Origin of the sequence: Limisalsivibrio acetivorans (genome assembly GCF_000421105.1) — a bacterium.
GTDB lineage: Bacteria > Chrysiogenota > Deferribacteres > Deferribacterales > Geovibrionaceae > Limisalsivibrio > Limisalsivibrio acetivorans.
Genome location: NZ_ATWF01000002.1, coordinates 173,015 through 288,357, shown reverse-complemented (window position 1 = coordinate 288,357; position 115,343 = coordinate 173,015). Strand labels below are relative to the sequence as shown.

Sequence of the window (115,343 nt, the reverse complement as noted above, 5' to 3'; positions counted from 1 at the left end):
AGCTTTACACATATTCCGCCGACTGGGTTGAGGCGGAAAACTTCCGGAAGGAGGCCTCTGATATCCTTGCACCACTTGCTCCTGTGAGGGTTGCGGAATCGGCTGTTAAGGGGGGAAGCTCCGACTGGAATTGTTTCTCTTAAAGGGGGAAGGTTTTGATATATGAAACGGGTGCAGTTCTTGTTTCCGCATTGAAGGAAACTGGATTGTTCAGACGGGTGAGTCTCATTTCAGGTATGGATGAAAACGATCAGGAAACCTCCGGGGAGCCTTCGGCGAAGGTATTGTTCGTGAGCGAACAATCTTCATCCATAGGGGGAAGGATGGGCAGGGAGCTTGTCTACAGCATTGTACTGCGCACCGTTTCACTGGGCAGGGATGGGGACGCCTTTAAAAGGGGTGCGGATCTTATAGATTCCTCCCTGGCGGCCCTGCTCAGCCTTCCCGTTATATCATGGAGCGTTGAAGAGGCCTCGGCGGATAAGAGAAGCCGGAGCTGGAGGATCAACGTTGTGATACGAAGGAGCTTCGGAGGCTGATTTATGAATGGTGAATACACATCCTCCAGAGGGAGGCTCTATTTCAGGGGTACTGAGGAAACCGCTCACAGGGATATGGGAAACGTATCCAGTCTGAGTCTGAGTGTGAAAAATGAGACAAAAGAGCGCTTTGGAGAGAAGGATGGAGTGCTTGTCCCGAAGGAGTCGATACTAGTCCGCAGGGTAATTGAGCTCGAGTTTGTTCTGGACAGGATAGGCGATGAAAACCTTTCCATATTCTTCTCAACGAATCCCAACAGCTACCCTGAGCAGAGCTTCACAGAGGAATTGTATATAGACGGCAGTGGCTGCTATCCCCTTGGGTACGTGGATATATCGAATGCAGAGCTGACCTCCGGTGGGATCTCATACATTGAGGGGAGCGACTACGAGATTCTTAAAAGAGAGGGGATGCTAAGGATCCCCGAAGGGAGTTCGGTACCGGCTAGTACAGCGACTCTCAGCGGATATTCGGGAAGTAATAGTAGACTGGGCGTCTCTGGGGGTAGAAGTGTTGCGGGGGATATATTTTTCGTAGGAGATGCGGACAACGGTAGAACATTGAGGTTTTCCGGAAGAGTGTCACTGGCACCGAAGGGGGGGATCTCTCCTGCAGACAGAGATTGGGTAAACCTACCTTTTGCAGGAGTATTCATCGATGCCTCATCCAATGAAAGCTTAATAGATATAGATATTTACTAAGGTGAAAATATGCTTCTAAAGAATGCAAATTTTGCTCTTACGACCCTCTCTGAGGATCTTGATAACTCCATGAACCCATCGAGCCTGTATATGGCCAGTGATTCAGACTTTCCTAAAAGCGGCAGGTTCAGGGCGGTTATCTGGGGGGGCGCCCACAGTACACCCCTTAAAGATCCCGAAAGGGAGATCGCGGAGCTTGAGTACAATGGAATGGGAGTGTTTCCTCTGTTCAACTGCTATGGAGGTCAGGAAGGAACGGTTTCCAGGAGCTGGCCGGCCGGAAGCAAGGTTGCCCACGTGATAACGGCAGGTAAGCTGGACGAGCTTGAGTCATTTATTCATGAGCATGCTAATAAAGCTGTTATAGACGGCTTTTCAGATGTTTCTGGAGAGGTTGCATACAACGGCACAGAGTTGCTCAAGAGGGCGGAAGCTTTGAGAATTACAGCGGACTATGAAATGGACGGATCTGTTAGGTGCATCCTTGCTGACAGCTCATCATCGGACATAGCCGTTACACTGCCAGACCCTTCATTCTACAGCGGCAGGCTCTTCTTCGTTAAGAACACCGGAACGGGAATGGTCACTATAACCCGTTACAGCGGCGAGATGATAGACGGTCAGCAGGCTGATATCACCCTTTCGACCCAGTGGGATAGCAGGGCGCTGATCTCCGGCGGAACAAACTGGTACATGGTTTAGGTGAAGCATGATTAGCCTTGGCGGTGTACAGCTTCCGGATGGTCTCATCTGGGAGAACGAGTTTTCATCTTCTGGAGTTTCAGCTGAGCGCAGAACGGCCGTTGACGGCTCAGAGATTCTCTTCTCCCGAAGGATTACCGGGAGGGATATAGACCTTGTATCCATGGAGGATAGATCATGGTTCAGCAGGGAGCAGGTGGAGATGCTGAGTGGAATGGCAAGTAATACGACAGCTAACTATATCCTTGAGTTGGGAGCAAATGCTTTCATTGTCAGGTTCAGGAATGAGGATGGTGGTTTCAGTTTCACTCCGGTTGACCCAGTAGAAAACGGGTCATCAACCGGATGCTACTACGGAAGAATTAAACTTCGTGAGTTAGGGGGAGAATGATGGAGCAGACGGATATAAAGTTTTATAAATCGGCCATGATAACAGATACTTCGGTGAACGGAGGTCATATGGATGCCGCTGCGGCGGTTGTAAGCGGTGTTAAGTTTAACCTTTTTCCGAGGGTCACATCAAAGGAGCGTACGGATGGCATCCTCAGGTACAGAAAGGTTTTCATGTCAAACCGCTCTACCGGATCAGAGCCTGCATACGATGCGGCGGTCTGCATAAGCCTTCCGAGCAACGGTGGTGACCGGTTCTATATCAAACGATCCAACCACTCAGAAACCCAGGCGGATATAATCGACTCCGGCTGGACCGGGGGTGGTTACATAAATGCCGATGTCACAGCTGGAGATTCATCCGTTCAGGTGCTCTTCGAAAGTAACGATTTCGACATACCGGACGGCTCGCTGATGCTGTTCAGAAAAGAGGATGACAGCATAATTACAGCCAGAACGACTGATGATGGGAACGCCTGTGCAACATGGATAGGAAATGTGGCCACCATCAGGCTAGCAGAGCAGGTGCCCGAGGATATGCCCATGGATACCACCTGCGCGGGTATTTGTATTGAGCTAGGCAATCTTCAGTCAGCTGCGGAAAACGTTATCGTAACGAGCGCATCGGGAGGGTTGAGCGATGGTAGCATCGATGTGAATAATCAAGGGTGCATCGAAGAAAGCTGGACACTGACCTTCACTTCCGCAACAGAGTTTGACGTGGCCGGTTCACGAATGGGTGCGCTCCCGTCAGGGAGTATATCTGGAACATACTCGCCGCTGAACCCTGTGGGAGCAGAGCCTTTGTTCATGATCCAGTCTTCAGGATGGACAGGCTCCTGGCAGGCGGGAGATACCCTTAGTTTTGATACAAAAGAGGCCTCCGCACCGGTATGGATAAAAGAGGTAGTCCCAGCAGGTACAGCCAGAGAGCCGGAGAACCGTTTCAGGCTCGACTGGATGATTGATTAAAAGATGTACAGCGTTCCGGGAGTCTGCATACCTGGTGATACGGGTGCAGGACAGGACCATTTCATGTTTGCGGGCTCTATCCAAATTTTGAGCTCCCTATCTTTTGGTGCGGATATCAAGTACCCAGAACCCTTCGGCTATGAGGGCGGACTAGATCTTGCCTGCGGGCTTCTTCCTATACACTTCGATTCGAGCTATGCAACCGCCATTTCAGTGGCGGGTGAATGCCTGCTGGAAGGGCTCCTCTGTTACATCATGAGTGGCAGTGCTTTGTTGGTAAGCAAGCTAACCAATTATGGTGAGGGTGGTGTAGAGCATGTTTATTCATGCGGAAACAGCGATAGAATCGAGTCAGAAAACTATATAGGCGGCAGCCACTGCGAAGGTGTGGAGTTATTTGCTTCCATTGATTCGAGGCTCTTAAATGGGTGCGTAGCAGTTGTGAGTAGTATTCCTGCAACTGGTTACAGAGGATCGGTTCGGCTCAGCAATGAACATGGTGAATCACTTGTTCATGTGCAGACGCCACTGGTTGTCTATGGTGATGATAGAGAGATAACGCAATATGTAACAGATGCTTATCTTAAGCTGTACGGTGACGGGGAGTTCCTCTCCGGTGAGATTAAGCTTAGTGAGATGAATATGGAGTTCAGCACGGTCAAGGTGGGGTTGGATGATGATGAATTTACTCTATTTGTTCAGAGTTCATATGTATCAAACAAGGAGCGGACACTCAAACTGCAGGGGGAGGAAACTGAAAAAGCCTTTGTACTCAGGGAAAAAAAGAGGATCGTCCTGTCCGGTGGGTCTGCGAAAGAAGCTGTACAAAGCCTTATTCCGGGTCTGAACTGGATCTCAGAGGATTACACCATTGCGCCTGTTATCACGCATGACAGCCCTTTAAATGTTGCAGAAGTTGTCTTGAATGCGGGTGGAATGACCCTCGCAATCGATGGAAACGCAAGATACACAGCATTGAAGAAGCACAATAAATATGTATTATCGGCACCTTATCCGGTTCTGTCAATTGCCAGAAAGATAGACAGCTCACCGTATGATGGGGTCAGGCTTACTTATGGTGGCGAAACACTCATAATCCCAGAAAGTACAACTGGAACTGCAGGAAGCAGGATTATTGTTAAGGTTTTTGGTGAGCCGGATCTGACAGCTGTGGGGGGTGAAGCAGAGCTTGTTTACAGAGGTTGGATCGAAGAGGTAACCGAGGATGTTTTTATCGTTAATGGCCGAGGAAATCTGAGCTACCCGGTATTTAAGCCCATAACAAGCGGACTAGTCATGAGTGGGGATATCGTATACTCCGATAAACAGTACGATAAAATTACGGTTAGCTACCTTATTAAATATGATGTTTACAGTGCATCAAAAGAAACGGCTGGTGAAATGATTCTTTGTGGTGATGGCCTCAATAAGAAATTCCTTGCGGGGGGTGGACTTCGTGTTTTGGAAGAGAAAAATGAGCTAATTACCTCATCATGTACAGCAAAAAGATATGCCGAGTCCAGATTGATTGAGGCTGCAGTTAAAGAGTACATAGAGATTGAGCACCTGTATTCCTCTGTTATATCGAAGAATATGGGAAGCCTTATAGATACTCCGGCCGGTAGTGGTTTTGGCGTAATGAGTGAATTGAGAATTGAGGGTGCACCCGTGGGGGTAGTCCAGAAAACAGGCTTACTTGTGCCTGTAAGGGGGGCTTAGTGTCTGATGTAAAGATAAGTTTTGTAACACCCGAATCCATGGAAAGTGGTGTTGTTATCATGCTGGATGATGCCGCAAATAAAGGCAGAAAGAGATTCATCTATGGCGAAACAGCCTGGTTCAGGGTTTATGCCCAAAGACCTGATGCAGTTTTGTATTCAAGCAGTGCAGGCTCGATAATAGATGCTGGTACAGCGAGCGGAGTATTGGATGATGAGGTATACACCTTTGTAGAAAGTCGTGAGCTTAAAACAAATGTTCCATTCAGGAGCGTTTCTTCATGGAAATGGTACGGTAACTCACTGGGGAACATCAGTAAAACAGATGTGAACAGGATAAGCTCAGATGTGGATCCAAAGGATGGCGGAATTGCCGTTGCAAAGGTTTCCTTACTTGCTGATTACCGGAGGTTCGGAATAACTGTGCCAGCCTCCAATGAACCAGAATTCCCTGTTGTTATATACGTATACGGTGAATGATATGGGAAAGGAATCGGTCATTTTCACCAGACGGGACACTGGACAGGGTGATCTCAGAGTTCTGCAGGATCTCCCCATGAACGGGAACAGGACGCATTTTTTGCCTGGTGAGCGATGCTTCCTGAAGATATATCCCGGTCTGATAAATCATGAAACCACAATGAATACCGGCGAAGTGCTCGAACGAAAGAATGGTTTGAGTGAGGAACATACAGAGTATCTGGTATTCCACGAATCTGATCATGCAAAAACCGAATATCCTCCGGTAAAAATACTCGAGGCATCATGGGAGGGCAAGGACTGTGGAGAATTTCGTAACAGCGGTAGCACGTTCAGTCTTAGCGAGAAAAAAAGCGGCATCTTAAGAGTTCGTTACGCTACAACATTCGATAGATACTGCATATCCGCACAGGCCCACACGCTTATCCTCTTTCAGGTTTTCGCAAAAAGCGAAACTTCATATACTACAATAGATTATACCGAAGAGACTGATAGTGATCTCAGGCAGGTCACTCTTAATGTCCGTGATGCCTGCACCGGCGAAGATGTAGAGGGTGCAAATGTTTATTTGAATGATAAGTTTGCTGGTGTTTCGAGGGTTGATGGAACCCTGCCGCTAGGGCTTATCCGAAGGGGGACCTATAGCCTCAGAATAACCAAGGAAGGCTACGCAGACAGCGATTCGGACAATATCAGAAACGACTCATTCACGGTGGAATGATGGAAAGTTTCAACGTATATCTCTGCCCGGATCCTTGGGAGCCCAGCGGCATATGTGTGAAAAACGCCTGTTCAAGAGGGATTTCATACAGTGTGGAAAACCGTTCCCTGCTTTCTGGAGTAGATGAAAGATACCTCCCCCTTACTGTTAATGCGGAGATAGGCAGAAGGGGTAATGAGGGGAGTGCCGGAATACATACCGTTTTGAGGGACAAAAACTGCCTGGACGTTATCCCCTTTTCACCGTGTGGTTCGATACTGCCTGAAAACAGGCGTATATCATATTATTATAGTGATAGTAAGCTAGCTTACTATATTAATATGCCAGATATATGTGGTCTTGAATCCGTATCGATTGTTTGGGGAAAGGACTCATTTACAATACACACACCTTCGAGTTCCGGTGAGATCACAGGTAGAAACCCTGGTTATGTATGGTCTGACACTGAGACGTTTTATATCAATCCCAGAGATAAATACCCGGTTCCTGGAACATCCGTAACTGTCAATTTGAAGCTTAAAAATGGTGCCAGCATATACTACGCCTCATCCTTTTTCGAGACAGAGTTGTTTACCTCCGCAGTAACAGTAGGCTGTGGTCTTTGGAGCGACGGTGTCTTCCTGGAAGGTGGTGAAGGTGTTGAGTTCAACGGCGAATGGGTTGGCAGTTCAGACCTGCGCTGGCTGGTTGATTTCAGGAAGAAAAGATACGCACTGAAACCCTCAGACTATTTCGATTATGGGCTGGACAGCCGTGTCTGCATTGGAAAGGGAATTATCGGTAGCGGCCTGCAGCCTTTGGGAAGCTTTTCATCAGCCTCTGTGAGGGAAACCCTTGATGAAGAGGCCGATTTGATTTTACCTGTGGCACTTTACGGATGAGGTGAGCGTATGTCTTTATTAAAGGTCAATAACTTAGGGCAGGCTGCCGAGGCATACAGCCTTGTGCACGGTGTGGTGACCGGTGTGGATAAAGAAGGGAATACATTGGATATTGATACTGGAGAGCTGCTTACGGGTGTCCCCGTTTTGTATCACTGCACTCCCGACTCAGAAGAAGTTGTGGATGGTTCGATTGCAGGCGCATCCAGTGCATTCAGCGTTGGTGATGAGGTGCTTTTATTGTGTGGAGCAACTGACAGGGTGATAGGTTTCGCTGATGAGCTGAGACCCTGTTGTAAGGTGAAATACGCTTATCTTGCAGAAGGTGGATGGTTAATCTCTAAATGTGGTGAGACTGAGCCTTATGAATTGATAACAAACGATGAATTCGATGAAGGATATGAGGAAGTCTCACAGGCTGGGACAGGTTTGTTCAGCATCATGGAGTCCGCTGTGGACATTGATGAGTGTGTCGAGCGAATCGACCGTATACTCCTTCGGGATGGTTCTGGAGTTATGGTCGTTTCTGAATACTACGATTCCTGTCTTGTGGACCGCTGGGGGGAATGGATTGAGATTAAGGCCCAGGCATCTGTGCCGGGGCTTGATATTGCAGTAATTGAACACACCAGGCAGACAATTACAACAAACACCAGCTGGGATACGAACACAAAAACATTCCTTTATATCAATGGAAAAGCCGAACTGCTGTATGAGATGAATACAGAGTGGCGACCAGAGCCGGACTACAATGGCCTTGTGGTTTTGGAGGCAGGAGAGGTTTATCGCTTAGACAACGGTCGTGCAGCATTCTCATTAACAGCTGGAACGCCCGAGAGCACTTTCCATTTCGCAGTACACACAATTAACGCTAATAATAAGGAGGCTAACAAATATCCATTTTTGGGCTATGTTGACTACAACGGCTCCAGGGGGGAGCCTTTAATGAAGGTTGTAACAGGGAGGAGGGAATGATTTGGAATAATCTAAAGTATTTCAGTAAGGATGAAAACTGGGGGGATCCGGACAGGATAAACCCTGCTCTGCTTATCCTGCTGGATAGTCTGAGGGGTTGTGTAGACAGGCCTTTTCTGATCCACTGTGGCTATGAAACATCGGGGCATGCCACCAGCAGTCGCCACTATACGGGTGATGCGGTGGATTTCCATATTGAAGGGGTTGGCTACAAAACCGGGGTCAATGCACTGCTTGAGGCACTCCATAAGGTTCAGATATGCGATACCGTATCAGCCGCTTATGTGGGGCTAGGGATATATCCGGACTGGAGAGATCCCGGCTTTCATCTGGATATCCGGGGATACTCTGCACGCTGGGGGAGAATCGGCAGTAGTTACACAGGTTTTGAAAGTGCATACAAAAGTATAGGGGGAGATGATGATTAGTACGCTAACAACAGTTCTGACAGGTTCGCTTATGTCTATCTTCAAGGCATTTGTAACGGAGAATATCATAAGGCTCATTGTATTGAGGTCTTTGGAGAATCTTACCGAAAGAACGGACACTTCCATTGATGATGAGATACTTGAAGAGGTACGGAAATCACTGGATAAGATCGACGTTAAAAGGGTTAAAAAGTCACTCTAGGAGGGAACAATGGCTGGCAGAAAAACCGTTCCTGAGATTCTGAATGATGTATTTGATTCGGATTCGCAGGAACTTAAAGCAACATATAAAACGGATGGAGAGGTCCTGAATCTTGTCCATGATGAGTCAGAATCTGCGCTAAGAGTAAGGTTAAGCAACCCTCCTGCGTCACTTCCGGCTCTCACAGCCCCTTCGGTTTCGGGAGTGACCCCTGTCTACACCGATGAGGGTTCGCTCTTATCTGCATCAAATATAGCAGCCGAGGCTGTATCCCTTGAATGGGAGGCGGATGGGACCTATACGGTGGTATCCGGTATGCTGGCGGGTAGTGCGGACCCTACCATAACCCTTTCATGGGGGGCATCGGGAAGTTATAATGTCCGTGTTCGTGCAAAGGGTGATGGTGTGACATACTCCGATTCGCCTTGGAGCGGTGCTTTTTCCGTAGTTGTAGAGCAGGCTTATGCACCTGATAAGCCTTCGAATATATCACCCGCATCCGGTGCAGTGGATATTCAGGAAACGCCCACTCTTACTTCATCCGACTATTCCGGGCTTAACCCTGCAATGTATGCAAGGTTTCAAATCGCTTCGGATAGCGGATTTAGTACGCTTGCTTATGATAGCGGACAGATAGGTTATATTGCCCAATGTAATGTTCCGTCGGGAAACCTTTCGGCAAATTCAACGTACTACTGGCGTGTGGCTTATACCTCGGATTCGGGTCTGACATCCGAGTGGTCGGATTACACTTCATTCACAACCGCTTCTGCTTTTGAGTATGTTAGCACACCCTTTAACCAGAGCCCTCCTGATGCATCCGTCGATACCTCTACAACGCTTAGCCTGTCATCCAGTGCATTCTCAGTATCAGGCACAACAGACACACACTCTGCCAGTCAGTGGCAGATTACTGATGTATCTGGAGACTATACGTCGACTGTATGGGACTCAGGGGAAGATCCACTGAATCTGGTTTCAGTCAGTGTACCTTTCGGTGCCCTTAGTCCGAACACTTCCTACTACTGGCGTGTAAGGCATAAGGGGTCTGTACTCGGATGGTCTGAATACTCCTCAGAAACATCCTTCGCCACGGCCGATACAACCTCGGGCATTATCGGATTGGCACTTGTAACTCCCGGAGGGGGGAGCGGGACGTGGGCATATGTGGACGAACAGGGGAACAGTATATCACCTACCAGTTCTACCTTTGATTCCCACCCAGTATGGGGTGGAATAACGGACGTAACCATAGACTCTCAGGAGATGGTTAGGATACCTAAGTTTTACTACAAGGTTGCTGCAGCACCAACCGGAAGTGAATATGAGGGCAAGAAGTGCTGGTGGATTTCCGATACCCCGGAAGATGGCTTTTCAGTTCATCCTGCGTTTGTAGATGCGGGGGTTGAAATAGAACAGTTTTACGTCGGGAAATATAACGCCAATGATGATGGAGGTACCATGCTTGGCTCAACCTATGGCGTGCTCGCCATGACAGATGAGCTTATGAGTACTTTCATAACAAAGGCGGAAGCAAGGAATACCGGGGGTGTAGACGGCTTTCATATGTGGACGATCTATGAAATAGGAGCGATCCAGATGCTATGCCTGATTGAAACAGGAACGCCGGATGTGCAGTCCGCCATAGATCCAGGAAACTCGAACGGCTCGGAAATAATGACAAACGGTTCTACAGGGGCAGTATGGAGGGGTCTGTATGAGCTTTGGGGTAACTGCATTAAGATGTGTGAGGGTTTTAAGAGCGATACATCGGGCTATTTACACATTTTGGAGAATACTGGGACGGGTAATTACGTGAACACAGGTCTATCCGATCTAGGCTCCTCAGGGTGGGTTTCAACGGTTCATGATTCGACTGGAGCGGGGTTCGATATGTCTGCAGTGTTCATTCCCGCATCTGTGCAGTCGGAAGAGCTGAACTCGACCTTCTCCGACTTCTTTTATCCCAGCTCATCAACCGAAGAACAGTCTATCTCATTAGGAGGAGCGTACATGAGTGGAACTACTGATGGACTATTCAAACACAATATCACAGTTGCTGACGCAACCAGAACTGAACATTTTGCTACAAGAATAGCAAAGGTATAGGTGGTATTATGACTTTTGAGATATACAACGATAATGAGAATGGACTGAGGACGCTTGATATACCCGATACAGGGGTATGGAGATTGAACCTATGGAGGGTGCCCTTTAGCATTTCTGCAGACGGATACTTTGTTTCACTAAAAAAAACGACAGAGCCTCAAGAAGTTCCGCCCTGCAGGGGCGTTAATGCAGAGATTGTTTTCAATGGAAAGATCTATGATGGAAACTTGGTTGTGTTAGAGGACAAAAGGAAGGACTAAGACAGCAGGCCGCCTCCGGGCGGCTTTTTTTATGGATAAATCGTTTACTACCTGAATATTCAGAGGACAGAAGAAATCACCATGTGAGTAACGGTTGATTTTTGGACATCGGTGAATTAAAATTCTTCGTAAGCTTCCAAAGAGGATTATTTGCCTTATGAACTCTTCCTATGAAAGACTCGTTGAAATTGTAAAAAAACTCAGAAGCCCTGAAGGATGTCCATGGGACAGGGAGCAAAACCTTTATTCCATAAAGGAGCATTTCCTTGAAGAGGCCTACGAACTCCTTGAAGCCCTTGATAACGAAGATATTGAGCATGTCCGGGAGGAGCTTGGGGATGTGGCGTTCCATGTTGTTTTCCATGGGGTAATGGCGGAGGAAGAGGGTAAGTTCAGCCTTGAAGAAGCCCTTGACCTGGTGAGCGAAAAGCTTGTAAGAAGACATCCCCACGTTTTCGGCGATGCAGCTGTTAATAATTCCGAAGAGGTTGTTGAAAGCTGGGAAAAGATAAAGGCTGAAGAGAAGAAGAACAGCCGCAAATCTGTACTGGACGGCGTTCCTGCCACCCTCCCAACCCTTCCCACGGCGAGAAAGCTTCAGGAGAAGGCCAGGAAGGTTGGATTCGACTGGGACAGCAAGGCCCAGTGTATGGATAAGGTGAATGAGGAGTTCGGCGAGTTCACAGAGGCGGTTCTAAACGGTAGCCGTGAGGAGATCGAGCACGAACTCGGGGACATTTTGTTTGCCCTAGTGAACATTTCCCGCTTTTTGGATGTCGATTCTGATGAGGCTTTGCGGAAATGCAACTCCAGATTTGTTTCCAGGTTTGACTACATAGGCAAAAGGCTCAAAGAGAAGGGGATGGCCTATGAAGAAGCATCACTGGAAGAGATGGAAGAGCTCTGGCAGGAAGCAAAGAAAACCGAGGCCGGATAAACGGCCCTTTATTATTCTTTTAAATTCTAATTATTGCGAAGGAGAGTTATGATCAAGGAAGTAAACAGTTTCCATTCAGGGAAATTCACATATAACGGTATTTTCAGCGGCAGACCCGGAAAACTTGTCCGTGCCCAGGCTCTAATCGATATGGTGGCAAGTGTTCCTGTTCTACCCGAAGTGGCAGAGCAGAAGCTCGTTCGTCTGCCTGCTGCATCTATCCATGCACAGGCGAGTATCGAGGGGAGCACCCTCTCCCTCTCCGAGGTAGAGAATATTATTTCGCAGAAAGAGGGGGTTATAGGACACGATCCCCTTGCCATAAGGATCTACAACCTTAAGAACCTCTATAAGTATATAGCCTCCCAGAGTTCTGAGGAGGGATTTGAGATCACCTCTGATACCGTACACAGCGCTCTCGGCATACTCGTGAAGGGACTCAGCGGTTCAAAGGATGAGGAGGGGCACTACAGGAACGGCGAAGCGAAGGTTTATAAGGATCTTCCCGACTGCTCATGGAATCCCCCCTCCTCAAGGCTTGATGTGAACTTCCTTATGAAGAACTTCTACCTGTGGATTAACTCCGATGAGATGAAGAGTGCCGGAAGCCTTTTCAGGGCGGTTTGCACACACCTCTATATCGCAAAGATCCTCCCATTTCACTCCTTCAACGGAGTTATCGGAAGATATGCGGAGAGCCTTATTGTAAGGTCCGGCGGTGGGCGCTTTGTTCCCTATTCGCTTAGTATATTCTACAACAATAACCGTGAGCGCTATCTTAAGGAGCTTGCCGGTTTCTTTGATACAAACGACCCCTCTTCCTTTGCCGATTTCGCTGCCGAAGGTGTTATCGATACACTTCAGGATATAAGCAGACAGAGTATCGAGAATGTTCAGGGTGTTACCCTTGAAAACTACCTTGAGAATCTTCTCAAGGAGAAGCGCATCAACAAGAGGCAGTTTGAGCTTCTCATGCTGCTCGTGAATGTCCCCGAAGGTTTCACCCCTCCGGAACTCCAGCTGAAAAAGGAATACGTTAAGCTTTACGGCAAGGTCAGCAGAACCACCGTGGCCCGGGATGTTAAAAAGCTTCATGAGATGGGGTTGTTGAAGGGTACCGAGGATGACAGGTTCTACCTGAACAGAGGCATACTTACATCCTGCGTGAGATCATTCTTCTAAAAGCTGTTATATTTTCTTCAAATAGAAGAACTGTTTTTATTGAATAATACGACTCCGAAGGTATTATTAGTTATATTGCAACTAATAACCTTAGCGGAGTGTATTCATGCGAATCGGTCTTAGAGAAACAATTAATATCTTCGTCTTCGGCGGAATTCTTATTATTCTTGCGGTACTTATCGGTGTTGATTATGCAAACTTCGGTAAAAGCCTTCAAAAGGAGCAGGAGGATTTTTACAGGAGTGTGCGTGAAGCTATGTCTGTTGAGCTTGACAACAAGCTCGGCGACCTTTCCATTACGGTGGAAAGCATAGCCATGAACCCGAGAACAACCCGGCTTTTTGCCGAGGAGGATCGGGAAGCGCTCAAGAATGATTATCTCGATTTCTACAATAATATCAAAAAGGAACACGGCATTGCCCAGTTCCAGTTCCATGTTCCTCCAGCAACCAGCTTTCTCAGGCTCCATAAGCCGGGCAAGTTTGGTGATGATCTTTCCGGGTTCAGGAACACAGTTATTCAGGTTAATAAGACAAAGGAGCCCGTTTCCGGCATTGAGGTCGGAAGGGGAGGCCCCGGTCTGCGTGTTGTTTATCCCGTCTTCCACGAGGGTAAGCACATTGGAAGTGTCGAGTTCGGGGGCTCCATAAACGGTATTATGAAATCTCTCCAGAGAACCTTTGGTGTGGAGTATGCCATAGGTATAAAACAGAAGGTATTTGAGAATGCCAGACGCTTCGATATCAAACCCGAGGATATCGTTAAGGGTGATGTCGTCTACTACACCAACTCAGGCGAAGATGCCGGTAAGCTCCTTGAAATGCATGAGGCAGGAAAGAACGAATATACTATAAACGGGCACTACTTCTCATCGAGGGTGGTACCCCTTAAAGACTTCAGTGGAGCAGAGATCGGGAACGTCGTTTTCTTCGATGACTACACCGCACTGGTTAAGGAGCTCAGGGGTGCAATGATCACAAAGTTTGTGATAACCATCGTTCTCGCCTTCATCGTAACGATGATCATTTTCCTGATGCTCCGTGGCAGCCTGAAGTCTGTCAAAAGCTTAGTCACAATGACCAAGGAACTTGCCACCGATGAGGGGGATCTCCGTAAGCGCCTCCCTGTGAAGAACAAGAAGAAGGGTGATGAACTCCACGAGATGAGCTTAAATGTGAACGAGTTCCTTGCAACCCTCGATAAGGATTTCAGCAATACGCTTTTTGCGCTGGGGGATGTTACGGAGAAGGCTCTGCCAATATTCGACTCTCTCATCAAGGTTTCCAGTGTTTATGAAGAGCATCTGGATCTCACAAAGTCCGTAGCCGCTGCCGGAGAGGAGATGGCCGCAACGGTTAGCGAGATAGCCCAAAACGCAACGGACTCCTCAGTTCAGGCGGAGAACACTGTTAAAGAGGCAACCGAGGGTGCAGAGATAGTGAGCGAGGCCACCAGAAGGGCGGAAGAGGTTAAGGAAACCATAGACAAGCTCGCACAGGATATTGAGAGGCTCGTTTCCAATGCCGAGGAGATCGGCAGCGTTGTTTCTGTTATTAACGACATCTCCGAGCAGACAAATCTCCTTGCACTTAATGCCGCCATCGAGGCAGCTAGAGCTGGTGAAGCTGGAAGAGGGTTCGCCGTTGTCGCAGATGAGGTGCGCAAGCTTGCGGAGAAAACCATGGAATCCACCGGCGAGATCGAGAAGGCGATCAAGGAGATCCAGAATGGTGTCAATGCTGCCGGCGAGAATACCAGAGCGGTATCAGAGATCGTTACCGAGCAGGTTAACACCACCGAGGAAGCGAACGCCAAGTTTAAGAGCATCCTTGAGTCCATCGAGAATCTCAACGGACTTATCATAAGCATTTCAACGGCCGTTGAGCAGCAGTCCGCCACCACCCAGGAGATCTCGACAAGTATTGATAACATCGCAAACTCCTCCGTAAGCACCAAGGGTGAAGTGGATAAGATGCTTGATGATATCAACTCCCTCATCAGCGAGCTTAAGAGTATTGAGAAAGAGCTTATAAGGTTCAAGCTCTCCGATGATGCCTCTGTTCTGGTTAAGGCGAAGATCGCTCACATCATGTTCCTTAAGAATATCTACGGTTGCTGGCTCCTTGGCCAGTGCGACATGCCTGTCCCCGAACATACCCAGTGCGATTTTGGAAAGATATTCTACGGACAAACACAGGGCAAGCTTGCTGAGGATCCTCAGTACAGAGCACTCGAGGAGCCCCATAAGGTTGTTCATGATCTTGCACGCAAGTTCAAGGATTACGGTGCCAAAGGTGATAGGGAGAATCAGGAGAAGGTGCTTAATCAGTTCCGTGAGCATGTGGAAGGCTTTGTGGCAGAGCTTGACAGGCTCATTGAGAAACACCATAAAGTTTAAATATAGTGAAAATTACCATTCAGGATATAGAGGGGCGGGTTCATAACCCGCCTTTTTTTATTTTTAGCTGAATAAACCGATGTTTTGATGCTTTTTCTGCAGTCTATATGCCCGAACTATCAGATATTTGGAGGCTATAAATTCCTGTCGTTGTTCAGTGATGCGCTGGAAAAGCGAACGCCTGTTCGCTCATGTGTTTTAATTGCCACAAATAAAATCCGCTTTTCTAAGCCCATGTTCCCAAAGTAGAAAACCATACGCCCCCTTATAGCCCTCTAATGCCCGCCATTCGGGGATTTCAGCGTTGTCTTTTTCTCTCTTTTCAGCTTGACGCTCATAACCCTATCTGTTAAAGTTTGGCATGTATTGGTCGATAAGGTCATAAATTGGATCAGAATGGCATGGTGATATGGGAAGTTTCAGAGGAAAACACGAACATAAAATCAGCGAAACAGGGCGCATAAGCGTACCTTCCAAGTTCAGGGAGATCCTGAAAGGGAAGTACGAAAGCGACCATCTCGTTTTGATCTCCATGGGGGATCATCTTCGTGTTTATCCTGTGGCGGAATGGGAGAAGCAGGAGGAACGCTGGGAAGAGGAAAACGACCCCGAGTTCAACGAGTTTCTCCGCAGGCTCTATGCCATGATGGACGAATGCAGTATCGACAAGAACGGCCGTATAGTTATCGGCCAGGATGTACGCAGAGAAAACGGTCTTACAGGGGATTGTTTCTTTACAGGATTCCGCAACCGTATGGAGATATGGAGCAGGGATGCCTGGAACAGCGTAAACAGCGAGGAGAGAAAGGACGAGCTTTTCGCTAAATTCGCCAACAAGTTTTAAGCGTCCGGAGGGGAGTATGCACAAGCCGGTTATGCTGGCGGAGGTTTTAGAGTATCTTCCCGCAAAGAGAGACGGCGTATTTATTGATCTGACAGGCGGCTTTGGCGGACACTCCGCAGCTATTAACGAAAGGCTCAGCAGCGATGCAAAGCATATCATAATCGACAGAGACCCCGAGTCCGTTCAGCGGCTCCGTGAGCGGTTCAAAGGGGTCAGTAGCATAGAGGTGTTTCACGAAAACTTCGGGGATTTCAACAGGGTTCTCGACCAGCGGGGCATAGAGAGGGTAGACGGTTTGCTTGCAGATTTCGGGCTTTCCACAATGCAGGTAAGGGATGGAAGCAGAGGCTTCTCCTTCCGGGAGGATGGCCCCCTCGATATGCGCATGGACAACTCCGCTGGCTTCAGTGCGGCAGATGTCGTGAATACACTTACCAGAGAAGAGCTAAGCGGGATAATAAAGACCTACGGCGAGGAGCGTTTTGCATGGCGCATCGCCGGAGCGATAGAGAATGCGAGGGAAGAGAAGCCCTTTGAGACAACGCTGGAGCTTGCGGATACGGTTGCATCGGCAGTACCTGCAAAGTTCAGGAAAAAGGGTATTAATCCTGCCACAAAGACCTTCCAGGCTATACGTATCCACGTGAACGGCGAGCTCAGGGAGATCGAGAGCATGCTTTCAAAGCTTGAGGACAGGGTAAACCCCGGCGGAAGGGTGGCGTTTATATCCTTCCATTCCCTTGAGGACAGGCTCGTGAAGGAGAAATTCCGTGAGCTTGAGAGGGAGTGCATATGCCCCCCGAAACAGGTTATATGCAACTGCGACAAGGAACGCACCTTCAAGATCCTCACTAGAAAACCCATAGCCCCGGGCGAAGCGGAGGTAGAGGAGAATCCTCTTTCCAGAAGCGCCAAGCTCAGGGTTGCAGAGAGAGTGTCATCCTCGTAGATGTTTGAGGATTTAGAGCTCCTTCGGGAAAGCGGCATCCCGGAGGAGCTTATATATGTTTTAACGCCCTTAAAAACTTTGGAAGGGAGAACTTCATGAGAACGAAGGCGGCATACTGGGAAAAGAGCTTTGAAAGGAACGAGGCCGAAGGCATCGGATTTGGCAGGGTCTTTATACTCTCCATGGTAATCATTGCAGTATTTCTGATTGTTTATGTCCGTCATATGTGTGTCCGTGAGGGATACGAGATAAGCCGCCTAAGTGGTCTCCTTGAGGAAAGGGAGATCCAGTACCAGCTACTTGTGGAGAAGAAGACAGAGGACCTCGATATAGATGGTATGTATAAAAAAGCGGAGGAGCTTGGGCTTGTAATGCCCAACGTGGAGAAGACTTTTTATGTTCAGTGAAAAGAGCCGGATTCTTTTCTTTCTGTATGTATGTATATTCTTTGCACTCGTAATCGGGGTGCGTCTTTTCCATCTTCAGGTACTTGAGGGTGATTTCTACGCTAAGCTGGCCGGCAACCAGGCCGAGAAAACCATAACAACCTACAGGGGGCGTGGCGAGATATACGACCGCACAGGCAAGCCTATGGCGATTAACAGGCGTGTGGCATCGGTTTTTGTTTTCGGCAGTAACCTCAAGGACAGACGCAAGTTTATCATCGACCTTGCGAATAATGGCATAACCATGAGCAAGAGCAACAAGAAGCGTGTCTATAAATCGGACGGCTTCGTTTGGATAAAGAGGAACATCGGTATAGAGGAGGCTAGGGAGCTTAAGAAGAATATACCCGAGCTGGATTATACGGTTACAGAGAACCGACTCTATCCGGAAAACGAGCTTGCCTCTTCCGTAATAGGCTTCACAGGGACCGATAATCAGGGCCTTTGGGGTCTTGAGGGGCGGTTTGAGAAGGTGCTTAAGGGTGATAAGACAGAGCTTGTGAGCCTGCGTGACAGCACAGGAAGGCTCATCCTCTTTGAGGATACCAGGGACAAGAAACGGACCGTTTCATCGGTTCATACTACTATAGATATGTACCTGCAGGGTACGGTCGAACATCTGCTCCGTGAGGACGCCGCAGCCTTCAGGGCGAGAGAAGGTGTCGCAGTTGCTATGGACGTAAAGACGGGAGATATACTCTTTGCGGCCTCCTCCGGAGGGTTCGACCCTAACAACTTCCGCTCATACGGCAAGAGCGACTGGAAGAACAGGGCGGCAACGTTTCTATATGAGCCCGGTTCCATCTTTAAGCCCGTTTCATTCTCCTATCTTCTGGACAGGCATTCACAGGATATAGAGGAGAAGGTGGACTGTGAGATGGGGCGCTACACGATCTACGGACACACCATAAAGGATGTGCACCGTTACGGAATGCTCACAGCTAAGGATGTTCTGGTTAAATCCAGCAACATCGGAATCATAAAGCTTACGAAGAAGGTTAAGAACGAAGATTTCTACGAATTCCTCTCCATAGCGGGCTTCGGTGCAAAAACCGGAGTCCTTGGCCTTGGCGAAGAAGAGGGTCTGCTTCGGAGTTATAAGAACTGGTCCGGTCTCTCAAGGCCTTCGCTGAGTATGGGGCAGGAGATACTCGTAACACCTCTTCAGATGGTTCGTTTCTATGCCGCCGTGGCCAACGGCGGTTTTCTGCTTAAACCAAGAATCGTGAAAGAGGTAAGCAAGAACGGACGCACAGTTACCCCCGAGGTGGACAGGCTGCCCATCATGTCCGAAACGAGCGCAACAAAGCTTGGAAAGATCCTCGCAGAGGTAGTTGAAGAGGGTACAGGAAAAAGAGCAAAGTCCAGCTACATAGATATAGCGGGAAAGACCGGAACGGGGCAGAGGTTTGACTCCGAGAAGGGTGAGTACAGCAGCCGGGATTATGCGGCGAGCTTCGCCGGCTTCTTCCCTGCGGATGACCCGAAGATAGCCATGGTGGTTGTTTACGACAGCCCCAGAACAAGCATCTACGGAGGCTCCACCGCAGCGAGAACCTACAGGAAGATAGCCGAAATAGCATCGCTTTATCTCGGGTTAAAAAGGAACGTGATCAATGAAAGCCTATAGCATACTCGATGGAATCGAGCTTAAGGGTTACGACAGCGGGATCAACTTCGAAGCGGAGATCGACGGCATAAGCTACGACAGCAGAGAGATATGCGAGAACAGCATCTTCTTTGCGTATCAGGGTGCAGACTTCGATTCCCACACTGTAGCCGCAGAGGTTTATGCCACTGGAAAGGTTCCTTTTATCGTTGCTGAGAAAGAGCTTAAGAATATACCGACGGTACTCGTAGAGGACGGGCGCAAGGCCCTCGCCCTTGCATGCAGAAACTGGTTTCACAAGCCCGATGAAAAGCTTGAGAAGGTGGGCATAACAGGAACAAACGGAAAAACCACCGTGAGCTATCTCCTTGAATCGATATTCAGCCGTGCGGGGAAGAAGCCGATACGCATGGGAACCACCGGTTGCCGTTTCTGCGGAACAACGCTGGACTCAATCAATACAACGCCCTCATCCTTCGAATATTATCAAGTACTTGCAGAAGCCGTCGCCGAGGGATGCGACTCCCTCGCTGTGGAGGTATCCTCCCATTCACTCCATCAGAACAGGCTCTTCGGAACCGTTTTCGATGTGGGGCTCTTCACAAACCTGTCCGGTGATCACCTCGATTACCATAACACCATGGAGGAATACTACGAGGCGAAGAAGAGGCTCTTTACAAGCGAATATTCCAATGTCTGTGTAGTTAACATCGATGATGAATTCGGCGCCAGACTGGCCGGTGAAACCGAGCTGGACAAGATAACCTACGGGCTCTACAACCGTTCCGAGATTACGGCGGAGAAGGTGGATCTCAGCCTTGATGGTATCGGCGCAGTAATCAAATACCCCGGAGGTGAGTTCAGCTTCAAAACAACCCTTGTGGGGCTTCACAATCTTGAGAATATACTCAGTGCCGTAGCGGCATCCCTCGCCCTGGGCATTGGAGATCAATACATAAAGGCAGGTCTTGAGGAACTGGGCAATGTTCCCGGCAGGCTTGAGAAGTTTGAGGTAAAGGGAGCCTTCGTTTTTGTGGACTATGCCCACACGGATGATGCGCTGTCTAATGTACTGGAAGCTCTCACCCCGTTCAGGAAGAACAGGGTGATCACGATATTCGGCTGCGGCGGAGACAGGGACAGGACGAAAAGGGCAAGGATGGCCAAGGCCGCCGAAGAGTTCTCCGATGAGGTGGTTGTCACCAACGATAACCCGAGAACTGAAAATCCCCAGCAGGTTATCGAGGACATCCTTGAAGGATTCGAGGATGCGGAGCGTGTAATAATATGCCCCGAGAGGAGGGAGGCTATAAGAAGCACCCTCGACAGAGCCGAAGAGGGTGACATCATCCTCATAGCCGGCAAGGGGCATGAGGACTACATGGTTATCGGGAAGGAAAGGATTCACTTCGATGACAGGGAAGAAGTACGTAAATACCTGGAGGGAAGCGAATGAATCTGCGTGAAACGGTTAATGCCCTTGCCGGAGTAATCTCGGCTGATACGGATGGAACAAGCAAGGTTAGGCGTCTTGTCATAGACAGCAGAAAGGTGCGCAAAGGGGATATCTTTGCCGCATTTCCAGGTGAGAATGTGGATGGAAGCCTCTACGCTGCTGAAGCTGTGAACAGGGGAGCGTCCCTCGTCATAATGGAGAATAGAGCAGCCTATGACGCCCTTCAGGGTAACAAGGTCCTTGTTCGTGATGTACTGGCCGCTGTAAAGGGGCTTGGCGCATATAAACTCCGCAAGTACAACGGAACAAAGATAGCCGTAACCGGAAGCATGGGCAAAACCAGCACGAAGGAGCTTATCTCTTCGGTGCTTTCCTCACGCAGACGTGTATATACAGCCTACGGAAACTACAATAACGAGCTTGGCGTTGCCATCTGCGCCGCCAACCTTAATATGAGAAGCACCTTTGCCGTATTCGAGTTCGGAACGAATTCACCCGGCGAGATAGCGGAGCTCTCCAAGTACGTTAAGCCCGAGATAGCCGTAGTTACAGGCATTGGGCATGCCCACATAGGCAGAATGGGGAGCATAGAGAAGCTGGCTGAGGAGAAGCTCTCCATAGTAGACGGCATGAAGAAGGATTCCGTCCTGTGGGTTAACGACACCTGCCGGAAATATCTGGATGATAAGGTGCTGGGTAGTGTGGAGGTCCGCTACTACGGCGAGGATATGAACTGTGACGTTATCCTTGCGGATGCGAACAGAAACAACAAGGGGCAGTTCTATTTCACTGCGGTCCATAAGGGATTCCCCTACTGCTTTATCCTCGACCACGTATACAGCCATTTCATAACAAACAGCCTCGTTGCCATAGGCATAGGCTTCTCCGCAGGGTTGGATTATCAGGATGTTATGAAGGGTGTTCTTAAGTTCAAACCCGTTAAGGGGCGCGGAGCTGTTAAGGTTATCAACGGTATACGTGTCATCGACGACACCTACAACGCAGGCTTCGAGTCGATAATCAGTGCCGTAGAAAACCTCGATGAAATGCCCGATGAAAAACGATATGCACTTATTGGCGAGATGGGTGAGATCGAGGGATTCGAAGAGATGCTTTACCTCCGTCTTTATAAAGAGGCGAAGAAACGCAAGGATATAAACTTTATCTTCGCCGGACAGAGCTATAGAAAGTTTCAGGATACGGAAAATATCTCCATAGCACCCACAAAGGAGGAGGCCAGAGAGCTGGTTTCCGGCATATCCGAGGGTGTGGTTTTAATAAAGGCTTCCAGAGCAAAAAGGTTCGAGGAGTTCATAGACTTCATCGAGAAGGAGAAAAAGCGGAGTGCTGTATAACCTTTTAACACCCCTGTCGGATACGGTGGGGATTCTGAACGTTTTTCGATATATCACATTCCGCACAGCGTATGCGACCATTACCGCTCTGGTAATAACTCTGATCATAGGTCCCTTTGTAATCCGCAAGCTGAAGCAGCTCGAATTCAGCATGCTCTCCAAAGAATACGGACCCAAGGCACATAAGAGCAAAGAGGGAACCCCCACCATGGGCGGGGTTATGATAGTTATCGCCGGAGGTCTCTCTACATTCCTCTGGGCTGATATCACAAACCCCTATGTATGGATAACCCTCTTCACATTCTTCTGCTATGCCGCCATAGGGTTCCGTGATGACTACATAAAGACCATAAAGAAGAAGCCCGGCGGGATAAGCGCAAGGGCGAAGTTCCTTGGTCAGGTTACAACGGGTGTCCTTGCCATAACCTTTATCACCATCGCAGATAAGGGGAATACGGCCACGATCCTTGCCATGCCCTTCTTCAAGAATCTTGTTATAGATCTTGGAGCTTTCTATTTCATATTCGCTCTCTTCGTGTTGGTGGGAACCTCCAATGCGGTGAACATAACCGATGGACTGGACGGCCTTGCCATAGCACCCTCTGTTATATCCTTCGGAACACTAAGCTTCTTCGTATACCTCACAGGGCACAAGGAGTTCGCTGGTTATCTGAACATTCTTTTCGTAAGCGGTTCGGGTGAGCTTGCGGTCTTCTGCGGCGCCATGGTGGGAGCAGGGCTCGGCTTTCTCTGGTTCAACGCCTTTCCGGCCAGTGTTTTCATGGGTGATGTGGGAAGCCTCTCCATCGGCGGTGCCATGGCTGTTGTGGCTGTTATCACCAAGCATGAGATAGTCCTTGCAATTGTGGGCGGAATCTTTGTCATGGAGACCGTCAGCGTAATACTTCAGGTTGGTTTTTATAAAGCTACCAAGGGTAAGCGGCTTTTCCGCATGGCACCCATACATCACCATTTTGAGCTTAAGGGTTGGAGCGAGACTAAGATCACCGTTCGCTTCTGGATTATATCTTTTGTGCTGGCCCTTGTGGCTCTCAGTACATTGAAGCTGAGGTGAGGATATGAGAGCGGCGATACTGGGCTACGGCAAGAGCGGACAGGCGGCTGAGAAACTCCTGAAAAGGATGGGAGCTGAGCATATCGATATCTTTGATGACAGGAATCCGGATTATTCCGGTATTTCCGGCTACACAGACATCTATGATCATGTGGCGGCAAGCCCCGGTGTTGACCTTAACCGTATAGGTCTGCACCCCGATAACCTCACCAGCGAGATAGAGCTCGCCTACAAGCTCGTTCCCAGAGAGTCCAAAATAATCGCCGTTACCGGAACGAACGGTAAAAGCACCGTAACCCATATCACCGCACAGATCCTCAACGCCCTCGGTGTAAGGGCAGTTGCATGCGGAAATATCGGCGCAACCTTTGGTGAGGCTGTTTTGGAGAACAAGGCCGATGTTTACGTCCTTGAGCTTTCCAGCTTCCAGATAGAGCTCCTCCAGGACTTTGAGGCGGACACGGTGATTATAACCAACCTTGCGCCGGATCACCTGGACAGATATGTGGACTACGATGAATACGCCGATGCGAAGCTGAAGCTTCTCGACTTCCTCAAGGAAGGGGGGAAAGCTATCCTCTCCGACAGTAGGGACCTTGCGGATAGAACATCTGAGATGAAGCTGAACAAAATAACAATCTATGAAGGTCTTAACAAGTTCCCTGTGCTTAAGGGGCTTGAGCTGGACTTCAAAGAGTATAAAGCGGATACGAGACATTTCCATCTCTACGGCAGGCACAACCTTGTGAACCTCGCCTTTGCACTGGAGGCGGCGAGAACTGTTGTCGGCTTCGAAGGGGATATTACAGGCATAGTAGAGGGACTGACAGGGCTTGAGCACCGATGTGAGTATGCAGGCGCAGTTAACGGCATAAGGTTCATAAACGATTCCAAGGGAACTAATGTTTTCTCCACCCTAGCATGCCTTAAAGGATTCCGTCCCCCAGTTACCGTACTGCTCGGGGGAAGGGACAAAAACGGGGATTTCAGTATTCTTGCGGATGAGCTTAACAGGGTCGCTTCCAACGTTATCGCCTTCGGCGAAGCGAGGAAGATAATAAAGGGGAGACTCAGGGGGCTTCTTACAGTTGACTTCACCACTGTAAAAACCCTCGGCGAGGCTGTTCGCACCGCTCTGCATCTCTCCGAAAAGGGGGACACCGTTATCCTCTCCCCCGCATGTTCGAGCTTTGACGAGTTCAAGAACTTCGAAGAGCGAGGAGACTACTACAAGGCTCTTGTGAGAAAACTGGGGGGTGAGAGTTGACTTTTACCGGTGATTCCAGAGCAAAGATACTTATCCTAACCGCCTTTCTAGTTTCCGTAGGGCTTATATTTGTATTCTCAGCCGGATCCATGCAGGCACTGCGCATAGGCAGGGGTGAACTGTTCTTTTTCACAAAACAGCTCCTCTCCGTATTCGCAGGGCTTGCCATGATGTACATGGCATACCGCATACCGATACGTACATGGCGGAAGTTTGTTCCCGTACTATACTTCCTTACCCTTGTACTGCTCATTGCAGTATTCTTCTTCCGACCTATAAACGGCTCCCACCGCTGGATTATTATGCCCGGTATAAACCTCCAGCCCTCGGAGCTTGCAAAGTTTACCACCGTGCTCTATCTGGCGCACTATCTGGATAAGAAGCACGATAAGATGGGGGATTTCTCCAGAGGGTTCCTCCCCGCATCCATACTCCTCGGAATCATGGGTGCACTGATACTTCTGGAGCCGGACTACGGAACAACCATGCTTATTATCGCTGTATCCTTCGGCATGTTTTTTGTCGGCGGAGCGAGCCTCAAGCATATGTTCGGTGTTATCGGGTTTATCGCACCCATCATCGGCGCAGGTCTCATGGTTGGTTACAGAAAGGGGCGTATCCTGAGCTTCATAAACCCATGGGAGGACAGATACGGCACTGGATACCAACTCATACAGTCCCTTACGGCTGTGGGGAGCGGCGGGGTTTTCGGGAAAGGAATAGGCAACTCCTCCCAGAAACTGCATTTCCTCCCCGAGGCGCATACGGACTTCATCTTTGCCATCATCACCGAGGAGACGGGGATGTTCGGCGGTTTTGTTATACTTGCCGCTGTGCTTGCTCTCTTTGTTATCGGTGTGCGTGTGGCAATGAAGCATACGGATCTGTTTGCAAAGCTTTTAACCTTCGGACTGGCCTTCTGTCTGCTTGTACAGGCTTTCTTCCATATGTCTGTCGTAACGGGTCTTCTTCCCACTAAGGGTATAGGTCTTCCCTTTGTGAGCTACGGGGGTTCGAATATGCTTTTCTCCCTCTTTATGACGGGGGTTCTTATAAGGAGTGCTGAGGAGGCGGAATGAGCCGTCTTCTCATAGCCGGAGGCGGAACCGGCGGACACCTCTACCCCGGCATAGCCGTGGCTGAGGAGGTCAAAGACAGGGTTGATGAGATTCTGTTTCTCGTTACGGACAGGGGGCTCGAGCGGAGAATCCTTTCCGAAAGGGGATACAGCTTCATCGAACAGAGGCAGACCCCCCTCAAGGGTACAGGGGTACTAAGGCGCATCTCCTCCCTCATGGGGCTCGGCATGGAGTTTTTCAGGATGCTGGGTGTTGTTAAAAGGGGTGATAAGGTGCTTCTAACAGGCGGGTTCGCCAGTGCAGCACCAGCTGCCGCCGCCCTTGTGAAAGGAGCAGAGCTCTACCTCCATGAACAGAACAGTGTCATGGGGCTTACGAACAAGGCCTTCGCACGCTTCTGCCGCAAGGTTTTCCTCTCCTTTGAGGAGACAAAGGAGGCCAAAGGGAGAACCGTCTGGACTGGGAACCCTGTCCGCAAAGAGCTTGCGGCTTTTGCTCCGAAGGAGAGATCCCCTGAGGTTATCCTTGTTCTCGGTGGAAGTCAGGGGAGCAGGTTTATAAACACCCTCGTTGCCAAAGCTTCGCCGATGCTTATGGAGGAGGGTTATACGATAGTTCATCAGGCGGGGTTGAAACTGCTTGATGAAACAAAACTGATGTACGAAGAGAACGGTGTTGATCCAGACAGGTATCCGGAAAGGATCGTTCTCAAAGGCTATATAAATGATATGGTTGAAGAATACTCAAAAGCTGATATTATCATCGCCCGCTCAGGCTCGGGGAGTGTATTCGAAACCGTATATTCGAGGCGACCTGCGGTTTTCATACCGCTGAAAGCCTCTGCGGACAACCATCAGCTCTACAATGCGAGATACGCCGAGAAGCTCGGCGTTGCCCGTGTTCTGGAGGAGGATGGAGCGGAGCCGGCAAGGCTCCTTGAGATTCTGCACTCACTGAACTCGCCGGAGGTTTTCAAAAGCCTTAGCGAGGTCAAATATATGAGGAGTGCAGAGATGATCGCCGGAGGGATGAATATATGACTGAAATGTTTGGTAAGGTCAGAAACATCCATTTTGTGGGAATCGGCGGAATAGGTATGAGCGGTATCGCCGAGGTACTTAAATCCATCGGATACCATGTAACCGGATCGGATATTGCAGAGGGGGGGAACGTCCTCAGACTGCGTGATCTGGGAATAGATGTTTTTGTGGGACACAGAGCGGAGAATGCCGAGGGGGCCCATGTTGTGGTTTACTCCTCAGCTGTGAAGGAAGACAACCCCGAGCTCGTTTATGCGAGGGACAACTATATACCTGTGATAAAGCGGGGGGAGATGCTTGCCGAGCTCATGCGGATGAAGTTCTCCATAGCCGTATCGGGAAGTCACGGTAAAACCACTACCACCTCCATGGTGGCGGAGATCTTTAACCGTGCGGAGCTTGATCCCACAATCATAGTGGGCGGAATCCTCAACAGAGGCGATTCCAATGCGGCCTTCGGTAAGGGGCATATCGTTATTGCAGAGGCGGATGAGAGCGACAGAAGCTTTCTTATGATGGCTCCTTCCATAGCGATTATTACGAATATAGACTATGAGCACCCCGATGCCTACAGCTCTCTGGATGATGTTAAAAACGCATTTGTGGACTTTGCAGCGAAGATACCCTTCTTTGGCCTTGCGGTTGTCTGTGTTGACGATGACAACACTGTGGACATAATCCCTAGGCTTGAGAAGCGTTTTCTCACTTACGGCATTAAGGCGCAGGCGGATGTGCGTGGTGAGAATATACGCAAAGACGGCTTCAGCATAAGCTTTGATGTGGTTATCAAGGGTGAGAAGAAGGGTAGGGTGAAGCTCGGCTTCCCCGGAGAGCACAACGTGCTGAATGCCCTGGCTGCCATAGCCGTTGCATCGGAGTTCGATGTCCCATTCAGGGTCGCAAAGGCCGCCCTTGAGGAGTTTTCCGGTGTACAGCGCAGGCTTACAGTCCGTTTTGACGACGGTTGCTGTACGGTTATGGATGATTACGGGCACCACCCCACAGAGATACGCACAACCCTCCGTGCGGTGCATGAGGCCTACGGTGACAGAAAGATTGTGGCCGTATTTCAGCCCCACAGATATTCCAGAACTGCGGCGCTGATGAAGGACTTCACATCATGCTTCATGGATGCGGACGAGCTCTTTGTTACCGACATATATGCCGCCAGCGAGGAGCCCATCGAGGGGGTAACATCCGAGGAGATGGTTAAGGGGATTAAGGAGCACGGTTTTAAAAACGCTCATTATATAAGTGAATTCGAGGATGTTTATAAATACTTCGAGGAGAACGGGTGTGAGGATACTGTGATACTCACCCTCGGAGCGGGAAGCATAACAAGGTTCTCCATAGAACTTTCGGCGATGGTAGAGAGGAAGCGTAGTGTTAGATAAGCGTATTACACTGCTCTACGGCGGTATATCCTCGGAGAGGGATGTATCGCTAAAGAGTGGAGAGGCTGTTTACAGAGGATTGCAGAGTGCGGGTTTCAGGAATATCCGCCTCCTTGATGCAGACAGGAACCTCGCCGCAGAGCTTGAAAAGAACAGACCCGATGCCGTTCTCAGCGTTCTCCATGGAACCTACGGCGAAGATGGACGCATACAGGGTCTTCTAGAGCTTATGGGCATCCCCTATGCTGGTTCGGACAGTTTTTCAAGCGCAGTGGCTTTTGATAAGCTTTTAACAAAGATGGTCTTTGAAAGAAGCGGCATTCCGTCTGCGGAATACGTTGTTATAGATAGGGATTCGGCTGAAGCCCCCTTCCTCCCCTGTGTTGTAAAGCCCTCCAGGCAGGGCTCCACCATAGGGATAGGCATTGTTAAAGAGGAAAAGGACTACCGGACGGCGGTGGAGGAAGCCTTCCGCCACGACGACAGGGTTTTTGTTGAACGGTACATAAAAGGAAAAGAACTTACGGTAGGTATATTGGAATCTAAATCTCTGCCGATTATATGGATAAATCCTTTGTCCGGTTTTTACGACTACGAGTCGAAGTACACGAAGGGTAAGACGGAGTACAATTTTGAAACCGGACTCAGCGAGCAGGAAGAGAAACAGGTTAAAGAATACGCGGCTGATGCCTTCAAAGCCCTCGGATGCAGGGATTACGGCAGGGTGGATTTTATCTGGGACGGTGAAACCCCCTATGCCCTTGAGGCAAACACGCTCCCCGGGATGACTGAAACATCCCTTCTGCCCAAGGCGGCGGATAAAGCGGGAATCAGCTTTGATGAAATGATAACCGCAATGGTTAAGGGTGCATTGGAGAGATAATGAAGAAGCTCGCCAGGGTAATAAGGATCCTCTTTCTGATAGCACTCATAGGAGCTCTCACAGCCGGTGCTGTATGGGCGGCCATGGAGGCTGTGGGGATGATCCGGGCCAGCGGCTATTTTAATGTGAAGCACGTAGGCGTGCAGGGCATTATCCAGGCGGACAGGGAGAAGATAGACTCCTTCGCCGAGGAGCTGGTGGGAAAGAACATCTTCAGCCTCGCCGACACAGTAAGCAGGCCCGAGGATCCCTGGGTGGAGAAGCTTGAACTCAGGAAGGTTTTTCCCGACAGCATCGAGGTTGAGGTCTTCGAAGAGAGGCCGGTGGCGCAGGTTGAGATGTACGACAGGTGTTACACAGCAACAGCCTCCGGTTCCGAAATCCCCGCAGAGTGTAAGGGGGATGAGGTTTACAGGTGGAAGGATGTCTCCGATGAGGAGTTCAGCTCCTTCCTGCAGATGTATGACAGTTTAGAAACCCTGAGAAAGGGTAATATTATACTGAAGCCGCTCTATTTCACCCTCGAGCTCGACGGGGTTGAGATTAAATGCGGTTACGATGGAGAAGGGCTTCCGCAGAGGCTGGAGGTCTATACCCGGCTCATTAAACAGCGGTACAAGAGGATCGAGTATGTCGATATGAGGCTGCCGGGCAAAATTTATGTAAACGGGGTGATGAATGTCTCTGGATAACATCTATGTCGGACTGGATATGGGAACCACAAAAATTTGCGTGGTCGTTGCCAGAAAGAACGAGGACGACAGCATAGATATCCTCGGCATAGGCAATGTGCCCTCAAAGGGGATCAGAAGGGGTGTGGTGGTGAATATCGAAGCCACTGTGGACTCCATTAAGAAGGCCCTTGTGGAAGCACAGCGCATGTCCGGGATTGAAGTGAAAACAGTTACCGCAGGTCTCGCTAGCGGTCATATAAAGAGTTTCAATAAAAGGGGAACCATCGCAGTAAAGAGCTCAGAGGTCACCAAGCAGGATGTGGACAGGGTTATCGAGTCCGCCTCTGCATACAACATGCAGCTTGGTGAAGAGGTTCTGGATGTTATACCCCAGCAGTTCATCCTCGACGGCCAGACCGAGATAAAGGATCCCGTCGGAATGAACGGAGTACGCCTTGAGGCGGATGTACATATCGTAACCGGAGCCGTATCCTCGGCGCAGAACATTATAAAGTGCTGCGAAAAGGCGGGAATCGTGGTTGATGATGTGATACTTGAGCAGTTTGCATCATCCCAGGCGGTTCTCAGCGAGGATGAGAAGGAGATCGGCGTCTGCCTCATAGACGGCGGCGGCGGAACATGCGACATGGCCGTTTATAAGCAGGGTGCGGTTTTCCACACAGCTGTTCTGCAGATAGGCGGTAATCATTTTACCAAGGATCTCTCCATCGGTCTCAGCACGCCCGAGTCCGAGGCGGAGGATCTCAAGAAAGAACACGGATGCGTCTGGATGCCTCTGGTGTCCGACGATGAGTTTGTAGATGTGCCCACAGTGGGGGGAAGGCCTCCCAGAAGGGTGGGCAAGCCTGTATTTACCCAGATCCTCCAGGCCAGGGCAGAGGAAGTGTTCCATATGTTCAAGGGTGAGCTTCAAAAGCACAAACTCCTCGAGCTTATGGGTGCGGGTGTTGTTGTAACAGGCGGTTTCAGCAACTTTGAAGGTATTGAGGAACTCGCCTCCGAAGTTTTTGACCTGCCCGTGAGGGTGGGTAGACCGATTAACATCGGCGGACTTACCGACGTGGTCATGGACCCCAGATTCTCTACTGGTGTAGGACTTGCTATATATTCTGCAAAGAAGGGTAAAGGTGGTCAGAAGATTTCCCGCGGTGGTGAGGACAAGGTATTCGGCAACATCTTCACAAGGATGAAGGGCTGGATGAGTGAATTCTTCTAAAAGTATATTAACACGGGGGTATTAACATATGTTTGAATTCGAAGACATCAAACAAGGTGCGGTCATAAAGGTGATCGGAGTCGGCGGAGCCGGAGGCAATGCCGTAAACAATATGATAAACCACGGTATCGAAGGCGTTGATTTCATCGCCGCAAATACCGATCAGCAGGCTCTTGCGAGCAATAAGGCTCCCAATAAGATCCAGCTCGGAACCACCCTGACAAAGGGGCTCGGAGCGGGCGGGATGCCCGAAGTAGGAAAAAAAGCGGCCATTGAAGATATGGAGGCCATCGAAGCACAGCTTAAGGGTGCGGACCTCGTCTTCATAGCCGCCGGAATGGGTGGTGGAACAGGAACCGGTGCGGCTCCCGTTATTGCCAATGTGGCCAAGGGCTTAGGTGCTCTCACAGTGGCTGTTGTATGCCGCCCCTTCACATGGGAAGGAAGAAGAAGGCTCGACTTCGCTGACCAGGGAATAAAATTCCTTAAGGAGCATATCGATACATTCATCGTTGTGCCCAACGACAGGATCCTTGAGCAGTGCAAGGAGACCACACAGTTTGCCGAGGCGTTCAAGTTCGCCGATGACGTTCTGCGTCAGGGTGTTCAGGGTATAAGCGACGCCATAAACGGCAACGGATATATCAACGTAGATTTCGCCGATGTACGCTCCATTATGGAGGCCAAGGGTATGTCCCTTATGGGTATCGGCGAGGCATCCGGAGAAAACAGAGACATTGAGGCCGCCGACAAGGCACTCAAGTCACCCCTTCTTGCGGATGTCAGCATAAACGGTGCGGAGGGAATCCTCGTGAACATCACCGGAGGCTCCGACCTCAAGATGTTCGAGGTGCAGACCATCGCCACCAAGATTCACGACAGCGCAGGGGACAACGCAGCCATCTACAAGGGTGTTGTTGTCGATGATAACTACGAGGGAACCATCAAGGTTACCGTTGTTGCCACAGGGCTCGGCAAAGCTAAGGACCGCAAGAAGAGCGGCGAGGTAGACAACATAGTAGGGAAGCAGAACGAGCAGGCTGTCAGCTTTAAGAATAAGGTGAACAAGATAAAGCAGAAGGATGCCTCTCTCAAGTCCGTTGGCGACTACAACGAGGACGAGTACGATATCCCTGCCTACCTGAGGAATCAGGCCGACTAAAGGCAGATGCGTTTTCTGCATGTAGTAAATGTGAGGTGGTTCAACGCCACCGCATGGTATGCCCATATGCTCTGCCTTGGCCTTGAAAAACTGGGCCATGATGCGGCGGTTCTTGGGCTGCCCGATTCCCCCCCTGTTAAAAAGTCCGACAATGCGGGTCTCGTAACCTACGAGGCCCGCTTAAACAGCTCCTCACCCCTTATTGTTCCAGACTCGATACGCCGTATTAATAAGTATATAAAGGAATACCGCCCCGATGTAATCGTCTGCCACCGGGGGGAGATGTTCTGGTACTTCACTCATCTCCGCTACCGCACAAAGCCAACATGGAAGCTTGTCCGTGTTCGGGGGGACAGAAGAACCCCCGGTATTAACCCCCTGAACAGATGGCTCTATAATAACGCTGTGGACCACATAGTAACCAGTGGCGAATTCATGAAGGATGTCCATACGGACGGACTTAGAGTGCCCGAGAACAAAGTATCCGTTCTCTTCGGCGGTGTGGACACAGACTACTTCCGGCGAGACGGTTCGGGAGGGGAGCGTGTGAGGGGTGAGTTCGGGCTGAAAGAGTCGGACTTTGTTATAGGTATACTCGGTCGCTTCGATCCCGTTAAAGGGCATGAGAGCCTCATAAAGGCGTGCTCAGAGCTTATAAAAGGGGGGAGGCATGACATCAAGCTTATGATAGCAGGCTTCGATGCTGTAACAACCGAGGAGGATATACGCCGCATTCTCATAGAGCATAACATGACGGAACACGCCTTCTTCACAGGGCGCAGGGATGATGTGCCCGCCCTTATCAGTGCCATGGACCTTGGCGCAATCCCGTCCCTCGGCTCCGAGGCGATATGCAGGGTAGGTATGGAGATGATGGCATGCGGCGTGCCTGTAATCGGCAGTAGAACAGGAGTTATACCGGAGATATTCCCTGAACAGAACATCTTCGAGCCCGGCGATGTGGATTCTATTGTAGGTTGTATCAAGGATTTCTCCGCTGTCACAGAGCATTACAACTATATAACCTTTTCTGAAAGGTTTGCTGATATATTCATGCGATAATTATTAAATTCGTAAATCCTCCATATTAACTAGTAATAATTATTGAAAGTTTTATCTTTTTATCGGATAATATTCATCGCATTCATCAATGACAAATATTCTATTATAGGTAAATGTTATGAGACTAAGCTTACGGTTCACACTTGTAGTTTTATTAATCTCAATTCCGCTTTTGACATCATCTTTCATGGGCATCAGAAACTATCTTAAGTTTCAGGAGATCATTTCAGAAGGGGGAGAGTCATCCATCAGGCTTGCCCACGATCTAGCCGGCTCCGGTATCACATTCTCCGTAGCCTGCATAATCTTTGGTATCCTTTTAGCCTTTTTTATCCCCTATTTTATGATGAGGGAGAAGACATGCGGGGTTAAAAGCCTCTCCGGAGCGCTTAAGAATGCCGAGTCTGGCGAACTGGGAAGCCGGGTAAACGGCGACTGCAGGGGTGAGATGGCGCATCTGGCAGAAACTATGAACTCTTTTCTAGGGAAGATGGAGGGTACAATCGCCGATTTCTTCTTCGCATCCAAGAATATCAGTTCGTTGGCTGAAAACCTTACAAACGTAAATAATGAGATTAACGGACAGATAAACGTTATCAACGATAACGTAAGCACCGTTTCAAGCGCCACCGAGGAGCTCTCCTCCACGAGCAACTCTGTTCTGGATACCTGTAAAAACTCACTCGACAGTGTTAGCAGTTGCAACGATAGGGTGGAGCAGGGTAAGACTGTTATCGATAAGAATAAAGAGAGCATGCAGGATATATCGAGTAATATCAGCTCGATTTCCGAGGTTGTGGAGCAGGTTATGAAGCAGTCCGAGGAGATCGGGCATATTGTTGTTTCCATTAACGACATCGCAGACCAGACAAACCTCCTAGCCCTTAATGCAGCTATTGAGGCGGCAAGGGCTGGCGAGCACGGCAGAGGCTTTGCCGTTGTGGCCGATGAAGTAAGGAAGCTTGCCACAAAGACCACCGATTCAACCAAGCGAATCGGAGAGGTTATCAAGGAGCTTCAGGGTAGGATAAACAATGTTTTCGAGACTGTGCAGGCGGGTGTCCATGCCGTTGACGAGGGGATAGAGCATTCGGATGAATCAGTGGAGGCCATAGAGGCTATTTCCATTAATATCAATGACATCGCTGGGCAGATAGATGGAATCGTCCGCTCCATGGAGGAACAGACTCTGGCTCTCAGCGAGGTTTCCAACAGTACGCTGGAGATCGCCAATATGTCCGAGAACATTACGCATATGGCCCATGAATCCCAGAGTGCGGGTGAGAACCTTCTTTCTGTCACCTCCGGGCTCACAAGCAGCATATCCTACTTCCGCAAAGGTGCCGATGATACCTTTATGAAATGGAGTAGTGAGCTCGAGACGGGGATAAAGCAGTTTGATGATCAGCACAAGAAACTTATCAGCATCATCAATGAGCTGTACGACGGGATCCAGAAAGGGCAGGATAAAAAAGCCCTTGAAAAGACACTTAACGAGCTTGTAGAGTATACCGTTTACCATTTCGATTCCGAAGAAGAGGCTTTCCGTAAACACGGGTATCCAGACGCCCATACCCACAGGGACGTTCATGAGAGTCTTAAGTCCAAGGTTATGGAGTTTATGGAGAACTATGAAAGCGGACGTGAGGTTATCGGTTTTAACCTCCTCAGCTTTCTGCAGGATTGGGTCAAGAACCACATAATCAAGGTGGATAAGAAGTACGCACCTTTTCTGAAATCCAATATGAAATAAGCCGCTGTGAGGCGGTCTAAGCATCTGTCGAAAAAAATGAAAAAAAATGTGCTTTTAAGTGTTGACATTTCTCTGAAAAGTCAATATAAAGATTCTCCCAAGCCGAGGTGGTGGAATTGGTAGACACGCAGGACTAAGGATCCTGTGCGGGTTAAACCGTGTGCGAGTTCGAGTCTCGCTCTCGGCACTACCAAGAAGGGGCTGACTTGTTCAGCCCCTTTTTTTGTGTATAAAACTGGATTTTTTGTTCAAACATGTGAAAGTTATCAGCACATTGGCCTGACTTGTTCAGCCCCTTTTTTGCTTAAATCTCTTCCATTTGTATTCATGTATATACGAAGTTCAGCATCCTGTTATTTAACATAGGGCCACTCCCTATAACATCCTTCCATTCAGACTAAAGAGACACCTTCACTCACCCTGTCTAAAAATGAGCAGGAACAACAAAGATCTTATAGGTTTGTCTGGAAAGAGAGCTCTAATGATTATTGCAACCTCCTACCCATTTTGGCAGTCCAGCCTGTAATCCACTTTGCACGATTACTTTAGCCTCTTGGGGGATTAAGACATCATAGATCCCCATATGCAGAGGTATGCAGCCGATAAACAGAAGAAGGAGGGCTGCACAAATGTTAATATATGTAGTTAAGAATAGTTTGTATTAATAAGCTTTAAGCAGAAAACAGGTGTATACTTTTTATTAGACAAACATTGGAGGTTGCCATGTTCAGCAAAATATCTATAAGAGCAAGGCTTTTGATTATCACCTGTATAGGTCTTCTAGTTTTGGGTCTTCTTATTGCAACTGTTTCTGCAAACAAGTCCTTTTCATCGCTTATGCAAAGTAAGCTTGATCAGCTTGATGCTGTAAGGGAGTCAAAGAGCGGGCATATTGAGGATTACTTCGATACAATAGCCAGCTTAATAGTTGCCTCTGCTTCCAGTACACAGGTTTCCACAGCAATGGAGAGGTTTGATAAATCATTTTACACACTCCAGCAGGAAACCGGTATAGAGCCGGAAGCTGTCAGATCCGATGCGGTAAAACATTTTGAACAGCTGTACCTGAAGGACGTAAATTATGACGTGCCTGATTCCGCCCAGAGAAGAAGTACCTCCGCATACCTGCCGACTGACCCTAATGCAGCTGTAGCACAGTATCTTTATATAGTGGGTAACCCGGAAAAAATCGGTGAAAAGCATAACCTCGTGGAAGTTGAAGGGGTTGATGCCGAATACACGAAGGATCATGCATATTACCATAAGGCTTTCAGGACACTTCTGGAGCAGTTTAGCCTTTATGATATTTTTCTCGTTAACACAAAGGGGGATTTGATATACACCGTTTTTAAGGAGAAGGATTTCGCCACAAACCTTTTTAACGGCCCCTATGCCGATACAGGAATAGGAGAGGCTTTCAGAAAGGCGATGAAACTGAAGGACGGCGATGTCTTTCTGGATGATTTCAAATCATATGAGCCGAGCTATAACCTGCCCGCATCCTTTATCTCAACACCGGTTTATATCGGAGGAGAGATTGCCGGCGTTATGATCATGCAGATGTCTATTGATACGATAAACAATATAATGAGCTTTGGCGGCCATTATCAGAAGGCAGGTCTTGGTGAATCGGGTGAATGTTATCTTGTGGGAGGGGACAACGGTATGAGAAACAACAGCCGTTTCCTCGCTGATATCAAAGAGAGTATTGTGCAGAAGCTTGGGACAACGATAGGCGTGCTTAAGATCAAGACTGATTCCACCCGGAAGGCACTTGCGGGGGAATCGGGCTCTCAGGTTATTCCCGACTATAGAGGTGTAGAGGTGCTTAGTTCGTATGCACCGCTGAGTATACTTGGCCTCAACTGGGGCATTATTGCAGAGATCGACTATGCAGAGGCTATGGCCTCCGCTATCAGTATGCGCAATATCCTTTACATGACAGCACTCGGGCTTACTGTCCTGCTGGTAGCAATTATGCTCTTTATGATTCAGCAGATAATCGGAAAGAGGTTGAGGCTTCTGACAGAGGTGATGAGCGATCTGGTTTCCGGAGATGCGGACCTTACCAAGCGTGTTATGCTCTCAAAACAGCAGACAGGAAGGGGGGCAAAAACAAAAGAGGAGCTTAGTGTCGATGAGATTGTCAGGCTTTGCCAGCTCACAAACGCCTTTATCGATACGATCCATAATATTATTCACAACATAAAAGAAAACTCGGAAAAACTTGATGACAGTTGTGATGAGCTTACTGTGGTGGCGGAGGAGATCTCCGGCACTTTCACCGAGCAGGCACAGCAGATAACAGAGATTGCAAGCGCAATGGAGAAGATGAATTCCACAGCGGACGGCGTTCTCATGAACGTTGAAAATGCGACATCTGTTACAGAAAGTGCAAACGATCAGACCCAGAAAGGAATGGAAAGCCTTAACGAGGTTGTTGAAAGTATAACTACCATCAAAACACAGGCAGCTTCGTTGGCCAAGATTATTGAAGGCTTGAGTGCATCCTCGGCAGAGATAGGGGACATTATAAGAGTGATAAACGATATTGCAGACCAGACAAACCTCCTCGCCCTTAATGCCGCCATTGAGGCAGCAAGGGCCGGTGAGGCGGGAAGAGGGTTTGCGGTTGTTGCCGATGAGGTTCGAAAGCTGGCGGAAAGAACACAGGGTGCAACCTCCCAGATAAACGAAATAGTCTCCAGTGTTCAGAAAGAAACCGAAAGTGCCAGCAGTGAGATGCATAAGTCGGAACTGACTGTGGATAACGGTGTTAAGGTTATAGGTGAGGCCAACGAACTCTTTAACGGGATTGTTGTTGCGGTGAGCGAGATCACCGATGCCAATAACCAGATTACCATAGCAGTAACAGAGCAGAATGATGCTATCCGTCTGGTTACTGAGAATATCAATGCTATCTCAGCCGGTGTTGAGTCAAACGTGGTCTCGATGAAAAACCTGACCGCCGGTATCCATAACATAAAGGATGAATCGTCGAATCTTAATGAGATGGTGAACAAGTTCAACACTTCAACGGAGTGTCTCGAAGGAAGGTTTAACTCCATAGGGCTTACCTGACATACAGTTGATAGCAAGTTAGTTCGAGAAGGGGTTGAGTTGTTCAGCCCCTTTTTTACTGGTAAGACTACAGAATATCTCTCAGTTTCGGGGTTAATCAAACTGTTCTAGCTTGTTCAGCCTCCAGTAAACCTGTGCCTCCCCTGTCTTTTTTTGTTTCAACCGTAAACTTCTCTGGGATGGCTTTATAACTGTGAAGCAGGGTTGAATTATGGATAGTTACGATTGATGATGTATAATATCAGCTTGGTTAAATATATAGTAGATTGATAAAAAGAGGAACAGATGAACATGGATGTGAATCTTTTAATAAGAAATATATTGTGTTATCCAATCCTCTTGCTAATATTTTCTAATTAACCACTCAATAATATTTTATTACAAAGGTGTGCAAAATGAGAATACTCCTTGTTGAGGATGATGTTGACCTCGCAGAGAACGTTATAGATTATCTGGAGTTTGCGGACTGGTCAGTGGACTATGCCATGAACGGTGAATCCGCCGTGGAGTTCGCCCATGCGAACAAATACGATGCCGTTGTCCTGGACATAAACCTCCCCGGTATTGATGGCTTTGAGGTATGCCGAATACTTCGAAGGCAGATGAGGCTGAATATACCTGTGATAATGCTCACAGCCCGGACGATGCTCACCGACAAGCTTGAGGGCTTTGAGTCGGGCACAGATGACTATCTTCCGAAACCCTTCGAGCTGGCAGAGCTAAAGGCAAGGATAGAGGCTCTGGTGCGCAGGGCAAAGCAGAGCGTTGCCGAGATATTCCAGATCGGAGGTCTGAGCCTTGATCCCAGAAAAGGGACTGTGATACGTGACGGCAAGTTTATAGACCTTCCCCCCGTATGCTACCAGATACTTAAAAACCTCATGGAGGCCCACCCCGGTATAGTCTCCAAAGGGGATCTCGAGTATGCCATCTGGGGGGAGACACCTCCGGACAGCGATTCCCTCAAGGTGCATTTCTACACTCTGCGCCAGCTGGTTGATAAGCCTTTCAGTATCAACATGCTTGTAACCATAAGGGGGCGGGGCTATAAGATTGAGGCGGTGGACTAATGCCTTTCCGGTCCGGGCTGAGGACAAGGATCATCCTTGTTTTTATCGGATTCAGTATCCTTCTCAGCTCGATGGTTGTGGGGGGTGTTATCCTTGCCACGCATCTCAACGAAAAACGTTCAATACGAAAAAGGATAGAGCTTGAGGCGGAGTATTATATGCGTGAGCATGCCGTCTCCGATGTTGCCCCGGTGTCCAATGCATATAACTTCAATATCCCGTCTTCACCCTTTGTAACAGTATATTACGGTGATGATCTCCTTCCTGAATGGGTGGAGAAGGAATACGGCATGGCTACTCCGGGGAACTACTACCTCGAGCACGATAAGCAGGATTACCACCTGACCCTTAAGAACCTGCCCGATGGTGAACGGTTTTATATGCTCTACAATGTCACCCGCTTCAACACCGGTCGTGAATCACTGATGTCGCTGAGAAGAACCCTTATCATAGTAATCCTTCCCATCATAGGTTTTGGGCTTCTTCTTGGATTTATTACAGCCCACAAGGCTATATCCCCGGTGGTTAAGCTTACCAGAATGGTGAGACAATCGGGGGATGGCAGAGAGCTGCCGGAGAATTTGTCTTCAAGATTCTCCGATGACGAAGTGGGGTTCCTCGCAAGCACTCTGGAGCAGTCGATTAACGGCATGAAGGCATCTGTGGAGCGTGAAAAATCCTTCGCCAGGGATGCCTCCCATGAGCTCAGAACCCCTGTCACCACCATCAAGGGAGCCATAGAGCTCCTTGAGCATTCAGATGCGGTTCAGGACGAAAAGCTGAACAGAATTATAGGGCGGATAAAGCGCTCCACCATGAAGATGGAACATCTCATAACCTCATTCCTTTGGCTTTCTCGCCATGAGGTGCACAGTGAAGAGGGGATCGGTATAGAGACCGTAACGGTGGCCCGGGAAGTTATCGAGGATCACGAATACCTCCTGCAGGGCAAGCCTGTGGAAGTGGTTATAGAGGAGGAGGATAGGCAGATGCTCCCCGTGGCGCCCCAGATAATGAGCATCCTTCTATCCAACCTTTTACGTAACGCCTTCACATATACCCAGAGCGGCAAGGTTCGAGTTCGCATCCTTGAGTCCTGCCTTCGTGTTGAGGATACAGGTGGAGGGATAGACCGTGCTGATCTGGAGAAGCTGAGGGACGGCAAGGGTAGATATCATGCGGATGGCTTCGGGTTTGGAATATCCATTGTGAGAAGGCTTTGCAACAACATGGGCTGGCATTTCCTCATAGATTCCCGCAAGGGTGAGGGTACGAAGGTTGTTATCTGTTTTAATCAGAAAGAACGCTGTACATGCAGTGCCAAGGAGCTGGATCTTATAAAAATAAACAGCATTTAACCTTGGCTTGCCTGTGAATCTGTTAGATAAGAACAGCCTGAATAAGGCTGTTTGTTTATTTGTAATGTAGGAGTTCTTAGTGAGTAGAATAAGCAGACGAGATTTTATGAAGCTTACAGCGGCTACAGCAGCAGCCGGAACGCTGGGACCGGAGAAACTTTTTGCCTCCGAGGAAGCCCTGCGTCATATACATGCTACCCACTTCGGCCCTTTTGCGGGTGTCACCGAGGGTGGGGTCTTTCGTAGTGTTGAGCCTTTCAAGGATGTGTTCCCCCCCACAGAAATGCTCGAAAGCCTTGTGGAGTATGCTTACTCTCCGGGGCGTGTGCGTTATCCATGTGTTCGCAAAAGCTATCTTGACGGAACGGGTAATAACTACCTCAGAGGCTCGGAGGAGTTTATCCGGGTAGACTGGAAAACCGCACTCGATCTGGTTGCGGAGAAGCTGAAGGGTGTTAAGAAGGAATATGGAAGCGAATCTATATTCCGTACATCCTTCGCAGGCTGGGCTCATCCGGGTGTTATCGGCAGGCCGGATATGCTTCAGGGGCGTTTTCTCGGTCTCTTCGGCGGATTCACAGACACCATAGGAGACTATTCCGCAGGTGCGGCAACCCATCTCATGCCCTACATTCTCGGCAGTATTGAGCTATACCATACCCAGACATCCCACGAGGTTATCCTGAAAGACACGGATATAATTGTCCTCTGGGGTGCTGACCCGGCAAAGACATTCCGCATAGACTATGCCGTTCCCAATGACTGCTATGACAGGTGGCTCAAAAGGCTAAAGGAGGCTGGCAAGCGTTTTATCTGCATAGATCCTGTATATACCGAAACCGCCAAAGAGGTTGGCGCAGAATGGATATCTGTTCGTCCGAATACGGATACAGCCCTGATGCTGGGTATATGCAACGAGCTTTACCGTAAAGGTTTATACGATCGTGGCTTCATAGAGAGATACACGGTTGGCTTCGATCATTTTGAAGAATACCTGATGGGAAAGAACGGCGAGGCGGAGAAAACACCGGAATGGGCTGCGGAGATATGCGGTATCAGTGCGGGAAAGATACGTGAACTTGCCAGACTCTTCTCTAATAATAAAACCCTTTTGCGGAGCCACTACGGACCCCAGCGTTCCCAGTACGGTGAGCAGTTCCATTGGATGCTTGTGAACCTTGCATGCATGCTCGGGCAGATAGGTGAGCCGGGGGGAGGATTCCAGTTTGGCAAGAGGGGTATACCCTCAACGGGGCATCCGATTCCCAGAAGTGTATCCCAGGGGCGAAACCCGGTTCAGAAGGCGATACCCGCTTCCCGGGTCGGTGAGATGCTGAACAATCCGGGCAGAACAATCAAGTTCAACGGGAGCCGCATAACCTACCCCGATGTGCGGATGATCTATTCCATGGGAGCCAATGTCCTTACCCATCATCAGAATATTAATGAGCTTCTCGAAGGGCTCAGACGTGTTGATACCATCGTCGCCCATGAAATTATGTGGACCTCTTCCGCCAAATATTCTGATATAGTACTTCCTGCCACAACAACCTTCGAAAGGAACGATATAACCTTTGACAAGAATGTTAAGTATATCTATGCGATGAAAAAGCTCATGAAAAGACAGCATGAGGCTATGGATGATTACTGGATCCTTACTGAGCTTTCCGACCGGCTGGGCTTTCGTGACAAGTTCACCAAGGGAAGAACCCAGATGGACTGGATCCGCTGGAGCTTCACAAGCACAGTTAAGGATACATCCTTCGAGGAATTCTGGAATAAAGGGTACGTTGAGTTTGAGATACCGGAGGAGCGCAAGAATTTTATAAGGTTCGAGGACTTCAGGGAGGATCCCCAGAGAAGCCCGCTTTATACAGCCTCCGGAAAGATCGAGATTTTTTCAGAGAAGATAGCAAGTTTCGGCTACGACGACTGTGCGGGTCACGCCAAATGGTATGCGCCCGATGAATGGCTCGGTTCGGAAAAGGCGAAGGAGTATCCCTTTCATCTTATGTCCATACACCCGAAGTACAGGCTTCATTCCCAGATGGATAACCTATCAATAAGAAATAGATACAAGATTGACAATCGTGAGCCTATGAGTATAAATCCCCTGGATGCTAAGGAGCTTGGGGTAGACAATGGTGATCTGGTTGAGATTTACAACGAGCGGGGCTCGATAGTTTGTGGTGTCATGATCACAGATAGCGTCAGAGAGAGGGTGATTCGTGTGGATGAGGGAGCGTGGTTTGCTCCGGAGAAGCCTGGTGTGATTAAATCAAGGTGCCTTTCCGGTGATGTAAACGTTCTCACCACTTCGGTTCCCAGCTCCAATCTTTCCCAGGCTTGCGCTGCCAACAGTACTCTTGTAAATATCAGGAAGCTTAGGGAAAAACCGAATGCTCATGATGCCTACGACCCTCCTGTGGTTCGTACTCCAGGTAATAAGGGGGAGGAGAGATGAAAAGGGGGCTTTTGGTTCTGATAGTTCTTATTTCCGTTACAGCCGTTGCGGGTGTTCGAAACTATGTGAGAAGGGATACTGTGATGTATGTTGCTGGCAATGAGGTTGCATTCATCCGGTTTGGTGCGGTATACGAAAACGGTGCTGTAAAAAGCTGGGTTAAAAAAGGTGAACCGACCCTGTACGCCTCTCCCTCCGAGGAGATCGTTAACGGCAGGATAATGGATTACTCCTCCTTCTCACCCACAGGTGAAGTGAGGAACGGTTTTATACGTGTTGCTGTTTACGGAACCATCAAAAAGGCCGATCTGTCGAGCACTTTTCAGGATGCAACGATGCAGTATGAGGATCTTTATTACGAAAAATGCGGCTCATGCCATCGTGCGGTTTCGCTTGGCAGATATTCTAAAAGGCAGTGGTACGGTATTCTTACATCTATGCAGTCACATGCGGGGCTTAGCCCCCATGAGATCGACTCGCTTTACAGGTATATAATCCTTAATAAGGAGTAGCGGACTGTTTATGTATACTTTATTTATGCTTATATATGAATACTGTGTAGGAGTTCACTATTAGAGGATAATGAGTCCTATTACACACAACGTGCCCTCGTAACACGTTATTAATCCAGAAAAAACAAGTATAAAAAGTCGTATTTTTTTACACCCTCTTTACCTTCTCTTTACTTGAACAGTGTTAACTTACAACCATCGCCGGATAGGATACCATCCAAATATATCAGGGTATTCAGCCGGGATGGGAGACTAAGATGACCGGTTTTATTTATTCAGCAATCCGCCGAACTCTCCTTGCTCAAGGTAAAAAAACTTTGACATCATATATTTATAACAAAACAGCGCAAGCAGGAAAAACCCCGGAAGTCCACAGAGCTTATAGGTCCGTTCTTCGGTATATAATGAACCGCAGAAGGACATATTAACTGGGGCAGGGATGAAGCCGAAGGCTATCTTTTTTATTCTTTCGGCTGAATAAGAGTTTATAGACGACTATACGCTTTGGAGGTGTAGCATGACAGTGTCTGAGAAGGACAAGATTAAAAACGCCCTTCAGATCTCAAGACGTTCATTCATGAAATGGAGCGCAATGCTTGGTGCAGCAGCATCAGTGGGTTGCGGTGCATTCGGAAGCGACGATGATGATGACGGCGGCAGCACAGGCGGCGGAGTAGCACCGCAGGAAACATTCGAGTACGATAAGGCTGTTTGGAATGGCTGTAACGTTAACTGCGGAAGTAACTGCCCCCTTAAGCTTTATGTTAAGGACGGAGTTGTTGTTCGTGTGGAAACCGACAGCGACAGCCCCGATGAGTACGGCGAGTATGGTACAAACTATCAGTTCCGCTCATGTGTGAGAGGACGCTCTGTCCGCCAGCGTATCTATCACCCTGATAGACTTAAATACCCCATGAAGCGTGTTGCAGGATCCATTAGAGGTGAAGGCAAGTACGAGAGGATATCATGGGAGCAGGCGATAAACGAAATCTCCGCAAAGATGCAGGAAGTTAAGTCAAACTATGGTCCCGATGCCTTCTATATTCAGTATGCTACGGGTACTATCGATGCGAAGTTCTCCGATTCATGGCCCCCTGCGGCATCCCCCATTGCAAGGCTTCATAACCTTTGGGGCGGATGGCTTCAGCACTATTCCGACTATTCAACTTCACAGATAACAGCGGCACTCTGTCTCATTGAGGGCTCCTCATGGAGCAACAACACTATCACAGATGCAGTGAACTCAAACCTTGTGGTTCTCTGGGGTAACAACCCTGCCAATACCCGTATGGGTGCTGGACGCCACTTCACATACCACCTTCAGAAGGCTAAGGAGCAAAACCCCAACCTCAAGGTAGTAGTGGTAGACCCCCATTACACAGATACGGCAGTTGCTCTGGATGCTGACTGGGTACCCGTTCGTCCCGGTACAGACTCCGCACTCGTTGCCGGTATGGCATACTACCTCTATCAGGAAGGCCTTGTGGACGAAGCATGGCTTGCTGAGCGTGCAGTGGGCTGGGATGAAGCTTCCATGTCAGGTATCAAGGAAGTTGGCGAAGGTTACTTCCCCCCCGCATACGACCCCAACTGGGGAGACAGCGACGGTACAGAGCCTGCAGTTCCCGTAAACAGCTCATACAAAGCATATATCCTTGGCGACGGACCCGACGGCACAGCTAAGACACCCGAATGGGCTGCAGCTGTTACCGGTGTTTCCGTAAGCCTCATTAAGAGCTTTGCCAAGAGGCTCATGGAAGAATCCCCCGCTATGGTTATTCAGGGATGGGGACCCCAGCGTCACTCCCTCGGTGGAAACAACACCAGAGCCATCGGTCTTATGACCATACTTACAAAGAACATCGGTATCACCGGCGGCGGTTCCTCTGCAAGAGAGGGCGCAGCATCCGTAGGACTCAGCTTCCCCGGATGGTCCAGCACATTCCCCGGTAACGATGTTAAGCAGCAGATCTCAAACTACACTTGGTATCAGGCCATTGTAGACCATACTGTTATGACAGGCAGAACCTGGGGTGTTAGAGGCTTCGACAGTCCCGATGAGGCTCTTAAGAATCCCATCAAGTTCATCTGGAACTACGCCGGTAACTGTATGCTTAACCAGCACGGTGATATCAACAAGATGCTTGAGATCTATAAAGACGATACTAAATGTGAGTGCATCGTAAACATCGATAACTACTTCACACCCTCCGCAATGGTTGCAGACTATCTCCTCCCCGACTGTACAAACTGGGAGCAGAACGACGTCTCCGGCAACAGCGGTGGTAACACAGCCTCACTCGTATTCCAGAACAAGGCAGTTGAGCCCCCCTTCGAGTGCATCACCATCTATGAGATGATGAGCAAGATCGCAGCGAAGCTCGGCATTGAGCAGGAATATACAGAAGGCAAAACCCAGGACGAGTGGCTTGAGTATCTCTTCAACAAGGGCCTTGAGTCTTACGGCGATCAGGGTGTTTTCACAGCGGCCAACGGCCTTGACACCTATGAGAAAGCCCACGCTCAGGGACTCGTTAAGAAGTACGACGCCTCGGCAACACCCAGCGTTGCATATAAGTCCTTCGTTGAAGATCCTCAGAACAACAGTGTATCAACCCCCTCTGGAAAGTTTGAGATCTTCAGTAAGCGTCTGTACAACCTCAGCCATCAGTGGCAGTTCCCCGCAGAGTATGATGACGGTCTCGACCAGATCACTCCTCTGCCCCAGTACTATGATGCATACAGAGGCTACGGCGACCCCGCGAGAAGCACATACCCCTTCCAGATCATCGGGCACCACTTTAAGCAGAGAACCCACTCTACTTATCAGAACTGCTCATGGAACAGGGAAGCCAGCCCCCAGACTGCATGGGTGAATACCAAGGATGCGGCTGATCTCGGCATTAAGCACGGCGATCTTATTGAGGTTTACAACGAGCTCGGAAGGGTTCGCATTCCTGCAAAGGTAACCTCCAGGATCATGCCCGGTGTTATCTCTATTCCTCAGGGTGCATGGTACAACCCCGAAGGAAAGTGGTTTAACAACAACCTGGAGCACTCCGAAGGATACGATTCTTCCAAGATCGGAAGCAAGGATGTGCTGGACTATGGCGGCTGCGTAAACGCACTCACCAGCCTTAGACCCGGCCCCGTGTCTAAAGGTAACTGCCAGCACAGTATTCTCGCAAACGTTAAGAAAATCGGATAATCTGGAGGGATATAATGAGTACTCAATACGGATTTTACATCGATACACAGCATTGCACAGGCTGCAAGGCCTGTATGAATGCCTGTAAGGACAGACAGAATCTAGCGGACGGTGAAATGTTCCGTAAGGTTTATGAGTTTGCCGGCGGCGGATGGGGAACCGATGCTTACGGTGGATTCACCAACGACGTATTCACCTTCTATGTCTCCATGGCGTGCAACCAGTGCGATAACCCCGCATGCCTCAACGCATGCCCCGCCTCCGTTTACTCCATAAGAGAGAGCGACGGCGTGGTTGTTATGGATACATCCAAGTGTATCTCATGCTTCGCATGCAAGAATTCATGCCCCTACAGCGCACCCACGTACGACTATGAGAGCAAGAACATGAAGAAGTGCATCATGTGTACGGACGAAAAAACAGAATCAGGAACTCCTTCACCCTCATGCGTTAAGGCATGTCCCTCAAGAGCTCTTGATTTCGATACCATCGAAAACCTCAAGGCGAAGTACGGAAATGTTCAGGCAACTGCAGCATTCCCCTCCACAACTGAGCCTAATGTGGTTTACAAGCTCCACAGCGATTCCGGTAAGGGATTCGAGCATGTGAACCCCGAAGAGGTTCTTTAATAATTTAGATTCAGCCGCAGGGGAGCGTGTCCCCTGCGGCTGTTTTATATGCTTTCGGGAGACAAATATATGACAGGGTCAAAAAAACAGACTGAAATGTACACGGATATGATTAGGATGTCCGTTGCCTTCAGCTTTATGTATAAACTTTTCAGCGAACTGCCGGAAGAAGAGTTCATAGAAGAACTCGCCGGTTCCGCAGAGCTGTTTGACGAGTGGCCTCTTATGGAGAGCGAGGAATCAAATGAGGGCGTTGCCCTTATAAAATCCTCCATAGAAAACAAAGAGAGCTACGAGGCTATCAGACATAATTTCAACAAGCTTTTCATAGGCCCCGGACATCTCTATGCCGCCCCCTGGGAATCGGTATACCTTGAAAGAGACGGCACAATGTTCGGTAAGGCTACCCTTGATGTAAGGGGTTACTATAAAAAATACGGACTAAAGATCCATAACCTTCATAAAGAGCCCGACGATCATGTCGCATACGAGTGCGCATTTGTAAACTTCCTCTGCATGCAGTACACCGAAGCTGTAGACAAGGGTGAAGACCCTTCAGAGTATGTCGAGGTTCTCAAGTCTTTTCTGGATGAGCATCTGCTGGTCTGGTCGGGCAATTTTGTAGAACAGGTGACAACAAACTCCACAACGGACTTCTATAAAGGAGCTGGCAAGCTTCTTGAGGGAGCCCTGAAGGAGAGCAGAGAAATATTAGGCTAAGTTATCTGAGGAAGAGGCATCCTCTTCAATAAAACCGGTGTAAAGTCACGAACCCCTGTAGGTGACATACAGTGATCATACCGGATAAATAAACAAGAATACTCCAAAGCGCCGGTAATCGAATTTCCGTGCGGGCATGAAGAAACCCATGTCTGCACGGATTTTTTTTTATTTACATGAAGAAAAACTCACCTATTACAGCCATTTAGCACAACATTCTAAAACAATCTCTCTGATACGGTAATAAGATGATGTTATAGGATAAGTGCGATATGATAGTGCTAAAATATCTAAATATCAAAGTAATATACAGCTACATGGATGCAGGAATGTGATCTGAGACAGTGGCACGCTACATAAATATGATGAAAATTTAAACAATGTTGGCACCATGGTGAACAAAAGTTACAAACTCAAAAGTATATGTATACGAGTAGATTAACCGGAAATTATCCATAGTAATGCTGTTATAAATAAATCTTGCGTTCAAAAAAGCCCTGTGTTAAATATTTTCGACCAATAAATGAGCCTCCAGATACATCGGTGAATTTTATAGCCTTCTTCGGAATATAAAATAATGCTGAAAACAGTTCTGTTTTCGGAGTAAGTATACCCGGTGTGTAGGGTATATTTTAACCTTGACATGAAAAATTTTATGCAATATTTAAATTGTATACAGTATTCAGTCAGTCCGTCTGACCACTATCTTGCGTTGTCATGGTGTTTGTGTTGGCACTATAAAAGTTAAACACTGTCTTTATTTAAGTATAAATAAAAGCAGATGCTCGTAACAAGTTAGGCCAGACTATGATAACGCTTTTATAAAATGTAGTTAGGCTCTCCTTACGGCATTTAATGCCGCTTTATTGATAGAAGGTCAGGTTTAAAGCCGCCCGCGGGCTTTACTCTCATTTCGGCATCAGAGTGCAAACAGCGGTAATAGAAAAGGTTACGTAAAAGCGTATCCGCAATGGCACTATGCCCAAATGCGGGCGTAATTATATCAGAGGTATACATATGTTAGAGAACGGCTTTTTTTTTGCCGGCATATCACGCCGGAGCTTTCTTAAGACAGTTACAGCCGCAACAGCGATGATGGGGCTTGATTTTACAATGACGGCCCAGGTGGCAGAAGCCGCCGAATCCGATTCCCGTCCTCCGGTTATATGGCTACATTTTCAGGAATGTACAGGATGTTCCGAATCGCTCATCCGTGCCAGCCACCCCGATGTGGCAACGCTCATACTCGATATGATCTCCCTCGATTACCACGAAACGCTTATGGCCGGCTCCGGCCATCAGGCAGAAGAGGCTCTCCACAAAACCATGGAGGAGTATGCCGGTAAATATATACTCATTGTAGAGGGCGCCGTTCCCCTCAAGGACAACGGCATATACTGCAAGGTAGCTGGAAAAACCGCCAAGGACAGTCTGGAGGAGGTCGCCGAGCATGCGGCCCATATCATAAGTATAGGGACATGCGCCTCCTTCGGCGGAGTTGCAGCTGCGGATCCTAACCCCACGCAAGCCGTTCCCGCTTCTGATGTATTGAAGGACAGGGCTGTGATAAACATCCCCGGATGCCCCCCAAGCCCTTATAACCTCCTTTCCACAATCCTCAATCTGCTCACATTCAACAGGCTCCCCGAGCTTGATAAAATGAACAGGCCGATGTTTGCCTACGGACGTAAGATCCATGAACACTGTGAGCGCCGCCCCCATTTCGATGCGGGACGTTTTGCTGAGAAGTTCGGCGACGAGAACCATTCCGAAGGTTACTGCCTCTACAAGCTTGGTTGTAAGGGTCCTGCTACATTTGCAAACTGCATGACACTGAAGTTCAACGATGTTAACGTTTGGCCCATATCCGTAGGACACCCCTGCATAGGCTGTACCGAGCCGGATCTAGCCTTCCATATGAGCATATTCGACAAAGTCCAGATACATAATCCCACACCCCCGGACCACTACCCCGACACCCTCGACAACGGTGAAAAGAAGGGTGCAGATCCTGTGACCACAGCGGTTATCGGAGGAGTTGCCGGAGCGGCACTCGGTGCCAGCGCCATGGTTGCAAAGAAGCTCCCCAACAACCTTGAGGATGCGGACAAACGCAATAAGGAGCTTGAAGATGAAGAATAGTTCCCGCCGTGATTTTCTAAAGCTCACAGGTCTGGGAGCGGCTTCGCTTATGGCATCCACTGCGTCTGCCTCCGAAGGTGTAAAGCTGGGTGAGAACGATGTGGGCATGTTCTATGATGCCACAAAATGCGTCGGCTGTAAGGCCTGCGTTGCTGCATGCAAAAGGGTTAACGACATGGACGCTGTTCCCGCACCCAACGATGAGGACAGGCTGTGGGATGCCCCGGGCAAGCTCGATTACCGCACCAGAAACATCATCCAGCTTTACAAAGAGGATGAGGAAACATGGTCCTATGTGAAGCACCAGTGCATGCACTGCGTTAAGCCGGGATGTGTCTCCGCATGCCCTGTAACCGCAATGATGAAGGATGAGCGGGGGATTGTGTATTATGACAAGGATAAGTGCATCGGCTGCCGTTACTGTCAGATAGCCTGCCCCTTCGTTATCCCCAAATTTGAGTGGCCCAAGGCATTTCCCAAGATCGTTAAATGTGACCTCTGCAAGTTCACAAACCTTAAGGAGAAGGGGATCCCCGCATGTTGTGAGGTTTGCCCCACAGAGGCTGTCATATTCGGAAAAAGGAGCGATCTCCTAGCCGAGGCGAAGCGGAGGATGGAGACCGAGCCCGAAAAGTATCAGGAGAAGATCTACGGCGAGCATGAGATAGGCGGAACAAACGTCATATACCTCGCACCTCAGAAGGTGAACTTCGCCCAGCTCGGCTTCCCTGAGCTTGAGACCCACTCCTATGCGGCCTTCAGCGAGAATATCCAGCACACCATATACAAAGGTTTCATCGCACCGGTGGCTCTTTACTCTCTGCTCACATTCGTGGCGATAAGAAACAGGAAGAAGAACGACGGATCGGAGGATGAGGAATAATGGGACACCATGACGAATATATTGTACATAGATCGAAGATTTTCACACCCGCCTTCTTCGGGCTCCTCGCCGTTGTTATCATCGGATTCTATTATATCGGAGTACGTTTCGTTGAGGGAATCGGTGCCGTAACAAACCTTTCGGACGGCTACCCGTGGGGCATATGGATCACATACGACGTTGCCACAGGCACAGCCTTTGCCTGTGGAGGATACGCCGTTGCGATCCTCGTATATATAATGAACAACATGAAGTACCACCCCCTAATCCGTTCCGCCATCGTAACAAGCCTCTTCGGATACTCCCTTGCGGGGTTTTCTGTTGTTCTGGATCTCGGGCGTTACTGGAACATGTACGGGTTCTTCATGCCGAACCGTTGGCAGCCGAACTCCGTTCTTTTCGAGGTCGCCCTCTGTGTTATGACATACACCCTTGTTCTCGCCATCGAGATAGCCCCCGCCTTCCTTGAGCGGCTTATCTACTCCGAGAAGAAGCGTTTCATGACCATTAAGAAGGCAGCGAGATGGATATACCCCAGGCTTGATAAGGCTCTCATCTTCTTCGTAGTGCTTGGTATTACACTCCCCACCATGCACCAGTCATCCCTCGGCTCCATGTTCATTATCGCCGAATCGAAGATGCACCCTCTGTGGCATACGGGGCTTCTCCCTCTGCTGTTCCTCATTAACTGTATCTTCATCGGCTACTCCATGGTTATCTTCGAGTCCACCCTTTCGAGTGTGGGATTCCGCAGAAACCTTGAGACAAGGGAGATAGCGGGGCTATCCAAGATAATCCCCATCCTTGCGGCGGCGTGGCTCGGCGTGAGGTTCTATGACCTTATCAACAGAGGCCACCTTGCGGATGCCTTTGCGGGTGATTTCCATTCATGGATGTTCCTCGGTGAGCTTCTGCTCATAGCCGGTGGTGCTTTTATCCTCAGCTGGAGGGCGTACAGAAACTCCCCCCGCATGGTTTTCATTGCGGCTATCATGCTGGTTATCGGTGGGGGATGGTACCGCTTCAACGTTTATCTCATAGGATATGATCCCGGTGCGGGGTGGAAGTATTTCCCCTCACTCCCCGAGTTCATGATCACCCTCGGGCTTATCAGCTTCGAGATACTCGGCTACATCGTGTTTGTTAAGCTCTTCCCTATTATGCCCAAGCCCCATAAGGTGCATAACCCGGGTGTAGAGAGTCCGGTTAAATAAATATTAAGCATTAAGGAGATATAGAATAATGGGTAAAAGGATTACAGTAGACCCCATCACAAGGATCGAGGGTCACCTCAGAATAGATGTGGAAGTGGACAACGGAAGCGTGAGTAAAGCGTGGGCGAGCGGCCAGATGTGGCGGGGTATCGAAACAATGCTCAAGGGTAGAAACCCCAAGGACGCATGGGTCTTCGCCCAGCGTTTCTGCGGAGTTTGCACAACGGTGCATGCGATCAGCTCCATACGCTCCGTAGAGGATGCTCTGGACGTTGAGCTCCCCGTGAATGCGCAGATGATCCGTAACATTATGATTGCGCTCCACTCTCTGCAGGACCATATCGTGCATTTCTATCACCTCTCCGCCCTTGACTGGGTGGATATAACCTCCGCCCTTGAGGCAGACCCCGCAAAGGCCGCCTCCATTGCCCAGTCCCTCTCGCCATGGCCGGGTAACTCTGTAACAGAGTTCGCCGCCGTTAAGGAGAGGCTCAAAGGCTTCGTATCAACGGGTAAACTCGGCATCTTCTCCTCCGGTTACTGGGGGCACAAGGATATGCGCCTCGAGCCGGAGATAAACCTCATCGCCGTTGCGCACTACCTGAAAGCGCTCGATTACCAGAGAAAAGCAGCACAGGCGGTGGCTATCCTCGGTTCGAAGAACCCCCATATCCAGAACCTCGTTGTAGGAGGCGTTGCCACTGCGGTTAACGTGGACAATCCAGCAACCCTCAACGTGGAGCGTCTCGCACTCCTCAGAAGCCTCACCATGGAGGTTAAGCAGTTCGTAAACGAGGTATACTATCCCGATGTTCTCGCCATCGCCTCCTTTTATAAGGACTGGTTCAAGTACGGCAGGGGTGTGGATAACTACCTCGCTACCCCCGACTTCCCTTTGGACGGCAAGAGCACCAGTTTCGGTGTGACAGGCGGAACCATAATGAACGGCGATCTCTCGACGTTCAGAGAATCCGCCAGCTGGAATGATGACTACATAAGAAAGAACATCACCGAGTCTGTTGCCCATGCCTGGTATGAAGACGGCGAACCCCTTCATCCGTGGAAGGGTGAGACCGAGCCCAGCTACGGCGAGTTCGATGATGAGGGCAAATACACATGGGTTAAGGCTCCCCGCCTTGAGGGCAAACCCGCACAGGTGGGCCCCCTTGCCCAGATACTAGTGAACTACGCCGCTGGTGATGAGAAGGTCACGGAGCTTGTGAACTCCGCCGCATCCACTCTCGGCATAGGCCTTGATGACCTTCATTCCACCATGGGAAGGCACTACGCCAGAGCTGCAAGAGCCGTTGTCATGGCGGATAAGGCCGTTGAATACATAGATGCCCTTGAGGCGAATATCGCCGCAGGTGATCAAACCTACGCCAACGATACGGAGCTTCCCGACGGTGAATACAGCGGTGTGGGATTCCATGAGGCTCCCAGAGGTCTGCTGAGCCACTGGCTTGTTATGCGTGATAAGAAGATCTTCAATTATCAGGCGGTTGTTCCCTCCACATGGAATGCAGGACCAAGGGATGAGCAAGGAACACCCGGACCTTACGAGGCTTCCCTTGTGGGCAACCCCGTCCTTGAGGCGGACAAGCCCCTTGAGGTTATCCGTACGGTACACTCCTTCGACCCATGCCTTGCCTGTGCAGTGCATACCATCGATCCCGAAAAGAACGAGATCGTGAAGGTGCAGGTAAGGTAATGAACGTTCTTGTATTCGGAGCGGGGAACGTCCTCCTCGCCGATGAGGGCTTTGGCGTACATGCTGTGCGCTACCTTGAGGAGAATTTTGAGTTTCCCGAAGGGGTTGAGGTATTCGATGCCGGAACCCTCGGCCTTATGGCCACATATAAGATGGAAGAGGCGGAGCATATCCTTATGATCGATGTGATCGCAGGGGAGGGCACACCCGGCGATATACGTACCTACGGGCGTGAGGATATCATGCTGGACAGGATCCCCGCAAAGCTTAGCCCCCATCAGATAGGCCTTCAGGAGGTAATGCTCATTAGTGAGATGAGGGGGAAATGCCCCGAATCGATAAAGCTTTACGGCGTTATTCCCCAAAGTATTCAAGCCGGGGATTCACTAACTGAACCACTGCAGGCGGTTTTGGCAGATGTCTGCGAGAGGGTGGTAAGGGATGTTGAAGCCCTGGGTTTCGAAGTGAAAAGGAAGTAACTGACCCTATCCATTATACAGCCGTATGAACGGCCTCTATTTCTGACACCCTCCCCGCCGCCACGGGGAGGGTTTTTACTCGTTTCTCCTTAATTAATTATGTAAATTTGCATTCCGGATTAAAAAGCAAGCTGAAAAGCCCTTTGTACAACAGGTATTTGAAAACATAATTGTGAACCAGATTCCCTTCATAGCACTTTTTTTTTGACCTAAACGCTCTCGATTCTTTACGAAAAATCCTTAATATCAGATAAATAAACACGATTTTGTAAATAGAAATCTGTTTTAAGCGGGATCCGTTTTAAGTTTCTATGGAAGTGCCAAAATCTTTGGAATATGTTCTATTTATAGGTTCAAGCCCCTATGTTTGAACCGAAAGGGGTGCACGATGGTAACAGAGCTTCTTGCCGAGCACGACAGACAGTCCGCAAAGGAACTTCTAAGCCTCCACGGCCTCAGCTACGAGGCTGACCACGACAGGCTTGTGGGTATCTTCGAGAACCGGCGCCTCACAGCGGTAGGCGCAAGGGCTGGAAACATCCTGAAGATGTTTGCCGTACACCCCGACTGCTCCAGCACCGATGCTGTGGGCGATGTGGCCACAAGCCTCGTTCAGGACGGCTTCGATTCTGGCGTGCGTGACTTCTTCCTCTTCACCAAGCCCGAGTATGCCGTAAGCTTCTCCAGGCTGAACTTCCATCCGCTGGCAAGGCATGAGAAGGCGGTTATGATGGAGTACGGACGGGGTATTTCAAGGTATCTCAACCGTCACCGTGAGCTTGTGCACAAACCCCTCAAGGATAAGGGAAACGGCGGTATCGTGATGAACTGCAACCCCTTCACCATGGGGCATAGAAAGCTCATAGAAGAGGCCGCATCAAGGAGTGAACACCTCTATATCTTCGTTGTTCAGGAGGACGCCTCCTCCTTCCCCTTTGATGTACGTCTCAAGCTTGTAGAGGACGGGACTGAGGATCTTGACAACGTAACCGTAATGAGCGCATCCTCCTATGCGGTGAGCGGTATAACCTTTCCATCATACTTCCTGAAAAGCGGCACGGATACTTCCTCCATACAGATGGAGATGGACCTTGATATATTCTGCCGCCATATCGCCCCATTCTTCCACATAGGTACAAGATACGCCGGAAGCGAGCCCTACTGCGGCGTAACATGCGCATACAACGAGGCGATGGGTAGATCCCTGCGAAGGAACGGCATGGAGTTCTGCGAGATAGAGCGGTATGAGCAGAACGGTATTGCTGTGAGCGCCTCGGCAGTAAGGGAGGCTCTGCGGATTAATGACTTTGACAGAGCGAAGGAGCTTGTACCTGCATCCACATGGAAATTCCTGTCTTCGGAGGCAGGCTTCAAGGTGGTTCAGCGACTTAAAGAGAGAAAGACAAGGCACTAGGCCTTGATAGACATATAGAAGGAGTCTGGCAAGATGAGGATCAAATCACCGGCCCAGGCCGGAACAATGCAGTCCAGCGACCTTATGGTATTTGTGGAGCCCTCGGATTCCCTTGAGATAGAGGTGGAATCAACCGTGGCGAAACAGTTTGAGCATCTTATTAGAGCCGCCGTTGAGGAGGAGCTCGCCGCCAATGACGTAAGCGAAGGATACATTCGCATTGCGGACAGGGGAGCCCTTGATTATGCCATAAAGGCGAGGCTCAGCTCCGCAGTACAGCGGGCAGGGCTGGAGGACTGATATGCATGGACACTGGTATAAGGAATACACCCAGGGGCGTCGTTTCGTCCTGAAGATAAGCCCGGGGGAGAACCTGCGTGATCATCTGCTCCAGTTTGCTAGCGAGGTAAACCTGAGCAACGCATCCATCGTATCCGCAGTGGGCTCCGTTAAGGATGTCCGCTTCCGGGGTATAAAGACGGGGGCGAAGCTCCCCATCACCAGACCCAGAACCACCGCCCATGAGATAGAGGGGCCCCTTGAGCTCCTCGGCCTTGAGGGGAACATCTTCCCCGATGAGGAGGGGCTTATAGATACCCACCTGCACATCATCGGGGCAAAGTCCTCCGGCGAGGTTGTGGGGGGACACCTCTTCGACTGCAACGTATTCGCCACATGCGAGATTATCATCGCCGAGATCATAGTTAAGGGTATAGAGAGGCATCATTCCCAGTCCGGCGGTGTTTCAACAATATTTATATCGGAGGCGGAGGAATGAGCAAAGAGATGAATGTACGCAGGTCGCTCCTGTACGTACCGGGGAACATGCCCTCCATGCTCCAGAATATACCGATATTCCAGTCCGATGCTGTGATTATCGACCTTGAGGATGCAGTTCCCGTAAATGAGAAGGATGCGGCGAGGAACCTTGTACGCTCCTTTCTGGACACCTTCAAAGAGCGCAATGTGGAGATCTTCATCCGGATAAACGGTCTTGATACGAAGTGGTGGTACGATGACCTTGCGGCGGTTCTGCCTGCAAAGCCGGACGGGATACGCCTGCCCAAGGCGGACACGCCGGAGATCGTTGAGAAGCTGGATACCGTGCTCACAGAGTTTGAGGAGGAATTGGGATTCGAGCTGGAGACCTTCAGGATACTCCCCTCCATTGAGAACGCCCAGGGTGTTATCAATTGTATTAGAACAGCAAGGGCGTCCAGCCGTATTGTGGCTCTCGCCTTCGGTGCGGAGGACTATACGGCGAGCCTTGAGATCGATAGAACAAAAACTGGTGAGGAGCTATTCCACGCAAGGACGAGAGTGGTATGGGCGGCCAAGGCGGCTGGCATACAGGCTGTGGATACAGTCTTCACCGATGTTGCGGATATGGAGAGCTTCACTAACGAGTGTGAGCTGATCAAGAGCCTCGGTTTCACAGGCAAATCCCTTGTAAACCCGAGACAGATAGAGGTTGTACACTCCGTATTTGCTCCTAAGCAGGAGGAGATCGATTACGCACTGCAGGTTATCGATGCCATAGAGAAGGCGAGGGAGATGGGTACCGGCGTTATCGCCCTTGGCGGCAAGATGATCGATGCCCCCGTGGTTAAGCGTGCCCTGCGTGTGGTCAAGACCGCCTACGCCCTCGGGCTTGTGGACGAAGAGCCGGACGAGAACGTTGTTTACGGCGAATTGGGTGAATCATGATAAAGAACTCGCTTGGAAGATATATACCGGAGAATTTTGCGGGAAGGAAGAGCATACCCTTTCAGGGTGTTGGCAAGGTTATCCCCAGCGGAGACAGAGCCACCAGAAAGCTGAGATACTCCTACGGCAGACCCAACAAGATGCTCAGCTCGATCCGGGAGGCTGTGGAGGCCTCCGGCCTTAAGGACGGAATGACCATCGCCACCCACCACCATCTGCGTAACGGCGACCATGTTCTCATGCAGGTGGTGGAGGAGATAGCCTCCCTCGGTATAAAAGACATCAAGATAGCCTCAAGCTCCATCCACCCTGTGCATGCAGGTCTGATACCCTACATAAAAGAGGGTGTGATAACGGGTTTCGAGTGCGGTGTGAATGGACCAATAGGTGAGGCACTCTCCAAGGGGGAGATAGATTCACCCGTTGTGGTTCGTACCCACGGCGGACGTGCCAGAGCGGTTATGAACCGGGAGATAAAGATAGATGTTGCCTTCATAGGCGCACCCTCATGCGACGAATTCGGCAACATGAACGGATACCACGGACCTTCCGCTTGCGGAAGCCTTGGTTATGCCCATACCGATGCACTATATGCGGACAAGGTAATCGCAGTTACCGATAACCTCGTCCCGTATCCTTGTCACCCTATCAGCATCGCAGAGACCGAGGTGGACCACGTTGTTGTTGTGGATACCCTCGGCGATCCATCAAAGATCGTATCCACCACAACGAGAGTGACCACCGACCCTGTTGGTTTGCAGATTGCGAAATACGCCGCAGGGGTTATCGAAGCTTCTGGACTTATCAAAGACGGTTTCAGTTTCCAGACCGGAAGCGGCGGCATATCACTTGCCGTTGCGGAGAATGTTCGCAGAATTATGAAGAATGATGACATAAAGGGGAGCTTCGGCTCCGGCGGCATAACAGGATACTTCGTTGATATGCTGGAGGAGGGGATATTCGAAACCCTCTTCGATGTACAGTGCTTCGACCTGAAGGCTGTGGATTCCATAGGGCGCAACATAAACCATATCGAGATGAGTGCGGATATGTATGCGAACCCCTTTAACGCTGGATGCGTTGTGGACAGGCTCGATGCTGTTATCCTCGGTGCAACCGAGGTGGATGTTGACTTCAACGTGAACGTGAACACCGAATCGAGCGGCTACCTTCTGCATAACACCGGCGGACACAGCGACACGGCCAGCGGCGCAAAGCTATCCATTATTACAGCTCCCTCCATTAGAGGAAGGCTTCCCATAGTTACGGACAGTGTCACCACCGTTACCACACCTGGAGAAACCGTTGATGTTATCATCACCGAGCGGGGTATAGCTGTGAACGAGCGTCAGGCGGAACTGAGGCGTGAGCTTGAGAAGAGACGTTTCCCCGTTAAGGATATCGTTCAGCTAAAGAATGAGATACAGGCTATAACAGGCGTTCCCAGACCGCTGGAGTTCGAGGACGATGTGGCCGCAGTTATTGAATACAGAGATGGAAGTATCATAGATGCAGTACGACGGGTTAAGGAATAGCATCCTCGCCTGTCGTGATGACAGGCAGAAACGTATAGACATGTGCCTGCGCAACTCCCTTGAACGTTTTGCAGGGAGGCCAGCCCGTGAGGGGAGGGCGTTTATAGTAACGCTCTCCATGAATATCCCCGGTGTGGTGAAGATGCCACCGGGTGCGGCGGAGCTGGCAAAAAACGGGGCGGCTTTGGTGGAGTCCCTCCCTGTGGGGCTTAAGAAGGATTGCTCCATGGAGGATGCGCTGGGGCCGTTCAAGGTTTACTCGGGCTTCGGCGACCCATATGGGGCCAAGAACAGCATGATGTTCATTGAGGAATCTATCGCAGAGCACAGGCTTCTGGATATAGATATATACACCAGCGACGGCATAGTGAGCAGGAGCGCCGTTGCAAAGCCGGAGCGAAGGTGTCTTGTATGCAGTGAGCCCGCCAAAGAGTGCATGCGGCTGAAGAGGCACAGTATAGATGAGGTTGCGGAGGCTGCCCTTGAACTCCTTAATAAAAGAGCCGAAAGAATCGCATAAAGAACAGCTTAGCAGTTTTCTTGCACACATAGTTCAAGGTGCGAGGACCGAGCTTTATCTTACCCCGAAGCCGGGGCTAGTGGATCTGCTCGATTCCGGTTCCCATGAGGATCTCAACCTTGTGAATATGTCTCGCTCCATTTGTCTCCTTGAGGAGTACAGGGCAGAACTCGTATCGGCGAAAAGCCTTGATGATATGGTTCAGGCGGGAATAAGGGCGGAGGAGCGGATGATGAGCCTCCTTGGAACGAATACCCACAAGGGCTTTATCTTCCTCATGGGGCTTCTGACGGATGCTTATTCCAGATGTTCCGGTATCCCTTCCCTTTGTGAACTGTCAGAAAGATGCGCCGAGGCCTCTGCATCACTTTTTAAGGATGAGCGTGAGCCCGGTTCCTGCGGGGCAGCTGTGAGGAAGGAGGCTGGAATAGGGGGTATCAGGGGGGAGTGCCTAAACGGTCTTCCCACGGTTTTAGATAAAGCTCTACCCGTTATGTTCAGCGTATACGAGGAAACTGACAACTACCCCTTGGCCGCATTCCACTGTTTGGCTAAGCTGATGAGTGTAACCGAGGACAGTACCGCTGTGAAAAGATGCGGTATCGAGGGGCTCACCACCCTAAGAAACTCCGGCTTCAGGCTAGGGGCACTCCTGGAAAGGGGCGATGTACCATTCAACGAACTTATTGATATGAATGAAAAGTTTAAGGCAATCAATCTGACAATGGGAGGAACAGCCGATCTGTTTGGCATAACCGCAGGCCTTTTTTCCTCTCTCCATCGCAGAATAATCAAATTTTGACCAGATTCCTCCGCTAAATCATAACTGCTACTGATTAAAGGTTTTCCTCTATTACTGATATTGAAAAGCTCTCCTATATGTAATAGTATTTATGTAAAGACTTACTCTATCGTAACTCATTAAGTGATGATTCATACCAAGGGTGTATTGTGAAGCTGCGAAGAATCTTACCTGTTGCACTTCTTTTTGCTGTTCTTGCCCTAATCCTTTTAAGGATCAATTCCCAATATATAAACTTGCATGCTGTGGATTTTAACACGAAGGAGGAAAGCAGGTATCTTCTTTATGCTAAGTCACTTATCGGCGAGTCTTATTCATTTTATGAAAGCGGTCTCTCAAACCCCCGGAGCTACTATCTCGATACCGCCATCAATAAGCTGGGAAGGGCTTTGGGTTATCTGAACCTTGCAGGCACAAGCGATTTTGAATGTGTTGATATACTGAAGAACAGTATAGCAGAGCTTGAAAATCGGCTGAATGACAAAAACCTTGTATATACAACTGATACCAGGCGTCGTTTCTTTGATCTTACGGATTATTCCTCCAACTGTCTTGAAAATGCAGAGATTGTGGTTTGGGAAGAGCTGGTTCGCAATAGTACAGACTCCCTGGTTGCCCATGAAAGATCCCACAAGAAAACTATCCTGGTTATTATCTTTACAGCAGGTATGCTCTTAATCACCATTTATCTGGTGTATGACCGAAGCAGAACGCTGAGGAGGCTTCGAGCCGAACAGAAGATAAAGTTCCGGATGCTTGATATGCAGCCGAATATGGTTACTGTTACTGACGGAGCAGAGATGCTCAGCTGTAACAGGCGCGTGCTCGAATTCCTGGGCTATGATGATGAGGAAACCTTTAAAAGCGAACATGACTGCATCTGCGAGTTCTTTCTTGAAAAGGAGGGCTATATCCATGGAAACAATCTTCGGGAATGGACGAACAAGGTAATCCAGAACAAGGAGATGGGCAGGGAGAGCAAGGCTGTTATGAAAGACTCCCGTAGCGGCGAGGAACGGGTATTTCTCATCGATATCGCCGATTTCTATGGCGAGGATGATTTAACGGCTGTTTCATTTACGGATATAACAGGCGAGGAGGAACGCTTCGAGACAATAGCCGAGAGTGAGCGGCATTTTCGCAATCTGTTTTATGGGCACAGCGCCGTCATGCTCCTCATTAATCCTTTTACCGGCGAAGTATTTGATGCAAATTCAGCCGCAGCTGAATACTACGGTTATTCTCTTAAAGAGCTGAGAAACATGAATATCAGCGATATTAACTGTTCTGAAGGGAACGTTATGCTCGTTATGGCGAATGCCCTCGACAATAAACTTAATACCTTCGAATTCACCCACAGGCTTGCAGAAGGAGAGCTGAGGAATGTAGAGGTTCATTCGAGCCCTGTGGATATTGGCGGTGAGAAGTATCTTTTTTCCATCGTAACCGACATTCATGAGAAAAAGATTATGGAGGAGAGGCTTAACACCCAGTCTCGCCTTCTGAAAACGATTATGGATAATACTCCCCTCCTGATGATCTATACGGACATAAAAGATAACATCATATTTGCCAACAGTTCGGCTAAGTCCGCTGCGGAGCTCCCTGAAGATACAGGCGGGCTTAAAGGTGTTCACTTTGCCCAAAGGCTTGGTATGGACACCTCGGTTTGCTCCAGAGAGCTTGCGGGTCGGGATTATCATGAATGGGAGTGCAGTGTAGATATTAACGGTAGAGAGCGTGAGTACCGCTTTGTGAGGGTAGGGGTTGAGAACAGCTCGGGAATTCTTGAGGGGTTTGTCTGTATCGGTGTGGATATTAGCGATCAGAAGGAGCTGGAAAGGACGTTAAGATCTATGAATGAAGAGCTTTCCGCCATGGCAGAGGAAGAGGTTAAGCACAGGTTGCAGAGTGAGCTTAAATATGAGTTCCTTTTTAATTCCATCAATGAAGGGCTTATCGTCCACTACTTTGACGAAAACGGTATCCCAAGCACTTTCACAGAAGTCAATGACAGGGTTTGTTCCATGTTCGGCTATTCACGTGAGGAACTTTTAAACATGAGCCCGAAGGATTTCCATATTGAGTCCGAGATACCGAAGATAAAGGAGTATGCAAAGGAGATATTCGAAGGGGAGCACATTCTTTTCAATGCGAAGCTGAGGGCCAGGGATGGGAGCGTCGTGGATGCCCAGCTTACCTCGAACCTTGTGGAGCTGGATGGACGGAAGGCAGCGATAACTACTCTTCGTGATATGCGCCAGATAAAAAATCTACAGAGCGAAAAGGAGAGGAGCGATAATATTATGGAAGCCGCCTTCTCCTCCGCAGCCATCGGTATCTGCCTCATAGAGCCGAGCGGCAGGTTTATAACCATGAATGACAGCTACTGCAGTATCTTCGGTTATACAAAGAAGGAGCTCAAGGGGAGGCATTTCTCCATAGTGCTCCCTCAGTCCCTCAGAGAGCAGTGTGTTCTGCTCTATTCCCAGTTTGCAGACGGTTTGATTGACAGCTTCCCCTCCACTTGGACATGTCTTAGGCGGGACGGCAACCAGATTATTGTCAATGCAACCCTGGCGAAGATAATGATGACGGACGGCGAAGAGGTTATCGTTACCACGGTTCAGGATATAACTGTGCATAAAGAGCTGGAGGAGAAACAGGAGAAGCAGGAGCAGATGCTTATCCAGCAGTCAAAGATGGCAAGTATGGGTGAGATGATAAGTGTTATCGCCCATCAGTGGAAACAGCCGCTTAACGCCGTTTATCTTATCGCTCAGTTCATGCCTGAGCTTGTTGATGAAGACAGCCCCAACCGAGAGGATATGTTGAGCCTTGCTGGTGATATTATGAAGCAGGTTGAGTTTATGAACCAGACTATGGACGACTTCCGGAACTTCTTTAAGCCCGGCAAGGAGCTTAAGAGCTTCGATGTACATGAAGCCGTTTCCGATGTTATAAAGCTTCTTAAGCCCCAGCTTGAGCAGGCGGGGATAGAAACCAGAGTAACAGGGGATAATGATCTCAGTGTTGTGGGGCAGATAAACGAGTTTAAGCAGGTTATACTCAACCTTATCTCAAACGCAAAGGATGCCATAGCTGCGAGGAAGGCCGGAGGCGGCGTATTCCACGGCGTTATCGAATTCAGGTTCGTATCGGATGAGAATGTAAACCGCCTTGAAGTGGCTGATAACGGGGGAGGGGTTCCGGCAGATATTATCGAAAAAGTTTTTGAACCCTATGTCTCCAATAAAGGGAACAATGGGACGGGCATAGGTCTCAGTATGTCAAAAACCATTATCGAGGAAAATATGAATGGGAAGCTCACCCTCCGCAATGAGGATGAGGGGGCCGTTTTCGTCATCGACTTCAGCAGTACGGGTTAACCGTTTTCAACCTTATCCCGAAGCCCTTTCAGCTTAATTTCAAGGTCTTCATAAAGGGCTGCGTAATTCTCGTCCATCTCGCTCTTGGCTGTTTTTTCCAGCCTTTCCGCACTCTCAGCAATTATGTTTACGCCCATATTGCGGGCGGCACCCTTGATATAGTGTGCTTCGGTGGCTGTCACATTCAGGTTGCCGGAATCAACTGCGGTTTTCAGGGGCACAAGATGCTTCATGCTGTCCTTTATAAACTCGCCCATAAGCTCCTGTATCGTATCCCTGTCAAGCCCGAGCTGGGTCATAACATGCTCTATACTCTTCTCAGGATCATCGAATTCCTGGTTATTGTTAGAATACTTCATAATGGTCTCCTCAAGTTTTTTCAGGTTTACAGGCTTGCTCAGGAATCCGTCAATCCCTGCGCTTTCCAGCTCCTGCTCGGCTTCTTCGCCGGAATCTCCGGTCATTGCATAAATGGGCCTGTCATACCCTCTACCTCTCAGAGCAAGTGTTGCTTCTATGCCGCTCATCTCGGGCATATTTATATCCATAAGGATCAGATCAAAGCTGGTGCCGGCGGCCATTTTCACAGCCTCTACACCGTTTCCGGCAATGCTTGCCTCCGCACCGAGCTTCTCTATAATCTTTTTGGTCACCATTTGGTTGACCGGGTTGTCTTCCGCTATCAGTATCTTCATCCGCATTCTCCACGGTAGTTTGCATGTATACTCATAATAATTAACTGTTTAACCTCTTATGTCAACATTTCTCGGAATCTATCTTCTCGTCATTGTAAATAACTGCTGAAAGGGATATAATCCTCACTAGAAGGAGGAGTGATTATGAGTGAGAGAGAGGAAAGGGCTGTTAAAGTCTTTATGGAGGGCTTCAACTGTGCCCAGGCTGTACTAACGGTATTCTGTGAAGAATACGGCCTTGATGAGCTGAATGCGCTTCGAATAGCAACACCCTTCGGCGGCGGAGTCGCTGCACAGGGGAACACCTGCGGTGCATACAACGGCGGTGTTATGGTTATCGGGCTCAAAGAGGGACGCATACAAGCTGATGATGCAGAGGCGAAGGCGAAATGCTACGAACTCGTCCAGAGATTCACAGAGCGCTTTGAGGAAATGAACGGATGCCTTGTCTGCTCCGATCTTGTAGGGTTTGATATGACCGATGAAAAAGCCAGGACAGAGGCTGTGGAATCGGGTGTTCTCAGGATAAAGTGCAGCGGATTTGTTCGCTCTGCGGTGAATATCCTTGAGGAAATCCTTTGAGGAAGATTTTGGTAAGCTCTTGCCTGCTGGGCGAGAATGTCCGCTATAACGGAGGGAACAACCTTCTTGGGTCTGCCGTTATCGACAGATGGATCGAGGAGGAGCGCGTCATGCCCTTCTGTCCGGAGGTTGAGGGAGGACTCCCCACACCCAGGAAGCCCGCTGAGATCTGTGGAGGCGGTGGAGGCGGAGCTGTTCTTTCCGGTGTAGCCATAGTCCGTTCCGCCGATGGTGAAGATTTTACTGAAAACTTTATCAAAGGTGCACGCCTCGCCCTTGAGAGATGCAGGGAACATGGCATTGAAACCGCACTTCTTAAGCAGGGTAGCCCCTCCTGTGGATGCAGACTTATATATGATGGTAGTTTCTCGGGGATTAAATGCTCCGGCATGGGCGTTGCAGCCTCCCTTCTCAGCTCAGCCGGGATAAGAGTTTTCGGCGAAGATGAACTGCCGGATGGGGATGTAACGTTTCCGATAGAATCAACAAAACCTTGATCAGCAGGGGATTGCAGAGTATTATATAGATAGACGTTACTGCAAAGAGGGGTGTTGTGAGATGATGGATCCCGTTTCAGCTGGTCTTTCGGTCAGCATAAACAGATCCTACAGCAAGATAGGGGACACTCTGGAGAAGATAACCTCCGGAAACCGGCTGACTACAGGGGAAAGCCCTGCGGATATAGGTGTGTCCTCACGCCTCAGTGCCCAGTATAACGAGAATTTTATAAAGGCGAGAAACGCCCAGGACGCCATCAGCTACCTTCAGACGAGGGAAGGGGTCCTTGAGAATATCGGCGGAACGCTCTACAGACTGCGTGAGCTTGCCATCCAATATAAAAACCCCATTCTCAATGAAAGCGACAGGAAGATGCTGGTTGACCAGGCAAACATGCTTAAATCAGTCATTGATGACACCGCCGGAGATATGGATTTCAACGGTCACAGCGTCGCCGGCGATGCTGATGCCGAAGGTCTCGGCCTTGATGACTTTAATCTTTCGGATCCCAATGCTCTCATTAAGATAGACAACGCACTGGGTAAGCTGAACTCCGCCCGAGTTAACGGCGGAACGAAGATTAACGCCCTAGAATCTGAGATAGACGGACTGCGTCAGGCGGGGATAAACCTTGCAAAGGCAAACGAGCGGCTAGCCGGCGTTAACCTTGCAGAGGAGATAAGCAATCTCGCCTCAGAAACAACCCGCTTCCAACTCGGTGTGCAGGCTCAAAAACTACATATGGATCTCAGCGCCCAGCGGGCGGCCACGCTTCTAGGAATTTCATGACACTGCCTGACGGGAAGTGTTAATGCCCTCCTACCTTGATATATTTCTGATAACAGTTCCGTATTTCGCCATTGCAGGTGCCGGTGTTTTTATGCGCCTGAAGGGCTGGGTGGGGCGAAAGCCTGAGGACTTCCTTCTTAAACTGTTGATAAGATTCCTTATACCTTGCCTCATATTCAATTTTGTTGTGGGTAATGTAAAGCTGGAGAACGTTGCAGATGCGGCCTTTCTTCCTCTGTGGGGGTTTGCCACCATAGCCCTGGGATTCGTTGTCGCATGGTTCGCCGCCCCTGTGCTCGGCATAAAGGATACTGTGGATAGGAGGGCCTATTCCTTCTCCCTGGGCGTATATAACTTCGGCTTCTTCACTATCCCCATCATCGCATCCCTCTATGGGAGCGAGGCAGTTGGTCAGCTTCTGGTCTTTAACACGGGTATCGATGCGGCGTACTGGTCCCTCGGCGTCATGATCCTCACTGGAACACCAGCCTCAGATGCATGGAAGATCCTCAAGAGCCCTCCTCTGCAGATGATCATTGTCTCCCTTTTTATCAACGCCCTATGGAGTGATGGATGGGAGCCTTACATCCTTGACGCCGCCACCGGTTTCTTCGCCTCCATTGCAATCCCTGTGGGGCTTTTCATAAGCGGACTCGCCCTCGGCGAGGCACTCCCTTCCTTTGGTCAGGGGAAGAGCCTGCGGATAATAACGGGTTCTGTTGTTCTGCGAATGTTTGTTCTGTCTGTAATATTCCTTCTTGCGGCAAGGTATATTGTTGAAGACCCGGGGCTAAAGATTATCATAGCGGTTCAGTCCGCCATGCCTGCGGGTATGCTGAATATCGCTGTTACACGCTATTTCACGGGTAGAGCGCACATCGCCGTGAAGGTTGTTCTGGGCACAACACTGGTTAGTATTGTCACTGTACCGTTATGGGTAAGGTTTGCTATCTGGTTTACAAGCTAGGCGGATATGTTGAGGGATGCCGCCATTGTGCCAGCGTAGGCCGCTTTGGCGTATTGTGCGAATCCGGATTTGGTCTGTCCAGTCTTTGAGTTTTCTTCTGTGTTCTCGGTTTGCTCCTTCTGGAGATCCTGCTTGGCACGCATCTCCATGGCGCTCGCCTCTGCGGCTACGGCTCTGTCCTCGGATGATGGCTCTGCAGGAGCTGTGGCGGCGGCTTTAATCTTCTGCGCCTTTTCGATGGTTGCCTGTGGGTCACCCTCAATCTCAGATGTGTCTATATCAACGGAACCGCCCACTGCGTAACGCTTGCCGTCCGGCCCATTCTCGTATTCGTAGGTGGGCCCGCTGGTGTATGGTGCTCCGGCGGTTTTGTGCTGCATCTCATGGGTGCGGACTTCCTGATCACGCTTCTTAAGCTCGTCTACCTTCTGCTGTTCCTCTTGGGTCAGCTCCTGATTTGCTCCGGCGGATGATCTTCCGCTTTTGTCGTAGGTGGAGAATTCACTGTTTTCAGACTTCTTTGCTGCCTGAATACTCCTCGCTTCAGGAGATATAGACACACGATCACCAATAGACTGCCCTGTGTCCCTTGTGGGCTGTTGAATCGGTTCAACAGGTTTTGGGCGGGCAGTGGACGATGTACTCCCGGCGGGAGTAATGCGGCCTGTGAGCGATGCGTTTATGGCTTCAAGTAGCATATCCGATATAATCCTCCAATCAAACTATCGGCAGATGTTTATAAATCTTAATACAAAATATTATATAAATGCTACCAATTTTATCTATAATAATCTGGGAAATTCATCATCCTGAGAATTTCCCTGCCGCTTCGCTTGGCAAAGCCTTCGCTCCGCTTACTTCCGTTACAGAATATGAAGCGTAGCTCCATATTCTTCACTTCAGAGGCTTCCATCCCTGGAAGCCAGTTGTGTATCAACCTCAAATGTGTGATTTGCGTAAGTGAGAAGGAAGTTACTTCCTTCAAACAGCAGAATAATTTCCATGGATGGGAAATTATTCAGATAGATAAAGGAGTTTTTGAGGGGTTGTTAAGGGGTGGTTTGTTCCTTAAAAAGCACCCCTTAAGTCTCTAGTATACATGCTAATATTAGAAATTAGTCACTAAATTTGTATTTTCGTGCTAAAGCACGACTTACTTTTGGTTCACAAAAGTAAGCAAAACTATTCCCTCAGGGTTTTCCAGCCCCCATGGCAGGTGATTTATGTTCATAAATCACCTGCTGATGGGGGTGCCCTAATTTCGCTCTTTTTCCACCTGAAGTTTTGCTGATGCTGAGGAGTTTAATCGCATTTCATACATTCCAGTATTCAATACTCAGGGTTCACTCTCCTATCATGTGCGGCCAAAACTTCCGGGCGGTTACAAAAGAGCTCATTCGGCTGTAAAACATTCGGGGAAGATTAAGAGCGTTTGTGACAAAACTGGTTATGGGCTATTAGTAGCCATCTAACTGGAAAACCTCTTCACGTCTCTCGTTGTTTTCTCTTGAGTGTAAACGCTGGAGCCAACTTGATTCAATTCTGACGATGAAGGTTGCTACTCATTAGGCTTTCGTAGATGAAAGCTTGTTATATCTCAAGCTTAATATTTTCTTCAAGATGGGTTTTTGAGGGGTGCGGGGAACTTTGTTCCCTAAAAAGTTCCCTGCGTTTTTTTTGCTTTCATACTTCTATTAGAAATTAGTCACTAAATTTGTATTTTCGTGCTTCAGCACGAAAATAAATAATTAGTGATTATGTAAAGTAAAAGACTAGGGGAAATTTTTAGGGAAAACTTTCCCCCTAGAACCCCCTTAAAAACCCATCTTAAAAATGAAGCAACGATGATTCACAAGGGGATCCCAAGGGGAAACCTTCCCCTTAACCATCTACCACCCTTGCTTATTTCAGCGGATAGTGCAATCATCATGAACCATGACTTACACAATCATCATCATGATCCTTACAGGTTTTCTTTCGGCGCTGGTAAAGGGGATAACAGGCACAGGTCTAGGCACAGTCGTTGTATCCCTCTCCACCCTTGCTCTGGATGCGAAGGATGCCGTTGTGCTTTCCTCTATCCTCAGCCTCTTTGCAGGGCTTATCATGTACAAGTCCGATGACATAAGCCTTTCCCGTGCGTACACTCTTCCCGTGGTTTTCTCCGTACTGGCTGGAACGGCCATAGGCGCAGGTATGCTGAAGGTGCTGGATAAGCGTTTGTTTGAGATCTTACTCGGTACTGTATTCATATTGATGTCGTTGTGGTTTGTTACCGGCGGGCTGAAACCCAGGGGTGACGGAAAACCGCCGGAGCGTGCAGACGGAAGGGATATTGCCGTATCTATGGGTGCTGGTGCATGTACGGGGCTTGTGGGGATAAGCCTGCCACTGTTGTTTTGGCATTTCGGCTCGAGACTCTCAAGAGCCTATCTCAGGCGCATGGTGGTTATCATATTCATACCCGGTGCATTCATACAGGTTCTCTCCTATACGGCTGCCGGGCTTCTTGATTTGAGATTGTTTGTGTACTCTCTGGCCGCACTCCCCTTTGTGCCTCTCGGTACATGGCTGGGGGGAAAGCTGTTTGGTCGTATGAGTGAAGGTCTTTTCCGTTTGTTTGTGGGTGTGTTTCTGGTATTTGCCGCTTTTAGGCTGATTATCTAGAGGTAGCTTTTTGCCCCCACATATCTCCTCTGCCAGTAGGAGTTAATCGATTCTATCCGAACCTTCTTACCCCTGCTTGGTGCGTGGATAAACTTGTTTGAGCCAATATATATCCCGACGTGGGATACCCTGTTTCCGCCGCCGGTGGCAAAGAAGACGAGGTCACCTTTTCGCAGATTGTTTCTTTTGACGTAGCGGCCAGTTTTGTATTGTTCCCTTGATGTTCTGGGGAGGTTGAGGCCGTTGTATTTATAGACAACCATGGTGAGGCCGGAGCAGTCGAAGCCTGTGTTCGGGTTTGTTCCACCCCACTGGTACGGTACGCCGATGTATCTATGGGCTGTGCGGACGATCTTATCCCGGATATTCCCTCTGTCCGGGGTATCCTTTTCGTTAACGGCGTAATCTTCGGGGCGGACAATGAAGAAATCGTCAATCTTACCCTGTCTGTTCAGCCTTTCTGCATGGCTTCTTGCGGCATCATAGGAGGAGTAGTTTCCAAATCGGACCTTGTAGAGCCCGGAATCGTGGAGGAAGAAATAGGCATCGATGCCGCTTCGTTCCAGTGAATCGGCGAAGTTTACGGCATTTCCCTGAACGGAGAACGCCCCCACCTGAACGGAGTACTTCATGTTTTCTATGGGTATATCTAGCTCGTTTGAGCCGCCGCCATCGAACTCTATGGGCACATTTACACGGTAGCTCACAGAGGTAGTGCAGGCTGAGAGGGTGATTAGAATAAGGGCGGCAAGAACCGCCCTGATAAATGTTTTCATATAAGGCTTATCGGCGAAAGGCCTAAAGGTCTAAAGCTCTTTATAGTCTTCCCTAACGGGGGTGAAGACGTCCATCAGCATACAGTCGCTGAGTGCGCTTCCGCCGTGCTCAACGTTTGCAGGTATAATAACACTGTCGTCAACGCTGAGCTGTTTCTCCTGTCCGCCGACGCTCATGATAAACTCGCCGGAGAGGAGCTTGGTGGTTTGTTCGTGTGGATGGCTGTGCTTGAGCAGAGCCGTACCCGCTTCGATCCTCCAGAAGGAGATGGTCATGTTATCCAGATGAAGAAAGCGAGCATAAAGCCCTTCGCCGATTCTTTTCTCGGGAAGGGATTCGATACTGTTGAAATACTTCATTAAATCCCCAGATATGCCTTACGCACATCCTCATTTGAGAGGAGCTTTTCTGCCTTGTCCTCGAGGGTTATCCTGCCCGTTTCCATAACGTAGCCCCTGTGGGCTATCTTGAGGGCGAGGTTTGCATTCTGCTCCACGAGGAATATGGTCATGCCGTCCTCCTTGTTCAGCTTTTCGATGATCTCGAAGATCTGCTGAACAATGATAGGTGCGAGACCGAGAGACGGTTCATCCAGAAGCAGAAGCTTTGGCCTTGCCATAAGGGCCCTTGAGATGGCGAGCATCTGCTGTTCGCCTCCGCTTAGCGTACCCCCTTGCTGGTGCCTTCTTTCTGCAAGACGGGGGAATAGGTCGTAAACGTGCTCAAGGTCCTTACGTATCCTATCCTTATCCTTACGCAGGAAAGCGCCAAGATCAAGGTTTTCTGCCACTGTTAGATAGGGGAATATGTGTCTTCCTTCCGGAACCTGCACCAGGCCGTCCTTAACAAGCCTTTCCGGCTTTGCTCTGTGTACCGGTTCCCCTCTGAAAAGTATCTCCCCATGCTTCGGCTGTGTAATACCGCTAATGGAGAGCAGGGTGGTTGTTTTTCCGGCACCGTTTGCACCGATGAGGGTGATGATCTCCCCCTCGTCAACCTTGAGAGAGACATCGTGCAGTGCCTGTATATTTCCGTAGTATGTACTAATACCGTTAACTTCAAGCATCGACTTCCTCGCCAAGATACGCCTTGATTACAGTGGGGTCCTCTTTGATCTCATTGGGTGAACCGGCTGCGATGCGCTGGCCGTGATCCATAACGTATATCCTCTCTGAGATCTTCATAACGAGCTTCATATCATGCTCGATGAGGAGTATGGAGATCTTCATCTCCGTGGCGATCTTCTTAATGAGCTCGGTGAGCTCTTCGGTTTCGTATGGGTTCATTCCCGCCGCAGGTTCGTCCAGAAGAAGGAGAACAGGCTCCGTTGCAAGGGCTCTTGCGATCTCGAGCTTACGCTGGTTACCGTAGGATAGGTTGCTGGCGAGCTCGTTTTCCAGATGGGAGAGACCCACTTTCTCAAGGATGTTAAAGCTCACAGCCGCCGCCTGGGTCTCCTCCACGCGGGTTCTTTTATCTCGTAAAAGAGCACCCATAACCTTTGCCTTTGTTCGGCAGTGCCTTCCTATCATCACGTTCTCAAGAACGGACATGTTGGGGAAAAGCCTGATGTTCTGGAAGGTTCGTGCAAGGCCAAGCTCGGTTACGTGGTTTGGCTTAAGACCGTTTACACGCTTTTCTCCGAACTTGGAATGTACAATGATATCCCCTTCGGTGGGCTTGTAGATCCCTGTGATACAGTTGAAGAATGTTGTTTTTCCGGCACCATTGGGGCCGATTAGGGCGACGATCTCGCCGTTGTATATGTCAAGATCCACATGGTCAACGGCACGAAGACCGCCGAAATCCATTGTAAGACCCTTAACCTCTAGTACGGGGAGGCTAGCTGTTGAATCACTCATGTATCTCAACCTCCGAAAGATTCTCTTTATGGAACAGATATTTCCTTCTCACGTTACTGATAAGACCTTGGGGTCTAAATACCATCATAAGCACCATAGAGCCTCCGAATATAAGCATACGGAACTCGGAGAACGCCCTGAGATACTCGGGGAGAAGGATAAGGATAAGCGCACCGAGGATAACCCCGAGGATAGAGCCCATACCGCCTAGAACAACCACAGAAAGGATAATGGCCGATTCGAGGAATGTGAAGCTTGCGGGGTTGATAAAGGTGGTCTTAGCCGCAAATACAACGCCCATGATACCCGCCCATGTTGCGCCGAGGGCGAATGCGGTGAGCTTTGTCTTAGTTTTGTCGATACCCATTGCCTGGCAGGCGATCTCATCCTCACGCAGGGCGAGCCATGCACGGCCTATTCGTGAGTTCTGCAGTCTGTTGACGGAGAATATGGTTACCACAACGAGCACAAGCACAAGGTAGTATAGGAATATCGTTGCTTGACCGAGGTCCATCTCCACACCCCATATCTGGGGTCTCGGAATGCCTGCAACACCGCTTGGTCCCTGGGAAAAGTCGTTCCAGTTCTCAAGGACAAGGCGGATGATCTCACCGAAACCGAGGGTTACGATGGCGAGATAGTCACCCCTGAGTCTGAGAACGGGGAAACCGAGGATTATTCCAAAGAGCATCGCAAGGGCCGCTCCGATGGGCAGAGCGATCCAGAATGATATGCCGAAGTGCATGTTCAGCAGTGCGTAGCTGTATGCGCCCACGGCGTAGAATGCCACATAGCCGAGGTCGAGCAGGCCTGCAAGCCCCACAACAATGTTGAGGCCGAGGCCGAGAACTATATACATAAGTGCTGTGGTAAGGATGCTAACCTGATAGGAGTTGAAGACCATGGGGAAGACTATACAGAAGGCTGTTACCAGTCCGATGATAGGTAGAAGTATTTTCTTGTTGTCCACCAGCATGTTCTGGACGCCCATCTTGAGCCGTTCACGAACGTTACGCTCACTCGTATGGGTTTTCTTATGCTCCATCCATCTCCAGAGCCATGAGCCGAAGAAGGTGCCCACGGCTACGTATATAAGGTTGCTCCAGCGCCATATGATAGTGTTTTCGATGGTGTTTACCTTGATGACTAGTATGGGGAATGTGAGGAACATAAACCATACTGCCACAAGGGCCGATCGCTTTATTTCGTTAAATATGCCATTCATTGGTTACACCTTCTGAGTTTCTGACTTGCCCAGGATTCCGGCGGGTCTGAATATCAGGATGAAGACCAGCAGAGAGAATGCGAAAACATCTTCGTAGTCACTGGAAACGTATCCTGTGGCGAAGCTTTCGGTCCATCCGAGGATGAGAGCACCCAGAACCGCACCGGGGATACTCCCGATACCGCCGAGAACTGCCGCTGTGAAGGCTTTAATTCCGGCGATGAATCCGATGTAGAAGTTTATCTGTCCAATGTGCGAAGCGATGAGAACACCGCCGAGGGCGGCGAGTGAGGAACCGATGATGAAGGTGAGAGAGATAACCTTGTCCACATCGATACCGATGAGCCTTGCCATCTTCTTATCCTGAGATGTCGCTCTCATCGCTTTGCCCATTCTGGTGTATTTGATAAACAGCGTAAGCAGAACCATTACGGAGGCCGTTGTGAGGATTATCACAAGCTCTGCAGAGCTGACTATATGCGATACCGGCTCCATAAACCCGAACTCGGGGATGAGTGCAGGGAATGGGAGAAAGTCGGATGTCTGTGCGAGAAGTACGTAGTTCTGGAGGAAGATAGACATACCGATGGCACTTATAAGGGGTGAAAGCCTTGGTGCGCTTCTCAGGGGTCTGTATGCGATCTTTTCCATCGTGAATCCGTATGCGGCGGAGTATATTACAGCGATAATGCCCGCAAGGATAAGGATGGCGATTCCGTTAAGCCCCAGTATTGTGAGCACGCTGGCTACGATGAGTGCCGTGAAAGCGCCTATCATGTATATCTCGCCGTGGGCGAAGTTGATAAGCTGAATGATGCCGTACACCATTGTGTATCCGAGGGCGATAAGGGCGTAGATGCTTCCCCTTGTGAGGCCCCCCAAGAATAGCTCGATAAAATATTCCATTTTCCGTGACTGCTCCTGTCAAAAATTTAGTCTATTAAAATGGAAAAAGGGGTGCTTTTGCACCCCTTCTTGAATAACTGTTTTATTATAGTGATTTACTGGAGCTCTACGTATTCACCGTTCTGCACTTGGTAAACAGAGAAGCCCACGCCGATGGCATCACCCTTCTTGTCGAAGGAGATGTTGCCCACGGGAGTTTCAACGTACTCGGTGGTGAGTGCGTTTACGATAGCGTCATACTCTGTGGAGTCTGCAACATCGATGGCGTTGATGAAAGCGATGATGGCAGAGTAACCGTTAAGATAGAAAGCACCGGGCTTTTCGCCGTATTTCTCAACGTGTGCGTTGATAGCTTTCTGGGAAAGGGGGTTGGACTCAACATCCTTGGGGCCTGTGGCGTAAACGCCTTCTGCGAAATCGCCTGCAACCTTGATGAAGGTTTCGTCCTTAACACCGTCATCGGAGATGAAGGGGATCTCAAGCTTCTTCTTCTTCATAACGGTAACGATCTTGGAGGCCTCGGGGTGATATCCACCAAAGATAACGCCGTCCGCTTCGGACTGCTTAACCTTTTGAACAACTGCGGAGTAGTCCACAGCACCGGGGGTTACACCTTCATAGAGAACAACCTCAGCACCTTCTGCCTGCTCAATGAAGCTCTTTGCGAATTCTGCAAGACCTTTACCGTAGTCACCCTTGTCGTGGATAACGGCGAGCTTTTTAAGACCGAGCTTGTCGAGGGCGAAGTCAACCTGGAGCCTTGCCTGTGAATCATCGGGTGCGATTGTACGGAAGAAGTTAGGATAGTCGCCGCTTTTAGTGAGAGCGGGATTTGTTGCAGAGGGGGACATAACAGGGATCTGAGCGTCCTTGTACATGCCGAGTGCAGCCTTTGTAGCACCGGAGCAGATGTGTCCTACTACAGCAACAACCTCTTCGGATACAAGCTTGGCGGCTGTGTTGGCAGCAACCTCGGGCTTGCAGACATCGTCTTCAACGACGAGTTCGATTTGTCTTCCGTTCACACCGCCGTTGCTGTTGATCTCATCGACGTAGAGCTTAACAGCATTAGCTGTGGGGATTCCGTAGGAAGCGAGGTCACCTGAATGGGGTCCTGCAACACCTATCTTAATAGGCTCTGTGCTGGCTTCGGCTTCCTGTGTTTCTTCCTGAGTTGTTTCCTGTGTGGTTTCTTCCTGTGCGGGTTCTTCGGACTGCTGGCTGCATGCTGTCATTATAAAAACAGCCGCAACTGCAACGAGCAGAAAAGACAGAAGTTTTCTCATATTCTCTCTCCATAAGATGTTTTGCCGTACAAATACAATATGCCCGAATTAACTTGGATGTGAGGGCAAGAGCCGTATGATCGGCTATTCCGGTCAAGTAATCAAGAATATTAATGAAATAGATTGGTTTAGTCAAGAAAAAGGATGCTTCAAAGTGGAGCTAAATCAGATGAAGAAAGCCCCTCGGGGGGAGCTTTTCAAAGGAAGGATACTGAAAAACTGTTAGGTATCAGTAAACAGCTATATCCGTAAGGTTTACGCTGTCCCCTTTATGTATCTCAACAAGGCTTGTGACGATTATCGCTGTGGAGTATTCCTCGCCCACAAGAATAAGCTGGCCTTCGCCGATATAATCCTTTCTTGTGCGACCGTTTTCTTCGGTTTCTCTGTATATGGAAACCTTGTCACCCTGCTTTGCACGCTCAACGCTTCCCACATTTACAATGACTCTGTAGCCCTGGGCTGTGTTGCGGTGGCTGTCGGGTATGTATACGATCTCTCCATCGATATCTGTGTCAGCCTTGCGGAAAACCTTGGGAGATCGGAGGTCGGGACGGTTACCTTTCTCTGCAAAGTATCCTTTCTGGATTGAGTTGAAGGATTTGTAGATAATTGCATCGCTGGTTTCAGCCCTTACCTCGCTAACCTCTGCGTATCCTACTATCCGATATACTGCTCTTTCTTTTTCAAGGGTGCTGAGTTTCTGGTAGAGTACAACAGTATCGCCCAGATTGAGCCCTTCACCGGAGCCTTGATTTATGGTTATGCGATCCCTTGTCGTGGCAAAGCTCTTCTCCCCTTCAACGTTTAGGATGTTTGCCGAAGGTTCGTTATCCCTGACGACCTCGATATCGTTGAGGAATATGGTTTCCATGGAGTTCCGTGCATTTGCATTGATAAGCTTTTCCGATTCGAGGGGGTCGGTATCCATGGGTTTGCGGTTTTCGGGAGCGCTGATTCTGATAAGGCCTGAATCATCCTTGCGGATGGTTTCTGCATCGTCTAAAAAGCCCGGAACATTGAACTGCTGCCCGGGGTAGATAAGGTCCGGATCGTTAATGATGACATTATCCTTCCAGATCATGGGCCACTGGAAGTTGTCTCCGTAGTAATGTCTGGAGATATCCCAAAGGGTATCCCCCTTCTTGACCTTGTGCACCGTCTCGGCCGCCGCCGCAGATGCGGCAAGCAGCCCTCCGGCGCAGAGAACACATAAAAGTTTCTTATTCAACAGAAACTCCCCAAGCTTCAAGCTTCTTGCGGGCAAGGTTATATGCCCTGGTTCCGGGATACTGGTTTACTACTCTTTTCATAGTCTCCCTGGCTTTATCCATCTGACCGATGTTGCCGTAGGAGTATCCCATCTTCACAAGACCGTCGGGTACCTTATTACCCTGGGGGTACTCAGAAGCGAGCCTCTGGAAGTTGCTGATGGCCGCCTCGTAGTCCTTAAGGGCGTACTGTATCTCACCAAGCCAGTATACAGCGTTGTCGGAGAGTTCATCGGAGGGATACTTGGCGAGGAACTCGTTGAATTTTGCTGTACTCTCGGCGTATTGTCCATTCTTGTAGAGCTCGTATGCGTAGCTGTAGAGGCTTGACTTGTCGGTGAAGTTGTCCTCTATGATGATTATCTCATCCTCTGCGTTCTGCTCACCCATATCCATGGTTTCGCTTTCCTGCTTTTCCATCATAGCCTCACGCTCTTTGGCCGCCTCTTTCATAAGGGCGATCTCATTGCTGAGGTAGTTGGTTTCGGAGCGGATCTCCGCAAGGGCGTTAGAGTTTGCGTTGATATTCTCGGTATTGGCCTGGGTTTTAGAGTTAACCTCCTCAACGGTGATCTTCATCTCCGCCATTTCGGACTGCATGTTGACCATTTCGTCCTTGATGTTGTTGAGGCTCTGTTTGATAACTTCGTTGTCGTTTGTACATCCAAAAAGAAAAACTGTAAGCATGGAAAAGATTGCAATCTTCTTCATAAAAACTCCTTAAAGCAGATATCTGTCTATACTACCGATTAGTATGTCTGTGTCCGGCTTGCCCACGAACATGTTAGCACCGATGGCCATAACCTTTCTCTCGTTCTCCTCGCTTGCGAGTGAGGAGAAGACAAGGATCGGGAGGTCTATCAGCTGTGCATTCTCACGCAGGGTCCGCACAACATATGCTCCGTCCGCAACGGGCATTTCCAGGTCTGTTATTACGATATCGGGGACCTTGGTGTTAAACTCATTCAGGAGCAGCTTGCCGTTTTCGAAGGATTTAACCTGATAGCCTGCGTTCTCAAGGTTGGAGTGCAGAAAGCGTCTGATAACCTGAGAATCCTCTGCGAGGTAAACCGTTTTCTCCGCCCTGTCTTCAAAGCGGGAATAGTCTATCTCCATTTCCTTAAGTGCTGTTTCAGGGTTAAGCTCCGCAACGATCTTTTCAAAGTCCAGCAGCTGAATGAGATTGCCGCCGATATCAACAACGCCGAGCACAGTCTCTACCAGACTGAAATCGGTCATAGATGAGTAATCTTTAATATCCGCCCAGGTGATTCTGTGAATACGGACAACCTCATCAACCATAAAGCCGTTGTATTGATGGTTGAAGTAGGTGACGATTATCTTTTTCTGTTCGTAGTCATCCTCGTATTTCATCTCAAGCCAGTTACCGAGATCGATAATGGGTACGAGCTTTTGCCGGATATTTGCGGTTCCTATCACCGACGGGTGAGCGTCCGGAACCTTGACTATCTCCGGAAAACGGATAACTTCCCGCACTTTGGCAACGTTTATGCCGAAGTGGTGATCCTTCTCGGCACGCACGATAAATTCAACTATCTCAAATTCGTTTGTACCTGTTTCAAGCAGGATGCCGTGATCGAGTGCCATAGTCCCTCCATAGTTGGTTTTAAATTACCACGTGTTCAGGGTAGTTTCAAGCGATATTGATTGCTCACAAAGAGCTTGGAGAATTTAACATTGCCATCGGCACGCCTGTGGTTTAATACTATAATACAATGAAACTGATCCGCATCCTTATCCCGCTCTTCTTTCTGCCCGCTCTGCTGTTTGCCGAGGATATTTACCTCCGGCAGAATCAGTTTTTCACAGAGCTAGTTATAAGCGATATAGCAGCAGAGGTAGATGGTGTATCCAAGGACAATAACACCATTACGATACAGTTCAAAGACCCTCTGGCGGCGGACTTCACAGGTTCACTCAACGACCCTTTCATAAAAAGGATAGAATCGGGCGAGCAGAGCATCACGGTATATTTCGCCCAGGGAACCGATTTCGTCTTCACCACCGAAGGGGCAAACGTTAAGCTCGTCTCCTCCAAGAAGAGGGAGCTGGATGATATCAAGCTGGGCTACGGTATCGAGAGTCCTATCATCCGAAAGGGTGGTGAGATCATAGAGGATGAAGAATCGGAGCGTTCCCTTGGAAGGGTGGACGAGCTTATCGCCTCCAGAAATTTTGACGAGGCCATCGTTCAGCTTGAGGGGTTCCTTTCCAACCAGCCCAGCGAGTATTACAGGCAGGAAGCGTTATACAGGATGGGCATGGCGTATTTCCATAAGGGGGAAGAATCCTATAAGAATTACGTTACAGCGGCAAAGATCTTCGATGACTTCATAGAGATGTACCCCGATTCCTACCGCTTTCGTGATGCCCTTATGCGTTCTGCGGAGTCTAAGGAGAGGGCGGGGATGTATTACGAAGCCATCTTCGGCTATGAGAATATAATTAAGCTTGTGCGGGACGAGGAGATGCAGAAGCTTGCCTACCGAAGGATTGCGGAGATATATGAACAGCTCGGCCAGTACGACAGGGCCATAGAGGCTAGGGAAAACTATGTGCGCAGGTTCCCCGAGGCGAAGCGGGTGCAGGACGCCACCATCGGTATGCTCCAGTCCAAGCGGGGAGACAGCGAGAACGCTTTCCTGAATTTTCAGGAATTCAGAGGCGAGAATACCGACTTTACCGACCTTAGTCCGGAGATAATCTACAGTATGGGAGAGGTGTTTAAGGAGAAAGGTGAGAACCAGGATGCCCTGAGGGCGTACAGTAAGGTGTTTGAGCTTTTCCCCTCCAGCGAGCATGCAGACCTTGCCATGTACCGTGCGGCGGAGATGAATGAGGAACTCGGCAATCAGGATGCCGCCGACAGTCTTCTTGTGAGAGCTAGAGATCTGTACCCCGAGAAAACGGGAGGGCTGCTTGCCTCCATAAAATATGCGGATAACCATCTTACGGAGAAATCTCCGGCGGACTGGCAGAAGTTTCTGGACAACGCCCTCAAAAGTGAAGACTTTGAGGTTAAGTCACAGGCGGAGCTTGTGATGATAAAGGCATACTATAACGAAGGGGATTACGACAAAACCCTTTCTGCCATAGATGATTTCGCCAGGCTCAATTACTCCTCCCCGCTGATGGAGGAGGTCTTTGATATAAAACAGCTCATCAGGCTGAAGCAGGCTGAGAGAGCGTATGAGGAAGGGAAGGATAACGTCTCCGAACAGTATATAAACGCACTTCTGGAGGAGTTTCCCGATTCGGACTATCGTGAGGATGCGGAAAGAATCCTCCAGCAGATAAAGTATATACGTACCAGGGCAAAGCTGGACGGCGGGGAGTTCAATAAGGTTATCTCCGATGTGGAGAACTTCTACGCAAATACCGAGAGGATCTACGAACCCGCCATCTGGAATTCTCTGCTGGATGAAGCCTACTACGCCCTCTCTGACAGATACCTCCAGAACGGCCAGCTCGAGCTTGCCCAGCTCTCCGCAAAGCAGTATTTCGTCCATGTGGAGGAGGGTGAGCATCAGGAAGAGGTGCGGGATATATACGAGGAGTCGCTTTTTACAATCATGAAGGGGAGCTTTGATGATAAAAGGTATCTGGATGTTATACGATTCTATGATGATAATTCAGGTATGATCAACGGTTCCGAGGATCAGCAGTTTCAGGATAAGCTCAAGGCGTATGCCGCATTCTCCCTCTATAAGCTGACCCTTCCGGAGAAGTCCGCGCAGATTATGGATACCATAGAATATACGGACAACCCGGTTTATAAGCTCACCAACCTACTGCTTGGACGGGGTGGGATCGATTTCGATGTAAACGGACTGGACAGAGAGACCTTTATGTTCATCGTGGACGAGCTCGAAAAGCAGGATGTGGACAAGGCGATAGCGGTTCTTGACAGATACACCAAGGACCCTATGCTTGCAGAAAAACTTAAGTTTGACATAACGAAGAACATCTTTGACGACAACAAGCGGGAGATGGTTCTCCTTGATATATATCAGGACCTGAATTCAACTAGCAAGTGCAACGGGGTCTATAGAGAATAGTATCTGGTTAGGAGTTTTATATCCAGTTGCTTTTCTTGGTCTGTTGTTTAGTTTCTGCATAATATTCTGAATCTCTATATCATCAACACTTTCAAGCATCCTACTCTTTGGTACATACTGCCTAATGAGTCCGTTTGTATTTTCGTTTATTCCGCGTTCCCACGAAGCATATGGATGAGCAAAGTAGAATTCAGCCCCTAGTATCTCAGATATTTCGGCATGTCCTGCAAACTCTTTCCCGTTATCGGAAGTGATTGTATGGACTAGGTGTGATATCGGTTTCAACATTTCTATAACCGCTTTTGTCACCAGTACAGCAGTCTTTCTTTCTACCTTGCGTATAAGTGTCAGATAAGACTTCCGCTCAATAAGAGAAACAATCGCCTGCTTGTTCCCTTTTCCTATAACTGTATCCACTTCCCAGTCTCCGAATCTCGCTTTCTCTTCTACAATACTTGGACGCTGCTCAATGCTTAACTTGCCATGTATCTCTCCTCTGCGTTCATAAACACCATATCGCTTCCTGCGTTTTCTTCGGCAACGCAGGTGAGTATAAAGTGTTCCACCATGACTTTTATCTTCAAGAATGTGCTGGTAGATACGCTCATGACTTACGTTTATTCCATAATTTTGATTTAGCCAATTGCTCACCTGCTCAGGGCTCCAGTCTTCAAGCAGAAGACGTTCAACAAAATACCATTCAGTTTGTGCAATCCGTCTTGGGACCTTGTCCATTCTTCGTTCAATAGCTTTGCGATGAGCTTGCTTTGGGCGATAACCACGACCTCCTGTGTTTCTGCGTAACTCTCGGCTGATGGTAGATTTATGTACTTTAAGCAAATCAGCTATGTCCGTCTGAGAATGTCCGGTTTTCCTCAGCACATAAATCTGGTACCTTTGTTCACGGGTCAGGTGTGTATAGTTCTTCATTCGGTGCTCCTTTGACGTGGTGGTTAAAGAGCTACGATGCTAACGCACCTGACCTCTTTTGACCACTACTTAAAAGTTGCACTTAATTATTGAATCCAGGGGACATTGAGCAGGATCAGGCTAAGCGCTTCGACGGCCACGACGAGGTTTACCTTGATATTGGTATACTGTACTATAAGAAGAACAACTACCGCCTCGCCATCGATACTCTGGATCAGTTTCTGGTTAAGCATATGCCCAGAGACGATAAGCGTGCAGAGGGGCTTTACTATAAGGGTAAGTCCCATCTTCAGCTCGGTCAGAGCGAGAAGGCGGTTAAAAACTATATGGAGCTTCTTGAGAGCATGCCCGATTCGATATACGCAAGTGCCGCAAGGAGCGAGCTGGAGGAGATAGAATGGCGGAAAAGCCTGAACAGCCAGTAGAGGGGAGCAAATCAGCAGAGAACGCCCGTATAGAAGATCTTAAACTGCTGATGGAATCCTTCACCTCCGCCACCTCCAAGCTGGAGGAGTCCTACGAGCTTATACAGGAGGAGGCCCGCAAGCTCCGGGAAGAGGTGGAGGAGAAGAACCGCCGCCTTTCCGAGCTGAGCAACATGCTTGAGGGTATCCTCATGAACTCCCGAAGCTCGATCATCGCCCTTGATTCGGAGCATGAGCCTATCATGATGAACAGCGAGGCGGAATCGATGCTGGAACGTTTCACCAGGGAAGATTTTATCGAAATGCTCAGAAGTGTTGAGGGGGAAGGGCTCTACGAACTGCAACCCGAGAAGGGTGTCTGGCTTAAGATAAGCTCTGGTGCACTCTCGGCGGGGGAGCTCTCCGGCTTTGTGTATGTTATCGACGACATAAGCGAGCTTAAGAATATGGAGGTAGAACGTCAGCGTGATGAGAAGCTGAAGCTGATGGGTGAGATGGCTGCCAATATTGCCCATGACATCCGCAACCCTCTGGGAAGTATAGAGCTTTTTGCATCGCTCCTCGGTCGTGATCTTGAGGGTGACAGCGACAAGAAGAGGCTTACCCACTCCATAATCAAGGGTGTCAGAACCATAAACTCCATCATCAGCAACATCCTCCTCTTTACCAAAGAGATCCAGCTGGACATGAAGACAGTTTACGTTGCCGATATTGTGGATGATGTTATACTTTACCTACAGCACCTTATGCGGGACAAGGATGTTCATTTTAAAAACCGCATAGGTGAGGACGATGTTATCACCTGCGATGAGGAGCTGTTTAAGCAGGTGGTTATGAATATCCTGCACAACGCCGTGGAGGCTGTCTCCAAGGGTGGTGAGATAACCATGGAATCCTCCGAGGAGGATGGTATGACCCTGTTAACGGTTACAGACAACGGGTGCGGGATAGATTCGGACATGGCGGGCAAGCTTTTCATGCCCTTCCAGACCACCAAGGCAAAGGGTACAGGGCTTGGGCTTGCTATTGTGTATAAGATAGTTAAGGCCCATGGCGGCAATATTGAGGCGGACAGTGACGGCGAGACCTACACGGCCTTCCGTGTGACTGTTCCACGAACGGGATAACGATGTCGGAAACAGAGAACAGAAGGGTATTGATTGTAGATGACGATGACAACATGCGTGAGGCTCTGCGGGAGACCGTAGCCCGTATGGGTGTGCAGACAGATACCGCCGAAAATGGGCGTGACGGCTTCCAGAAGGCATCCCGCATCCCCTATGACCTTATCATCAGCGATATGCGAATGCCCGAGATAGACGGGCTTTCAATGTTCAATATGATCAAATCCTCCGGTCTTGAGACTCCGGTATGCTTCATAACAGCCTACGGAACCGTGGGCAACGCTGTAGATGCACTTAAGCTCGGAGCCTTCGACTATATACTTAAACCTTTCTCGCCGGAGGTTATCGAGGAACTTGTCCGCAGAACCTTTGAGCTGAACGAGAAAACCGGTCCCAAGGGGAGGAAGAAGAACCGTGCCGTATTCCGAAGCGCCTTCATGGCGAGGCTTTTTGCTTTGGCGAAGGATGTGGCGGAGAGCGAGGCTACTGTGCTCATAACCGGTGAATCCGGTACGGGTAAAGAGGTTTTCGCCCGTTTTATCCATGAAAACAGCCGCAGAGCCGGCGGAGCGTTTGTTGCGGTGAACTGTGCAGCTATCCCGGAGAATCTCATGGAGAGTGAGCTTTTCGGTTATGAGAAGGGGGCGTTCACCGGTGCTGTGAACCGGAAGCCTGGAAAGTTTGAGCTGGCCGAAGGGGGAACCATACTCCTTGATGAGATAGGGGAGGTTCCCATGCACCTGCAGGCGAAGCTCCTTCGTGTTCTACAGGAGCGTGAGGTGGAACGTCTCGGCTCCACAAGACCCGTTAAGATCGATGTCCGTATTCTCGCCACCACCAACCGTGAGCTTAAGAAGGAGGTGGAGGAGGGGAACTTCCGTGAGGATCTCTACTACCGCCTGAATGTTATCAGTATTGAGCTCCCCCCTTTGAGGGATCGCAGGGAGGATGTTCAGGAACTGGCCGAGTTCTTTGTGGAGAAGTACGCTGAGATCAACCGCAAAGGGAAATGCAGTCTCGGCGAGAAGGCGCTTAAGGCGCTCATAGATTACGAGTGGCCCGGCAACGTACGTGAACTGGAGCACACCATAGAGCGTGCCGTTGTCCTCTGCCGTGAGAATATCATAACCGAGCGTGACCTTTTCCTCCACGGCATCACCGTTAAGCAGTTTTTACTGGAGGGGGACGACTATGTGCCTGAGGCTCCGGCGGCAAAGAGCGGCGAAAGCGGCGGCGACTATTCCCCCCCTCAGGAACAGCCTAATGGTGAAGAGGAGCCCCGTAACGGATCTGGGCTTAATGTTGGGAGCACCATCGCCGAGATGGAGCGGGAGCTTATCCTCAAAACCCTCGAGGATGTAGGGGGCAATCGCACAAAAGCCGCCGAAATCCTCGGTATCACAGTCCGCACCCTGCGGAACAAGCTCAACGAATACCGCCAGAGCGGACACTACTCAGACTGAGCATTTTTTCCCCCATCTGTTTGGCATCTCTTTTGTTATTATTCACCCAAGAATAAAGAGGTGCAGTTATGCAGGGAATCTTCAACGCAATCCACACAGACTCAATCGGCTATGCCATGGACACCGCATCCGCCAAGAACGGCGTGATAGCGGAGAATATAGCCAATGTGGACACACCCGGCTATAAGGCGGGTAAGCTTGAGTTTGGAGAGGCTATGGCCGAATATATGGGTGAAGGGAAAAAATTGCCCTTATCCAGAACCGATGACATGCACCTCCCCCCGAAGGATGAGATTATGGACCCCTCCTCCTTCATAAGAAAGCAGAATAACCCTTCGCTCCGTAACGACGGCAACGACGTAAACCTCGATTACGAGATGAGCGAACTTGCACAGAATACCGTGCGCTATCAGGAGCTGAGCCTCCTTTCATCCCACGGGTTCACCAAAATGAAGTCTGCAATACAGGGAAGGTAGGATAGATTATGAGCTTTATGAGTATAATGGATGTTTCGGCAACCGGTCTCTCAGCCCAGAGGATAAGGATAGGTTCCATCTCCTCAAACCTCGCAAACGCCCAGACCACAAGAACCGAAGACGGCGGCCCCTACAAAAGAAAGGATGTTGTTTTCGAACAGGTTATGGAAGGGGAGCTCGCCGGCGGTGTAAGGGTGCAGAAGGTTATCGAGAGCGACAAGCCCCCGGTTCTCAAGTACGAACCGGAACACCCCGATGCAAATGAAGAGGGTTATGTGGCCTACCCCAATGTGAATCCCATTGAGGAAATGGTCAATATGCTTGAGGCGTCAAGGAGTTATGAGGCGAATACCACAGTGCTCAACACATCCAAACAGCTCGCCCTCCGTGCCCTTGAGATAGGAAGAGCCTAAGGCTTGAAATAATTATTCCGCCGTGAGCTTCCACAGGCGGGGGATGAAAAAATTACCCGCCCCGGCGTATAATTATCAGTTGTAAAATGTGCCCGGTTTACTATATATTTTCATAAGGGAGACACTTATGGCCGACATCAATAATATCAACTTCCTGCTTCCGAATAAGCTGGATGAGGGTGCGTCCAAACAGGGCAATGCGGAAAAAACTACCGACGTTGATTTCTCCGATCTGCTCAAGAACGCACTTCAGGACGTGAATAGCGCCCAGGTTGAAGCTGATGAGGCTGTGCAGAGTGTTCTCAATGGTGAGACGAACGATATCCACTCCACCATGATCGCCCTGCAGAAAGCGGATGTTTCCCTTAAACTCATGCTTGAGGTCAGGAATAAGATTCTTGAGGCCTACCAAGAGGTAATGAGAACACAACTGTAGTAATCCGGGGTTAAATGGCTTTAAATGACGTAGTTTCCCAGTTTAGGGACATTTTCAACAAACTTACACTTGTACAAAAGATCAGTATCGGCTCGGCGGCCGGAGCCGTTATCATTACCCTTGCGGCTTTACTCATTTGGGCGAACAGGCCCGTTTATAAAACCCTCTTTGCGAATATGACTGAGGACGATGCACCCGCCGTTGTGGAGAAGCTGAAGGAGAACAACGTTCCCTACAGGCTCAAGGAGGGTGGCGCCACCGTTGAGGTTCCCCAGGAGATGGTTTACGAAACGAGGCTTGAGCTTGCCCGTGAGGGTCTGCCCAAAGGTGGCGGACAGGGCTTTGAGTTGTTTGATAAATCATCCTACGGAATGACCGAGTTCCTTCAGGACGTTAACTACCAGAGGGCTCTGCAGGGTGAACTTTCCCGAACCATATCAAGCCTGAACGAGATCGAAGAAGCTAGGGTGCACCTTACAATCCCCAAGAACAAGCTCTTCATATCCGAGGATGAATCCGCCAAGGCCGCTGTTGTGCTCAAGCTCGCTGGTAGCAGGCTGGGTCAGGAGCAGGTTAAGGCTATCGCATCCCTCGTTGCAGGTTCTGTGAAGGGGCTTGTTAATGAGAACGTTCAGATCGTAGACACCAACGGACGTCTTTTGAGCGACTTCCTTGACACCGAAGACTCTCCGCTGATGCTCACCCAGACCCAGCTCGAATACCAGAAGAAGATTGAACGCTCCCTAGAGCTTAAGCTTAACGATATACTCGGCAGAACAGTGGGAAGCGGTAATGCCGTTGCCCGGGTTACTGCGGAGATAGATTTCTCTAAAAGGGAATCCACCACTGAGGAGTTCGACCCCAACCCTGTTCTGCGCTCCCAGCAGTCCCTCTCTGTCACAAGCACAAACTCCCCTCAGACACCCCAGGGGGTTCCCGGTGTGGAATCTAATCTGGCTGAGCCTGAGGTACTGAACAACGATGCTAACTCCGAGTATGAAAAAGCGGAGGAGACCCAGAACTTCGAGGTGGGCAAGAAGGTCACGAGGGAACAGAAGGCCTATGGAACCATCAAGCGCATCTCCGTGGCAGTTGTTGTGGATGATAAGAAGGTCACCCGTACCGAGGGCGAGAATGAGATAGTAGAGACCCAGCCCCGCGGTGAAGAAGAGCTTGCCGCCATACGCAACCTTGTGGCTATGGCAGTGGGCTACAACAGCAACAGAGGGGATCAGGTGGAGGTCTCCAACATATCCTTCGATACGACGGCAGAGAGCCAGGAGCAGGTTCTGCTCAAGCGTGAGAAAACCATGGAGCTTATCAGTACGGCATCGAAATACGCCGTTGCCGTTATTATCCTTATCCTCTTCTATTTCCTCGTTATCCGCAGGATTCTCAAGAAGATGGACAAAACCGTCGTATACCATGAGGATGGCACGGTTACCGTTGCCTCCGGCGGCCATTACGACGAAGGGGGGCTTGACGTTACCGTGAAGGATGAATCAGGATTTCCCAAAACGCTCGAAGAGCTTGAGCGTGAGGTTGAACAGGAGCTTGACGAAAGCGCACCTATGGATGTAGAGACAGTTAAAACAAAAGTTATGGTTAAGAAGATAGAAGAATTCTGCGAGGAAGACCCCGAAGGGGCTGCTAATATTATTAAAACCATGCTTAAGGGCGGTTAAGAGTGAGTATTGGAACACCCCAGGGAATAAAAAGAGCGGCCACGGTTATGATCGCACTCGGAGAGGAATCCTCTTCGAGACTTTTTGCCTTTCTGGACGACGATGAGGTGCAGGAGCTTTCCAAAGAGATAGCAATGACCAAGGTTGTCCCTCCGGAGGAGATGGACGAGGCGATTGAGGACTTCTACAACATGATCCTCGCCAAGAAGTTCATAGCAAAGGGTGGTATCGAATACGCCAAGTCTGTCCTTGTTAAATCCCTCGGACCCGAACGAGCCAGAAAGATCATCGACAGGCTCACAAAGATGCTCGAGCAGTCGAGCGGCTTTGAGTTCCTTACGAAGATCGACCCCAAGCAGCTCGCCAAGTTTATCCAGACCGAGCACCCCCAGACCATCGCCCTTATCCTCGCCCATCTGGATGCGAGCCATGCGGCGGAATCCCTCGCCCAGCTTCCCGAGGAGATGAAGGCGGAGATAACTCTGAGAATCGCAAACCTGCAGGATATATCCCCCTCCGTTGTTAAGACCCTTTCCAGGGTGCTTGAGGAGCGTTTTGAATCCCTTAGCTCATACAACGTAGAGGTGGGTGGTGTTAAGTCCGTTGCGGAGATCTTCAACCGTATGGATAGAAGCACAAGCAAGGTAACACTCGAAAAGCTTGAGAAGGAAGCTCCCGAGCTCGTAGCGGCCATCAGGGATATGATGTTCGTATTCGATGATATCAAGGAGCTTAACGATATCGCCATACAGGAAATCCTCAAAAAAGCCGATAAAAAGGTGCTCACCCTCGCCCTTAAGGGTGCGGATGATGAAACCAAGGAGCGTTTCTTCCGAAACATGTCAAAGCGTGCCGTTGAGACAATGAAGGAGGAGATGGACTATATGGGCCCCATCAAGCTCAAAGAGGTGGAGAAGGCGCAGCATGAGATCGTCGCCATCGTCCGTGAGCTTGACGAAGAGGGGGTTATCAACATCGGCGGCGGAGAAGAGGATCAGTACGTATAAGCTCTTTGAGCGTTCCCCTTATCCCTGTCGTTTAATCGTGAAAGCCTATGTCTAAAAAGAAGATCTATAAATCCGAAGACAAAAAATTCCGTTATCTTGAGATAGAGAACTACGGCGATGTGGAGCGTGGTGAAAAACGCTACGAGCTGGAGACGTTCGGAACCGGAGGGTATTCCGCCGGTGAGGATACGTTCAGCCTCAACAGTTTTGATGATGAGGTTGCCAAAGGAGCCTCCACCGTCATAGGAGGCACCGGTCAGGATTCAGTGCGTGAACGGATAATGGAGCTTGAGAAGCAGAAGCTGGAAGAGGAGAAAGCGGAGGCTGAGCAGAAGCAGAACGCACCGAAGAAGCCCCAGAGTGATGACGGCTTTAAGCCGATGGTGGAGGAGGGCTCGGAGGGCGAGGAGCCCGAAGAAGAGGAGAAGCCCGCCATGGATGAGGAGGAGCTTAAGAAACTCCTTGAAGCGGAATACAAAAAGGGCTTCGATGAGGGGCACCGTAAGGGTTACGATGAGGCCTCCGGCAGTGCCCAGCGTGAATATGAGAAGCAGAAGAAGGACTATATAGATATGCTGAAATCCTGCTACAGCGAGGTTGGCGAACAGGCCAAGGTTTTCGCCGATGCCGTTGAGGAGCTGGATTCGGTTCTTCCCGATATGATAGTGGGCTTCGTTAAGGAGCTTATCGGCTTTGAGCGTAAGGCGAACGATAAACTGGCTGTATCTGTCATAAGGAAAACCCTTGATAAGCTGAGCGATCTTGAGAACGTGGTTTTCAAAGTCAACCCGGAGGATCTTGAAGCGGTGCGCTCAGAGCTCCCCGCCTTTGATTCAGAGGCTGACCCCTCTGTGGAGCAGGGTGGGGTGCGTATATCAACAAATATTGGCGAGATGGACTATACCATAGAGACCATGCTCGAAAACTTCGAAAAGCGGATATATGAAGAACTTAACTCGTCTGAACAGGATCAGTAAATCCGAAGATGTGATTATCTCCGGCAAGGTAACAAAGATTGTCGGACTCACCATAGAAGCGAGCGGACCCCTCCTCGGTATCGGCACGAGATGCGCCATCGAGGGAACGGGGGGGACCGTTCTTGCGGAGATCATCGGTTTCCGTGACGATCGTGTACTACTCATGCCCTACGGCGAAAGCGAGGGTATCGCACCGGGGAGCCGTGTTTACAACACCGCCTCCGGCAACACCGTAAAGGTATCCGAAAACATGCTGGGTCGCATTCTGGACGGCCTCGGCAACCCCATCGACGGTAAAGGTCCTATCCGTGACTATGAACTAGTAAACGTCTACAACACACCACCACAGCCGCTGGACAGGGAGATCATCAAGGATGTAATATCCTCTGGGATCAAGTCCATCGATTCCCTTATAACCATGGGGAGCGGCCAGAGGGTGGGGATCTTCGCAGGTTCCGGTGTGGGTAAATCAGTGCTTCTCGGCATGATCGCAAGGAACACCGAAGCGGATGTGAACGTCATAGCCCTAATCGGAGAGCGTGGCAGAGAGGTTCGGGAGTTCGTGGAGCGTGACCTTGGAGAGGAGGGGCTCAAGCGCAGCGTGGTTATCGTGGCCACCAGTGACCAGTCCGCCCTTGTCAGAAAGCTGGGAGCCTTCGCCGCCACAGCCGTTGCGGAATATTTCCGTGATAAGGGGCAGAACGTTATGTTCATGATGGACTCTGTAACACGATTTGCCATGGCCCAAAGGGAGATAGGCCTCACAGTGGGGGAACCCCCCGCCTCGAAAGGTTATACCCCCTCCGTCTTTGCACTCCTGCCGAAGCTCCTTGAGCGGGCGGGTACTAAGAAGGGGAAGGGTGCTGTAACGGGGCTCTATACTGTCCTTGTCGAGGGGGACGATATGAACGATCCCATCGCAGACTCCGTACGTTCCATTATCGACGGCCACGTTGTTCTGGACAGGGATCTCGCCGCAAAGAACCACTACCCTGCGGTGGATGTGCTCCGCAGTGCCAGCCGACTCATGAAAGAGGTTATCCCCGATGAGGATTTCGCCAGAGCGGGGAGGTTCCGTGACCTGCTCTCATCCTATCGTGAGGCGGAGGATCTCATCAACATCGGTGCATACGTTAAGGGGAGCAACCCGAAGATCGATGAGGCGATAGCCAAGATCGACAAGATCAATAACTTTCTCCGTCAGGGGATGAATGAATCATATAAATACGAAGATACCCGCAACATCCTGAACTCCATAGTGGCGGAGTAATATGAAAAGGGAATTCAAGCTCCAGAAGGTTCTGGAACACAGGGAGAGGATAGTTGACCTTGAAAAAAGCAAGCTCTCCGAACTGCGGGCGAAACAGCGGAGTGTTCAGGAACAGCTTGAGGGTATGAACCGCACCATTCTTGAGAAGATGTCGGAGCTGGAGGGTGTAAAGCAGAGGGGGGAGTTCCCCTTCATAAAGATGTACGATGATTTCCTTCGCAAGCTTCAGTACCATAGGCGGAATCTGGAAAGAACGCTCAGGGATGCTGAACGTGCCGTGGAGAAGCAGAAGGCTAAGGTTGTTCAGTCGATGAACGATCATAAAGTTATGCTGAAACTGAAGGAAAAACATGATAAAGAATACATCGACTACCTTAATAAAGAGGAGATGAAGATGATAGATGACCTTATGGTCAGCAGGCAGAGGATGAACGATGAGTAGGCTGGTTTTATTGTTTGCCCTTTTGCTCGCATCGATAAATGTTTATGCCGCAGACCCCCAGAGTATCGTTGATATACAGGCTCTCGCCAACAAGCTGGAGCAGAGGGAGATGGAGCTTAACCAGCGTGCGGCAAAGCTCGATGAGAAGGAGAAACGGCTCAGAGCCCTTGAGGAGGAGCTTCTCAATAAAGAGAACGAGCTTAATAAGATAAAGCAGACAGTTACAAGCCGCCTTGAGGATATCAAGAAGGTTGAGGATGAGAATCTGGACACACTGGCAAAGGTTTACGCTTCCACAAAGGCGAAATCCGCCGCCGCCATCATATCCAATATGGAGCTTGATAAGTCCGTTCAGCTTATGATCCGCATCCAGCCTCTTTTTGCCGGTAAGATCATGTCCGAGCTGGGCAAGCAGGCCCCGCAGTATGCCTCTAAGCTTAGTGAAAGGCTTGCTCCGGAGAAACTCCAGCTGATTGACAGCCAGGAGCAGTAGACTGCATGTACCCTGCGATTACAGACCCTAATATTGACCGCTTCCTTGCCTCTTTTCATAGGGGAAAGCTCAAGGATATCCACGATTACGCCGAAAAGCACGGTGTTCCATCCGTTGAACCGGAGGTCGGTGAGCTGCTTTGCATACTCTCCAAGCTGTCCGGTGCAGAGCGGATACTGGATCTCGGCTGCGGAATAGGCGCATCCACAAACTATCTTTACCGGGGCTCACCCGGAGCCAGAATCACCGGAATAGACTTCAACTGCAACCGTGTAACCGTTGCAAAGGCGCTCTCCACAGAGCTTGGGAGCGATATAGAGTTCTTCTGCATGTCCGCCCCCGAGTATCTGGAACAGAACGGAGAGACTTTCGACCTTGTCTTTGTAGACACCGTTAAAAGGAAGTACAGCCACATCTGGAACCTTATTAAGAAGCGCATAAACCCCGGGGGGATTGTTATCTTTGATGATGTCCTCCTGTTCGGCTATCCAGCCATGGAGAGATCGGAGATCCCTGAGAAATACCGTCAGGGGTGCGACGAACTTATACAGTTCCTAGAAGAAGTTAAAACAGAAAAGCCGGAGGATTCAACCATACTCCCCATCGCCTCCGGTGTAATGCTGATACAGTTTTAGGTGAATATATGACAGAACTTCTGAGCCCCGCCGGCAATTTCGAAAAGATGGACTACGCCATCCGCTATGGTGCCGATGCTGTTTACCTCGCAGGTGAGGGCTTCGGTCTTCGTGCCAAGGCTGGGAACTTCGATAACCATAAGCTTGAGGAGGCGCTCAGGTATCTCCAGCGGCAGGGGAAGCGGGGATACGTTACCGTTAATGCCTACCTCCGCACCGAAGAGTTTGATGATCTGCGCAAGTATCTTGGGGAGCTGGAAGATCTTGCACCGGATGCCCTCATCGTATCGGATCCCGGAGTCTTTGCGGAGATACGGAGGATGGGCCTGAAGACGCCTGTTCATATAAGCACCCAGGCGAATGTTACCAACCTTTCCGCTGTGAACTTCTGGGCGGATATGGGTGCGGAGCGGGTTATTCTCGCACGTGAACTGGATCGTGACGAGCTTAAGAGGATCGCCGCCGGAGCAAAGGCTGAGATCGAGGTCTTCGTCCACGGTGCAATGTGCATATCGATGTCGGGCAGATGCCTGATGAGTAATTATATGACGGGGCGTGATGCCAATGCAGGGCTTTGTACCCATCCATGCCGTTGGAAATTTGCCCTCATGGAGGAGCAGAGACCGGGGGAGTACTTCCCCGTAGAGGAGGATGAGAGGGGTACATACTTCTTCAACTCCAAGGATCTGTGCCTTATCGACTACATCGGCGATCTCGTCTCCATGGGTATAAAGAGCCTCAAGATCGAGGGTCGGATGAAGAGCGTTATGTATGCGGCTGTGACAACCGGCGTGTATCGACAGGCTCTGGACAAAGCTTTGGAGGACCCTTACAACTATGTTGCGGATCCGGGTTGGCTCGACATGCTCAAGAGCGTCAGCCACAGGGACTACACCCAGGGATTTTACAACGGTTATGCGGATATGGAATCGATGAACTACGGAAGCTCCAACTATATACAGGAGTGCGACTTTCTAGGCTCGGTGGACGAAAAGGGGCTTATCCATGCCAGAAACCGTTTCGAGAGAGGGGAGGAGCTTGAAATCGTTTCGCCGGATATGTCCATACGCAACGCCTTTATTGAGGAACTCATGGAGAATGGCGACACCCCGATGGAGGCCGCAAGACCGAACTACCGCTACACCATCGGCGAGGAGCTCAAAGAGGGGAGTATTCTAAGAAGATGCAGGAGATAGAGAATAGATACCATGAGCTTGTTGAGAAGCTTAACCGCCACAACAAGCTTTACTACATAGAAAATGCGCCCGAAATATCCGATGAAGAGTACGACACGCTCTATAAGGAGCTTGAGAGAATAGAGGTGGAGCACCCTGGGCTGAAGGTGGATTATTCCCCCACCCAGCGTGTGGGAGCGGGGGAGGTGGATTCCATTGATACCGTAACCCACGAGGTTAAGATGCTCTCCCTGGACAACACATATAATGAAGAGGAGCTTCGCTCCTTCCTCCTGGGGGTTATAGATGCCGTGGGGCATAACGTCTCCTTCACCGTGGAGCCAAAGATAGACGGCGCATCTGTAAGCCTTACCTATGAAAACGGAAAGCTTGTTCGAGGCGCCACAAGGGGTGATGGAAGCGTAGGGGAGGAGATAACCCATAACGTACGTACTATCCCCTCAATCCCCCTTACTATAGATGATGAACGCAGGCTTGTGGTTCGTGGGGAGGTCTTTATGCCGGTTAATTCCTTTGAATCGCTCAACGAAGAGCGGGAGAGGAATGAGCAGGCACTCTTTGCAAACCCGAGAAATGCCGCCGCAGGGAGCTTGAAACTTAAGGACTCCACCGAAGCGGCAAAACGCAAGCTTGACATGTTCACCTTCGGCCTTGATGTCGGCAGGGGGGATGACCACCACAGCGACCTTAAATATCTTAAAGAACTGGGCTTTAATGTCAATAAACGGCTCACCCTCTGTAAGGAGATAGATGAGGTTATAGACGCTGTTATCGCCATTGAGAATGAGAGGGACTCCCTCGACTACGAGATAGACGGTGCCGTGGTGAAGGTGAACGAATACCACATACAGGAAGAGCTGGGGCAGACTATAAAGGCCCCGAAATGGGCGAAGGCGTATAAATACCCCGCCGAAAGGGTGAAGACGAGGCTGGAGGATGTGCAGTTTCAAGTCGGGCGTATGGGAACCGTAACACCCGTGGCCTATCTTGAGCCTGTAAAGGTCAGCGGAAGCACCGTATCCCGTGCAACCCTACACAACGCCGATGAGATAGAGCGTCTTGGTGTCCGGGTGGGGGATATCGTTGCCCTTGAGAAGGGTGGGGATGTTATCCCCAAGATCATCAGGGTTTACGAGGATGAACGTAAAGGGGATGAGAGGGGGATTGTTTTTCCCGAGGAATGCCCCTCCTGCTCAAGCAGGCTGGTTAGGGAGAGCGCATACTATAAGTGTGTAAACCCCGAATGCCCTGCTATAGTGAGGGGTGCACTCCAGCATTTCGCCTCCAGAAACGCCATGGATATAGAGGGGCTGGGTGAAAAGCTCATAGACCGCCTGGTGGATGAGGGTATGCTCAGTACTCCGGACGATATATACCGATTGGACTATGATAAGCTTAGGGGGATGGACCGCCTAGGTGAAAAATCGGTGGAAAACCTAGCCGATGCCATTGAGAAAAGCAAAGAGAAACCTTTTTCCAAGGTGCTTTACGGTATAGGCATTCCTTCGGTCGGGATCAAAACTGCCGAGGTTCTGGCGGAGGAGTTCGGCAGTATCGATGCGCTTATGGATGCCGATCTGCAGAGCCTTGAAAGGGTGCATTCCATCGGAACCCTCGTTGCCGAGGATATTGTTAAAACCCTATCAGAGAGCAGGGTGCAGAGGCTCATCGAAGGACTTAAGGATGCAGGGCTGAAGTTCAGTGCCGAGAAGAAGCAAACCGGAAGCACCCTTGAGGGGCTGAAATTCCTCTTCACCGGAAAGCTATCCAAGAGCCGCAAGGATTATGAGGATAGCGTAAAGGCTGAGGGTGGACGCATCATCAGCTCCGTGAGCAAGAATCTGGACTACCTCGTTGTGGGTGAGGATGCTGGAAGTAAGCTTGAAAAGGCTCAAAAACTCGGTGTAAAAACAATAAACGAAGATGAATTTAATAAATTGCTCCAGGGAGATTAGAACGTGAAGAGGATATATATCGTATCTGACGGAACGGGTCAGAGTGCGATGAACATAATGAGGGCGGCGCTTTTGCAGTTTGACGAACCCGATGTGAAGTTCACCATATACTCCAATGTGGACTCCATCGATAAGCTTAAGGTTATCCTTGAGCATGCCAAACTGGACAACGGTTTTGTCGCCTTCACCACCGTTATGGCGGAGTTCCGCAAGACGATCCACGAATTCTGTCACGAGAATGAGATACTCCACTTCGATATTCTGGGCCCCCCCATTAATAAACTTAAAACCTTCCTTGAGAAGACCCCGAGCGAAAGCCCCGGTCGTCTCAGAAAGGTGGATGAGAAATACTTCCGCCGTATCGATGCCCTCGAGTACACCCTCAGCCACGATGACGGCAAGATAACCACAGGGCTCGACGAGGCGGATATAATAATCCTCGGTCTATCAAGGACATCAAAAACCCCCACCTCCTTCTTCCTTGCCCAGCAGGGATTCCGTGTGGTTAACATTCCCCTTGTGAAGGAGATCCCCATACCCGAAGAGGTCTTCCGGGTGGATCAGAACAAGGTTGTCTGCCTTATAATGGATCCCGAGGTTCTACAGAAGGTTCGTACGGCGAGGCTCAGGCATTACCGAACGAATAGTTCATACACCGATATGAAGAAGATCTTCGATGAGGTGGAGTTTGTATACGAGTTAATCAGAAAGAACAGAAGGTGGCATATTATTGACACAACGAATAAATCCATAGAAGAGACGGCGAGGGAGATTATCCACTCCGTCATCGGAAGGGATATCGAGCTATAGGTGTGTTTTGTAATAGTGAACAAATTAAGGTCTGATAGACCCTCTAACTGCCGGAAACGCCCCGGAGAGTGCATTAAAAAACACTTGACATACCACAGGTGTAGCGATAAACTTTCACCCAAGGCGCACCTCGGCGGTGCGTATCGCTGTTTCCCTATAAAGAAGCTCAAAAATACTCCCGAATACGGACTAGAACCTGTTTATTCTTATCCGTTATTGATCGGAGAACCGGGTTCAGGGTCTCAGCAGGTTGGAAGATGCGCTTGGGCGCGCTCTTAATTTTGTTTTCATGATAATTAATCATACGAAGTTGCGGCATGGCGCCGGATTATTTATCCGATGCTGTTAAGATGAGCGTTCTCGCATTTGGGATTTTGTTTGTACTCACACCTAGACGAAAAAACAGGAAAATCTATAACAAAAAAATACAGGTTACATCGATTGACAGCTATTACTATTTCTCTTCCATGGAGTATATCCAAAGCAATCGTTAGCCGTACATGATCTTATGAGGTGAAAAACGTGAACCTGAACGACTTGAAGAAAAAATCGATCGAGGACTTGGTTGCTATTGCAAACTCGGTTGAGATTGAGAACTCCGGAAGCCTTCTTAAGCAGGAGCTTATGTTTGAAATCCTTAAGGCAACCAGTGCCAGAAACGGCCATATCTACGGCCAGGGTGTCCTTGAGGTCCTTCCGGACGGATTCGGTTTTCTTCGCTCCACAGACTACAACTATCTCCCCGGTCCCGACGATATATACGTCTCACCCGCCCAGATACGCAAGTTCGGTCTGAGAAACGGAGATACCATAGCGGGGGAGATCAGGCCCCCCAAGGATAATGAAAAATATTTCGCACTTCTCAAGGTGGAGAAGGTGAACTTCGAGGACCCCTCTAGACAGAGGATCCTCTTCGAAAACCTCACCCCCCTCTTCCCCGAGGAGAGGCTTAGTCTCGAAGCATTCCCCACCCATTACGACACAAGGGTTATGAACCTTATATCTCCTGTCGGTAAGGGGCAGAGGGGTCTGATTGTTGCACCCCCTAAAACGGGTAAAACAATGCTTCTTAAATCCATCGCAAACAGCATCACCGAGAACCATCCCGAAGTTTACATGATAATCCTTCTTATTGATGAGCGTCCCGAAGAGGTTACGGATATGTCCCGTTCCGTTGATGGTGAGGTTATCAGCTCAACCTTCGACGAGCCCGCATACAGACACGTTCAGGTTTCCGAGATGGTTATGAACAAGGCGAAGCGTCTTGTGGAGCATGGACGTGACGTCTGCATCCTGCTGGACTCTATCACAAGGCTTGCCAGGGCGTATAACTCCATCGAACCCCCCAGTGGAAAGGTACTTTCCGGTGGTGTGGATTCTAACGCTCTGCATAAGCCGAAGCGATTCTTCGGTGCGGCGAGAAACGTGGAAGAAGGCGGCAGTCTTACCATCATCGCCACCGGCCTTGTGGAGACAGGTTCCCGTATGGACGAGGTTATCTACGAGGAATTCAAGGGTACGGGCAATATGGAGCTTCACCTCGACCGCAGGCTGGTTGAGAAGCGTATATTCCCCGCAATCGACATAAACCGCTCCGGAACCAGAAGAGAGGAACTCCTCTTCACCAAAGAGGAGCTGAACAAGGTTTGGATCCTCCGCCGCTTCCTCAGCAACATGAATACTGTGGACGCTATGGAATTCCTCCTCGACAGGATGAAGGGAACGAAGAACAATATCGGTTTCCTTGAGTCTATGAATAAGTAGGACCTGACGTATAAAATCCCCGCAACAGCCTTTATAGTAGGGCGTTGCAGTACATATTAGGGAAGCTCCCCCTTGACGAAAAAACGGCTGGGCACAATCATATAACCCGGTCGAGCTTTTTATCGAGGTTTACCTTGCATTAGCGCAGGGCTTATGATATAAACTCTTCCCTTGACTTTAGAGAGGTATCACAACTATGAAAAAAGATATTCATCCCCAGTACGAAGAAGTAACATTCAAGTGTGCCTGCGGCAATGAGATACACACCCGCTCCACAGTAGAGCAGGAGAAGGCCACCGTAGCTATATGCTCCGCATGCCACCCCTTCTTCACAGGAAAGCAGAAGTTTATCGACACTGCCGGACGTGTGGAGAAGTTCATGAGAAAATACGGCAAGCAGGCTGATAAGAAAGGCTAAGCTGGTTTTCAGTGGCAGGGTTCGAGAAGGATTCCCATGCTGATAAGCAGGCGGCATTAAACGTCCGCCTGCTTAACCGTTCGTCCGAGGGTGAGCTTATGGCGGCTCTTGCGGCGAAGCTTTGCTATTCTGATGCTGACATTGAAAATCTGTTCGAAAAGGTCTCTTCCTCCGAGCAGAAATCCTTCATAGAGAAGATTGTTAGCATCGGACACCATTCTGTTCTGGAGCATGTCTCTTTTACCTTCGGTATTGAGGGTGTATCCAGAGCGCTCACCCATCAGCTTGTACGTCACCGCATCGCAAGCTTTTCCCAGAAATCCCAGCGCTACGTTAAACACGGCGACGGTTTCCAGTTCGTTCTTCCCGATACTATCGCCGAAGATAATGAACTTACTGGTCTGTACACCGATCTTATGAAAAGGATCGGAGATGTTTACGACACCCTCGCAGAGAGAGGGGTCCCCGCCGAGGATGCACGCTATGTGCTCCCCAACGCATGCGAAACGAAGATAATCGTAACGATGAACTGCCGTGAGCTTCTGCATTTCTTCTCTGTACGATGCTGTGAAAGGGCCCAGTGGGAGATACGCAGGATGAGCGAGCTTATGCTCATAGAGTGTATCAAAGAGGCACCCTCCATCTTTAGCGGTGCCGGACCGGGATGCGTCAGGGGAAAATGCCCCGAAGGGAAGTTTACCTGCGGACGTGCATCTGAGATCAGGGAAAAATACAGGAACCTTTCTCCAGAGAAGTAGTTTCTCTTTTGTCTTTAAATATCTCCCGAAAAGTATATATTATCCTGAACCCGAAAAAACGGAGGAACAATACGGCTGTGCAGCCCATGAGCTTGCTCCTGCATTTCAGGTAAATCGAAGATTACGAGGTAGAAATAGATGGCTAAGATAGATATAGGCGGGCAGGCTGTTATTGAAGGCGTTATGATGAGAGCACCCAGCAGCCTTGTGGTAGCTGTTCGCAGGCAGGATGACAGCATCATCCTCAAGCGTGATGATATCAAGCTCGACAGAAACAAGCTCCTTAAAAAACCTGTACTCCGTGGGCTCATAGCCCTTTATGATGCCCTTATTCTTGGTATTAGGGCACTCAACTTCTCAGCATATCATTCCTCCGGTGAGGGTGAGGAACAGGTCAGCAAGTTCGGACTTTTCATAAGTATGGTGATGGGGCTCGGTCTCGGGCTTCTTCTCTTTGTTTACCTCCCACTGCAGATAACGGATCTTTTCAAGCATGTTGTCCCGGCCATTGAGACATCAAGCCTCCTATACAACGCTGTGGACGGCGTTATACGGGTGATCTTCTTTGTGCTCTACGTCTGGATCATATCATTCATGAGCGATATTAAACGGGTTTTCCAGTACCACGGCGCCGAACATATGGCGATATACACCTTCGAGAAGGGTGAGGAGCTTACGGTGGAGAACGCCCGCAAGAACCCGAGGCTCCACCCCAGATGCGGAACCAGCTTTATCATTATCGTAATGCTTGTGTGCATCTTCGTATTCTCCTTCATCCCCAACGATGCCCATTTTGTAATCAAGTTCGGTGCGAGGATCGTTTTCATCCCCCTCATCGCCGGAATATCATACGAAATACTCAAATTCAGCGGCAGACACTGCAACCACCCCCTGTTGAAGATCTTGATAACCCCCGGCCTTTGGGTACAGAAGATCACCACAAGGGAGCCCGATGACAAACAGCTTGAGGTAGCCCTCATCTCCATCAGAGCAGCCCTCGGCAAAGAGCTTCCCGAAGAGGGGATAGAGGTTGTTTGATCGAATTATTTTGAGAAGGAAACGGAATGTACGAAAAGCTTGAAGAAGTAGCAAAAAAATACGAGGAACTCACAGAAAAGGTGAGCGATCCCGATGTTATCTCCGACCAGAACCTGTTTCGTCAGGTTGCCAAGGAGCATGCGGAGCTTCGACCCGTTGTGGAGAAGTTCGGCGAGTATAAAGAGGTAAACGCCTCCATAGACGAGGCTAAGAGTATCCTTGACTCCGATGATGCCGAGCTTAAGGAGCTCGCCCAGATGGAGCTTGAAGAGGGAAAGGAGCGGCTTGAGGAGCTTGAGGAGGAGATGAAGGTACTCCTGCTTAAGAAGGATCCCTACGATGAGAAGAATATCTACCTTGAGATAAGAGCCGGTACAGGCGGTGATGAGGCGTCGCTCTTCGTTGCGGATATGCTGCGGATGTACACCCGCTTTGCTGAGATGAAGAAGTGGAAGACCGAGGTTGTCGAGATGAACGAGACCGGTGTCGGCGGGTATAAGGAAGTGGTTGTGCTTATCAAGGGTAAGGGGGCTTACAGCTACCTCAAGTTTGAGGGTGGCGGCCACCGTGTCCAGAGAATTCCAGAAACCGAATCCGGTGGAAGGATACATACCTCCGCCATCACCGTTGCGGTACTCCCCGAGGCTGACGATGTGGAGTTCGAATTCGACCCCAACGATGTGCGTGTGGACGTATACCGTGCCAGCGGTGCAGGTGGACAGCACGTAAACACCACCGATTCCGCAGTGCGGATGACCCATGAGCCCACGGGTATCGTTGTAACCTGTCAGGATGAGCGCAGCCAGATCAAGAACCGTGAGAAGGCTATGAAGCTTATGAAATCAAAGCTCCTCGAGATGGAGATCCGCAAGAAGCAGGAGGAGGAAGCCCAGAACCGGAAGTTACAGGTCGGCTCGGGTGATAGAAGTGAACGGATAAGGACATACAACTTCCCCCAGAACAGGGTCACAGATCACCGGATAAACATGACCACCCATAACCTGGACAGGTTCATGGAGGGCTACATAGAAGAGCTTCTCAGTGCTATATACTCCTACGATCAGGCGGAGAGGCTCCAAGAGGCCGGGCTTTGACAAACGCCCGGTTTCTGCATGATATAAAACATCTTCTGCCGAACCGGAGTGATGCTCTGGACTTTTTGTCCTATCTTACAGGAATACCCTACGACAAACTCCTCTCCCATATGGATGAGAAGTTCCGCTCTACCTCGGATCCGGAACCTCTCATAGCCGAGCTTGAGAGGGGGGTTCCCCTCGCCTATGTCATAGGCAGACGAAGCTTTTACGGACGTGAATTCCTCATAACCCCCGATGTTCTTATCCCCCGATACGAAACGGAGATACTGGTTGAGCATGCTTTGCTAAACCGCCCAGTGGAGAACCCGCGGATACTCGATCTCTGTACAGGTTCCGGTACTATCCTCAATACGATGCTTGCTGAGCTCCCATCGGCTGAAGGGGTGGGTGTAGACATAAGCCCCGATGCTCTCGATGTCGCATCTATGAACTCATTCAAGCTGGGAATCTCCGGAAGAGCATCGTTTATTTGTGCCGATATTATGAACGATATAAGCAATATAGGTACAGGTTACGATATGGTCTTGTGCAACCCCCCATATGTTTCCGAAGAGGAGTATAAAGCACTTGAACAGAGCGTGTTTTTTGAACCGAGACAGGCACTTGTGGCAGAGGATCTGGGGTTTGCCTTCTACAAAAAATTATTGGACATAGTTCCTTATTTATGTAATAAAACTTGGGTGTCGCTTCTGGAGGCGGGTGCCGGCCAGTCCGGTGTTCTCAGAACCTTGTATTCAGGCTATAAACACAGCTTCATCAGCGACTTAAATGGTATAGAAAGGGTGCTTCTTTGGAAAAGCTCGTCATAGAAGGGGGCCGCCCCCTCAACGGAAAAATAAGGGTAAGCGGTGCCAAAAACGCCTGTCTGCCCATACTTGCTGCGTCAATTCTGGCAGAAGGCAAATATACGATATCAAACATCCCCAGCCTTGTTGATATAAGAACCATGCTCTCACTCCTGGGTGAGGTGGGTGTCGAAACCGATCGTGATGGTGAGGTTGTTCAGCTTAACACCGTTGCCGATAACGATGCTTTCACCGCCCCCTACGAACTCGTGAAAACCATGAGAGCGAGTGTTCTTACCCTAGGACCGCTCCTTGCAAAGAAAGGGCGGGCAAAGGTATCCCTCCCCGGTGGTTGCGCCATAGGGGAGCGTCCTGTGGATCAGCACCTGAAGGCGTTGAGGCTTATGGGTGCGGATATTGAGGTGGAGCACGGCTACATCGATGCCTCATGCTCAAGGCTTAAGGGCGCAGAGATAACCTTTGACATGGTAACCGTAACGGGAACCGAGAATATCATGATGGCGGCAGCACTGGCAGAGGGGAAAACCGTCCTTTACAACGCTGCACAGGAGCCCGAGGTTGTGGATCTTGCAAAGTTCCTCAAGAAGATGGGCGCTGTTATCAGCGGTGAGGGCTCAAGAACCATCGTCATTGAAGGTGTGGACAGGCTGGAAAGTGCGGACTACAACGTTATGGCGGACAGGATCGAGGCGGGCACATATCTTTGTGCAGCGGCTGGCGCCGGCGGGCATCTCATCCTTGAGAATGCTCCCGTTTATGCTATGAAAGCTATACTCGACAAGCTCGGCGAAACCGGCCTTGAGCTTAAGATACTGGACGATTCAACCATAGATATAAGAAGTGAGAAAAGACTCCTCGGTATAGATGCCACAACCCACCCCTACCCCGGTTTTCCCACAGACATGCAGGCGCAGTTCATGGCTGTTATGGTCAAAAGCAGAGGCATATCCGTTATAACGGAAACGATCTTTGAGAACCGCTTTATGCACGTATCCGAGCTTAAAAGGATGGGTGCTGATATCCGCCTAATGGACAAGTCGGCGGTTATCAAAGGGGTTAAGAAGCTGAGTGCAGCCCCCGTTATGGCCTCGGATCTGCGTGCAAGCGCAAGCCTTGTTATCGCAGGGCTTATGGCTGAGGGCACCACAGAGGTGCACAGGGTTTATCATCTGGACAGGGGCTACGAGAAATTTGACATCAAACTGGCAGCTGCCGGTGCAAAGATAGAAAGGGTGAAGGAATGAGCAGGGATATTATCACCGTGGCCCTCCCTAAGGGAAGGCTGGCGGAGGAAACCATTGAACTTTTCGTGGAGAAGGGTATCACAGCAGAAGGGGTTGTGGACGAAGAGACCCGCAAGCTCGTATTCCTTGACGAAGAGCACGGCATGCGCTATATGCTCGTGCGGAATATGGACGTACCGACCTATGTGGAACACGGTGCAGCGGACCTTGGCGTTGTCGGCAAGGATATAATAAGCGAAAGTGCTGCAGATGTTTATGAATTTATGGACCTCGGTTTCGGCTACTGCAGGCTTTGTGTTGCTGGCATCAAGGGTGGGAATACGAACTACAGACACGATATGCGCGTGGCCACGAAATATCCCCGTATGACGAAGGAATTCTTTGCAGGCAAAGGTGTTTTTGTGGAGACTATCAAACTTTACGGCTCCATTGAACTTTCTCCTATCGTGGGGCTCTCCGATATGATAGTGGATCTTGTGTCCACTGGCACAACATTGCGCAAGAACGGACTTGCGGAGATAGAGACAATGATGGAATCCACAGCAAGATTCATAGGAAACAAAAGCATGACCCGTCTTAAGCACGAAAGGGTCAAAGACATAATAAAACGGCTGGGTAACTGATGTTTATTAAACGTTTTTTGGCAGGTTTTTTTTTTAGTATCCTGATATTTCTGGCAACGGAGCAGGCCTCGGCAGCTAGGGTAGACGCTGTGGAGGTTGAGGGGAACAGAAGGGTTCCGGAAGAAACAATCCTCAAGTATGCGGTTGAGCCGGGTACGGAGTTTGACCTGGAAACTGTGGACGAATCAATACGCCGACTTTTCCAGGAAGACCTTGTTGAGGATGTTAAGGTTGATATGAACCTTAATGACGATCGTCTTATTCTCACCTATATAATCAAAGAAAAACCCTACGTACACAGTGTTTATTTCGAAGGCAACGCCGAACTTAAGGAGCGCTATCTCCGTGAGGAGATGATACCCATGGCGGGTGAGGTTCTCCACAGGGGCAAGATCGCCGCAAACGTTAAAGCACTTATAACTCTTTACAATGATGAAAAATACTACTCTGCAACAGTGAACCCTATGATCGAGGACCGCGGTGATGGAACAGTGGACGTTGTTTTCAGCATCGATGAGGGGCCCGAGGCAAGGGTTTATACCATAAACTTTGCAGGAAACGAGTTCTATACAGATAAGGAGCTCGAAAAGGCTATATCCACCAATGAAAAGGGCTTCTTCTCGTGGCTTACCGGCAGCGGAAAGCTTAAGAGGGAAGAACTTCAAATCGATATGGAACGCATTAAAAACAAATACCTGAGAGAAGGTTATGTTAAAGTGCGTGTGGGTGAGCCTGAGATCGAGCTTGGTGAGGAAAAGAAGAAGATAACCCTCACCTTCCGTATCGACGAGGGTGAGCGTTACAAGGTCCGCAGTGTTAATTTTGAGGGTAACAGGCACAGAACCGTAGAGGAGCTTGAGGCATCCACAATACTCAAGCCCGGCGATTGGTTCAACATCGAAACCTATCAGGAGGATGTTAAGCGGATAACGGACCGCTTCACCCAGATAGGCTACGCCTTTGCAAACGTTAATCCTCTCTCAAAGATGAACGACGACAACAACACCGTGGGGCTTGTTTACGAGATAGAGGAGAACGCCCTCGTTACAATAAACCGTATCACTATTCAGGGGAACGAGGAGACCAGAGACAGGGTTATCCGCCGTGAGCTGGATATTGTTGAAGGTGATATATACGATAGCGCAAAGATCAGTAAATCACGCAAGAATGTGGAGTTCACAGACTACTTCGAGCAGGTGCGTCTTGAGGAGCAGAGGGCGGATGATACATCCGTTGACCTTGATGTCTCCGTAAAAGAGAAGCGTACAGGCTTTTTCAGCGTTGGTATGGGTTATTCATCAATCGACCAGCTTATTGGTATGTTTGAGGTGCAGAAGAAGAACCTCTTCGGCTCCGGATACACCATCGACTTCAAGGGTGAGTTCTCTGGCTCCAGAACAGACTACACCCTCAGCTTCACCGACCCATGGTTTATGGACCAGCCCATAACCGTTGGCGTGGATCTCTTCAAGCTTAAGAAGGGGTACTACGACTATGACAAAAAGTCCGAAGGTGGAGCCCTCCGTGTGGGACACAGAGTAATGGGTCGAAGTCTCTATGCGAACTACAAGCTCGCCTACGAAAAGGAGGAGATCTACAACATCGAAGATGAGGCCTCCTGGTATGTGAAGGAGCAGGAGGGTGAATATACAACCATCAGCATCACCCCCATGCTTAACTACAGAACCGTTAACCACCCCGTGGATCCCACGGATGGAAACCGCAGCCGGGTGTATGTGAAATACGCAGGGCTTGGCGGTGATAATAAATATGTAAAAACCGGTGTAGAAACCACCGAGTACATCCCTCTTTTCTGGAAGTTTATCGGTGTTCTGCACATTGAAGGCGCCTTCCTCTCCAAAACCGCCGATGAGGCACTGCCTATCGATGAACGATTCCGCCTTGGCGGCATGTACAGCGTTCGTGGCTACAAGTACGGTGATATATCGCCGTTGGATGAGGACGGCAATGAGTATGGCGGTAATAAGATGTTCCTCTTTAATGCAGAGCTCGTTTTCCCGATATCCGAGGAAGCGGGACTTAAGGGGGTTCTTTTCTATGACGCCGGTGAAGTTGACGATGAAGATGAATCATACCTATCAGGGGAGATGCGTTCCTCTGTGGGTTTCGGCTTCCGGTGGTACAGCCCTATCGGACCCCTCCGCATAGAGTACGGGCATAAGCTCGAGGCTAAGGAAGAAGAGGAGTCGGGAAGATGGGAGTTCTCCATCGGAGGTATGTTCTGATAAACAGGGAGGATTTTTAATGAAGAGAATTACGGCACTAATAGTTGTTGCACTTATGTTTGTATCGGTATCCGCCTTTGCGAAGGTTGGAGTTGTTAACTTCCAGAAGGTTCTTACCACTTCCGATGCGGGTAAAACGGTACACAAAAAACTGCAGCAGAAAGCCGATGAATTCGATGCTGAACTTAAGAAGATAAGCGACAGGGTTACAGCTATCCAGCAGGAGTATGAGAAGCAGGAATCACTCCTTACACCCGAGGCAAAGGATGCCAAGCGTGCAGAGGTAAACAGGCTCGTAAGGGAGTTTCAGGGTATGAAGGAAGATTCCTCCAAGCGTCTCAGGCGTATGGAATCAAGGGAGCTTCAAACCATCGAAGAGGATGTTATCGCCATCGTGGACAAGCTTGGTAAAGAGCTCGGTTACGAGCTTATCATCGAGATGCAGACCGCAGGCGTAATGTACTTCTCCGAAAAGATCAACATCACAGACATCGTAATCGAAAGGTACAACAAGGAATGGAACGCCAATCAGTAAAAACCACTCTGCATCTCAGCGAGATTGCAGAAGCGGTATCGGGGGAGCTCCGCGGCGATGATATCACCGTAAACTCCCTTCGTTCACTGGATGATACAGAATCGGGGTGCATAGCACCCCTTTTCGATAAAAAGCGGCTTGAGGAGGCTGAGAGTTCCTCTGCGGCTGCTCTTCTCCTTTCCGCAAGTGTTACGTATACGGGTGGAAAGCCAGCCGTTGTGGTGAAAAACAGCTCCCAGGCACTTGCAAAGCTCATCGATCTTTTCTATCCTGAACGGAAGTTCGAGGGTGGTGTTTCAGCCGGAGCGTATGCCGCTCCCGGTGCGGATATCCATCCGAGTGCATTCCTTGCCCACGGTGTCGTTGTGGAAGATGGTGCTTCAGTCGGCGAAAACAGCTACATTGGTGCAAACTCCTACATCGGGAGGGGTACGAAGATCGGCAGCGGCTGCCGCATTCATCCCGGTGTATCTGTTTACTACGGCTGCACAGTGGGAAACAATGTTATCCTGCATACCGGTGCAGTTATCGGTGCGGACGGCTTCGGCTTCTGGCAGGACGGCAACGGAGTTTCCCATAAGATACCCCAGGTAGGGGGTGTTATTATCGGCGATGACGTGGAGATCGGCGCAAACACCTCTGTGGACAGGGGTGCGCTGGGTGATACTGTCATCGGCAAGGGTACAAAGATTGACAATCAGGTGCATGTCGGACACAACACAAAGATCGGCGAACACTGCATCCTGGTAGGTCAGGTGGGCATATCCGGAAGCTGTAATATAGGCGACAGGGTTATCTTCGGCGGAAGAGCGGGCTCTGTGGACCATGTAAGCATAGCTTCGGGAACAATTATTGCAGCTATGGGTGTTGTGGACAGGGATGTTGATGAACCGGGCATGTATTCCGGCTTCCCCCTCGTTCCACATTCCAAATGGCTCAGAATACTTATGGCCCAGAAGGATCTGCCGGAGATAAAGAAGAAGCTGGCAAAGATTTCAAGGAGAGTTGATGATGGATCTTAATAAGATACTTGAAATCCTGCCCCACAGATACCCTCTGCTCCTCGTGGACAGGGTTCTGGATATTCAGGATGACAGTATAAAGGCGCAGAAGAACGTTACCTACAATGAGCAGTTTTTTCAGGGGCATTTCCCCGGGCTTCCTGTTATGCCCGGTGTGCTTATTGTGGAGGCTCTTGCGCAGACAGCAGGGATTTATGCCTACGATAAGATTGGTGATGAAGGGAAAGGGAAGTTTGTTTTCTTCATGGCTATCGATAACGTTAAGTTTAGGAAGAAGGTTGTTCCCGGTGATGTTGTCATACTGAACTGCAGGGTTCTGCGTTTCAAGAAGGGGCTTCTTAAGGTTGAGGCCTGGGCGGAAGTGGATGATGAGAAGGCCTGTGAGGCTGTGCTTACAGCCGTAATGAGGGACAGCTGATAGATATGATAGCATCTGGAGCAGTGGTTGATAAAACCTCAGAGATTCATGAGAGCGCCGTCATTGAAGATGGTGCTTTTATAGGAAAAAACTGCGTAATCGGGCCCAACGTAAGTGTTGGGCGAAACGCTGTAATAGAGATGTGCACAACCCTCGGCGAGGAGTGTATTGTTTCCCCTAACGCCCATGTGGGGGGAGCTCCGCAGGATATCAGCTACCGGGGTGAGGATACCCGCCTTGAGATCGGTGCAAACTGCGTTATCCGCGAGTTTGCCACCCTCCACCGTGCAAGCACGAAGGAGGACTGGGTAACAAGGGTTGGAAACGATTGCTACATAATGGCCTACAGCCATGTGGCCCACGACACCCAGCTTGGGAACAATGTCATCATGACGAGCTACTCCTGCACAGCAGGGCATGTACGTGTGGGTGATTTTGTTAACTTCGGTGGCTACGGCGGTGTACATCAGTTTGTGCGCATCGGTTCTATGTGTATGATAGGCAACAGAACCACCGTTCTTAAGGATCTTCCCCCCTTCTGCCTTGCTTATGGGGCGGAGGCTGGAATAAGCGGACTAAACGCTGTGGGTCTCAAACGCAGAGGGGTATCCCCTGAAGCGAGACGTGAGCTTAAGCGTGCGCTTCATATCTACCGAGACCTGAAGAACAGCCTAAGCGATGTTATAAAGATGCTCGGAGAACTCGAGCAGTACGATGAGATAAAGCAGTTTATAGAATTTATTCAGTCAGACAGTAAAAGAAGTCTAATCAGGAGATAGTTATGTTGAATGTAGGGATTATAGGACTGGGCAAGATGGGGAAATACCATCTGAACATCTATGATGAGCTCACCAATGCTAATATGGCCGGCATGTGCGATGCTTCGGAGGAGGTGCTCGGTGAGTTGAGCAAACGCTACCCCTACAAAACATATACCGACTACAGGGAGCTCCTCCCCCATGTGGATGCCGTCACCATCGCTGCTCCCACCGTGCACCATTACGACATCGCAAAGGAATGCCTTGAGGCTGGTGTGCATGTACTTGTGGAGAAGCCGATAACCACCGACCTCGCCCAGGCTGAAGAGCTTTTTAACATAGCCGAAAAGAGGGGGCTTGTTCTCCACATCGGGCATGTTGAGCGTTTCAACGGCGCTGTTCAGGAGCTTCGCAAGATCGCCACGGACCCTTATCTCATAGAGTCCCGCAGGGTTGGCCCGTATAATCCCAACTTTGCTGGCGACAGCATCGTTCTGGATCTGATGATCCACGATATCGATATAATAGTTAATATGGTGAACAGTGATGTGACGGAGCTTCAGGCCTCCGGTTACTCTGTTCATTCCAAGCTTCCCGATTATGCCTCTGTCCATCTTCATTTTGCAAATAACACCACCGCCCATATCCTCGTGAGCAGGGTTACCCAGAAGAAGGACCGCACCATGAGCATCAGCCAGAAGGATTCCTTCATATCACTGGACTACACGAGTCAGGATATAAACATATACCGTAACATCCAAAGCACTCAGATCATGGGCAACAAAGAGCTGCGGTATAAAAACGAATACGTCCTTGAGCGTCTTTTTGTCTACAAGGACAATCCCCTCAAGCAGGAGATAAAACACTTCCTGGACTGCGTAAGCGGACAGGAGGAGTGCAGGGTTGTCACAGTTGAGCATGAGCTTAAGTCTCTCAAGATAGCCCTCAAGATCGATGAGATTCTTATGAAGGACAAGGGGGCCATCGAGGTTAATCTCTGATGATCGGTGTGGTGGCCGGAAACGGGGATATGCCCCGTCTGGTGGCGGAGAGCGTGCGTGAGTCGGGGAAGTCACCCGTTTGTATTGCACTCTCCTCTTCCATAGCAGAATCATTGGCCGGCTGCTGCGATGATGTTACGGAGATCCCTCCGGTTCAGGTGGGCAAGATCATCAAAACCCTTGTAGGCAAGGGTGTTCGTGATGTTGTCTTCGCCGGAAAGGTGGAGAAATCCATCCTGTTCGAAAAGATACGCTTCGACTCCACAGCCATAAAAATGCTCCTCACTCTCCCCGACAGGCGTGATGATACGATCATGAACGGAATACGCAGGGAGTTTGAGAAGAAGGGGCTTCGAATCCTCAAACAGACTGAAGTGTTGAAAAACTATCTCGTCCCAGAGGGTACGCTGACCAAGAGACAGCCCACTAAGGATGAGATGAAGGATATAGCCTTCGGGTTCACGATGGCGAAAAAAATTGGTGAGCTTGATATAGGGCAAACCATAGTTGTCCGCAACAGGGCGGTTGTGGCGGTTGAGGCCATAGAAGGCACGGACAGAGCAGTCCAGAGGGGCTGCTCCCTCGCAGGGGAGGGGGGCGTAGTGGTTAAGGTTAAGCGCCCGGGACAGGATGAGCGTTTCGATATCCCCACCGTTGGTGTTGACACATTACGTCATATCGCCGATAATAACGGTGCCGTTTTGGCGATCGAAGCAGAAAAAACCTTTGTAGTAAATCTGGAGGAGTGCATCCGTTTCGCAGACGGTGCAGGGATAGCTTTTGTCTCCTATCGGGATTAGGCTAACTTCTTTCAGGTAATAACAAATTCAGCAGGAATCCGACATATGAAAGCAGAACATATTAACCCTTTTATCATTTCTACTAGTGAAGTTTTCAAGACCATGGTTGGTGTCGAGCCGAAGAAAGAGGATGTTTACCTGAAGGAGGAGAACGAGTTCTCCTATGATGTATCGGGCGTTATCGGCCTTGCCGGGGATGCGACAGGTTATGTCATTATCAGTATGCCCGAGCCCCTTGCTCTTCAGATATATAATGGATTCGCAGGGGAGGAGAAAAAGAGCGTTGACGGGGATGTAACCGATGCCATCGGTGAGATCCTGAACATGATCGCCGGCGGTGCCAAACAGGTTTTCTCAAGGCTCGGTGTACGTTTTAAGATATCCCTTCCCAACGTTGTTATCGGCAAGGAACACAAGATTGCCCAGAAGAAGGACACACAGAGCCTCTGTGTGAAATTCACCGTTGAGGAGAGCTCCTTTGTAATTGAGGCGGCTCTTAAAGAGAAGGGCTAAAATTTGGACATCCCGACGTTATTCGCCGGTACATTCGTTTTCATATTCGGACTCGTCTTCGGCAGCTTCCTTAATGTTTTAATAGCCCGCTGGCCCCGTGATCTTTCGGTGGTATCTCCGCCGTCATCCTGCCCCAGATGCCATGCTCGAATCAGATTCTACGATAATATACCCGTTCTCAGCTGGATTATTCTTAAGGCGAAATGCCGAAGCTGTGGTGCACAGATATCAATAGTCTATCCCCTGGTGGAGCTTACTGTGGGCTTATTGTTTCTTGCGCTTTTTGCCAAGCACGGGCTCGACATATACTTTCTTAAGCATGCCCTCTTCGTATTTCTCCTGCTCGGTGCGGGTTACAGCGATCTTTTCACAGCGTTGGATAAGGATTTCGAATGCGGGATTATCCCCGACCAGTTCACCCTTGGCGGTATTGGCGCAGGGCTCGTCTTCTCCTTCTGGACCATGCCGGGCATAAAGGGTGCTCTCCTCGGCGGAGCAGTGGGCTTTCTCGCCCTCTATATCCCCGCTCTACTTTTCAGAGTCTTTGCCAAGAAAGAGGGGATGGGTGGCGGAGATATCAAGCTTATGGCTATGACGGGTGTTTTCCTCGGGGCGTTTCCCATATATTTCGTTGTTCTTATCAGCGCACTCATAGGTGTGGCTGTGGGGCTTCCCTCTGTGATACTTATGAAAAACAGAAACTACATGATCCCCTACGGTCCTTTTATATCCGCGGCGGCTATCGTTTATATCTTCTATAACCGCCTGCTGATACAGTGGTTCACAGCTTTTGTCCAATAAACAGAGCGTGCTTGAACATAAAGTAATATTCGTATATAGTAACTACGCATTTTCCGTATGGATATAATGGAGGAAACGTGCTTTCAGTAGAAGAACAGATGCAGCATATCCGCAGAGGGTCCGAGGAGATTATCTCCGAAGAGGAGCTTGCGGGGAAGATTAAGAAATCAATAGAGACGAACACTCCGCTGAGGATCAAAGCGGGATTTGACCCCACAGCCCCCGATCTCCACCTCGGGCACACCGTGCTCATCCAGAAGCTTAAGCATTTCCAGGAACTCGGTCATCAGGTTGTTTTCCTCATTGGGGACTTTACCGGCATGATCGGAGACCCCTCGGGGAAGTCCGAAACCAGAAAGGCACTAACCAAAGAAGAGGTTCTTGTTAATGCAGAAACCTATAAAGAACAGGTTTTTAAGATACTCGATCCCGAGAAGACAGAGGTAGCATTCAACAGCCACTGGATGGAAAAGATGACATCCAGTGATATGATCAAGCTTGCATCCTCCTACACAGTTGCTAGGATGCTTGAAAGGGACGATTTCTCCAAGCGGTACAATGAAAACAGACCTATAAGCATACATGAATTCATGTATCCCCTTGTTCAGGGGTACGATTCCGTCGCCCTGCGCTCCGATGTTGAGCTCGGCGGAACTGATCAGAAGTTCAACCTGCTTGTTGGCAGGGATCTCCAGAGGCAGGATGGTCAGGCGGCACAGTGTGCCCTCACCATGCCCATACTTGAAGGGCTGGACGGCGTTCAGAAGATGTCCAAGTCCCTTGGGAACTATGTCGGCATAAACGAGTCCCCGGCGGATATGTTCGGGAAACTCATGTCCATAAGCGATGAGTTGATGTTCAGATACTACCTCCTCCTCTCCGACAGAAGCCTTGGGGAGCTTGAGGGTATGAAAAAGGGAGTTGAGGACGGAAGTCTGCACCCCATGGAGGCGAAGAAGCAGCTCGCTGTTGAGATCGTGTCCAGGTTTTGGGGTGACAAGGCGGGCAAAGAGGCCAGAGACGGCTTCGAAAACGTTTTCTCCAAGAAAGGACTCCCCGATGATATGCAGGAAATTAAAGCGGAAGGGAGAACCCTTCTGGAATTGATAAGAGCCCTGAACTTTGCTCCCAGTAACGGTGAGGCGAGAAGAACCGCCAAGCAGGGGGGCGTCAGCCTTGACGGTGAAAAGGTGGAAGACCTTGAACAAACCATCGATAAGGGCGAAACAATACTCAAAGTGGGCAAGCGTAAGTTTGCCAAAATAATTGTGGACTAGGAGGCTGAGGTGGCTATTGTCAGACCTTTTATGGGCGTTCGGTACAACCTCGAGAAGGTACTGCTTAAGCAGGTAATCGCACCCCCTTATGATGTTATTTCAGAGAAGATGAAAGAGGAGCTTAAGGAACGCTGTGGAACAAACGTTGTTAAGCTTATCCTTCCCGATGGTGAAGAGGATAAGTATAAGAACGCCTCAAAGCTCTATGAGGACTGGAAAAAGGACGACACCCTCGTTAAGGACAAGAAGCAGAGCTTCTATCTTTACGAACAGGTTTACACATTTGCTGGCAGGGAGTACGTCCGAACCGGGTTTATCGGCCTCCTGAGGCTTGAGGAGCTTGGTAAAGGCTCTGTATTCCCCCATGAGAAAACTCTGGCAGGTCCCAAGAAGGACAGGCTTGAGCTCATGAAGGCGTGTAAAACAAACTTCAGCCAGATCTTTGGCCTCTATATGGACAAAGAGAACAGGCTTGCTAACAACTTCAACAGCGTTAAGAAGAACATGCCTGTTTCTTCCGCCGTTGATGACGAGGGTGTGAAGAACACCATCTGGCAGATCGATGATCACGAAATAATAGAGAGCATTGAGGCCTTCCTTAAGGACAAGGCTATCTATATAGCGGATGGGCATCATCGCTACGAGACAGCTCTTAACTACCGTAACCACATGCGGGAGCAGAATGAGGACATCGAAGGGGATATCAAGCCCTACGATTATGTCATGATGATGTTTGTGAACTTCTACGATGAAGGTCTCAAGATATTCCCCACCCACAGGGTTGTGGAACTCGGTAACGATTTCTCCTATGAAGAGTTCAAGGAGAAGGTATCCAAGAGCTTCGAGCTTGTGGAGATAGAAAGCAAAGAGCAGGGGGACAAGTTTGTCAACGAACCCGGCGAAAACCGCAACTTCCTTGTGTACTACGATAATAAATATCTTGGTCTTACTCTCAGGGATGAAGTTCTTGAGACCCTCCACCCCGTTTACCGCAAGGTTGACACTTTTCTGATTCAGGAGACTGTTATCAAGGAATGCCTAGGTATGACCGATGAGCAGATCCTTCGCAAGGAGGGTATCTACTTCCTGCAGACGATGGACCAGATAAACAGTGTAATGGAGCAGAAGCCTGCAATGGCACTTATGCTCAAAGGTGTGGATATA

General features: G+C 49.5%; 111 protein-coding genes and 1 tRNA gene (2 of these 112 running past the window's edge). 98 read left to right on the top strand and 14 right to left on the bottom strand.

All coding sequences use genetic code 11. The annotated features are described in order from the left end of the window. The 57 genes from K300_RS0112575 to K300_RS0112290 all read left to right on the top strand — a co-directional run. Positions 1–143, top strand: the end of a protein-coding gene (locus tag K300_RS0112575) for a hypothetical protein (RefSeq protein ID WP_022852030.1). 205 nt of this gene lie to the left of the window's left edge; only the last 143 of its 348 coding nucleotides appear in the window; its start codon lies off the left edge, out of view; the stop codon is at positions 141–143. 12 nt (positions 144–155) lie between these two features. Continuing rightward, entirely contained in the window at positions 156–539 is a 384-nt protein-coding gene (locus K300_RS0112570; RefSeq protein WP_022852029.1) for a hypothetical protein, read from the top strand. Between the two features lie 3 nt (positions 540–542). Continuing rightward, positions 543–1,241 (top strand): phage tail tube protein, encoded by a 699-nt coding sequence (locus K300_RS0112565; protein WP_022852028.1) that lies wholly within the window; start codon positions 543–545, stop codon positions 1,239–1,241. A gap of 9 nt (positions 1,242–1,250) precedes the next feature. Further along, positions 1,251–1,943, top strand: a complete 693-nt coding sequence (locus K300_RS0112560) for a hypothetical protein (protein ID WP_022852027.1) — start codon at positions 1,251–1,253, stop codon at positions 1,941–1,943. A 7-nt stretch (positions 1,944–1,950) separates the two neighbouring features. After that, complete coding sequence (locus K300_RS0112555; protein ID WP_022852026.1) at positions 1,951–2,334, top strand: hypothetical protein; 384 nt, start codon at positions 1,951–1,953, stop codon at positions 2,332–2,334. 35 nt (positions 2,335–2,369) lie between these two features. Beyond that, positions 2,370–3,305, top strand: a complete 936-nt coding sequence (locus tag K300_RS0112550) for a hypothetical protein (RefSeq protein ID WP_162139899.1) — start codon at positions 2,370–2,372, stop codon at positions 3,303–3,305. A 3-nt stretch (positions 3,306–3,308) separates the two neighbouring features. Continuing rightward, entirely contained in the window at positions 3,309–5,024 is a 1,716-nt protein-coding gene (locus K300_RS0112545) for a hypothetical protein (protein WP_022852024.1), read from the top strand. Further along, positions 5,024–5,503, top strand: coding sequence for a hypothetical protein (locus K300_RS0112540; protein WP_022852023.1), 480 nt, complete (start codon positions 5,024–5,026; stop codon positions 5,501–5,503). The genes K300_RS0112545 and K300_RS0112540 overlap by 1 nt, the downstream gene beginning before the upstream one ends. Before the next feature lies 1 nt (position 5,504). Continuing rightward, positions 5,505–6,224, top strand: a complete 720-nt coding sequence (locus tag K300_RS0112535; protein WP_022852022.1) for a carboxypeptidase-like regulatory domain-containing protein — start codon at positions 5,505–5,507, stop codon at positions 6,222–6,224. Beyond that, positions 6,224–7,105, top strand: coding sequence for a hypothetical protein (locus tag K300_RS0112530; protein WP_022852021.1), 882 nt, complete (start codon positions 6,224–6,226; stop codon positions 7,103–7,105). The genes K300_RS0112535 and K300_RS0112530 overlap by 1 nt, the downstream gene beginning before the upstream one ends. Positions 7,106–7,114: 9 nt before the next feature. After that, entirely contained in the window at positions 7,115–8,080 is a 966-nt protein-coding gene (locus K300_RS0112525; protein ID WP_022852020.1) for a hypothetical protein, read from the top strand. After that, positions 8,077–8,508 (top strand): hypothetical protein, encoded by a 432-nt coding sequence (locus K300_RS0112520; RefSeq protein ID WP_022852019.1) that lies wholly within the window; start codon positions 8,077–8,079, stop codon positions 8,506–8,508. The genes K300_RS0112525 and K300_RS0112520 overlap by 4 nt, the downstream gene beginning before the upstream one ends. Continuing rightward, positions 8,501–8,710: a hypothetical protein gene (locus K300_RS0112515; protein ID WP_022852018.1), complete on the top strand. Its 210-nt coding sequence runs from the start codon at positions 8,501–8,503 to the stop codon at positions 8,708–8,710. Before K300_RS0112520 ends, K300_RS0112515 begins: the two co-directional genes overlap by 8 nt. A 9-nt stretch (positions 8,711–8,719) precedes the next feature. Next, complete coding sequence (locus K300_RS0112510) at positions 8,720–10,819, top strand: glycoside hydrolase family 78 protein (RefSeq protein ID WP_022852017.1); 2,100 nt, start codon at positions 8,720–8,722, stop codon at positions 10,817–10,819. A gap of 8 nt (positions 10,820–10,827) precedes the next feature. Beyond that, positions 10,828–11,079, top strand: a complete 252-nt coding sequence (locus K300_RS0112505; protein WP_022852016.1) for a hypothetical protein — start codon at positions 10,828–10,830, stop codon at positions 11,077–11,079. A gap of 157 nt (positions 11,080–11,236) precedes the next feature. Then, a complete protein-coding gene (gene mazG / locus K300_RS0112500; RefSeq protein WP_022852015.1) occupies positions 11,237–12,016 on the top strand; it encodes a nucleoside triphosphate pyrophosphohydrolase in 780 nt (259 codons plus the stop codon). 48 nt (positions 12,017–12,064) lie between these two features. Continuing rightward, on the top strand, positions 12,065–13,198 hold the full coding sequence (locus K300_RS0112495) for a Fic family protein (protein ID WP_022852014.1): 1,134 nt from the start codon (positions 12,065–12,067) through the stop codon (positions 13,196–13,198). A gap of 106 nt (positions 13,199–13,304) precedes the next feature. Further along, positions 13,305–15,596 (top strand): methyl-accepting chemotaxis protein, encoded by a 2,292-nt coding sequence (locus K300_RS17095; RefSeq protein ID WP_022852013.1) that lies wholly within the window; start codon positions 13,305–13,307, stop codon positions 15,594–15,596. A 409-nt stretch (positions 15,597–16,005) separates the two neighbouring features. Beyond that, positions 16,006–16,440: a division/cell wall cluster transcriptional repressor MraZ gene (locus tag K300_RS0112485; protein ID WP_022852012.1), complete on the top strand. Its 435-nt coding sequence runs from the start codon at positions 16,006–16,008 to the stop codon at positions 16,438–16,440. 16 nt (positions 16,441–16,456) lie between these two features. Next, positions 16,457–17,389 (top strand): 16S rRNA (cytosine(1402)-N(4))-methyltransferase RsmH, encoded by a 933-nt coding sequence (gene rsmH / locus K300_RS0112480; RefSeq protein ID WP_022852011.1) that lies wholly within the window; start codon positions 16,457–16,459, stop codon positions 17,387–17,389. A 95-nt stretch (positions 17,390–17,484) separates the two neighbouring features. Beyond that, entirely contained in the window at positions 17,485–17,796 is a 312-nt protein-coding gene (locus K300_RS0112475; protein WP_022852010.1) for a hypothetical protein, read from the top strand. Continuing rightward, entirely contained in the window at positions 17,786–19,465 is a 1,680-nt protein-coding gene (locus K300_RS0112470) for a peptidoglycan D,D-transpeptidase FtsI family protein (RefSeq protein WP_022852009.1), read from the top strand. Before K300_RS0112475 ends, K300_RS0112470 begins: the two co-directional genes overlap by 11 nt. Beyond that, a complete protein-coding gene (locus K300_RS0112465) occupies positions 19,452–20,900 on the top strand; it encodes a UDP-N-acetylmuramoyl-L-alanyl-D-glutamate--2,6-diaminopimelate ligase (protein WP_022852008.1) in 1,449 nt (482 codons plus the stop codon). The genes K300_RS0112470 and K300_RS0112465 overlap by 14 nt, the downstream gene beginning before the upstream one ends. Next, entirely contained in the window at positions 20,897–22,255 is a 1,359-nt protein-coding gene (locus K300_RS0112460; RefSeq protein WP_022852007.1) for a UDP-N-acetylmuramoyl-tripeptide--D-alanyl-D-alanine ligase, read from the top strand. The genes K300_RS0112465 and K300_RS0112460 overlap by 4 nt, the downstream gene beginning before the upstream one ends. Continuing rightward, positions 22,245–23,330 carry a phospho-N-acetylmuramoyl-pentapeptide-transferase gene (gene mraY, locus K300_RS0112455; RefSeq protein WP_022852006.1) on the top strand — a complete coding sequence of 362 codons (1,086 nt, stop codon included), beginning with the start codon at positions 22,245–22,247 and terminating at the stop codon, positions 23,328–23,330. The genes K300_RS0112460 and mraY overlap by 11 nt, the downstream gene beginning before the upstream one ends. Before the next feature lie 4 nt (positions 23,331–23,334). Continuing rightward, positions 23,335–24,597: a UDP-N-acetylmuramoyl-L-alanine--D-glutamate ligase gene (gene murD / locus K300_RS0112450; RefSeq protein ID WP_022852005.1), complete on the top strand. Its 1,263-nt coding sequence runs from the start codon at positions 23,335–23,337 to the stop codon at positions 24,595–24,597. Beyond that, positions 24,594–25,676 carry a putative lipid II flippase FtsW gene (gene ftsW, locus K300_RS0112445; RefSeq protein WP_022852004.1) on the top strand — a complete coding sequence of 361 codons (1,083 nt, stop codon included), beginning with the start codon at positions 24,594–24,596 and terminating at the stop codon, positions 25,674–25,676. The genes murD and ftsW overlap by 4 nt, the downstream gene beginning before the upstream one ends. Next, entirely contained in the window at positions 25,673–26,716 is a 1,044-nt protein-coding gene (locus K300_RS0112440) for a UDP-N-acetylglucosamine--N-acetylmuramyl-(pentapeptide) pyrophosphoryl-undecaprenol N-acetylglucosamine transferase (protein ID WP_022852003.1), read from the top strand. Before ftsW ends, K300_RS0112440 begins: the two co-directional genes overlap by 4 nt. 5 nt (positions 26,717–26,721) lie before the next feature. Beyond that, the gene (murC, locus tag K300_RS0112435; protein WP_026836455.1) at positions 26,722–28,110 is read left to right on the top strand and encodes a UDP-N-acetylmuramate--L-alanine ligase; all 1,389 of its coding nucleotides are present in this window, start codon (positions 26,722–26,724) and stop codon (positions 28,108–28,110) included. Further along, entirely contained in the window at positions 28,100–28,993 is an 894-nt protein-coding gene (locus K300_RS0112430) for a D-alanine--D-alanine ligase (RefSeq protein ID WP_022852001.1), read from the top strand. The genes murC and K300_RS0112430 overlap by 11 nt, the downstream gene beginning before the upstream one ends. Further along, positions 28,993–29,685, top strand: coding sequence for a cell division protein FtsQ/DivIB (locus K300_RS0112425; protein ID WP_022852000.1), 693 nt, complete (start codon positions 28,993–28,995; stop codon positions 29,683–29,685). Before K300_RS0112430 ends, K300_RS0112425 begins: the two co-directional genes overlap by 1 nt. Further along, positions 29,672–30,904, top strand: coding sequence for a cell division protein FtsA (gene ftsA, locus K300_RS0112420; RefSeq protein ID WP_022851999.1), 1,233 nt, complete (start codon positions 29,672–29,674; stop codon positions 30,902–30,904). Before K300_RS0112425 ends, ftsA begins: the two co-directional genes overlap by 14 nt. A 28-nt stretch (positions 30,905–30,932) precedes the next feature. Next, positions 30,933–32,066, top strand: a complete 1,134-nt coding sequence (ftsZ, locus tag K300_RS0112415; RefSeq protein ID WP_022851998.1) for a cell division protein FtsZ — start codon at positions 30,933–30,935, stop codon at positions 32,064–32,066. Between the two features lie 6 nt (positions 32,067–32,072). Next, the gene (locus tag K300_RS15635; RefSeq protein ID WP_022851997.1) at positions 32,073–33,128 is read left to right on the top strand and encodes a glycosyltransferase; all 1,056 of its coding nucleotides are present in this window, start codon (positions 32,073–32,075) and stop codon (positions 33,126–33,128) included. A gap of 187 nt (positions 33,129–33,315) precedes the next feature. Beyond that, complete coding sequence (locus tag K300_RS16395) at positions 33,316–34,881, top strand: bacteriohemerythrin (protein WP_022851995.1); 1,566 nt, start codon at positions 33,316–33,318, stop codon at positions 34,879–34,881. Between the two features lie 101 nt (positions 34,882–34,982). Further along, a tRNA-Leu gene (locus K300_RS0112395) sits at positions 34,983–35,068 on the top strand. 536 nt (positions 35,069–35,604) lie between these two features. Further along, complete coding sequence (locus K300_RS0112390; RefSeq protein WP_022851994.1) at positions 35,605–37,962, top strand: methyl-accepting chemotaxis protein; 2,358 nt, start codon at positions 35,605–35,607, stop codon at positions 37,960–37,962. 395 nt (positions 37,963–38,357) lie between these two features. Next, a complete protein-coding gene (locus tag K300_RS0112385) occupies positions 38,358–39,032 on the top strand; it encodes a response regulator transcription factor (RefSeq protein ID WP_022851993.1) in 675 nt (224 codons plus the stop codon). Further along, complete coding sequence (locus tag K300_RS0112380) at positions 39,032–40,390, top strand: sensor histidine kinase (protein ID WP_022851992.1); 1,359 nt, start codon at positions 39,032–39,034, stop codon at positions 40,388–40,390. The genes K300_RS0112385 and K300_RS0112380 overlap by 1 nt, the downstream gene beginning before the upstream one ends. Positions 40,391–40,469: 79 nt before the next feature. After that, positions 40,470–42,854, top strand: a complete 2,385-nt coding sequence (locus K300_RS0112375) for a molybdopterin-dependent oxidoreductase (RefSeq protein ID WP_022851991.1) — start codon at positions 40,470–40,472, stop codon at positions 42,852–42,854. Then, complete coding sequence (locus K300_RS0112370) at positions 42,851–43,366, top strand: hypothetical protein (protein WP_022851990.1); 516 nt, start codon at positions 42,851–42,853, stop codon at positions 43,364–43,366. The genes K300_RS0112375 and K300_RS0112370 overlap by 4 nt, the downstream gene beginning before the upstream one ends. Positions 43,367–43,883: 517 nt before the next feature. Continuing rightward, a complete protein-coding gene (locus tag K300_RS0112365) occupies positions 43,884–46,574 on the top strand; it encodes a DMSO/selenate family reductase complex A subunit (RefSeq protein ID WP_022851989.1) in 2,691 nt (896 codons plus the stop codon). A 14-nt stretch (positions 46,575–46,588) separates the two neighbouring features. Continuing rightward, positions 46,589–47,203 carry a 4Fe-4S dicluster domain-containing protein gene (locus K300_RS0112360; RefSeq protein WP_022851988.1) on the top strand — a complete coding sequence of 205 codons (615 nt, stop codon included), beginning with the start codon at positions 46,589–46,591 and terminating at the stop codon, positions 47,201–47,203. A 69-nt stretch (positions 47,204–47,272) separates the two neighbouring features. Then, positions 47,273–47,923, top strand: a complete 651-nt coding sequence (locus K300_RS0112355; RefSeq protein ID WP_022851987.1) for a TorD/DmsD family molecular chaperone — start codon at positions 47,273–47,275, stop codon at positions 47,921–47,923. A gap of 1,017 nt (positions 47,924–48,940) precedes the next feature. Then, positions 48,941–50,065 (top strand): hydrogenase small subunit, encoded by a 1,125-nt coding sequence (locus K300_RS0112350; RefSeq protein WP_022851986.1) that lies wholly within the window; start codon positions 48,941–48,943, stop codon positions 50,063–50,065. Continuing rightward, complete coding sequence (hybA, locus tag K300_RS0112345; protein ID WP_022851985.1) at positions 50,055–50,948, top strand: hydrogenase 2 operon protein HybA; 894 nt, start codon at positions 50,055–50,057, stop codon at positions 50,946–50,948. Before K300_RS0112350 ends, hybA begins: the two co-directional genes overlap by 11 nt. Beyond that, on the top strand, positions 50,948–52,162 hold the full coding sequence (gene hybB, locus K300_RS15625) for a Ni/Fe-hydrogenase cytochrome b subunit (RefSeq protein WP_022851984.1): 1,215 nt from the start codon (positions 50,948–50,950) through the stop codon (positions 52,160–52,162). Before hybA ends, hybB begins: the two co-directional genes overlap by 1 nt. A gap of 28 nt (positions 52,163–52,190) precedes the next feature. Next, a complete protein-coding gene (locus K300_RS0112335; protein ID WP_022851983.1) occupies positions 52,191–53,873 on the top strand; it encodes a nickel-dependent hydrogenase large subunit in 1,683 nt (560 codons plus the stop codon). Beyond that, entirely contained in the window at positions 53,873–54,352 is a 480-nt protein-coding gene (locus K300_RS0112330) for a HyaD/HybD family hydrogenase maturation endopeptidase (RefSeq protein WP_022851982.1), read from the top strand. The genes K300_RS0112335 and K300_RS0112330 overlap by 1 nt, the downstream gene beginning before the upstream one ends. Positions 54,353–54,740: 388 nt before the next feature. Further along, entirely contained in the window at positions 54,741–55,766 is a 1,026-nt protein-coding gene (locus tag K300_RS15620; RefSeq protein ID WP_022851981.1) for a [citrate (pro-3S)-lyase] ligase, read from the top strand. 33 nt (positions 55,767–55,799) lie between these two features. Then, complete coding sequence (gene citD / locus K300_RS0112320) at positions 55,800–56,066, top strand: citrate lyase acyl carrier protein (RefSeq protein WP_022851980.1); 267 nt, start codon at positions 55,800–55,802, stop codon at positions 56,064–56,066. A gap of 1 nt (position 56,067) precedes the next feature. Beyond that, positions 56,068–56,544: a PPC domain-containing DNA-binding protein gene (locus tag K300_RS0112315; RefSeq protein ID WP_022851979.1), complete on the top strand. Its 477-nt coding sequence runs from the start codon at positions 56,068–56,070 to the stop codon at positions 56,542–56,544. After that, the gene (locus K300_RS0112310; RefSeq protein ID WP_022851978.1) at positions 56,541–57,473 is read left to right on the top strand and encodes an HpcH/HpaI aldolase/citrate lyase family protein; all 933 of its coding nucleotides are present in this window, start codon (positions 56,541–56,543) and stop codon (positions 57,471–57,473) included. The genes K300_RS0112315 and K300_RS0112310 overlap by 4 nt, the downstream gene beginning before the upstream one ends. Continuing rightward, complete coding sequence (citF, locus tag K300_RS0112305) at positions 57,470–59,008, top strand: citrate lyase subunit alpha (RefSeq protein ID WP_022851977.1); 1,539 nt, start codon at positions 57,470–57,472, stop codon at positions 59,006–59,008. Before K300_RS0112310 ends, citF begins: the two co-directional genes overlap by 4 nt. Further along, positions 58,983–59,528 carry a citrate lyase holo-[acyl-carrier protein] synthase gene (locus K300_RS0112300; RefSeq protein ID WP_022851976.1) on the top strand — a complete coding sequence of 182 codons (546 nt, stop codon included), beginning with the start codon at positions 58,983–58,985 and terminating at the stop codon, positions 59,526–59,528. The genes citF and K300_RS0112300 overlap by 26 nt, the downstream gene beginning before the upstream one ends. After that, positions 59,491–60,330, top strand: a complete 840-nt coding sequence (locus K300_RS15615) for a triphosphoribosyl-dephospho-CoA synthase (protein WP_022851975.1) — start codon at positions 59,491–59,493, stop codon at positions 60,328–60,330. The genes K300_RS0112300 and K300_RS15615 overlap by 38 nt, the downstream gene beginning before the upstream one ends. A gap of 245 nt (positions 60,331–60,575) precedes the next feature. Continuing rightward, positions 60,576–63,719 carry a PAS domain-containing sensor histidine kinase gene (locus tag K300_RS0112290; RefSeq protein ID WP_155827619.1) on the top strand — a complete coding sequence of 1,048 codons (3,144 nt, stop codon included), beginning with the start codon at positions 60,576–60,578 and terminating at the stop codon, positions 63,717–63,719. Here K300_RS0112290 and K300_RS0112285 read toward each other — a convergent pair. Next, positions 63,716–64,414 carry a response regulator gene (locus K300_RS0112285; protein ID WP_022851973.1) on the bottom strand — a complete coding sequence of 233 codons (699 nt, stop codon included), beginning with the start codon at positions 64,412–64,414 and terminating at the stop codon, positions 63,716–63,718. The two genes, K300_RS0112290 and K300_RS0112285, sit on opposite strands and share 4 nt — an antisense overlap. Before the next feature lie 144 nt (positions 64,415–64,558). On the opposite strand from K300_RS0112285, the gene K300_RS0112280 reads away from it, so the two are divergent. From K300_RS0112280 to K300_RS0112265, 4 genes are all read left to right on the top strand, one after another. Next, positions 64,559–64,996, top strand: coding sequence for a C-GCAxxG-C-C family protein (locus K300_RS0112280; RefSeq protein WP_022851972.1), 438 nt, complete (start codon positions 64,559–64,561; stop codon positions 64,994–64,996). After that, positions 64,993–65,493 (top strand): 2-thiouracil desulfurase family protein, encoded by a 501-nt coding sequence (locus K300_RS0112275; protein WP_022851971.1) that lies wholly within the window; start codon positions 64,993–64,995, stop codon positions 65,491–65,493. The genes K300_RS0112280 and K300_RS0112275 overlap by 4 nt, the downstream gene beginning before the upstream one ends. Positions 65,494–65,557: 64 nt before the next feature. After that, positions 65,558–66,283, top strand: coding sequence for a flagellin (locus tag K300_RS0112270; RefSeq protein WP_162139898.1), 726 nt, complete (start codon positions 65,558–65,560; stop codon positions 66,281–66,283). A gap of 22 nt (positions 66,284–66,305) precedes the next feature. Next, positions 66,306–67,250 carry an AEC family transporter gene (locus K300_RS0112265; protein ID WP_022851969.1) on the top strand — a complete coding sequence of 315 codons (945 nt, stop codon included), beginning with the start codon at positions 66,306–66,308 and terminating at the stop codon, positions 67,248–67,250. On the opposite strand, the gene K300_RS16390 is transcribed toward K300_RS0112265, so the two are convergent. Both K300_RS16390 and K300_RS17090 read right to left on the bottom strand, forming a co-directional pair. Further along, a complete protein-coding gene (locus tag K300_RS16390; protein WP_022851968.1) occupies positions 67,247–67,948 on the bottom strand; it encodes a putative metalloprotease CJM1_0395 family protein in 702 nt (233 codons plus the stop codon). The genes K300_RS0112265 and K300_RS16390 overlap by 4 nt on opposite strands. Positions 67,949–68,028: 80 nt before the next feature. Then, positions 68,029–68,163 (bottom strand): hypothetical protein, encoded by a 135-nt coding sequence (locus K300_RS17090; protein ID WP_283804763.1) that lies wholly within the window; start codon positions 68,161–68,163, stop codon positions 68,029–68,031. 1,022 nt (positions 68,164–69,185) lie between these two features. On the opposite strand from K300_RS17090, the gene K300_RS0112255 reads away from it, so the two are divergent. Further along, the gene (locus K300_RS0112255; protein ID WP_022851967.1) at positions 69,186–69,917 is read left to right on the top strand and encodes a sulfite exporter TauE/SafE family protein; all 732 of its coding nucleotides are present in this window, start codon (positions 69,186–69,188) and stop codon (positions 69,915–69,917) included. On the opposite strand, the gene K300_RS0112250 is transcribed toward K300_RS0112255, so the two are convergent. The 10 genes from K300_RS0112250 to K300_RS0112200 form a co-directional block, all read right to left on the bottom strand. Further along, complete coding sequence (locus K300_RS0112250; protein WP_022851966.1) at positions 69,914–70,693, bottom strand: C40 family peptidase; 780 nt, start codon at positions 70,691–70,693, stop codon at positions 69,914–69,916. The genes K300_RS0112255 and K300_RS0112250 overlap by 4 nt on opposite strands. Positions 70,694–70,723: 30 nt before the next feature. After that, positions 70,724–71,053 carry a cupin domain-containing protein gene (locus K300_RS0112245; protein ID WP_022851965.1) on the bottom strand — a complete coding sequence of 110 codons (330 nt, stop codon included), beginning with the start codon at positions 71,051–71,053 and terminating at the stop codon, positions 70,724–70,726. Next, positions 71,053–71,760 carry an ABC transporter ATP-binding protein gene (locus tag K300_RS0112240; RefSeq protein ID WP_022851964.1) on the bottom strand — a complete coding sequence of 236 codons (708 nt, stop codon included), beginning with the start codon at positions 71,758–71,760 and terminating at the stop codon, positions 71,053–71,055. The genes K300_RS0112245 and K300_RS0112240 overlap by 1 nt, the downstream gene beginning before the upstream one ends. After that, on the bottom strand, positions 71,753–72,556 hold the full coding sequence (locus K300_RS0112235; RefSeq protein ID WP_022851963.1) for an ABC transporter ATP-binding protein: 804 nt from the start codon (positions 72,554–72,556) through the stop codon (positions 71,753–71,755). Before K300_RS0112235 ends, K300_RS0112240 begins: the two co-directional genes overlap by 8 nt. Next, a complete protein-coding gene (locus tag K300_RS0112230; protein WP_022851962.1) occupies positions 72,549–73,781 on the bottom strand; it encodes an ABC transporter permease subunit in 1,233 nt (410 codons plus the stop codon). Before K300_RS0112230 ends, K300_RS0112235 begins: the two co-directional genes overlap by 8 nt. 3 nt (positions 73,782–73,784) lie before the next feature. Continuing rightward, on the bottom strand, positions 73,785–74,687 hold the full coding sequence (locus K300_RS0112225) for a branched-chain amino acid ABC transporter permease (protein ID WP_022851961.1): 903 nt from the start codon (positions 74,685–74,687) through the stop codon (positions 73,785–73,787). Between the two features lie 95 nt (positions 74,688–74,782). Then, positions 74,783–75,973: a branched-chain amino acid ABC transporter substrate-binding protein gene (locus K300_RS0112220; protein WP_022851960.1), complete on the bottom strand. Its 1,191-nt coding sequence runs from the start codon at positions 75,971–75,973 to the stop codon at positions 74,783–74,785. A gap of 229 nt (positions 75,974–76,202) precedes the next feature. Beyond that, positions 76,203–77,204, bottom strand: coding sequence for a LysM peptidoglycan-binding domain-containing protein (locus K300_RS16385; RefSeq protein ID WP_022851958.1), 1,002 nt, complete (start codon positions 77,202–77,204; stop codon positions 76,203–76,205). Further along, entirely contained in the window at positions 77,197–77,955 is a 759-nt protein-coding gene (gene ybgF, locus K300_RS16380; RefSeq protein ID WP_022851957.1) for a tol-pal system protein YbgF, read from the bottom strand. Before ybgF ends, K300_RS16385 begins: the two co-directional genes overlap by 8 nt. A gap of 9 nt (positions 77,956–77,964) precedes the next feature. Continuing rightward, positions 77,965–78,852: a chemotaxis protein CheV gene (locus tag K300_RS0112200; protein ID WP_022851956.1), complete on the bottom strand. Its 888-nt coding sequence runs from the start codon at positions 78,850–78,852 to the stop codon at positions 77,965–77,967. A gap of 128 nt (positions 78,853–78,980) precedes the next feature. Here K300_RS0112200 and K300_RS0112195 point away from each other — a divergent pair, with 128 nt between their 5' ends. Next, positions 78,981–81,323 (top strand): tetratricopeptide repeat protein, encoded by a 2,343-nt coding sequence (locus K300_RS0112195; protein ID WP_022851955.1) that lies wholly within the window; start codon positions 78,981–78,983, stop codon positions 81,321–81,323. Here the strand turns inward: K300_RS0112195 and K300_RS0112190 are convergent. Then, positions 81,288–82,253 carry an IS30 family transposase gene (locus K300_RS0112190; RefSeq protein WP_022849682.1) on the bottom strand — a complete coding sequence of 322 codons (966 nt, stop codon included), beginning with the start codon at positions 82,251–82,253 and terminating at the stop codon, positions 81,288–81,290. The genes K300_RS0112195 and K300_RS0112190 overlap by 36 nt on opposite strands. An 89-nt stretch (positions 82,254–82,342) precedes the next feature. On the opposite strand from K300_RS0112190, the gene K300_RS0112185 reads away from it, so the two are divergent. From K300_RS0112185 to K300_RS0112015, 35 genes are all read left to right on the top strand, one after another. Continuing rightward, complete coding sequence (locus K300_RS0112185) at positions 82,343–82,678, top strand: tetratricopeptide repeat protein (RefSeq protein WP_022851954.1); 336 nt, start codon at positions 82,343–82,345, stop codon at positions 82,676–82,678. Then, a complete protein-coding gene (locus K300_RS0112180) occupies positions 82,651–83,805 on the top strand; it encodes a sensor histidine kinase (protein ID WP_022851953.1) in 1,155 nt (384 codons plus the stop codon). The genes K300_RS0112185 and K300_RS0112180 overlap by 28 nt, the downstream gene beginning before the upstream one ends. Positions 83,806–83,807: 2 nt before the next feature. After that, the gene (locus K300_RS0112175; RefSeq protein ID WP_022851952.1) at positions 83,808–85,265 is read left to right on the top strand and encodes a sigma-54-dependent transcriptional regulator; all 1,458 of its coding nucleotides are present in this window, start codon (positions 83,808–83,810) and stop codon (positions 85,263–85,265) included. Between the two features lie 68 nt (positions 85,266–85,333). Further along, positions 85,334–85,741 (top strand): flagellar basal body rod protein FlgB, encoded by a 408-nt coding sequence (flgB, locus tag K300_RS0112170; protein ID WP_022851951.1) that lies wholly within the window; start codon positions 85,334–85,336, stop codon positions 85,739–85,741. A gap of 8 nt (positions 85,742–85,749) precedes the next feature. Then, positions 85,750–86,154, top strand: a complete 405-nt coding sequence (flgC, locus tag K300_RS0112165) for a flagellar basal body rod protein FlgC (RefSeq protein ID WP_022851950.1) — start codon at positions 85,750–85,752, stop codon at positions 86,152–86,154. 127 nt (positions 86,155–86,281) lie between these two features. Next, on the top strand, positions 86,282–86,590 hold the full coding sequence (gene fliE / locus K300_RS0112160) for a flagellar hook-basal body complex protein FliE (RefSeq protein ID WP_022851949.1): 309 nt from the start codon (positions 86,282–86,284) through the stop codon (positions 86,588–86,590). 14 nt (positions 86,591–86,604) lie between these two features. Continuing rightward, positions 86,605–88,275, top strand: coding sequence for a flagellar basal-body MS-ring/collar protein FliF (gene fliF, locus K300_RS0112155; RefSeq protein WP_022851948.1), 1,671 nt, complete (start codon positions 86,605–86,607; stop codon positions 88,273–88,275). A 2-nt stretch (positions 88,276–88,277) separates the two neighbouring features. Beyond that, positions 88,278–89,282, top strand: coding sequence for a flagellar motor switch protein FliG (gene fliG, locus K300_RS0112150; protein ID WP_022851947.1), 1,005 nt, complete (start codon positions 88,278–88,280; stop codon positions 89,280–89,282). 47 nt (positions 89,283–89,329) lie between these two features. After that, entirely contained in the window at positions 89,330–90,259 is a 930-nt protein-coding gene (locus K300_RS15595; protein ID WP_022851946.1) for a FliH/SctL family protein, read from the top strand. Next, a complete protein-coding gene (gene fliI, locus K300_RS0112140) occupies positions 90,225–91,529 on the top strand; it encodes a flagellar protein export ATPase FliI (protein ID WP_022851945.1) in 1,305 nt (434 codons plus the stop codon). Before K300_RS15595 ends, fliI begins: the two co-directional genes overlap by 35 nt. Before the next feature lies 1 nt (position 91,530). Then, positions 91,531–91,971, top strand: a complete 441-nt coding sequence (fliJ, locus tag K300_RS0112135; protein WP_022851944.1) for a flagellar export protein FliJ — start codon at positions 91,531–91,533, stop codon at positions 91,969–91,971. After that, entirely contained in the window at positions 91,964–92,464 is a 501-nt protein-coding gene (locus K300_RS0112130; RefSeq protein WP_022851943.1) for a MotE family protein, read from the top strand. The genes fliJ and K300_RS0112130 overlap by 8 nt, the downstream gene beginning before the upstream one ends. A 5-nt stretch (positions 92,465–92,469) precedes the next feature. Beyond that, on the top strand, positions 92,470–93,099 hold the full coding sequence (locus K300_RS0112125; protein ID WP_022851942.1) for an O-methyltransferase: 630 nt from the start codon (positions 92,470–92,472) through the stop codon (positions 93,097–93,099). 8 nt (positions 93,100–93,107) lie between these two features. Then, positions 93,108–94,295 carry a peptidase U32 family protein gene (locus K300_RS0112120; RefSeq protein WP_022851941.1) on the top strand — a complete coding sequence of 396 codons (1,188 nt, stop codon included), beginning with the start codon at positions 93,108–93,110 and terminating at the stop codon, positions 94,293–94,295. Next, the gene (ligA, locus tag K300_RS0112115) at positions 94,283–96,250 is read left to right on the top strand and encodes an NAD-dependent DNA ligase LigA (RefSeq protein WP_022851940.1); all 1,968 of its coding nucleotides are present in this window, start codon (positions 94,283–94,285) and stop codon (positions 96,248–96,250) included. Before K300_RS0112120 ends, ligA begins: the two co-directional genes overlap by 13 nt. Positions 96,251–96,253: 3 nt before the next feature. Continuing rightward, complete coding sequence (locus K300_RS0112110; protein ID WP_022851939.1) at positions 96,254–97,060, top strand: pyruvate, water dikinase regulatory protein; 807 nt, start codon at positions 96,254–96,256, stop codon at positions 97,058–97,060. 522 nt (positions 97,061–97,582) lie between these two features. Beyond that, positions 97,583–98,824 carry a transcription termination factor Rho gene (rho, locus tag K300_RS0112105; protein WP_022851938.1) on the top strand — a complete coding sequence of 414 codons (1,242 nt, stop codon included), beginning with the start codon at positions 97,583–97,585 and terminating at the stop codon, positions 98,822–98,824. A gap of 196 nt (positions 98,825–99,020) precedes the next feature. Next, entirely contained in the window at positions 99,021–99,242 is a 222-nt protein-coding gene (rpmE, locus tag K300_RS0112100; protein WP_022851937.1) for a 50S ribosomal protein L31, read from the top strand. 11 nt (positions 99,243–99,253) lie between these two features. Continuing rightward, positions 99,254–100,000, top strand: a complete 747-nt coding sequence (gene thyX / locus K300_RS0112095) for an FAD-dependent thymidylate synthase (RefSeq protein ID WP_022851936.1) — start codon at positions 99,254–99,256, stop codon at positions 99,998–100,000. 138 nt (positions 100,001–100,138) lie between these two features. Beyond that, entirely contained in the window at positions 100,139–101,038 is a 900-nt protein-coding gene (locus K300_RS0112090; RefSeq protein ID WP_022851935.1) for a DUF1385 domain-containing protein, read from the top strand. A gap of 26 nt (positions 101,039–101,064) precedes the next feature. After that, positions 101,065–102,132, top strand: a complete 1,068-nt coding sequence (prfA, locus tag K300_RS0112085) for a peptide chain release factor 1 (RefSeq protein ID WP_022851934.1) — start codon at positions 101,065–101,067, stop codon at positions 102,130–102,132. Continuing rightward, complete coding sequence (prmC, locus tag K300_RS15590; RefSeq protein WP_022851933.1) at positions 102,129–102,944, top strand: peptide chain release factor N(5)-glutamine methyltransferase; 816 nt, start codon at positions 102,129–102,131, stop codon at positions 102,942–102,944. The genes prfA and prmC overlap by 4 nt, the downstream gene beginning before the upstream one ends. Next, a complete protein-coding gene (murA, locus tag K300_RS0112075) occupies positions 102,926–104,185 on the top strand; it encodes a UDP-N-acetylglucosamine 1-carboxyvinyltransferase (RefSeq protein ID WP_022851932.1) in 1,260 nt (419 codons plus the stop codon). The genes prmC and murA overlap by 19 nt, the downstream gene beginning before the upstream one ends. Continuing rightward, positions 104,182–104,808 carry an ATP phosphoribosyltransferase gene (gene hisG, locus K300_RS0112070; RefSeq protein ID WP_022851931.1) on the top strand — a complete coding sequence of 209 codons (627 nt, stop codon included), beginning with the start codon at positions 104,182–104,184 and terminating at the stop codon, positions 104,806–104,808. Before murA ends, hisG begins: the two co-directional genes overlap by 4 nt. Further along, on the top strand, positions 104,808–107,054 hold the full coding sequence (bamA, locus tag K300_RS0112065; RefSeq protein ID WP_022851930.1) for an outer membrane protein assembly factor BamA: 2,247 nt from the start codon (positions 104,808–104,810) through the stop codon (positions 107,052–107,054). The genes hisG and bamA overlap by 1 nt, the downstream gene beginning before the upstream one ends. Positions 107,055–107,073: 19 nt before the next feature. Continuing rightward, a complete protein-coding gene (locus tag K300_RS0112060) occupies positions 107,074–107,589 on the top strand; it encodes an OmpH/Skp family outer membrane protein (protein ID WP_022851929.1) in 516 nt (171 codons plus the stop codon). Continuing rightward, positions 107,571–108,611 carry a UDP-3-O-(3-hydroxymyristoyl)glucosamine N-acyltransferase gene (gene lpxD, locus K300_RS0112055; protein WP_022851928.1) on the top strand — a complete coding sequence of 347 codons (1,041 nt, stop codon included), beginning with the start codon at positions 107,571–107,573 and terminating at the stop codon, positions 108,609–108,611. The genes K300_RS0112060 and lpxD overlap by 19 nt, the downstream gene beginning before the upstream one ends. After that, the gene (gene fabZ, locus K300_RS0112050; protein ID WP_022851927.1) at positions 108,598–109,029 is read left to right on the top strand and encodes a 3-hydroxyacyl-ACP dehydratase FabZ; all 432 of its coding nucleotides are present in this window, start codon (positions 108,598–108,600) and stop codon (positions 109,027–109,029) included. Before lpxD ends, fabZ begins: the two co-directional genes overlap by 14 nt. 5 nt (positions 109,030–109,034) lie before the next feature. After that, positions 109,035–109,808: an acyl-ACP--UDP-N-acetylglucosamine O-acyltransferase gene (lpxA, locus tag K300_RS0112045; RefSeq protein WP_022851926.1), complete on the top strand. Its 774-nt coding sequence runs from the start codon at positions 109,035–109,037 to the stop codon at positions 109,806–109,808. A 2-nt stretch (positions 109,809–109,810) separates the two neighbouring features. After that, entirely contained in the window at positions 109,811–110,788 is a 978-nt protein-coding gene (locus tag K300_RS0112040; RefSeq protein ID WP_022851925.1) for a Gfo/Idh/MocA family protein, read from the top strand. Then, positions 110,788–111,588 carry an LpxI family protein gene (locus K300_RS0112035; RefSeq protein ID WP_022851924.1) on the top strand — a complete coding sequence of 267 codons (801 nt, stop codon included), beginning with the start codon at positions 110,788–110,790 and terminating at the stop codon, positions 111,586–111,588. The genes K300_RS0112040 and K300_RS0112035 overlap by 1 nt, the downstream gene beginning before the upstream one ends. A 45-nt stretch (positions 111,589–111,633) precedes the next feature. Then, positions 111,634–112,101, top strand: a complete 468-nt coding sequence (locus K300_RS0112030) for a chemotaxis protein CheX (RefSeq protein WP_022851923.1) — start codon at positions 111,634–111,636, stop codon at positions 112,099–112,101. A 3-nt stretch (positions 112,102–112,104) separates the two neighbouring features. Then, positions 112,105–112,902, top strand: a complete 798-nt coding sequence (locus tag K300_RS0112025; RefSeq protein ID WP_022851922.1) for a prepilin peptidase — start codon at positions 112,105–112,107, stop codon at positions 112,900–112,902. Between the two features lie 77 nt (positions 112,903–112,979). Continuing rightward, positions 112,980–114,179, top strand: a complete 1,200-nt coding sequence (tyrS, locus tag K300_RS0112020) for a tyrosine--tRNA ligase (RefSeq protein WP_022851921.1) — start codon at positions 112,980–112,982, stop codon at positions 114,177–114,179. A gap of 9 nt (positions 114,180–114,188) precedes the next feature. Then, positions 114,189–115,343, top strand: partial view of a DUF1015 domain-containing protein gene (locus K300_RS0112015; RefSeq protein ID WP_022851920.1) — the 5' portion only. It continues 102 nt past the right edge of the window; 1,155 of the gene's 1,257 nt are visible here — the first part of the coding sequence; the start codon lies at positions 114,189–114,191; the stop codon falls past the right edge of the window.

Coding starts and splice junctions, on each gene's coding strand:
- K300_RS0112565 (WP_022852028.1), top strand. CDS start 543: ATGAATGGTGAATACACATCCTCCAGAGGGAGGCTCTATTTCAGGGGT.
- K300_RS0112560 (WP_022852027.1), top strand. CDS start 1,251: ATGCTTCTAAAGAATGCAAATTTTGCTCTTACGACCCTCTCTGAGGAT.
- K300_RS0112555 (WP_022852026.1), top strand. CDS start 1,951: ATGATTAGCCTTGGCGGTGTACAGCTTCCGGATGGTCTCATCTGGGAG.
- K300_RS0112550 (WP_162139899.1), top strand. CDS start 2,370: ATGATAACAGATACTTCGGTGAACGGAGGTCATATGGATGCCGCTGCG.
- K300_RS0112545 (WP_022852024.1), top strand. CDS start 3,309: ATGTACAGCGTTCCGGGAGTCTGCATACCTGGTGATACGGGTGCAGGA.
- K300_RS0112535 (WP_022852022.1), top strand. CDS start 5,505: ATGGGAAAGGAATCGGTCATTTTCACCAGACGGGACACTGGACAGGGT.
- K300_RS0112530 (WP_022852021.1), top strand. CDS start 6,224: ATGGAAAGTTTCAACGTATATCTCTGCCCGGATCCTTGGGAGCCCAGC.
- K300_RS0112525 (WP_022852020.1), top strand. CDS start 7,115: ATGTCTTTATTAAAGGTCAATAACTTAGGGCAGGCTGCCGAGGCATAC.
- K300_RS0112520 (WP_022852019.1), top strand. CDS start 8,077: ATGATTTGGAATAATCTAAAGTATTTCAGTAAGGATGAAAACTGGGGG.
- K300_RS0112515 (WP_022852018.1), top strand. CDS start 8,501: ATGATTAGTACGCTAACAACAGTTCTGACAGGTTCGCTTATGTCTATC.
- K300_RS0112510 (WP_022852017.1), top strand. CDS start 8,720: ATGGCTGGCAGAAAAACCGTTCCTGAGATTCTGAATGATGTATTTGAT.
- K300_RS0112505 (WP_022852016.1), top strand. CDS start 10,828: ATGACTTTTGAGATATACAACGATAATGAGAATGGACTGAGGACGCTT.
- mazG (WP_022852015.1), top strand. CDS start 11,237: ATGAACTCTTCCTATGAAAGACTCGTTGAAATTGTAAAAAAACTCAGA.
- K300_RS0112495 (WP_022852014.1), top strand. CDS start 12,065: ATGATCAAGGAAGTAAACAGTTTCCATTCAGGGAAATTCACATATAAC.
- K300_RS17095 (WP_022852013.1), top strand. CDS start 13,305: ATGCGAATCGGTCTTAGAGAAACAATTAATATCTTCGTCTTCGGCGGA.
- K300_RS0112485 (WP_022852012.1), top strand. CDS start 16,006: ATGGGAAGTTTCAGAGGAAAACACGAACATAAAATCAGCGAAACAGGG.
- rsmH (WP_022852011.1), top strand. CDS start 16,457: ATGCACAAGCCGGTTATGCTGGCGGAGGTTTTAGAGTATCTTCCCGCA.
- K300_RS0112475 (WP_022852010.1), top strand. CDS start 17,485: ATGAGAACGAAGGCGGCATACTGGGAAAAGAGCTTTGAAAGGAACGAG.
- K300_RS0112470 (WP_022852009.1), top strand. CDS start 17,786: ATGTTCAGTGAAAAGAGCCGGATTCTTTTCTTTCTGTATGTATGTATA.
- K300_RS0112465 (WP_022852008.1), top strand. CDS start 19,452: ATGAAAGCCTATAGCATACTCGATGGAATCGAGCTTAAGGGTTACGAC.
- K300_RS0112460 (WP_022852007.1), top strand. CDS start 20,897: ATGAATCTGCGTGAAACGGTTAATGCCCTTGCCGGAGTAATCTCGGCT.
- murD (WP_022852005.1), top strand. CDS start 23,335: ATGAGAGCGGCGATACTGGGCTACGGCAAGAGCGGACAGGCGGCTGAG.
- K300_RS0112440 (WP_022852003.1), top strand. CDS start 25,673: ATGAGCCGTCTTCTCATAGCCGGAGGCGGAACCGGCGGACACCTCTAC.
- murC (WP_026836455.1), top strand. CDS start 26,722: ATGTTTGGTAAGGTCAGAAACATCCATTTTGTGGGAATCGGCGGAATA.
- K300_RS0112425 (WP_022852000.1), top strand. CDS start 28,993: ATGAAGAAGCTCGCCAGGGTAATAAGGATCCTCTTTCTGATAGCACTC.
- ftsA (WP_022851999.1), top strand. CDS start 29,672: ATGTCTCTGGATAACATCTATGTCGGACTGGATATGGGAACCACAAAA.
- ftsZ (WP_022851998.1), top strand. CDS start 30,933: ATGTTTGAATTCGAAGACATCAAACAAGGTGCGGTCATAAAGGTGATC.
- K300_RS15635 (WP_022851997.1), top strand. CDS start 32,073: ATGCGTTTTCTGCATGTAGTAAATGTGAGGTGGTTCAACGCCACCGCA.
- K300_RS16395 (WP_022851995.1), top strand. CDS start 33,316: ATGGGCATCAGAAACTATCTTAAGTTTCAGGAGATCATTTCAGAAGGG.
- K300_RS0112390 (WP_022851994.1), top strand. CDS start 35,605: ATGTTCAGCAAAATATCTATAAGAGCAAGGCTTTTGATTATCACCTGT.
- K300_RS0112385 (WP_022851993.1), top strand. CDS start 38,358: ATGAGAATACTCCTTGTTGAGGATGATGTTGACCTCGCAGAGAACGTT.
- K300_RS0112380 (WP_022851992.1), top strand. CDS start 39,032: ATGCCTTTCCGGTCCGGGCTGAGGACAAGGATCATCCTTGTTTTTATC.
- K300_RS0112370 (WP_022851990.1), top strand. CDS start 42,851: ATGAAAAGGGGGCTTTTGGTTCTGATAGTTCTTATTTCCGTTACAGCC.
- K300_RS0112365 (WP_022851989.1), top strand. CDS start 43,884: ATGACAGTGTCTGAGAAGGACAAGATTAAAAACGCCCTTCAGATCTCA.
- K300_RS0112360 (WP_022851988.1), top strand. CDS start 46,589: ATGAGTACTCAATACGGATTTTACATCGATACACAGCATTGCACAGGC.
- K300_RS0112355 (WP_022851987.1), top strand. CDS start 47,273: ATGACAGGGTCAAAAAAACAGACTGAAATGTACACGGATATGATTAGG.
- K300_RS0112350 (WP_022851986.1), top strand. CDS start 48,941: ATGTTAGAGAACGGCTTTTTTTTTGCCGGCATATCACGCCGGAGCTTT.
- hybA (WP_022851985.1), top strand. CDS start 50,055: ATGAAGAATAGTTCCCGCCGTGATTTTCTAAAGCTCACAGGTCTGGGA.
- hybB (WP_022851984.1), top strand. CDS start 50,948: ATGGGACACCATGACGAATATATTGTACATAGATCGAAGATTTTCACA.
- K300_RS0112335 (WP_022851983.1), top strand. CDS start 52,191: ATGGGTAAAAGGATTACAGTAGACCCCATCACAAGGATCGAGGGTCAC.
- K300_RS0112330 (WP_022851982.1), top strand. CDS start 53,873: ATGAACGTTCTTGTATTCGGAGCGGGGAACGTCCTCCTCGCCGATGAG.
- K300_RS15620 (WP_022851981.1), top strand. CDS start 54,741: ATGGTAACAGAGCTTCTTGCCGAGCACGACAGACAGTCCGCAAAGGAA.
- citD (WP_022851980.1), top strand. CDS start 55,800: ATGAGGATCAAATCACCGGCCCAGGCCGGAACAATGCAGTCCAGCGAC.
- K300_RS0112315 (WP_022851979.1), top strand. CDS start 56,068: ATGCATGGACACTGGTATAAGGAATACACCCAGGGGCGTCGTTTCGTC.
- K300_RS0112310 (WP_022851978.1), top strand. CDS start 56,541: ATGAGCAAAGAGATGAATGTACGCAGGTCGCTCCTGTACGTACCGGGG.
- citF (WP_022851977.1), top strand. CDS start 57,470: ATGATAAAGAACTCGCTTGGAAGATATATACCGGAGAATTTTGCGGGA.
- K300_RS0112300 (WP_022851976.1), top strand. CDS start 58,983: ATGCAGTACGACGGGTTAAGGAATAGCATCCTCGCCTGTCGTGATGAC.
- K300_RS0112285 (WP_022851973.1), bottom strand. CDS start 64,414: ATGAAGATACTGATAGCGGAAGACAACCCGGTCAACCAAATGGTGACC.
- K300_RS0112280 (WP_022851972.1), top strand. CDS start 64,559: ATGAGTGAGAGAGAGGAAAGGGCTGTTAAAGTCTTTATGGAGGGCTTC.
- K300_RS0112270 (WP_162139898.1), top strand. CDS start 65,558: ATGGATCCCGTTTCAGCTGGTCTTTCGGTCAGCATAAACAGATCCTAC.
- K300_RS0112265 (WP_022851969.1), top strand. CDS start 66,306: ATGCCCTCCTACCTTGATATATTTCTGATAACAGTTCCGTATTTCGCC.
- K300_RS16390 (WP_022851968.1), bottom strand. CDS start 67,948: ATGCTACTTGAAGCCATAAACGCATCGCTCACAGGCCGCATTACTCCC.
- K300_RS17090 (WP_283804763.1), bottom strand. CDS start 68,163: ATGGAAGCCTCTGAAGTGAAGAATATGGAGCTACGCTTCATATTCTGT.
- K300_RS0112255 (WP_022851967.1), top strand. CDS start 69,186: ATGACTTACACAATCATCATCATGATCCTTACAGGTTTTCTTTCGGCG.
- K300_RS0112250 (WP_022851966.1), bottom strand. CDS start 70,693: ATGAAAACATTTATCAGGGCGGTTCTTGCCGCCCTTATTCTAATCACC.
- K300_RS0112245 (WP_022851965.1), bottom strand. CDS start 71,053: ATGAAGTATTTCAACAGTATCGAATCCCTTCCCGAGAAAAGAATCGGC.
- K300_RS0112240 (WP_022851964.1), bottom strand. CDS start 71,760: ATGCTTGAAGTTAACGGTATTAGTACATACTACGGAAATATACAGGCA.
- K300_RS0112235 (WP_022851963.1), bottom strand. CDS start 72,556: ATGAGTGATTCAACAGCTAGCCTCCCCGTACTAGAGGTTAAGGGTCTT.
- K300_RS0112230 (WP_022851962.1), bottom strand. CDS start 73,781: ATGAATGGCATATTTAACGAAATAAAGCGATCGGCCCTTGTGGCAGTA.
- K300_RS0112225 (WP_022851961.1), bottom strand. CDS start 74,687: ATGGAATATTTTATCGAGCTATTCTTGGGGGGCCTCACAAGGGGAAGC.
- K300_RS0112220 (WP_022851960.1), bottom strand. CDS start 75,973: ATGAGAAAACTTCTGTCTTTTCTGCTCGTTGCAGTTGCGGCTGTTTTT.
- ybgF (WP_022851957.1), bottom strand. CDS start 77,955: ATGAAGAAGATTGCAATCTTTTCCATGCTTACAGTTTTTCTTTTTGGA.
- K300_RS0112200 (WP_022851956.1), bottom strand. CDS start 78,852: ATGGCACTCGATCACGGCATCCTGCTTGAAACAGGTACAAACGAATTT.
- K300_RS0112195 (WP_022851955.1), top strand. CDS start 78,981: ATGAAACTGATCCGCATCCTTATCCCGCTCTTCTTTCTGCCCGCTCTG.
- K300_RS0112190 (WP_022849682.1), bottom strand. CDS start 82,253: ATGAAGAACTATACACACCTGACCCGTGAACAAAGGTACCAGATTTAT.
- K300_RS0112180 (WP_022851953.1), top strand. CDS start 82,651: ATGGCGGAAAAGCCTGAACAGCCAGTAGAGGGGAGCAAATCAGCAGAG.
- K300_RS0112175 (WP_022851952.1), top strand. CDS start 83,808: ATGTCGGAAACAGAGAACAGAAGGGTATTGATTGTAGATGACGATGAC.
- flgB (WP_022851951.1), top strand. CDS start 85,334: ATGCAGGGAATCTTCAACGCAATCCACACAGACTCAATCGGCTATGCC.
- flgC (WP_022851950.1), top strand. CDS start 85,750: ATGAGCTTTATGAGTATAATGGATGTTTCGGCAACCGGTCTCTCAGCC.
- fliE (WP_022851949.1), top strand. CDS start 86,282: ATGGCCGACATCAATAATATCAACTTCCTGCTTCCGAATAAGCTGGAT.
- fliF (WP_022851948.1), top strand. CDS start 86,605: ATGGCTTTAAATGACGTAGTTTCCCAGTTTAGGGACATTTTCAACAAA.
- K300_RS15595 (WP_022851946.1), top strand. CDS start 89,330: ATGTCTAAAAAGAAGATCTATAAATCCGAAGACAAAAAATTCCGTTAT.
- fliI (WP_022851945.1), top strand. CDS start 90,225: ATGAAGAACTTAACTCGTCTGAACAGGATCAGTAAATCCGAAGATGTG.
- fliJ (WP_022851944.1), top strand. CDS start 91,531: ATGAAAAGGGAATTCAAGCTCCAGAAGGTTCTGGAACACAGGGAGAGG.
- K300_RS0112130 (WP_022851943.1), top strand. CDS start 91,964: ATGAGTAGGCTGGTTTTATTGTTTGCCCTTTTGCTCGCATCGATAAAT.
- K300_RS0112125 (WP_022851942.1), top strand. CDS start 92,470: ATGTACCCTGCGATTACAGACCCTAATATTGACCGCTTCCTTGCCTCT.
- K300_RS0112120 (WP_022851941.1), top strand. CDS start 93,108: ATGACAGAACTTCTGAGCCCCGCCGGCAATTTCGAAAAGATGGACTAC.
- ligA (WP_022851940.1), top strand. CDS start 94,283: ATGCAGGAGATAGAGAATAGATACCATGAGCTTGTTGAGAAGCTTAAC.
- rpmE (WP_022851937.1), top strand. CDS start 99,021: ATGAAAAAAGATATTCATCCCCAGTACGAAGAAGTAACATTCAAGTGT.
- K300_RS0112090 (WP_022851935.1), top strand. CDS start 100,139: ATGGCTAAGATAGATATAGGCGGGCAGGCTGTTATTGAAGGCGTTATG.
- prfA (WP_022851934.1), top strand. CDS start 101,065: ATGTACGAAAAGCTTGAAGAAGTAGCAAAAAAATACGAGGAACTCACA.
- hisG (WP_022851931.1), top strand. CDS start 104,182: ATGAGCAGGGATATTATCACCGTGGCCCTCCCTAAGGGAAGGCTGGCG.
- bamA (WP_022851930.1), top strand. CDS start 104,808: ATGTTTATTAAACGTTTTTTGGCAGGTTTTTTTTTTAGTATCCTGATA.
- K300_RS0112060 (WP_022851929.1), top strand. CDS start 107,074: ATGAAGAGAATTACGGCACTAATAGTTGTTGCACTTATGTTTGTATCG.
- lpxD (WP_022851928.1), top strand. CDS start 107,571: ATGGAACGCCAATCAGTAAAAACCACTCTGCATCTCAGCGAGATTGCA.
- fabZ (WP_022851927.1), top strand. CDS start 108,598: ATGATGGATCTTAATAAGATACTTGAAATCCTGCCCCACAGATACCCT.
- lpxA (WP_022851926.1), top strand. CDS start 109,035: ATGATAGCATCTGGAGCAGTGGTTGATAAAACCTCAGAGATTCATGAG.
- K300_RS0112040 (WP_022851925.1), top strand. CDS start 109,811: ATGTTGAATGTAGGGATTATAGGACTGGGCAAGATGGGGAAATACCAT.
- K300_RS0112035 (WP_022851924.1), top strand. CDS start 110,788: ATGATCGGTGTGGTGGCCGGAAACGGGGATATGCCCCGTCTGGTGGCG.
- K300_RS0112030 (WP_022851923.1), top strand. CDS start 111,634: ATGAAAGCAGAACATATTAACCCTTTTATCATTTCTACTAGTGAAGTT.